This is a genomic window from Paenibacillus jiangxiensis, assembly GCF_046098255.1.
GTDB classification, from domain to species: domain Bacteria; phylum Bacillota; class Bacilli; order Paenibacillales; family Paenibacillaceae; genus Paenibacillus; species Paenibacillus jiagnxiensis.
Genome location: NZ_JBJURI010000001.1, coordinates 1 through 115343, shown reverse-complemented (window position 1 = coordinate 115343; position 115343 = coordinate 1). Strand labels below are relative to the sequence as shown.

The window sequence follows — 115343 nt, the reverse complement described above, 5'->3', positions numbered from 1 at the left end:
CGACAATGGGGCAGGCATGCCGGAGGAGCGGCTGAGGGAGCTTGAAGGCATGCTGGAGAATCCGCTGCAGGCGATTGAAGGACAGGAGGAGGGACACGGGAGCAAAAGCTATGGCATGCTGAATGTGCAGGCCCGCATCCGTCTGACCTTCGGGGATGAATACGGCATCCGGCTTGAGAGCGAGCCGGGCGAGGGCACCAGGGTAACGATCATCCATCCCCTTTTGCATGAAAATGTGTCGAAAAATGGTGCAGGGAGGGAGCAGAGTGACAGCAAGGTATCAAGTGGTGATCGCTGATGATGAACCGATTATCCGGGAAGGAATACGCGATACCGTCGACTGGGAGGAGCTTGGCATGACCGTGGCCGGTGAAGCGGAGGACGGGGAGGAGGCATTGGAGCTGGCTCTGGAAAAGGCCGTCGATATCATGCTGGTGGACATGAATATGCCCTTCATGGACGGCATTGAATTGATCCGACGGCTGCACGCTGAACGGCCGGGATGCCGTTTTGTCGTCATTTCGGGCCATGATGAATTCGCGTTTGCCCAGCAGGCGCTGCGGCTCGGAGTGGAGGATTACCTGCTGAAGCCCGTGGATCCGAAGCAGCTGCACAGCGTGCTCTCCCGGGTTGGCCGCGAGCTGGATGAAGAGCGGCAGCATGATCATTACCTCAAGCTGGCTTCCAAGCAGATCGACCGTAATATTCCGCTGCTGCGGCAGCGCTTCTGCCAGGAATGGATGGAAGGGCTTGTGTCCGGGGAGGAAGCGGCGGAGAGGTTGGACTTTCTGCGGCTGCCCCGCACGGTTCCCGCACAGATCGGCGTCGTCCGCTGGCCTGCCGTGGCGGCGCGTGAATCGCTCATGAAGGAGAACGACAGACAGCTCTTCCTGTTTGCCTCCGAAAATATCGCTTCAGAGCTGCTCTCTCCGCTGACGCATGTCGTTTTCCATGATCAGACGGGGCTAATCGGCATTTGCTTGTGGGAGGAAGCGCCGGAAGGAGCTGGGGCGTTGATTGAAAGAGAGATCGGCAGATACCTGAATATTGCCGTGCAGGCCTGTTTTGCAGAAGTAAGCGACGGCGGCATGTCCTCCGTTCCGGAAGTGTACCGCCGCTGCCGGGAGCAGGTGTACGGGGAGGCTCGATTGTCACCGCTTGTCCGGCGGGCGCGCCAGCTGATCGAGGAACGTTATGCCGATCCTGAATTAACGCTGGAGGGCATGGCATCTCAGCTGCAGGTCTCGCCGGTGTACCTGAGCAGGGTGCTGAAAAAGGAGCTGAACACCTCTTTTGTTGGCCTGGTCACCGGTGCACGGATTGCCAAGGCGGTGCGGCTGCTGGATTCGACAAGCCTGCCGGTGCATGAAATCGCCCTGCTGGCGGGCTATGACAGCCAGCATTACTTCAGCACGGCGTTCAAAAAAAGAATGGGTGTATCACCAAATCAGTACCGCAAAGGTTCGGCGGCAAAATAACTATGAAGCAGGGGCGGCGTAACAGTCGTCCTTTTTGTTGTGCCCGGAATGAACCTGTTAACCTTTTGAGGAGCAAAAAAAGTTAAAAATTTATAAAAAAGGTTGCTTTGCTGCAAAGACCGTGCGGAAAGCCGGTGTTAATATTAAACAGAGAAATTTATGAAAGCGTTATCTTTTTGTTGGAATGAACTGTATTTTGCTGTTCAGGTCAGTATCAAGAAAGGAGAGTTCCATATGAAAAAAGGGGCTGTTGCGCTGCTCGCGCTCCTGCTGGCTGTCGTATGCTCCGCCTGCAATCTGGCGGAAAGCAGTGCAGGAGATAAAGAGAAAGGTTATATCGGCATCGCGATGCCGACCAAATCCTCCGAGCGCTGGGTAGCCGATGGGGAAAACATGGTGCGCCTGTTCCAGGAGCAGGGTTATAAGACTGATTTGCAGTATGCCGAGGACGTTGTTGAAAACCAGATCTCCCAGATCGAGAACATGATCACCAAGGGCGTGGATGTGATCGTGTTGGCTTCCATTGACGGCAATACGCTGACAGACGTGATCAAGAAGGCCCATGACCGGGGAATCGCGGTCATTTCGTATGACCGGCTCATTCGCAATACCGAATATTTGACCTATTATGCGACCTTCGACAATTTCAAGGTAGGCCAGCTCCAGGGCTCCTATATCGAGGGAAAGCTCGGACTGAAGGAAGGCAAGGGGCCCTTCAATATTGAGCTGTTCGGTGGTTCGCCGGATGACAATAACGCGTACTTTTTCTTTGACGGCGCCATGTCCGTGCTGCAACCCTACATCGATTCAGGCAAGCTGGTCGTAAGAAGCAAGCAGATGACGATGGCACAGATTGCGACGTTGCGTTGGGATGGGGCACTGGCTCAGTCGCGCATGGACAATTTGCTGAGCGCTTACTATTCGTCGGAGCATCTTGACGCGGTACTGTCCCCGTATGATGGCATCAGTATCGGGATCATTTCCTCCCTGAAAGGCATCGGCTATGGTACGGAGAGCAAGCCGCTGCCGGTTATCACCGGGCAGGATGCGGAGCTGGCATCCATCAAATCGATCGTAGCCGGAGAGCAGACGATGACGGTATTCAAGGATACGAGAAAGCTGGCCGAGCAAACGGTTAAGATGGCAAACAGCATTCTTAAGGGAGAAAAAGCGGAGGTCAACGATACAACCTCTTACGATAACGGGAAAATGGTCGTTCCCGCCTATCTGCTTGATCCGGTATCGGTGGATATGACGAATGTGGAAAAAGATATTGTGGGGTCCGGATACTACACCGCGGAGGAAATAGGGCTTTAATGGCCGGGAAACGGTTAAACGGAGCAGTACTTTTGGTTTCATGAAGGGAGCGATACGGAATGTCCGGAACGATTCTGGAAATGAGAAATATTACGAAGACCTTTCCCGGCGTGAAAGCGCTGGAGAATGTCAATCTGAAGGTCAAAGCGGGGGAAATTCATTCCCTCTGCGGAGAGAACGGAGCGGGCAAATCCACGCTGATGAAGGTGCTGAGCGGCGTGTATCCCCACGGAACGTATGAAGGCGATATCCTGTTCGAGGGCAAGGTATGCGAATTCAAAAATATCAAGGACAGCGAAGAGCTTGGCATCGTCATCATCCATCAGGAGCTGGCATTGATTCCATACCTGTCGATTGCGGAGAATATCTTTCTCGGCAATGAACGTGCCAGCCGCGGCATTATCAATTGGCATGAGACACAGGTCCGTACAAGGGAGCTACTGGCCAAGGTCGGACTGAATGAGAATCCGAATGCACTGGTCACCAATATCGGTGTTGGCAAGCAGCAGCTGGTGGAAATTGCGAAAGCGCTGTCCAAAAGGGTAAAGCTTCTGATTTTGGATGAGCCGACGGCCGCCCTGAATGAAGACGACAGTGAAAATCTGCTGAATCTGATGCTTGAATTCAAAAAGCAGGGCATCTCCTGCATTCTGATTTCGCACAAGCTGAACGAGGTGGCTAAGGTGTCCGATTCCATCACGATTCTGCGCGACGGCAAAACGATCGAGACGATGGACATGAAGCAGGATGAGGTGACCGAAGACCGGATCATCAGCGGCATGGTAGGCCGTGACCTGACGCACCGTTACCCTGAACGCGACCCGAAGATCGGGGATGTGATCCTTGAGATCAAGGATTGGACGGTGTACCACGAGCATCATGCGGACCGCAAGGTGCTGGACAGGGTAAACATGAACATCCGTAAAGGTGAAATCGTCGGGATAGCGGGGTTGATGGGGGCCGGGCGCACAGAGCTGGCCATGAGCATTTTCGGCAAATCGTACGGCAGGAACATCAGCGGCACGCTCCTGAAGGATGGTAAGGAGATCCGCAACCATACGATTAACGAGGCCATCGCCAACGGTTTTGCCTACGTGACGGAGGACCGGAAGGAGTACGGGCTGGTTCTGATGGATGATATCAAGCGCAATATCTCTCTGACCGGGCTTGCCAAGCTTACAAATGGTCTGGTCGTTAATGAGCGTGAAGAGGTACTTGTGGCCGAGGATATGCGCAAAAGAATGAACATCAAGGCGCCGAGCATTTTGCAGAAAACGGGCAATCTCAGCGGCGGCAACCAGCAGAAGGTCGTGCTGGGCAAATGGATTTTCGCCGATCCGGATATTCTCATTCTGGATGAGCCGACAAGAGGCATTGACGTCGGGGCCAAATTTGAAATTTACACGATCATTCACAAGCTGGCCGCCGAGGGCAAAGGGGTGCTGGTCATCTCCTCGGAGCTTCCCGAGGTGCTGGGCTTGTCCGACCGGATCTATGTCATGAACGCCGGACGAATCACCGGCGAAGTCAGCCGGGAAGAGGCGTCGCAGGAAGTATTGATGAGATATATGACCAAGTCGGGAGGGGTATAAGCATGGAAACCATATCGAAAATGTTCAAAGGCAATATCCGCCAGTACGGCATGATTATCGCGCTTGTCGTCATTATGCTCCTGTTTGAAATCCTTACTGGCGGGCTGCTGCTGCAGCCGATCAATATTACGAACCTGATTTTGCAAAACAGCTATATACTCGTGCTGGCCATCGGCATGGTGCTTGTCATCATTACAGGGCATATCGATCTGTCCGTCGGGTCCATTGCCGCTTTTGTAGGTGCATTTTCGGCCATCATGATGGTGGATATGCAGCTTCCGCCATGGCTTGCTGTCATCGCATCGTTGATCGTCGGGGGGCTGATCGGCGCATGGCAGGGCTTCTGGGTCGCCTATGTGCGGATTCCCGCCTTTATCGTAACACTGGCCGGCATGCTGCTGTTCCGTGGATTGACGATGATCGTGCTGGAAGGGCAGTCCATCTCTCCTTTCCCGGAAGGATTCCAGAAGATCAGCTCAGGCTTTATTCCAGGCTTCGGCGGCTCGGGAATGAACATGGTAGCCATACTGGCCGGGATCGTGCTGACGATCTGGTATATCATCAACGAGTTGCGCGACCGCAAGACGCAGAGCAAGTACGGGTTTGAGCTGTCCCCGCAAGGGCTGTTCATTCTGAAGCTGGTGGTTGTGGCCGCGATCATCAACGCATTTACCATTGTACTTGCCAGCTATTCAGGAATTCCGAATATCCTTGTATTACTCTTTATCCTGATTGTGGTGTACTCCTTCGTGATGAACCGGACGATTATGGGACGTCATATTTATGCCCTCGGCGGCAGTGAAAAAGCGGCAGGTTTATCCGGTGTCAAAACGAAAAAAGTCACCTTCTGGGTGTTTGTGAACATGGGCGTCCTGTCCGCCGTCTCCGGTCTGATCTTCGCGGCCCGTCTGAATGCGGCGACGCCGCGGGCAGGCACCAACTTTGAGCTTGATACCATCGCGGCATGCTTCATTGGCGGCGCTTCGGCCTCGGGCGGGATCGGTACCGTGTTCGGCGCCATCATCGGCGGTCTGGTTATGGGTGTGCTGAACAACGGGATGTCACTGATCGGTCTCGGCATCGACTGGCAGCAGGGGATTAAAGGGCTTGTGCTGCTGTTGGCTGTGGCATTTGATATTTACAACAAGAATAAAAGGTCTGTATAGTCTTTCCGCTTGCTTCATAATCTCCAGCTCTGTCAGGCATGGCAACTGGTGTAAGGTGAAAAAAACGGCAAGTCCGCACTCCTTGGGGAGAGCGGGCTTGCCGTTTGTTGTATTCTGGCTTATTTGACGATGAGCTTATGAATGTAACTGGATTGTACACAATTAAGGAGCTGTTTTCATTCTTACTTTTCCTGTTCTGGTAAAAAAGCTTTATGCTACTCTGCGTTGCCAGCTTCCTTGGCGTGACGGTACAGGTCCGCATAATATCCGTCCAGGGCCATCAATGTTTCATGCGTGCCCTGCTCGGCGATCTGCCCGTCCTTCATGGCGATGATGCTGTCTGCATGCATGACCGTGGACAGGCGATGGGCGATGACGATCGTGGTGCGTCCTGCGGAAACCGTCTGCAGAGCCTGCTGCACCAACTGCTCGGTATGAGAATCCAGATTGGCGGTCGCCTCGTCCAGAATAAGTATTTTCGGTTCAAAGACGACGATCCGGGCAAAGGAGATCAGCTGCCGTTCCCCGGCGGACAGTCCACTTCCGCGTTCGGACAGCAGGGTATCATAGCCTTCCGGGAGGCGCTCGATCATCGGGTGGGCTCCTACGAAGCGGCAGGCTTCCATGGCCTGCTCGCGGGAAATGTCCTGCCGGAACAGCCGTACATTGTCGATGATGGAGCCGGAGAACAGGAACGGCTCCTGCTGGATCAGGCCGACCATTCGGTGCAGGAGCTCCTGCGGGATACTGCGGATATCGCAGCCGTCGATCCGGATGCGGCCCTGAGGTACGTCATAGAAGCGGTTGAGCAGGCTGATTAATGTGCTCTTGCCGGCTCCTGTTGCGCCTACGACGCCAATCATTTGTCCGGGCGCGATGTGCAGGTTCAGATGGGCAATGACCGGCACGTCAGGATTATAGCCGAAGCTGACATCTTCAAAATCGATCCGTCCCTTCACATCCTCCGGCTGTAGAAGGGCAGTCTTCTCCGGACGGGGATCGCGGACCTCCGGCTCTGCCGATAGTATCCGCCAGATTCGCTCCATGGAGACGGTTGTGGACTGAAGCGTGTTCCATTGCGAGGTAATCTGGTTAATCGGCTGGAAGAACTGCCGGATATAGCTGATAAATGCGTACAGCACGCCGAATTGAATGGCGCCGTCCAGCACGGCTTTGCCGCCAAGCCAGACGATGAGCGCCAGTGCGGCGTTGCCGAGGATGTCAAACGTTCTGTTAAACAGTACGTTCGACCGGACTTGCTTAATGTTGGCAGCCAGATAATCCCGGTTCTGCTCGTCAAAACGCCGGATTTGCTCCTTCTCCTGCCGGAAGGCCTGAATCAGGAACATGCCTGCCAGATTCTCGGCCGTGAAGGCGATCAGGCGGGATAAGCGGCTGCGGGCCTGCTGATAGGTTCTCCGCAGGTAGGTGCGGAAGGAGACGGCGATAATACCGACGACGGGCAGGATCAGCAGCGCGTACCAGGCCAGCATAGGGTCCAGCCTGAACATAAAATAAATAATAAGCACCAGCATCATGCCGTCACGGATAAGACTGAGCAGCACCTGGGTGAAGAACTGGCTGATCGTCTCCGTGTCACTGGAGACATTGGTTACGAGACTGCCGATATGAAACCTGTCGAAGAAGGATATGGACAAGCGGGAAATATGGCCGAACAGATCCTTGCGGATACGGGCCACAATGCTTTGCCCTGCATACTGCAGCAAATTGTTCTGCAAATAAGTGAAAGCGAAGCTGACGGTAGCCAGAGCAAAATATACAAGGCTGATGCTGACAAGAAAGCCAATATCATTGCGGCCGACTGCCAGATGATCATCAATGACAATTTTTACGAGATACGGCTGCAGGAGGTCGGCGGAAATTCCAAGCAGCGAGCACAGCGCGATGGCTGTGAAGGTCCAGGCATGAGGGCGGGCGTATCCTAAAATGGCGCGAAACGCACTCGCTCTGCCGTCCGCCGGTCTCCCGGGTTCATGACCTGTTGACACGGTACTGGTCTGCTGCATCCTGTAATCCCTCCTCCTGCAGTTTATGCATGGCTGCGTAAATCCCCTGCCGCGCAAGCAGCTCGGCATGTGTACCGGATTCCGCCAATCTTCCTTCCTCAAGCACGATAATATGATCCGCATGCATGACCGCACTGATGCGGTGCGAGACGATCAGCGTTGTCTTTCCTTTGCGCATTTTGCGCAGGCTTGCGAGAATGCCCTTCTCCGTTACGGCATCTACGGCGCTCATGCTGTCATCCAGAATAAGCAGCGATGAATTCTTGATCAGGCCGCGAGCGAGGCTCGTACGCTGCCGCTGCCCGCCGGACAAGGTGACGCCGCGTTCGCCAAGCCGTGTCTCGAAGCGGTCGGGAAAGCGGATGATGTTGTCATAAATCATGGCCTGTCTGGCCCCTTCCTCGATATGGTCCATTGTCGCGGAGCGATCACTGAACGCGATGTTGTCGCGGATCGTGGTGCTGAACAAGAAGCCGTCCTGCGGCACATAAGCAATGGAAGAGCGGAGGCTGTCAAGCGTGTACGCATGAATATCCCTGCCATTGATCCATACGCTTCCCTCAGGCGGGTCGTAAATGCGCAGCAGCAAATGGATAAGCGTGCTCTTTCCGCTGCCGGTCCTGCCGACAATGCCGAGAGTCTGCCCCTCGCGGATCAGCAGGTTCAGATCCTTAAGTGCCGGCTGGCTGCTGCCAGGATATTTGAAGGTCAACCCGCGCAGCGCAATATCGTGGACGGAAGAAAGAGCCGTGGCTTGATCGCGGTCGCTGACGTCGGGAATTTCCGCCATCAGCCTGTTCACCCTTTCCAGAGAGGCGCCTGAGCGCTGCATCATATTAATGACGTTGCCGATCTGCTGCAGCGGTCCCGCAATGATGCGCACATACAAAGTAAGGGCCACGAAGCTGCCAAGTGTAACGCTGCCGTGCATGACCATAATGCCGCCAATCAGCAGCGAAATGACGAGCGAGACGGAGCCCAGAAACGGAAGCAAGGCCTGAAACAGGGAGGACATCCGCACAAGCTTCAGCTGTTTCTCCGTAATGTCGTCCACCTTGGCTCCGAAACGCGCGCGCGCGATGTCTTCGACGGCGAACGTTTTGGAGACCCGAATCCCGCCAAGCTGCTCCTCGGCCGCCTCCGTCATGGCCGCAATGGATTCCTGCACCCGGCTAGACCGCTTGCGGATGCGCGGACCGAAATAGACGACGAGAAAAGGGATCAGAAGCAGCGGACCCGCGCTGATGCAGATCAGCAGGGGAGGTATCCCGCTCACCAGCATCATCACGACACAGGAGAGCAGTAAGAAAACGGCGTTTGTCGTCTGGGTGATCCCGTTTGAGATGGCCTCCCGCACATAGGTCACGTCATTCATGACATAACTGAGCAGCTTGCCGTTGCCCTGCTTGGCATAATACTGCACACCAAGCTCGGAAAATTTGCCAAACAGCTTGTCACGTGTGAAAAATTCAAACCGTCTGCCCAGTTTCATAATGGTGTACTGCCCCAGCGCAAACAGCACATTGTAGGATACGGCAACGGCGACCAGCAGCAGACTGTAGCGGATCACATCCTGCATGGTGAGCAGTTCCTGCTGAAGAAGGTCGGTAAACCGTCCAAGCAGCAGCGGAAGCAGGGCCTGATCGATATTGGAGGCGATGATGAGCAGAACAGCGACCATGTATACCGCCCAATGCTTCCTGACATAATCCTTTAATAGTTCCTTATCGTTCAAAGGGCTCGCTCCTTTCGGACGGATGAACCGTCAGGCAAGAAAAGGGCAGGCGCTTCTTCTGACGCGCCGTGCCCTGTCAAGCGAATATTTTCCGTTCTGTATACCTTTACATATTCTTGCGAAAAAGAACGGACTTGTCAACGGTGGACTGTTTCCTTTTCCATGTTATGTGCGTAATAACTAGAATAGATTACATCTCTGAAAGAGGGGCAAGATTATGGAGCAGCAGACCAGGGTACCGGAAAGCCGGGAATATCTGCAGGACGAAATCAGGAAAATTGAGCGGTGGGAGAAGGAGCAGAAGGATGTGTTCTTTTGGGAAAAAATCGGCCGCATTCCTTTTATGCTGCTGGATAAAATTACGCCCAAGGCAATCAAGGACAAAATCGGCGCCGCATTGAATGAGCTGGGCAGCTTCGTGCAGAGCGGCGGCCAGTATCTTGTTAGCGAGAACACGGTCCTTAAGCAGGTGCAGAAGGCCGCCAAGAAGGAAGAGCCGCTGACGCTGGAACAGGTCTCCGGGCTTCCGATAGCTGTCATGGACCAGACCGCAGACGAGCTCGCTTCCGGACGGATCACCTTTGCCACGGCACAGGGAGCGACTACGGGCATCGGGGGTATTTTTACATTAGCCGCAGATATTCCGCTTGTGCTCGGATTGTCGCTGAAGGTGCTGCAGGAGACGGCCATTTGCTATGGCTTCGACCCAAAAGACAAGCGCGAGCGTGTGTTCATCATCAAATGCCTCCAGTTTGCATCCTCCGACATCGTCGGCAAGAAGGCAGTGCTGGAGGAACTGGCCCGCTACGACGAGCCACGGGACGGCGAAGATCAGATTGCTGCGCAAATTCAAGGCTGGCGGGAGGTTGTAACCAGCTATATGGATAACTTCGGCTGGAAAAAGCTGTTCCAGCTCGTGCCTGTTGCCGGCATGCTGTTCGGCTCGCTCATTAACCGCAGCGCCATTGGTGATGTGGCGGAGGCAGGCAAAATGCTGTACAAAAAGCGCCGCATTTTGCAGAGGCTTGCGGAGGAGGAAGCAGCGGGTTCTTAATCAATACAAAAGGCCAAGAACAGAGAAAAGCTGCCTCTGTTCTTGGCCTTGTTGCAAAAGCAGGAAACGCAAGGTTTACTGCGATTTCTTTTGGTTCTTTTCGTAGAAGTTATGCACGCAACAGCGGAGGGGACGAAGCAATTCCGGAAAAGCGGAGCGTTCGCCTTTGCCCCCGAATTTCTACCTCTAAAAAAATCATTAGAAATTCGGGGGCAACAGCGATTGTAGGAATGGTTCGTTCCCGGAGCGTCTCTCAACACGCAAAGGAAGAGCTCCAGGAGAATGGTTTGCTCTTATACTTCAGCTCCATTTTCTTCGGCCCAGCGGTTCAGCTGCTTGTCGGATGGAAGCAGGAAGCTTAACACGCCGAGCAGGGGCAGGAAGCCGCACAGCATCATGACATGCTCAATGCCCGCCTTGTCAATCCAGTTCCCGAGAACAAGCGCGCCGACGCCGCCAAGGCCGAAGGCAAGCCCTGTAATCAGGCCGGAAATGGTGCCGATCTTGCCCGGAACGAGCATTTGGGCATATACGACCGTTACCGAGAAGCTGGACAGCATGATGAAGCCAATTAATGCAAGCAGCACACCGGTCCAGAACAGATTGGCATACGGCAGCAGCAGGGCCAGCGGCGCGGCGAGCACCATCGACAGAAAGATCATGTTGCGCTTACCGAAGCGGTCTGCCAGCGGACCGCCCAGGAAGGTGCCGACCGCACCTGCGCCGAGAAACAGGAAAATGTAAATCATGGCCTTTTCCAGCGGCAAATGGAACACCTGGATCATATAAAATGAATAATAGCTGCCGATAGAAGCGTTATACCATGAACGTACGAACACAATCACGATGAGAACGACCAATGCGAACAGGATGCGGTTTTTAACGTCCGCTTTGAGCTTGTGTGACTGTGCGTTCTTTTTGCGTTGGTACAGATCTGTCTGCAGCATCCGTCCATACCAGCGGGCGATGAATAGCTGTACGAGAATGCCCGCACCAGCAACCACGGTGAACCAGATGGCCCCGAACTGGCCCAAAGGAACAAACACAAGGCTCGTCAGCAGCGGGGCGAGCGACTGGCCGGCATTGCCACCGACCTGAAAGATGGACTGGGCGAGACCCCGACGTGGCCCGGCAGCCATATGGGAGACACGTGAGCCTTCAGGGTGAAAGGCGGCGGACCCAAGTCCGACGAAGACAACCGCGAGCAGCACGGCTGCGTAATCCTGCGCAAAAGCAAGGAGCAGCATACCCGTCAAGGTAAAGCCCATGCCGATCGGCAGCAGAGAAGGGGTGGGCCTTTTATCCGAGAAGAAGCCGACGACGGGCTGCATGATGGAAGCCGTAAAATTAATGGCAAAGGAAATCCAGCCGAGCTGGGTGTAAGTGAGCTTCATCGAATCCATCAAAATCGGGAAGATCGCCGGGATCACCGATTGAATGGTGTCGTTAAAGAGATGCACAAGGCTGATGGCCAGCAAAATGGCGAATACTGTGGCCTGCGGTTTCTGGCCGGAAATGGGCAGCGGGCTGCCAGCGCTTTTGACAGCAGTTTTCATTGACATGAGTACCTCCGGTTGTAACAGCGTCTTCAGCAGCGCTGATATGTATATTTTTTAAGATAACGCAGTGCTGCCATCCCGGCAACCCCCATTTACACAATTTGGAATAACTTATATGCTGTAAGAAAAACGTCTATCGACGTGCATTCACAGAAGACAGACCGCTTTTAGCGGAAGTTTTTCTTGCGATTATAGAATTGTTCAGCTCCGCTGAAAATTTAAAAATTCTATAATCTTAAAATAAATAAGGAGGCGGGTGATGCCCGCCTCCAAGCAAATTATCGGTTGTCGACCTTTTCCGGATACAGATCGTGATTGAACAGCCGCTGTTGTGCCATTTCCTCATACTTGGTGCCTGGACGCCCGTAGTTGCAATACGGATCGATGGAAATGCCGCCGCGCGGCGTGAATTTACCCCATACCTCAATATAGCGGGGATCCATCAGCTTGATCAGATCGTTCATGATGATATTGACACAATCCTCGTGAAAATCGCCGTGATTGCGGAAGCTAAACAGATACAGCTTCAGCGATTTGCTCTCCACCATTTTGATATCCGGAATATAGCTGATATAGATGGTCGCAAAATCCGGCTGCCCCGTAATCGGGCACAGGCTTGTAAACTCAGGACAGTTGAATTTCACAAAATAATCGCGGTAAGGATGCTTGTTATCGAAGCTTTCCAGAATCTCCGGATCGTATTCGAACTTGTATTTGGTCCCCTGATTGCCAAGAAGCGTAATATCCTGCATTTCCTCTCGTTCTCTGCCTGCCATGATTAATCTCCTTTATAAAAATATTCTATACTGTTCTACACCGTTAAACGCCTCTTTTATTGCCCCAGACCAAGGTGTGCAGCTGTGGAAGCACGCGCACGTCGTTCAATTTGTCATCCTCCATGACCCGGTTAATCAGCCATTCATAGCGGACTAGCAGCGAAGCGGCCTGGCCTTCCGTATCAAGGGAATGCACATCGGGATTACCTGTCTGTAAGTACAGCTCCTGATCCGGATAACGCTCATGAACAGAGCGGGCGTATTCCAGGTCGGTTTCGTCAAAAATAACAACCTTCAGGCTGACGGCATACGGATGCGGGCGCACGGAAAGCCGGTGTACCATTTCGTCCAGCACATCCCAGTCGGTGTTCATGCCGGAGCTGGGCGGTTTGGGGGAAATGGTGACTTCATCGATATCAAGCAGCCAATCCTGCCAGCGTGATCCCTGTGTCTCTACGGCGGTAGTGATGCCCTGGCCGCGCAGCAGTTCCACCAATGCGGCGAGCTGCGGCAGCAGGGCCGGATTGCCTCCGGAAATGGTCACATGCGAGAAACGGCTGCCACCAAGGTCTTGCAGCTCCTGCCAGATGTCTTCCGCGCTCAGGCGGCGAATCTGGTCCTTAGCGCTGCCGTCCCAAGTAAAGGCGGAATCGCACCAGGAGCAGCGGTAATCGCAGCCTGCGGTCCGGACGAACATCGTTTTGCGTCCGATGACCATGCCTTCGCCCTGGACGGTAGGTCCGAATATCTCCAGCACTGGGATGGCTGCAGCTGTATTAGGTATACTGCTACTCATCCAGCATCCACTCCCGTCTCGCTTCCGCGTAGCTGGTCGGCGTTTCATACAGCCGCACGAACTCGGTGCGACCGCCCTGCACGCGCTTCCTGTATTCGGGAGAGGAAAGGGCGGTGTCCATCTGTTCAAACAGCCACACGACCATATTTTCCGCCGTCGTGTTCATCGGAGGCAGCGTCTCGTTCAAATACTGGTGGTCGAGATGGATTTCAATCCGTTCCTTCCAGATGCTTTTAAGGTCTGCAAAATCAACCACAAGCCCCGTATCACCGGGATATCCGCTTACCCCAAACACAACCTTGTAGGTATGGCCGTGCAGATTTTTGCATTTGCCTTCATAGCCGTGTAAATGATGGGCGGCATCAAAGGTGAATTCTTTGCTGACCATCACCCGTTTACGGTGATAGCGAAGCTGCTCTGGCAAGATATCCTCACCGAACTTTTGCAGCCTATCGACAATACGAAAGGTGCCTGGCTCACGCATGAGCGGAGCCTCCCTTGCCGGCAGTGCCCCGTTCGGCCAGGTACTGCTCCAGACCGGCTCTGCGCAGCTTGCAGGCCGGGCATTCGCCGCAGCCGTCCCCCTGAATGCCGTTATAACAGGTGAGCGTGCGGGATCTGACAAAATCAAAGGCCCCCAGCTCATCGGCCATCCGCCATGTTTCCGCCTTGTTCAGCCACATCAGCGGGGTGTGAATGACAAACTGATAATCCATCGACAAATTCAGCGTTACATTCAGCGATTTGATGAATACATCCCGGCAGTCGGGGTAACCGCTGAAATCGGTCTCGCAGACGCCAGTAATCAAGTGGCGGGCGCCCTTTTGTTTGGCCAGAATGGCGGCAAAGCTGAGGAATAGCAGATTGCGTCCATCCACAAAAGTGCTTGGCAGTTCTCCCTCATTCTGGGTAATCCCGATATCGCTCCGTGTAAGGGCGTTCGGGGCCAACTGGTTCAGCAGGCTCATGTCGAGCACGGTTTGGGGAATACCCAAATCGCGGGCTATGCCGGCCGCCACCTCAATTTCCAGCTTGTGGCGCTGGCCGTAATCAAACGTCACGGCCTCAACCTCGGCAAATTGCTCCTTTGCCCAGAACAGGCAGGTCGTGCTGTCCTGGCCGCCGCTGAAAACGACAACAGCTTTTTCATTTTTAAGCATAAAAAAACCCTCCATCTTCTTAAAATTGTACAGAGCCGCCGGCTCTGCATCGGGGAAGAAAGAGAGTTCTTGAACTGACATCCAACAAAAAACAGGCCTTGCCGGAAATGGCGCACCATCCGGGGCAAAGCAACCTTAGTTTTTTATAGAGGGAGTTCGCGAACCTCTCCCATGCAGGCGCATGGATTCTCTTCAGTTATGGGTCCCTACGGATTCTGGTCCAAAAGGGCACAGGGGCTATTATAACATGAATGCGGGATTTGTTCTATTTTATGAAAACACCGCCAAACGGAAGCGCCTCCCGCAAAAAGCGTTTGATCACGCCTTCGTCGTCCAGATCCTGCGCCAGCCGCCGGTTATATTCACCTGCCTGAAACAGCACCGTGCCTCTGCCGGTCATTTTAAAATGGTAGTTCATATGCTGACTCGCCAGATTGTTGCCATATACGGTCAGCTCCAAGCTGGCGTTCTCAGGATAGGCGATGACGCTGCGGGCGTCGATATACAGCGGCTCCGTTGGGTGCAGCACTTCCTGACAGACCACACCCTGGGTCAATAAGCCGATTTGCCCGCTTCCTGCAAATTTGATTTTAACGGCATCGCGGGTGAACAGCATATTTTTCATGCTCAGCACCTTGGTCTTCATGCGGATTCCGCTTGAGTAGCAAAAGAGGTGCTTGAAATCATACAGCAGGTCGCTTCCGTCCTCCAGAGTGACCATTTTGAGAGAGAAGCCGGGGGGAAGCGCCGCGGTGAAGCGGCAGGGTCCTGAAAAATCGCCCTGAATCAGCTTCCGTTTGCGATAAATTCCCTTGATATTCATCAGCTTGTCGGAACGGCCGCTGCTTGGACCGCGGTAAGCAATAATCTGCTGCGGATGCAGGACGTGAACGAGCTCCCTGTCCTCCAGAGTAAAGGTCACCGCTGTGCCCGAGGAGCCATCCTGGTATTCACCACCCGTAACTTTCATAACCCGCACTTCCTTTCATACTGTGCTGTTTCTTCCCTGTGCACGGATGTTCATCAGTCTTATAGCCGGTCAGACCTGCGTTTCATCATATATCGCATCAGCCTGATGAAAACAAAATAACCGACCAGCAGGCCAAGTGAGGTCCAGAAGATAATTTTATTCCGGTGCAGGGCCGCTTCCCGCCGCTGTTGAAGCCGGGTCAGTTCAGTTACCGTTTCGGTCAGTTTGCGGTTTTGTTCCAGTAGTTGAGCGTTCTGCTCCCGGTAGGACTTCAGATTTTCCTGGGCCTGCTTTAATTGTTCCTGGGTCTGCTGGTAGTTTTCATGCAGCCGATTGACCTCTTCAGGCAGATTGGAGTACCGCTCCCATTCTTCCACAATGCCGCTCCAGCTTGCCTGCGCGCTGTCCGGGAAGGTGAGCTGGACACCGGCCAGCAGGGACGCAGCAAGAATGAATGGCGCCAGCCTGCGCCTGGCGGAGATTTTCATCCACGCCCCTCCTTTATGCGTTCATTTAAGCATGTGTGTTTTGAAAATTGTTTTATTTTAATGGTTTAAGTGTACCTTAAATTGGGTATATGAAGAAAGTGGCGCAGCAAGCCGCCTTTCACAAGTGTATGCTCTATCCCGGATGCCATTATGGAATATTATAGTATAAGGAGATAACCTATGAATAATGCGGAGAAAGCATTCAAAACCATTACGATCACAGTCAACGGAAAACCTCTTGATGAAAAACTGGTAGTCGACAGCGTAACGTACGCTCCAATTCAAAAGAAAGCGGTTAATAAGGGAGAAATGAGTCGATCCTCAGCCCTTTCCTAAAACGGCCCAGTTTTTATAGTACAAGCGGCCCGCTTATGCGGGGCGCTTTTTTCGTTTTTATGAAAGTTTTTTCGTCAATGCTAAGATAATCTTACATATTTGTATACTTTTCGTATAAAAAAAAGGTATTTTTATCATGAAACATATGTTCCCTGACAATATAGTGTCGAGGTCTCCTGCTAACGTAAGAGGTGATTTACAGAATGGGGGGGACTTGGAAAATGAATTCAACTATCAACGTTAATTACACATGGGACAGGGAGGCGGTTCTAGCGAAGGGTGCCGACCAGGTGCATTTGCTTGTAGAATGGGGCTGCGGCGCGATTCCCAAAAGAAAATCGGTTGTCAAACCGAAGCTGGTCGGATTCGACTTGCAGCTGCGTATTATACCGGAGAGCGGAGTTAGGGTGATACATAAAAGCGGTCCCAAAATCAATCCCAAGCAGGCTGGTTATGAGCAAGAAACCGTATTTCATTGCGGTCACATGTTTAACGGCAAGCATAAGCATGCTATTTTTCTTTTTTTCTTCGACAAGCATAACAGCGGGAAGCAGCCGGTCGCGACATTGGAATGGAGCTGGCACAAGCCTCTGACGGGAAAAAGGGTGGTGGTCCGCTCGGAGCGTATCTATATCCAGTTTACCTATCATCTGGGCCTTCTTCGGCTTCCCGCCGATCCCAGAGTGGAGAAATTTATGAAATTGAGTGAGTCATCCTATGTGCTAAAGAAAACCCTTCGTTTTTACGAAAAGGGAAAGAGGGATGAAGGTAGTTGGATGTTGCGTAGACGCGCAGATATGCTGTTGTTGATGGCTGCAAGAACAGGTGATTTGGACTATCTGCATGAGGCAGAGATGTTTTTAGGCTTACAGAGACAATGGGACGAGACCTACGAGAGAAACATTAAACACAGCTCATAAGTCTTAATTTCAATGTAAAAATTTGTCCAAAAAAGGCAACGGAAATGCCGATAACTTCGCAGAATTATGACTAATATTGTACTTTCAGGATAATTGTGTAGGTCTAATTCGCAACATAACGAGTGTGTGAGAGGAGGGCCTCTATTGACCGACCGACTAATTCGACTCATGCGGATTATCACCATCGTGCAGGCTAATCCAGGTATACTTGCCAGAGAGCTTGCGGAAAGATGTGAGACTTCCGAACGGACCATTTACCGGGATATGGAGGCGCTGAGCGCGATGCATATTCCGATTACGAATCTGGGACATGGCAAGGGTTATACCTTTATCAGCAATTTTGCCTTATATCCTCCGAATTGGACAGAAGAGGAGGCTGCGGCCTTTTCCATGCTGTCCGGCGTTATGGACAAAATTAAACCGATGCTTCCTGCGGCTTTTGAACGGGCGTACGAGAAAGTCATGGCTTCGACACACAAGAAAAAGATCGAGCAGGCCCATATTGCCCAGCAGGTATCTAACATCATCCAACTTGGGAGACAGGCAGATCAGGAAGATCAGCCATATTTTTTAATGCCGATTATTTTGGCGAGTCTCTCACAGCATACGATAGAAGCAGAGTATCATCCTGTCTCGCATGAGGAAGAGGTTTCTACTCTGCGTATTGATCCTTATTGTCTGATTCCACAAGAACGGCGATTTTACATGCTTGGTTACTGCCATTACCGTTCAGCCGTTCGAACGTTCCGCATCAGTCGCTTCCGGAATGTCCGTATTCTTCCCCATACCTTTTCCAAAGATAAAATGGAAGTGGAAGCCTTTTTCAGGAATACGTGGGGAGTGGAGGGTGGAGGCGGCAGCACCACCCGGTTTGTTGTCCGCTTTTCTCCTGAATGGGCAGGGGTTGTCCGGGCTGAAGAGCTGTTCGTGAAACCGGATATACAGCAAATGTCGGATGGCAGTCTGCTATTCGAAGTCGTGGTGAATAACGAAAACGAATTTCTGAACTGGTTGAAAAAGTTTGGGCCTGGAGCTGAAATCCTGCAACCCGCTGCCCATCGCAAGCAATTTGCTGACATGCTCGCTTCCTGGATCCGCCTGTATGTTACACCGGAGCACGAACAAGAGGTGGCAGCAAGCAAAGAACCCCAGTGACAAGTATCGGAGCCCTGGGGAAATGATTTATTTTTTGAACAGATCAGCCAGATTGCCGAATGGATTATAGGGTTCACTGTCATCCTCATCGGTGCTGGAATACACCAACTTGGACCCTGAGCCTTCATTGTCGGTGGCGCTGTTGGTTTCCATGACAAGCTTGTCAAAATAACGCATGAAGACCTGCGCAGTGTTCAAAGCGTCATCGAGGGCGCTGTGCTGGCGGCCGTCAAATTCGATTTGGCACAATTCCAGCACCTGACTCAGACTGAGCTGACGGTATTTGCCTTGCCCGCTCAAAATCCGGGAAATCTGCTTTTGGATATCGTTGGTATTCACGATCCAGGACAGGTCCACATGATGAGTGCGGCAGTGTGAAACCAGCTTCATCCGGTCATCCGGTCCCCAGGCGCATAAGCTGTAGGCATGATCAGAGCCCAGCCAATCGCTAAACTGCTTGATCGCTTGCGGGAAAAGGGGAGCGGCATCAATATCCTTCTGTGTAATACCGGTGAATCGAACGGTTTCCGCAGACAGCACGGGTCTGTTGGAGGGGCGGACGAAAGTATGAAAGGTGTCGGTAATCTCCAGTACGGCCTCCTGCTTTTCTATCTTAACTGCGCCAATATCTATGATTTCGGAGGAGTAACGGGGATCGCGGCTGACTGTAAACTCCAGGTCGTATATGATATAAACCATAAGAACTGCTCCTTTTGCATGTTATTCTAATCCATCTTACATGTAAATGAAGCGTATGTCAGCATACGTGGACAGAGCTGGCCGAAAAAAAGAGAGTGGAGCTTATGCAACAAGGCATGCTCCGCTCTCTTTATGCTGTTATTTGCTTATAGAGGTAGTTCAGAAAGTCATCTTTTGATCACGAAGGAAGTCAGGAAGCGGACTCGACATCGAATCTTGAATTCAACCGGGACTTCCGGTGCTCACGTACCCCAAGTACGCTCCGCTCCTCAGTCCCTATCTTCATCCAACCTTCTCGGTGCTGAAAACCTGACTTTTTGAACACTCACTTATACTGAGTGAAATGTTTGGACATCATGCAGGGATTTTGATTTTTTGTCCCGGATAAATCCAATGTGCGTTTTTGATTTTGTTCAGCTTCTGCAGCTGCTGCCACGTTGTACCGTATTGCTTGGCAATCGCGTACAGCGTATCGCCGGATTTTACAACATATACCTCGCCTGCTGCCGTGTCCTGATCTTTTGGTATGCTTGGCTTAGGAGCAGGTACAGGAGAAGGTACATGAGCAGGCTCCTCGACTTCAGGTACAGGTGTTGGAACTGTTTCTGGTGCCGGTGTTGGAGCAGGTTGCGGAACAGGAGCTGGCGCAGGCTCAGCCTCTGTGCTTCCGCCTGCGGCGGCTTCGGTGATGCGTCCATCTGCCTGTACATTGGCTGCCCCAAGCTCTTGCATGTAGCTGATCAGCGCCTCATCCAGCGAACCAAACATGCCTGCCTGCGGGTATTTCGTAAACATGGTGTATTGGTCGCCGCCTACCGCCGTAAAGTCATTGGTAGCCAAAGTGTATTTTACTGCCGGATCGTACGGTTTGCCGCCGATCATCAGCGAAGTGACACGGCTGCCCGCAGCTGCGGACGTATCAATCTGGAACGTCATGCCGGACACCTGCGGAAATCCGCCGCTTGGTTCAGGGTAGGCAGACACACCGTTCTCAAGGGCAGCTTTGATATCCGCACCGGTTACTTCAAGAGTTACGACCTGATTGCCAAAAGGAAGCACGCTGATGACTTGGCCTTTGGTTACGTCACCGGCTGGAATGGAGGTACGAATGCCGCCGCCATTCGTCAAAGCGACGTCGGCGCCGCTGACATCCCTGATCGCATCGGCGATTAGATCACCAAGGTTGGTTTCACCTGCACGCACGTGTTCACGTTCCCCGTTCAGGTTTACCGCGCTTGTTGCCACTTTCTCTTCCAGAATCGGCTTTTGCTCATCCTGGATGGACTTAACCAGGGCGGCTACATCAGCATCAGGCTTGATATCTGCAGCTTCCTTGGAGTCCACCAGCGTTGCTTTTTTGCTGATCACGTCATTCTTGTCATCAAGATACAGGTCAACCACTCCGAGGAACTTGGAATATTCACCGGCGCTTGCAATCAGTGTGCTGTTGCCGCCAACGAGTCCGTCCTGCAGCACAGTGTGGCTGTGTCCGTCGATGAATACATCAATGCCGGAAACTTGCTGGGCAATCTTCAGGCTGGTATCCACACTGGCCTCATCCTGTCCGATATGACCAAGGACAACAACCACGTCAACCTTATCCTTGATTTCATTCACCATGGCCTGCGTTTCTTTAACCGGATCGGCAAATTCAATGCCTTCTACATTCTTTGGATTGGTCTTGTATGCCGTTTCCGGTGTAGTAAGGCCAATAATGCCGATTTTCACACCGTCTACTTCTTTAATGGTATACGGCTCAAACAAACGGCTGCCGTCGGACTGCTTCACATTGGCGCTGAGCACCGGAAATTTCAGCTCGCCGGCAAGCTTCACGAGGTGCTGCCAGCCATAGTTAAATTCATGATTGCCCGGAGCCATGGCATCATAGCCCATCTCGTTCATCACTTTCACGACACTTTCGCCGTTGACCAGCGTGGCGAATGTAGTTCCATGAACAGCGTCGCCGTCATCGAGCAGGAGCGAGTCGGGGTTCTCGCTGCGGTACTTGTCAATGATGCCGGCCAGCTTGGCATAGCCCATTTCTTCCCCGTTCTCAACAGCATGGGAATGAACATCATTGGTATGTAAAATCGTGATGTGCTTGCTGCCTTCAGGGGCAGTCGCACCATTTGCCGCCGGAGCCGCGGAGACAGCAGCGCTGAAGCTGCCGAACAGTACGGTGGCGCTCAGCAGGGCGGAAGCAAACCTTTTCTTTTGATTCATTGAATACATCATCCTCCCACAACAAATAAATACAAATCTATCATAGCTGATATTTTATCAAAGAATTGTAAATAAATCTTGAGTTTTACGTAAAAATAGATGCCATGGAGCTGACAAAATACCAGATTTCTCTGAAATGATGAAAGGAGCTTGAATGGAGCAGGCTTCCTTTAATCTATATCGGTGAGCCAGGAGCTGCCAGATTCCCGCTCTGCAGGCTGCGGCCAGAACATGGAGGCTTCGCGGGGCAGGCCGATGCGCGGAAGATACGCGTCCAAGGGCTCGTCCGGGTGCGGGGGCTGGCCTTCGCTCAGCAGCAGAACGGCAAACCGGTTGGCCTGCCGCTCCCATTTTCCCGGCTGAAAATAGGAGTGCTCTTCCAGAAAGAAACGGCTGATTCCTTTGTGAAGCCGGTCATGCCCCAGTTCATGGGCGCATACGAAGCGTTCCCATTCCGGAGTCAGGCCGTTATGAAGCACGATGAAGCGGCGCCGGAGCTTGCGGAAGTAAAGCCCCTTGGTTGTCTTGCCCAAATCTGAGTAGCGGATATGTATGCCGAGTGAGCGGGCGATTTCAAATGGACAGTTGGTTCGGTATTTTTTAACCAGCTTCTGTATCATCTCATGCATAGTGTTCACCTGCTATCGGTTAATAAATGGAGGCATGGTCTCATTTCCCCTTGGCGGATGGAGGTTTGCGCTTGTTCATTTGTTTGGCCTCCCAGAACAGTCCTGTGAGCACATCCTTGATCCGCCGTTTGTCGTCCTCATCGAGCGGGATGCCGTCGAACATCAGCTCTCCGTCTTCTTCAAGCATTTTTTTGAAGTCCCGGCGGTCCCTAGAGGTGGCCCAGGCCGGAGAGCCGACTGCGGCTTCCTCGCTTGCGTCGTGTTCAAGATACCCTGCCTGCTTCATCATCTCGGCGTAGGGCACCGAGAGCGCGTCGGCCAGCTTGCGGATCGTGGCCGGCTTCGGTATGCCGCGCAAGCCGTTCTCAATCCGTGATATTTGTGAATTGCTGATGTCTGCCGCTTCAGCGAGCTGATTAATGCTTACCTCTTTTTGTTCTCTTAACTGTTTCAGGTATTTTCCGAATGAAGGGTTTTCCACGTTGACGGACACTCCTTTATACAGGATCCAAAGCATAGCGCAGGCGAGCATTCAATCAGGCCAGCCTATGTAATACTATAAAAGCGTGATGCCAATAGGTAAAGGAAAATGGCAATAATCATGCCAAAAGGCATAGGAAATGAAAGCACAGCCACTTTTATTTGGGAAAAACGGGCTAATATGCGGTTTGGTTCGTCCATCATAAAGTGGTATGTTATGGTTAAACACGAACAAAAATGCGAACAAAATGTAAATTTTCTATTGTACCTCGTGAAGAATCAACATTTCGGAATGACAGCAGAGGTCCTTCATTGCACTTAAATCATTGCCAAAAGGCATAGAAAAGGAGACTGGCTGATGAATATTTATTTACCTGAATTGGACCGCCGCAAAACACAAACTGCCCTGGAGGCTGTGTTTGAAAAATACCGCATTTATAAAACGATCACATTCATGGACCGCGAGGTGTCCGTAACGGCCTCCTATACAGACAGGCCCCACGGCCCGACGAATCTGATATCCGATTCCACTGCGCGCACCGCCATATATAATGTAGATGCCCCTGCTGCAAGAGCCGCCTATTGCGATACGGTGGACAGCATCGTGAGCCGCCTGAATGAACGGGAACAGCTGCTGATCAGGGAACGCTACCTGAAGCAGGACGATGTGTTCGATTATAAAATTTACAATCATGTCTTTGATCCGCCGGTCAGTAAGGACACCTATATGAAAATCCGCGCCCGCGCTTTTTACAAAATGGCGCTGGCTCTTGCGGATCTTGGCTGGCTGAAGGTCGACGATTTATACAAGAAAGCGGCAGCAAAATGATATGTAGAAAGTAAACAAAACCGGATTGGCCGTGCAGGCTGATCCGGTTTTTTCGCGCCTGGACCGGGCTGAACATATTGTATCATAAAATCGCGAACATGTGTTCTACTTTTTGCCGCCGATTGTTGTCTCTTATTCGGTCGATATTCGTGCTTTTTCGCGTCAGCGCATACGTTTTGGGGGTGTAAGATTATAGCATCGGGAATGAAGGCAAGGGACAACCGAACACCCACACCGTTATCGTGATCCGGCCAATGAGCCGGTTTTTTACTGCGGTTTGCTCGTCTTGTTTCATTTCCGTACCTGGTCTTCACCGGGGGATATGAGATTGCAATTTGAAGGAAAGGAGGGCTGTGTAATGAACCGGTCCAAGGCTGACATGCTTCGAAAGCGGCTGCGGCTGGCAGTGTTATATAAAAGGCTGCTGATGCTGATGCAGCCCGCAGGCCATGCGGAAGGGAACGGTTTCAATGCAGCGCAGCGGACATAACGGATGAGAGATGTAATCAAGCAAAAAATTGCGGAGCTTGTTCCGGAGCTGCAGGGCAGGATCTTCGATGTTCTGCCGCCAGAGGGGCAGCAAACACCGTTTGCTGTTATTGTGCTGGGCGAGGAAATATGGAAATCCGGCTGGGCCGGGTACCGGCAGGTTGTTCGGGTCCGATTGCATGGCAGCGCGAACGATGCTCCTTTGCGGGACGAGCAGGCACGTAGATTGATTGATGGTCTGCATCGTATCCCGGTCCAGGTAAGCACGGATGACGGAGCATCTAAGGTGATGTTCCACTATTTGGGCAGCCGCGAAGCAGAGAGCGCCGACAGCAGCTCCGGCACTACCGTGCGCGCGCTCCGATTCGGAATTTATATTCCTGAATCCCAGGGCGATGCACAGGCTGGAGCGCCAGCAGATGAATGGCTTGCCGCACTTGCCGTCTGGACGAAAGAACAGCTGAAAGACAGCTGGGCGGTTTACCGTGACCAGTGGCCGGCTGATCTTGGCAGCAGAGCGATTCTGTGGAGAATGACGGGTTATGAGACCCGACTGCCGGGAGCTTCGATGTATGAAGTGAGGAAAAGCTTTACGGGCCATGTGATCGCACCTGATACGGCAAGCGAGCAAGGCACCGTTATTCAGCTGGCCGAACGGCTCAGCGCGCAAATCCAGCTTCCGCTTGATGCTGCGCAGCGCCGATACCTGTCAGCCGCAGAGATTAGAGCTGATTTGCAGGCAGATGCGATCCTTGAAGGACAGCTTCGTCTCACACTGGCTCAGCGGCATGTAAGGCCATTCGAGGAGGCTGCGCTGATCCGCAGAGTGGAGATGCAACCCAAATTGAAATGAGGTAATCGTATGGCAGTGAAAAAAACAACGGCAAAAGCCGTCCGTGAAAACAGCGCTCCGCGCTACACATTGGACGAGCTGAAGGAAAAAGCGGAGCAGTTGTTTTCCGTGAAGGAAGAAGTATTGGCGGGCGCATTTTACGGAAGCGGACAAACCGTCTGCTCAGTGGAAGAAGCGAAAGCAAAAATTAACGAATTTATGAAAGCGAAGGTGGAGTAATATGGCAGGCGGAACATGGGAAAGCACGAATAAACCGGTATTGCCGGGTTTGTATATGAATTTTCAGGCAGCGGCTGCTTCGGCTATTCAAGGCGGCTCGCGCGGTACGGTTGTAGTACCGGTTAAGGCAAACTGGGGACCAGTGCGCGAATTTGTGGAAATCGGCAGTGAGACAGCCATCGGCCAAGTCTTCTCCAACGGCAACGAGGATGGGGCAACGGCTTACTCGATCCTGTATCTCGCGCTGCTTGGCGGACCGAAGAAGCTGCTGGCGTACCGTTTGGCAGATACTACAGCAGCTGCGGCATCGGTCAGCCTGAAAAATGCGGACGATGCTGAAGTATTGAAGCTGACGGCCAAATATACGGGATCGCGCGGCAACCAATTTGCCGTAACCGTACAGCCATCGCTCGAAAACAGTGCGGCGAAGGAAATCCGTCTCTATGAAGGAACCAAACTGCTGAAGACCTTTACGGCCGCGGGTAATACGGCTGCTGCTGCAGCGGCGGCAGTCAACGAAGATGCCGAAAATGTATGGGTTACAGCGGAAGCCGTCGACGGGGCAGCCGTTCCGGCGGATGTGACAAGCGTGCCGTTTGCAGGTGGTGTCAGCGGTAACAGCAAGCTGACCAATGCCGACTATATCGCGATGCAGGAAGCGCTCGAAGGACAGGACTTTAATGTGCTGGCGCTGGATTATGCGGCAGATATGACCTTGCTGCAAAGCTTTGCCGCCTGGATCAAGCGAATCCGTGATCAAGGCAAAGGAGCGGTCGCTGTCTTTGGCGGCACGAAGGCTGACGACACTGCGCCGAATGCAGCTGAACTGGCGGCAGCAAGATCCCTTGCCCTGAACCATGAAGGCATCATTAACGTCGGCACTGGCGTGCGCCTGTCCGGAACGGATTACAGCTCCGCCCAAACGGCCGCTTATGTGGCCGGTCTGATGGCTGGACAGCGCTTGAATGAATCGACAACCTATGCGGTAACTCCATTCGAGGATGTAACCCGCCGCTGGACCCGTCCAGAACAGGAGAGCGCCATCAAAAACGGCGTGTTTATCCTCTTCCATGACGGACGCCAGGTCAAGGCGCTGCGCGGCATCAACAGCCTTGTCGTTCCTGCCGCCGGTCAAAACAACGCGTGGAAGAAAATCCGCTCCATCCGCGTCATGGACGCCATCAATGCGGATCTGCAGCGTGCGGCCGAAGAGACATACATCGGCAAAGTGAACAACACCGAGGAAGGCCGGCTTGCCCTGATCGGCGCAATCAAGGAATATCTGGCACAGCTGTCGCTGAGCAATGTCATCGAGCCATCTGGGTACGATGTCATCCTGGACCCTGCTTATTACGGAGATTCCCCGATCGTTACACCGGAGCCGGATCAGGTGTTCCTGCAGTGGAATGTGAAGCTGACCGATGTGATGGAGCAGCTCTTTGGCACATTTTATGTTCAGTAATTAAATCCAGGGGAGCTGCAAGGCTCCCTCATTCAAACCTAAATTTTGATCATTTCGAGGAGGAATTAATATGTTGGATGCTTCAAGAGTTATTTTGGGAACGTACGGACAGGCGTATATCGACGGGGTATGGCAGACCCATATCAACAAGCTGGAAGCCAGTGTGGAGATTGAAAAACGTGAGCTGAACCTGGTGGGCAGCGACTGGAAGGTGCATAAAAACGGCATTAAAAAAGGCACCGGCACCATGAGCGGTTACAAGGTCACGTCGGACATGATCAAGCGCGGCTTCACCAAATTCGAAATCATCACCAAGCTGGATGATCCCGAGTCCTACGGCCATGAGCGCATTCGCCTCATCCGCTGCATGCCGGACAAAATCCAACTGGCCAACTGGACGGCCGGCGAGGAAGTGCAAGAGGAAACCACGTTTACGTTCGAGGGTTATGAACTGCTTGATCCTATCGTAGCTGAGTAACAGAACGGATTTTTTAAAATTGCGATACTTAATTCTTCATTAAAAGGAGACTGAATATGAGCTTGAACGAACATATGACAGAAGAACAAATTTTGGACAGCCTGTTTGAAGCGGCGGAGAAACTGCCTGAAGAGACGGTGCACATTCGCCGTCTGGATATGCAGCTGGTGCTGCGCGGACTGACCTCCAGCAAGGTGGACAGCATCCGCGAACGCTGCACCATCCGCCGCACCGTGAAGGGGCAGGTGGATGAAAAGGTCGATACCGAGACGTTCAACGCCTTGCTGATTTCCGAAGCGACAGCGAAGCTGGAAGTGAAGGGACTGACGCTGAACGGCTGGGGCGATCCGCGTATCACAAGCCGGCTGAAGCTGTCTGGCGGTGAGCAGGCCGTGCGCCGTATGCTGCTGGCGGGTGAGCTGGATGCCGTAGGGGACAAGGTGCTGGAGCTGTCCGGTTTTGGCGTTGAGATCAGTGACCTAAAAAACTGATCGGCTCCGGGGGAATGACGACGATGCTGTATCACTTGTGGGTGCGGCATCACCTCCGTCCCGGAGAGTTCTGGAGACTTCCGCGCGGCGAGCGGCTGCTGCTGATGGCTTTTGCGGAAGAGGAATTGGATGCACTGGCCGAAATCCAGTAATTTAGAAAGGAGGGAATGTATGGATATAGCTCTGGATATAGGTGGTTTGAGTAGGGCGAACCGGGAGCTGAAATACACTTCTGGATACCTTGAAAGCCTTCGAAAAAGGAAAGAGATATTTAAGGCTGAAGACTTGGCAAGGAAAAAAAATCTCATTGACCGTATAACTGAGTCAATAAACCGTTTAACCTTTGCTCTAGAAAGATTGGCTCGTCAACTATATTACGTTAATCAATTAGCAAGACGATTTCCGGGTATTAGATTTGGAGGAAAGCTAGGTACAACAATTGTTCAGCATCCTAAGAACGCCAATATACCAAAAAGCGATGATAAAGTCAGTCCTAGCAGACAACAAGTCAGTTCTAACAAACAAAATGAAAGCAATCGGTCTATTGGTGCTCTCCTGACAAAACCTTTTCAGCTAAGCAACGTTACCGCAGTAAATACCAATAACACAAATGTTCCAGCAAAGTCAGGAATCGATCTAACTTGGGCAATTCTGGCAACAGACATTGCTGAAGGGTTGAAAAAAACTGTGGACGGTTTTAAATCTATTACAGCTCAACAGTTTACTAGTATGTCAACTCGGATGCAAAGTATCTACACTTATTTAGATGGTATTGGTACTAAAATTACTTCAAGTTCAATCTTTACAAAGATTTCCTCCATGTGGAGCAGTTCGCCAGCATGGTTAAAAACGAGTGCCAAGTTTGCGGGAGCTACTTTAAAGGTTTTAGATGGAATAGTTAGTGTTTTTAAAATTGGAAATGCAAAGGGTGAAAAAAAGTATGAGGAATTATTCAGTACGGCCTTGTCTCTAATTGGCGGATCGGCTGGGGCAAGAGCTGGGGCGGGGGCGGGTCTCTTAGTACCTGGTGCTGAACTGGTTACAGTTCCACTCTTCGCAGCATTAGGTGGGATAGTAGGAGGCTTTGCTGGAAAGTGGGCTGGAGGCTGGATTGGAAAGGGAGTTTGGCACGTCAAAGAGAACTTAGGTGGGTGGACAAGTTCTTTTTTAGAAAATGTTGACTCTTTTAATGCTTCCTTCAGCACAGGTGTGGACAACATCAACGAGACTTTGAATAATAAAGTTGATCAATTAATTCCTCAAGCCACAAGCCAACTTGATTCCTGGTTATCTGATACTTCGACTAATGTTAATAAGGGGAGTAACCTGCTAACAGACGCACTTGGGAATTTTAATAGTTTTCTTTCATCCAACAACAGTCCACTGTCTCCATTGGTGAACGAATGGACTCCAACTATTCAAAATGGTATAGGGGATATAAGCAACAATCTTGTGGATAAAATTAACAGTATTGATGCTGCAAATGTTGTAAATGAGGTAGGTGAAAGTGCAAAAAAATTCTTAGATTCTGGGGCGAAGGTTTCTAAGAACGGAGCAGATGCAGTTTCAAGTGGCGTAAAATTTGGTGCTAAAGGTCTTAGTGATTATGTACAGATGATTGTGGACTTACCAGAAAAGTTTGATTTTAATTTTAATCCGTGGGGGTTGTTCTCATTGAACAACAATACCGATGTAAACGGAACAAAGAAGATCGGAACATCAACAACTCGTACTGCAAGTTCCAAAAGCTATCGAGCAAACGAAAAGCATACTCAAACGGCGACCACATCAGTGAAAAACTCCAACAGAACAACTGCCAATACTAACGTCAATATGCCACAGGGCGCTGTACAAGTTTCTGTAGGACAGCCTGTGAACCTTGCAGAACTTGCATTACAGGTTGGACAACGCTTTGTTACGGAGTATAAGCGGGCCACGGAGAACAAAAGAACTGCAACTGTTTAACCTGAGGGGGGATTTATTTTGGAGTTCTTATTAATTGACAGTAAGGGAAAATCATTTATATTTCCTGTAAACCCCGAAGAAGTAAACATTTCTCGGCAAAAAGGATTCGAAACTATAAATATCTTGTCATACGGAGAGTATGACTTTCCACAAGGAGAGAGGATAAAAGAAATATCCTTCTCTTCTTTTTTTCCAAAAGAATATGATCCGTCCTACTGCAAATACCCTGATCTTCCTGATCCGCTTAAAGCAATGAATTTATTGAATACTTTTTTGACGGCTAAAACTCCGTTACGCTTTATTATCACAGAAACACCTATTAATGTACCAGTTTTCCTTGCGTCTCATAACACTACTTTACGAGGAGCTGAAACAGGTGATGTTTTGTTTGATGTATCATTTCGCACTTGGCGGGACTTGAAAATTTCAACCAAGCCAAGTTCCAAGGGGGCAAAGACAACATCACGTACTGATTTAAAAGAACCAGCCAAAACATATACTGTGAAGTCAGGGGACTCACTTTCAAAAATTGCTAAGTTGGAACTTGGAAACAGTTCTCTGTGGAAAAAGATATATGAATTAAATAAAAAGACTATCGGAAATAATCCAAACCTTATTTCTCCTGGACAAAAGCTGGTGATGCCATGACTTATCGGGTGATAGTACAGGACCAATATGATATTTCAACTGCTGTGGAAAAGATAAATTTACGTGATTCTCTGGATCAAATTGCCTATCAAGCTACAATCGACATTACTGTCCTCCCATCGATGCCTAAACTGTCCCCTGGTATGGCAATTCGTGTCAGTGGAGTACCTTACGGCAAAAATACAATGACTGCTTTACTCCATCCTGCAGTAATTTGGGAAGTGAATAGCTCAAATAATGGATTAAAAAAAATGGAACTGACCTTGTATGACCGGACGATCTATTTGGACAAATCTACAGATGAGTACTTATTTCCCAAGGGGCAGACTGCCAGTCAGAGATTTAAGAAATATGCTTCTGATTGGCAAATAAAGCTGGCTTCCATTCCTGACACGAAAGTTAAATTAGGGAGGGCGGTATATCGTTCGCAATCTTTATTTTCAATGATGTATGCTGATCTGAGAGAAACTGTGAAAACTGGAGGCGAACTGTATCACCCGCGAATGACGTCGGCAGGATTAGAATTATTTCTAATCGGAAGTAATAAAGATGTAGTTAATTTAGAGCGTATTTCAGAGGTCACACAAGGCAGATCATTGGAAGGAACAGTAACCAAAGTTAAAGTGTTAGCAACGGCTGATTCTGATAAGGAAGTACCATCGAAGGTGCTTGCTGTTGCGGAAAAGGATACTGAAATATACGGTACGCTGCAGGCCATTGTTCAGGACGATGAGGTCAAATCCGGTGCTGCCGCACAGAAGCTCGCCAAGAGTAAGCTGACTGGAATTCAACAAACCATTTCCGTCACCGCTCCGGATATTAACACCATCCGCGCAGGAGATGCGGTGATGTTCGGCTCGATGAAGCTGATCGTCATCTCGGTCAGCAGGGAACTGGGCAATCCGGGCAGCATGTCGCTGGAGCTTGGCACCTACGACGATGTGAAAAGGAGGTTTTACCTTGAATAAAGACCCATACTCAAATCTCGCCTCCGCGCTCCATTCCACATTTTCAAAACAAACGAAACAGGCGGTTAGCGGTGTCGGTGCCGTGCTGGGTACCATTACGACCACCGGGCTGAAGCTGGATGACTTCAAACATGAGCTGCAGGACTACATGATTGCCGAACTTCCAGGTATGCTGGCTCTGCCGCGGTATATGGGAACCGGCACAACGACCAAGTTGGAGGAACCTTATTGGGATGACAAGAAGATTGACACATCCTTTTATATGGAAAAAATGGACATAGAGGATGTGCGGCTTGAGTTGAATCAGGGGTTGAAGCCCGGGGACCGCGTTCTGGCGGTAAGAGTAAACGGCGGCAACGATGTTGTTGTCGTATGCAGGGTGGTGAGCGCAGGTGCCTAGTTTATTTCCAGAAACGGATGAAATGACCTGGACCGATGTAACCGAGACCGAGCTGCTGGAGGGAGTCACGCCGGTATTTGGCAGGAGCTGGCGCTTTGATTTTGAGATCGGTGAATTTGTTGTCACTCCTACCCGCAAGGTTGCTGTAGCGGATGAAAAAGAAGCCTGGGTGCAGTGGTGCGAGAAAGCCATCCGCACTCCCCGCTACCGGCACGTAATTTATTCACGCGATTATGGGAGCGAACTTGAGGAGTTAATCGGAAGCAGCTTTGGACATGCGGTGCTGGAAAGTGAAATCCAGCGGATCGTGACGGAAACGCTGCTGGCGGATGCCCGTACGGAGGCTGTAGACCAATTTACCTTTTCATGGGAGGAAGAGGCTTGCACCTTTACTTGCCGTATCCGCAACGTAAGAGATGAAACTGAGATAATAGAAAGCGTGGTGATCTAATGGCGGATTTACCAGAACTGCCGGAATATTTGCAGGAACAGACAGAAGAAGAAATTATGCAGCGTATGCTGGACAAGGTGCCTTCGGATATTGATACATCCGAAGGCTCTTTTATTTGGGACGCGCAGGCTCCGGTGGCCTTTATGCTGTCCGAGGCGGCGATCTGGGCACAGGAGCTGCTGCGTCGCGGATTTGCCAGCACGGCAGCGAGCGATACGGTGGATTACCGTTCTCCTGAGCTGGATTTGCGAGCGGCCGAGCACGGCATTACCCGACGTGAAGCGGTGGCTGCCTCCGGAAGTGTCGTTTTTACGGGAACTCCGGGTACGGTTATACCTGCTGGAACGGTCGTTGCCACACCGGCGGATGATGTGTCCGGCGAGGAATCCATCGAGTTTATGACAACAGCGACTGTTACACTGGATGAGAAGGGCGTTGGGGAAGCGACTGTAAGGGCGGTAAACCCGGGAAGCAGCGGAAATGTTCCTCCCAATGTGATCCAGATTGTTTCATCTGGAGTTAGTGGGGTCACTTTGGTGACCAATCCTTCGGCGACCAGAAGCGGCACCGACGTGGAGAGCGACCAACTGCTGCTGGAGCGGTTCTATGCCAAAGTGCGCAACCAGGGTACAAGCGGCAATAAAGCCCATTATATTGAGTGGGCTAACGAAATCGCTGGTGTAGGCGGGGTTGAAGTCCAGCCTTTATGGCAAGGACCTGGAACCGTGGCTGTGTATTTGTTGGATACAGACAAACAGGCTGCGAGTGAAGATATTGTCAAGGCAGTGCAGCAAAGCATTGATCCCACCCAGGATGGACAAGGGGAGGGCAAGGCGCCTGCCGGACCAATTGTAACTGTAATGGCAGCCACCGAGATTCCGATCAACGTATCGGTGAAGGTCCAGCGGACCACTGAACAGCCATCCACCCTGCCTGAGGTGCAAAAGAAGATTGAAGACGGTGTAAGGGAATATCTCAAAACGCTGGCCTTTAACGATGATGATCCACTTGTGCGCTATACACGGATCGCTTCCATCTTGCTGGATATTCCCATCATTATTGATTACTCGGACCTTCTTGTTAATGGTATGAGCAATCAAAATATCGAGATTAAGACCGGCCAGGTAGCGGTACTGGGGACGGTGAGCGTCAGTGAGTAATTTGCAGATGATCAGCAGCAGGGGAAGCGAGCTTTTTTCATATTTGCCGGGTTATTATAGCACATCAAGAATAATGGGTTCGATGATGGACGCTCAGGGCGGCGAAATGGATCTGCTGTATGCGGCGCTGAACGAAACGGTGGATCAGTTTTTTGTCAGCACGGCGACCTGGGGACTGGAGCGCTGGGAAAGCGAGCTTGGGATATCAACGGATTTGACCAAGCCGATAGAGCAACGTCGCGCTGTGGTGGAGTCAAAGCTGCGGGGGGCCGGTTCTTTTACCGGCCGGCTCGTGAAAAATGTGGCTGAGGCGTATGACGGAGGCACCGTTGATGTCACATTTCAACCACAGGAATGGAGCTTCACGGTCAAATTTGTCGACACCATCGGCATTCCGCCGAATCTTGAGGACCTGAAGGCCGTTATTGAAGAGATCAAGCCCGCCCACTTGGCGGTTGAATACGAATTCAGTTACCTCTTGATCCGTGACATCCATGAAGTGATGACCCTTACAGAGATGGAGCAGACCTTATTGCACAAGTTTGCTGGAGGCGTCCGTCTTGACGGGCAGTATGTTTAATAGGACTACCGCTCAGACGCGGGATTTTGCTGGTAAAAGGCACACCTGTATTGACAGCTTTTTATGAATGAAGAGGTGAGAAACTTGAGCGCGAAAACGCCACAGCTGGATTTGTTAATGAAAGACCCAACATTGGATGGTCACGAATATTTCAATGTGAAAACGATGATGAACGACAACTGGGAGAAGATCGATAAGTTTGCAGGCGAAGCTAAGGCGAGCATTGAGAACCTTGAGGATCGTTTGAATACAAAGGCTGAAGAAGAAGTTGTCCTGAATGCAGGAGTCCAGATTGTTAAAGCAGCTAGATCCGCACCGTTTTCGTTGAAAGGGCTTGAGGGGCGGACATTGGTTAACTTGCTTGGTCGGATGGGCAAGGGAGATTCTGCTTCAGGGTGGGGTATACCTATTCAAGCTACGTTGAGTATTGACACCACAAACAGTGCGGAAGGATCCAGCTGTATTAAGGTTGTATCAACAGCAACGAGCGGGGAAAGTTTTGTTGGTCCCTCGCTTGATCGTTATATCCCTGTAACCGCAGGTAATTATTATTTGGTCGTAGGTATGATTAAGGTTATAACAGGCTCCGCTTGGCTTCGCCCCGTAACCTTGGTGGATAACACTTCTAATGCGAGTGCTACAGGGGATTATGGTAATGTGGTAGATAAGGTTACAGATACTTCTAAATTCGTAACTGTGCAATTCAAGTTTAAAGCAGCTGCGAACAGTAAGTATCTGATAGTGAGGCAACAGGTGTCAGCGGGAGGTTCCGCTTACTTTAAGGCGATTCGCGTTCACGAAGTAAGCGCCGCTGAATTCGCAGCCCTTGACGGCATGAAAACTGACCAGATAGCTGAAGGATATCCATACGTGGACAGTGTTACACCTGTTCGTAATCCGTATGCGATCCGGTACGGGGAGAACCTTTTGCCGTCGTTCTATGATTGGTCAGCGTCCATAAGTAATACAGGCGGACTGCTCTTAGTGGATAGCCCTTACTCGGCGTCGTTTGTAGCGCGTCCGAGCGGAGACGGTATCCAAACAATAAATTATTATACAACCGTCCCAGTGGTACCTGGAAAAACGTATGTTTACTCTATGGAACATGATGGAGTTATCGGTATTAACGGGGTTGATAAATACGGAAATGTCGTAACAGTGAGTGCTCCAGGCTTTGGTCAATGGCTTACAGACCAATCCATTACCGTAACTGTTCCTGATAATGTATATGCACTACGCCTTATGCTAGGTAACAATAATGCAACAGGTTCTGCACATACGTACAAAAATCCTAAGCTAAACATCGGCAGCGAAGCTCTGCCGTTCGTACCACGTGAGGATGCTATACTCTCGCTGCAGACTGACCTATTTGCTGACCCTGTGACAGGCGCGAATGCGGATTCGGTATTCGAGCAGGGCGGGCAGTATTTCAAGGCGAAGAAGTGGCGTCGTGTTGTATTGGATGGTTTTTTACCTTGGGAACTTCAGATTAATTTTACGGGTTTTAAGCAGGTGGGTATCAGTTCTATAACTCCGCTTCCTGTGTCTGATAGAAGCGCGATTACTGTTAAGTATGACGGGAAAATATTAACAAACGGTACGCTTGCAAGTGGTCCTGATATAACAAATGGCCTACGCGGGGATGATGGTTTGTTTTCTCTATCTGTCTCCAACTCCGACAGTGGATGGGACGACAACTACACACCGTCAGCCGACGAGATTAAGGCGTATTTCCTGGGTTGGTATATGTACACAGCAGGGCAAAATCCGACAAGTCAAGCATCTGGTTACAATGGTACGGGAACAAAGGTATGGACGCCACAGCTTGCGAGGGATGCAAGTAACTTTGTTTCTACTGTGCCAACAACACAAGCATCGTCAAACTGGACGCCTTACGAGCTGGTATATCAACTTGCGACGCCTACTGTCGAACCGATTGTTTCCGAGGGTCAGCTCACGTTTAACGAGGGCAGCAATCAGGTGGAAGTGGGGACGGGGATTGTGCTACGGGAAGGTACAAGACCGGGAATGTCAGGATATAGCGGAGACAATGTCTATTACATTAATAGTAAGGCGGCAGGGAATCCTCTCAAATATATCCCAAGCAAACTATTGAGTGTATTCGCGGATAGTGAAAAAGATCGTGGGTGGGGTGAGTCAACAAATGCGGATGCTAATGGTCCTATAAGGTTTTACAAATCGGCCAGAACGTTTGATAAAACAAAAACTTACAGCGTTACGTACTTGATGCTTGCAACGTCACCGATCCAACCCATGACCGGAGCCTATGCCGGAAATGAAAAGTCATTGCTGGAGGACTTGGTGGATAGCGTCACTCAGCAAGAGATCCGCTTGTCTGTCGTCGAGAATAAGAAGGCGGAGAAGGACTATCCGGCGTGGATCACTCCGACGCTGCTTAACGGTTGGACAAGTTACAGTGACCAAAGCGATACCACAGGTTACAGAACAGCTCAGTATTATAAAGATAGTACGAGCAGGGTTTATTTAAGGGGCTTGATTAGTAGCGGAACGTCTGGGTCAATAGCAGCGGGAACGATCCTGTTTACATTACCTCCAGGATTTAGACCTAAATACCCGGAAACATTTATTGTCGCCCAGGCGCACAGACTTACTCAAACAACGTACTACTCGCGCGTAACGGTAAGAGGGGATGGAACGGTGGTATTGGCGTCCGATATAAGTGGAGGGAATACGGATTATTGGCTGCAATTGTTTGGTATTTCATTTCTAGCAGAACAATAAAGGAGGCTCTAATCTATGAAAGCAGTCCCGAAAGTAAATACGAACGGCCTCTTTATCGAGGACGTGATCATGGACGATTCCTTTACAAGGGTCGTCCCTTTTTATGCTGATCCGGCGGACCTGCCTGCTGAAACTGATAGCGAGGAGGAGCAGCCGGAAAAGGGGCCAGCCGGGTATATTGTCGGCGTGCCGGTCCCTGCTGGGCTGTACAAGCCGCGGTTTGATATGGCCGCCTGGAAAGCATACCAGGAGGCAATCAGCGGCGTTCTGGGCGAATATCAGTCCGCATATGAAGAATGGGCCGTGCTGCCCGAGGAAGAACGCGGCGATGCTCCTGTATATGTCCCTCCAGAGCAACCAGTCCTTTGGATCGAAGGGCTGACGCAGGAAGAGATTGACGAGTTGACGGCTTCATCACAGCACGAACTTAACGAAACCGAGCAATTGAAACAGCGGATCGCGGATCTGGAAGTAGCACTGGCCCAACTATTGGCTGGCAAATAAAAGTAAAGGAGGCTAATATGCATGTCTGTACTCACAGAAGAGCAGCTGCGCATTTGTGCACAGGCTTGTATTTCTCGTTATGACAAAGGGGAGCAGAATTTGAGTGATATCATTAGCACCTACGCCTTGAATCAAAAGGATGCGACTGTTGTGCTCACGGAGGTTTATGCCAAGCGTCCCGAACTGCGATCCGTAGGAGAGGAGCAGTCCGCCCCCATCAAGGGCAAGTGGTATCATGCTATTTTTCGTAAAAAGCCGTTATAACCGTGTGCACAACATACCTACAGCAAGAAGGAGGGAGAAGCTATGAATGAACAGACAGCTTTTATGCCTATGGCTCTGTCCACCGGGGGTGTGGTAGATTATCTTTTCGGCGGCTGGACGACGATGCTGACATTGCTGTGGTGGATGGTAATTATCGACTTTTTCACTGGCTGGGCGGCGGCCTGGATCAATGGCGAGCTTAAGAGCCGGTCCGGATATTATGGTGTTTTTCGAAAGGTCACTGTATTTTTGCTTATAACCATTGCTCATTTAATCGACGGTATCCTTGGAGATGAACATTATTTCCGGGATGCGGTCGTTTTCTTTTATCTGGCGAATGAGCTGCTATCCATTATTGAAAATGTTGGAAGAATGGGTGTGCCGATGCCGGATATTTTACGCAACGCGGTTGCAATATTTCAATCCAAGTCAGCAGTGAACAAAGGCGGCAAGGGGAAGTCAGAGCAGGATGAGATTGAGGAAGTACAAAATGCACAGCAGAATGTGATCGGTGAAGCACAAAAGTCTCAAGAAAGCGTTCTTCAGCAGAGTTCTGAGACTAATCAGGATAGTAGCAGGGATCTGCTGCATACGATGTTTGTAGACCCAGAAGCTGCTCTGAAAGCAAAGGAGCGCATGACTGGCCCGGATGCAAAGAACGATCAAGAGACAGATGCTCGCTCCAAAGGCCAGATCATGTAGTGATTGGAAAGACAATGATAGATGACGCTTTTCAAAATGTCATAGATAAATCGTGTTCTAAATACAGAAGGGACTTCGAGCCCCTTTTATCCAAGCTTATAGGAGGTACTTCATATGGCAAGTGATACCGAACGTTTAAAATTGCTTAAAAAAGATCCCCTAACTGATGGCAATGAAACTTTCAACATTCAAACGATGCTGAATGACAACTGGGATAAGTTAGATGAAGCTGTAGGAGGTTTACAAGACGAAATCGCTAATCTGGACCCTGAAATTCCTGAGGGAAGCACTACGCAAAAAGGAATTGTGCAGCTAAGTAGTGCTACAAACAGCACATCCGAGACTTTAGCGTCAACGCCCAAAGCGGTGAAGGCTGCGTATGACTTGGCGAATAGTAAGATCGGACCCGCCACTGAGATACCACCTAACTCAAATTTGAATGACTATACAACAGAGGGGCAATATTATGTCCCCCTTACTGCGACAGCAGCGACTATTGCTAATGTGCCCAACGCAGAGGCATTTAATCTAGAGGTCAAGAAGCACGGAGCAGGAGGAGAGAGTAGAGGTGTTATACAGGTTTTCACAACTTATTACCCTACCAACCTGAGAATCTATGAGCGTAGTTTGTACAACGGCACTTGGGGAGCGTGGAAGGAGGTTGTAACATCTGATCAGACTTCCGCTTGGCAAAAATACAGCCTAACTGACATCAATGGGCGTGCCCTAAATATAACCGGACAAGATTTAAACAATATAACCACCGGAGGGTTTTATAACGGTAGTAATCTTAAAAATGCTCCAGATAGCACATCTTGGTGGTACGTCGAAGTTATAGCGCACACGAATAACAACGGGTATACGTTACAAAAAGCATACATTTTTAATAGTGGCGTTCGTTCGATGCATATAAGGAAACAAGAAGGTGGCACGTGGGGAGCATGGTACGAGGTGGCTATTGCAGGCGGGGCAATTAAAGGCGGATTATGGATAGCACAAAACACAACATATGGAACCGCTACAGGTCTTGATCTGGCAATTGGAGATAGTGACACGGGCTTTGATTGGGTAGCAGACGGACAGATTGATTTTTACACAAACAATCAAGTGCCTGTACGACTCATAGGGCAAGAATTCCATTTCAAAAATACGTCCGGCACTTACGAGAATCTTGCCGTAGCTATTGACAATTTAAAGTCCTCTGTCGCTAATGGGAAAAATGATATCGCTGCCGCCATTAGGGACAAGGGACAAGCATCACAAGGCAGCGATCCGTTTGCAACAATGGCAGCGGCCATCAGAAATATCAACACTTTAAGCAAGGTAGCGAGTGGGGATTTTAATATTTTCCAACAGGATATTCCTTGTGACAGCTCAACAACAACAACTAGAACTTATAGCGGAAGTGTAAGAGGGCTTGATTTTACTCCACGATATGTTTTTGTGAATGTAATGGTTCAAGCTTTCAATGGTGACGGGACTCTTTCGGTATGGTTATCCAATCTTGATTCATTTAGTTTGTCTAACACTATGAATAGTAATAGGGCGATTCGCCAATTATCCCTTTCTTTAAATATTGTATCAGGAGGGTTTGATGCTACGTCCACACATTCGTACAGGCTGAGTTCAGGTTCAGGGAATATGTCTTTCTCTGTCGGCAAATGGTACGCCATCCAATAAGGAAGGTTATAAATGGAAATTGGACATAAGATTTTTTATCGCAAGGCTTCTGGAGAAGTAATTTTTAAAACCTCGAAATGGCGGGTATCGTCAAAGAGACAAGTATAGAAGAGGATTTTGAGTTTTTTCCGCAACTTCAAGGTTATGACTAAGATAAAATTGGAATCTTGCAATTGGAATACAGCCAGTACACTGATGATTTTGCCCACGCATTAAGCTACTATGTTAACCTAGAGACAGGCAATCTGATGCTTAATTACTACGATGACGAAGCCCAAGAGCCAGTATATGAAGCACCGCTGACCGATCAGGTATCTAAGCTGGACTAAGATGATCGCAGTTGAGCAACAGGTGTGAGGGAGGTAATAAGCCATGACATTTACACCCAATAGCGGACGGGTTAAAGTTTGGGTCAGTTTGGTGATGGTCGGATGTATAAGCTGGACCAGGGGGACTCGTTGCTAGTTGAAAAGGTCAGCCGCCTAATCCCAAGGGCAAAACCCAAAGGAAAGGCAGAAATGGTATTCCGATAGGTGGAATGATGGGATAGCGCCCTGAAAGGGCTACCCTAAACACTGATCTGCACAAACTCTTGCAATAGAAGAAGTGTAGAATGCTAGGTGAAGTCGGCTGAAAGATGCCGTAAATGAGGTAAACATAACTCATACTTAATGCTATCCAGAAGTGGTTCCTTTTTCGTTGGCTGGACTGCGGCTTGGATCAATGGCGAGCTCAAGAACCGGTCTGGATATTACGGCTTTTTTCGGAAGATCACTGTATCTTTGCTGATATCCATTGCACATCTAATCGACGGTATCCTTGGAAATGAACACTATTTCCGGGATGCGGTCGTTTTCTTTTATCTGGCGAACGAGTTGCTATCCATTATTGAAAATGTGGGTAGAATGGGTGTCCCGATGCGGGATATTCTGCTCAACGCGGTTGCCATATTCCAATCCAGGTCAAATGTAAATAAAATTCCTATAGGGGCTAAGATATCGCCTTTGTTAAAAAAAAGGAGCTCCTCCTGTAAGATAGGGTTGTCAACGGGTCATAGGCCCTTATGACTTATCACCCCAGGAGGACGCTCTACTACGAAGTTTAAATCATCGAGCGCTATAAATCGGCGTATTGAACGCATTATCACGAATCACCTCGTTGTGGGGATCGATATCGCCAAGAAAACCCATGTAGCCGGGGCTGTCAATTTCCGAGGTAATCCAGTTTAGCTGCACTCTGTCGTTCAGGAATGATGCTTAGGGGTATGAGAAGTTGATGCACTGGATATATGACTTGAAGAGGGATTATGGCCTAACTAAAGTTATCTTTGGTGCCAAATCGCCCGGCCATTATTTTTTTCAACCTAGTGTTCTGGCTTCGCGAAGGCGGCCAGCACATCGTGCTGGTGAACCCGATGATGGTCACATACAACAAGAAAAACCGAAAAAAGGGCCTTAATATAAACACCAAACAGCCCGATTTTTTTGCGCCTCCGCCGGGATACAGTATAACGGCCCGTACAAGAAATAAAGACAAGCATAGAATATAACGTAAGACAATAATCATCCTTTCAAAATGATTGCAACAATATCCAACAATCCAGATTCTGCGGATGAACAAAGGGGGAGTGTCACATGCAGAATCGCGGCTCTACGAATGCCGAAGGTATTGATGTTTCGCGATACCAGGGCAGCATTAACTGGGGGAAGGTGCGCGCGGCCGGCAAAGCTTTTGCTTTCGTCAAAGCGAGCCAGGGGCAAAGCTATGTAGACCCCACGTTTGAGGCCAATGTGAAAGGGGCGAGGGAGGCCGGGGTGCTGATCGGCGCGTATCATTTTTTGGACGCGGCGAGCGCAAGCGCCGCCAGGCTGGAAGCGCGCCATTTTGCGGAGGTGCTTGAACGGGTTGGCGGTGCAGCCGCATTGGACCTTCCGCCTGTGATGGATTATGAAAACAATCCCGCCGGTCTCAGCAAATCGGCGATCAATAGTGTCGCCAAAGCTTTTCTGACCGAACTGGAGAGTGTAACGGGCCGTCGGCCGATTATTTATTCAGGCAATTCATTTGCCGCTAATTTTGACGCTTCACTCAGCCCGTACAAGCTGTGGGTTGCGCGATACAGTACCAGTGCCCCGTATGATACACCAGCCTGGAAGCAGTGGGCCTTCTGGCAGTATTCGGATAATGGCCGTGTAGACGGTATTGCGGGCCCTGTGGATTTAAATGTATACAGCGGCACGGAAGCAGAACTGCGTGAGGAATTTGCAAAAGGCGGAGGAGATGAAGAACCGATGACGAATGAAGAAAAAGCAGCCTTTCAGGCACTGCAGCAGCAGGTAGCGGCACTGCAGTCCCTGCACAGCATGCCCGTTCCCGATTGGGCAAAGGAAGCGGTAACGGCCGCGGCGGCCTATAACCCGCAGCAGCCGCTTATTGATGTAAACAGCGCCACCAGCTATGATGTGTACCGCCTGCTTGTAGTGATGCACCGGATGGGTCTGTTTGATAAAAAATAATAGATTGCCAGCAGTAGAGAGCACGGGCCTATTGGGTCTGTGTTCTTTTTTAGTTTTGAATAAAAATCCCTGTGAACCCGGTTCTTGAATTGCTTTGCACTCGTGTAAAATGTGATTTTTATTGACCGTTATTTAATTAGTAATTAATATAGAGATCACATTTTCCATATTATTACTTGTAATAATAGTTCACACATGGAAAAATTAAATATCGCAATCTGCTAAAAAACGCTTGTTAAAAACGCCTTCCTGTTGTAAAGTATCCATAAATAACCTCTAAGTACATACCTCATGACGAGATAATGTTATTAATTATAACACTTGACGACTTCCTGTGTTTTTTCTTCCATACGAATTTTATCGACTTTTGCCTGATGAAAATTATTAAACTCTATTTTCGTTAACACGGGTTTAATACTTTTTTTACCAAATATTTTCTGTATTAGATTACCAAAAAGAGAGTTTTTATTCAATCCGGTAACAACACATTTATAACATAAACATACAAATCGAGAGGGGTTTCAGAATGGGCAAAAAAAGATGGTACAGCATGTTTGTTATGATGCTGGCGGCTGTGATTGCTTTGGCCGGCTGCGGAGGAGGATCGGGGGAAAGCGCTGATCCGGCTGCCAATCCGCCTGCGGATCAAGGGGATGGGGCGAAAAATAATACACTGATTTTCGGCCGCGGTGGCGACTCTGTGGCATTGGATCCGTCGATCACTACAGACGGCGAATCTTCGAAAGTCTCGAAGCAGATATTCGATACGTTGCTTGTTTATGAAGAAGGTTCAACAACGGTCAAACCTTCACTGGCTGAAAGCTATGAAGTTTCCGCAGATGGCCTCGTCTATACTTTTAAATTAAAAGCTGGCGTGAAATTCCATGATGGAACGGACTTCAATGCCGACGCTGTGGCATTCAACTTCAACCGTTGGTCCGATCCGAACAGCCCGTACAAGTTTGAAGGAGATTCTTTCGACTATTACGATTCCATGTTCGGCTCACCAGATAATAGGGTGATCAAGGAAGTTAAGGCAGTCGATGATCTGACTGTTCAATTTACACTGAATGCGCCACAAGCGCCGTTCCTGCAAAATATCGCCATGACTTCCTTCAGTATCGGCAGCCCTAAGGCCATTGAAGAGAAGAAAGAGAACTTCAAAAGTGAGCCGGTAGGTACTGGACCATTCAAGTTCGTCGAATGGAAGCGCAATGACTCCATCACGCTGGAGAAGAACCCCGACTACTGGCAAGAGGGATTGCCTAAGCTGGATAAAGTCATCATTCGCTCCATCCCTGATAATACTGCACGCTTTAACGCGCTGCAGAACGGGGAGATTGATATTATGGAGGATCTGAACGCGGATGATCTGGCGGTGCTGGAAAGCAACCCGAATCTGCAAAAGATCGAGCGTCCTTCCTTCAATGTGGCGTACATCGGCTTCAACGTTAAGAAAAAGCCGTTTGATAACCCGCTCGTTAGACAAGCGCTGAATCATGCGGTGAACAAACAGGCGCTCGTAGATGCCTTCTTCGGAGGCGGCGCAATTCCGGCGAAGAACCCAATGCCGCCGACGCTGTGGGGTTATAACGACAGCATCCAGGATTATGAATACGATGTGGAAAAAGCCAAGTCCTTGCTGGCCGAAGCCGGTTATCCAAACGGCCTGCCTGAAGAAGTGACATTCTATGCGATGCCTGTCTCCCGCCCTTACATGCCTGACGGCAAGAAAGTAGCTGAAGCTATCCAGGCGGATTTTGAAAAAATCGGTGTGAAAGTCAACATTCAGTCCCCTGAATGGGCGACTTATCTTGATGACCTCAAGGCCGGCGAGAAAGATGATATTTACATGCTTGGCTGGACGGGTGACAACGGGGACCCTGACAACTTCATTTATACGCTGCTCGACAAGGATACCATTCCGGGCAACAACCGCAGCTTCTATGTAAATGAAGAGCTGCACAAGGTTTTGGTTGAAGCGCAGCAGGAGACGGATCAGGATAAACGTGCTGCACTTTATGAAAAGTCACAGGAAATTATCAAAAAAGACGCTCCTTGGATTCCGCTGGTGCACACAACACCACTGATGGCCGCTAGAGCGGATCTGAAGGGCTACACGCCTTCGCCAACAGGTACTGAGCCTTACGCAAACATTTATTTTGAATAAGGTCAAGTGTATGGACTCATTTGCAGTTTTGAGAAATATCAAATATGAGTGAACATCCGGCGGTGTGTTCCGCGGTCGAAAGTTGGCCGTACGGGGCAGCCGCCGCCATGTTCATACCCACAGCAAGCGGGCGGTGAATCGATTTGAGCGCATACATTATTAAAAGAATAGCTGTACTTATCCCTGTACTGCTTGGCATGACGTTAATCGTATTTTCCATCATTCATGCCATTCCAGGTGATCCTGCGGACACGATTCTGGGGGATAAAGCCACAGAGCAGTCCAAGCAGGCGCTGCGGGAGCAGCTCGGACTGGACAAGCCGTGGCTCCAGCAGTACGGAGCTTATTTAGGGGAACTGCTGCGCGGGGACTTGGGAGATTCCATCCGCACGCGCGAGCCGATTGCCCGGGAAATGCTGCCTTATTTGGCGGCTACACTGGAATTGACGGCAGCCAGCATGCTGTTTGCGCTGATCGTCGGTGTTAATGCAGGCATCATCAGCGCCTGGAAGCAAAATTCCTGGTTTGATTATGCCAGTATGGTGGTTGCGCTGGTCGGTGTGTCCATGCCGATCTTCTGGCTCGGTCTCATGGAGCAGTGGATTTTCGCCAACAAGCTGCACTGGCTTCCTTCCATCGGGCGCATGAATCCGCGTGACCCTATCGAGGCGGTGACGCACTTGGCCGTGATCGATGCCATTATTGCCGGACGTTGGGACCAAATCTGGACTGTTATTAAGTATTTAATTTTGCCGAGCATCGCTTTAGGTACAATTCCAATGGCCGTCATTGCAAGAATGACGCGTTCCAGCATGCTTGAGGTCATGAATTCCGAGTATATCCGGACAGCTCGTGCCAAGGGGCTTGCGCCATTTCGCGTGGTCTACAAGCATGCGCTTAAAAATGCTTCCATTCCGGTGCTGACTGTCATCGGCCTGCAGACAGGTTCTCTTCTCGGCGGGGCGGTACTGACAGAGACGATCTTCGCATGGCCGGGTGTAGGCCGTTATATTTATGATGCGATCAGTTCGCGGGACTATCCAGTCATTCAAAGCGGTATTCTCGTTATCGCATTCTTGTTCGTCATTATCAACCTTATTGTCGACCTGTTGTATGCCGTGATCGACCGTCGCATACGTTACTAATAATCCGGCGCAACTCCATCTTAAACGGCTGCCACTCCGGTGAGGCAATGACAGGCAGGAGGAAATTATGAGTCAAATTTCAATGAACACACGAAAGGCAGGCATCCCGGCCGCAGAACGGGCATCAGGACCGTGGCGGGATGCCTGGAAGGCCTTCCGGCGGAACAAGACAGCTGTCGTTGGCTTGTCCATCATTATTTTATTCATCATCATCGCTATCATCGCGCCTTTGTTATCCACTTATGATTATAAGGAACCGTCACTGACAGATCGGCTGCAGGCGCCGTCTGCCGAGCATTGGTTTGGTACGGATGATCTGGGGCGGGATATTTTCACACGGACTTTATTTGGTGCGCGTATCTCGCTTTGGGTTGGTTTTTTATCTGTTGTAGGTTCGATTATTCTTGGGACGACGCTTGGCATTCTGGCCGGGTTTTACGGAAAATGGTGGGATATGCTCATCTCCCGTTTGTTCGACATTTTGCTGGCCTTCCCCGGCATCCTGCTGGCGATTGCCATCGTCGCCATTCTGGGCCCGTCACTTGAGAATGCTCTGTATGCGATTGCCATCGTCAACGTGCCGACCTACGGGCGCTTGGTGCGCTCCAAGGTGCTCAGTCTGAAAACAGAGGAATATATTACGGCGGCGCGGGCGATCGGGGTCAAGAACTCCCGGATTCTGATCAAGCACATTTTGCCCAACAGCCTGACACCCATCATTGTACAGGGAACGCTCGGGATTGGTACGGCCATCATTGAGGCGGCCGCGCTGGGCTTTCTGGGCATGGGAGCACAGCCGCCGGAGCCGGAATGGGGCAAAATGCTGTCTGATTCCAGACAGTTTATCCAGACCGCACCGTGGACCGTCGTCTTTCCGGGGCTGTCTATCATGCTGACGGTACTCGGCTTCAACCTGCTGGGGGACGGATTAAGGGATGTGCTGGATCCACGCATGAAACCGAAATGAGCGGGTAATCCGCCTATAGGTCATGAATGGATAACTGTCTTTTCCGACAGGCCAAAAATGTGTATAATCACTCCAACTATGTAGGGAGTGAAATTGCATGACATGGACCGCTAAAAGAGAACACCGCCAGCATCCGGAGCAGATTCGTTCCGATGCCTCCCGTGCGGCTTACGAAAGAGATTATTCACGTTTAATCCATTCGCCGACCTTCCGCAGGCTGCAGGGCAAATCCCAGGTATTCGGTGCTGGCACCGGCGATTATTACCGGACACGGCTCACCCATTCGCTGGAGGTTGCGCAGATTGCCCGTGAAGCGGCGCGCAGCCTGATCCGGGCATATCCTGATGCTGCTTTCGAACAGGCGGATAATCCCGGGCTGGTCATTGATTCCGAGGTTGTGGAATGCGCAGCCATTGCCCATGATTTCGGGCATCCTCCTTTCGGCCATAAGGGCGAGGAGGTGCTGGATGGCATCCTGGACCAACTGGTCAAGCAACGGGCAAGGGAGGCAGCCGACGCGCTTGGACTTCCGCCTCTGTCGGAGCCGGCTTTGGAGATTCATAAGGAGATGCGGCTCAAATATGAGCATTTTGAAGGCAATGCCCATAATTTCCGGCTGATCATGTTTCTGGAGAAGCGGGAGGATATTGACGGGCTGAACCTTTCGGATGCGGTGCTGCTGGGCATTAATAAATATCCTTATCCCGGAACGGTGAACAAGAAGGGCATGTACCTCCATGAATGGCAATATATCGAGGCGATCCGCCGGGACTGGGGTATTCCGGACGGTAAAAAAACGCTGGAGGCGCAGCTGATGGATCTGTGCGATGATATTGCTTATTCCGCGCATGATCTGGAGGATGGCATCAAAGCAGGAAAAATTGAGGTGCATGAGCATTTTTTGTATGACCCTTTATTGAATAAGCTCATTACCGAAAAAATCACCACGCTGGAGGACCCGTTCTGGAAGGACTGGACTTCCGGTCAGATTGCGCTTAAGGTTGAAGCGGTGCTCAAGGAATTTCTCAAGGTGTGGAATGCGAAAATGCCGTTCTGCGAAAATGATTATTCCCGCACCCGGCGCGAGGTCAAGGCGTATTGGGTAAGCCTTTTTGTGAACAGCCTCGGCATCATTGATGACGGGAACTGGAAGAAGGTGACCTTTGTCCATGAAGGCGTTGAGGATGTAGATATGCTCAGGACAGTGAGTGTGCTCAAGAGCTTTGCCTGGGTTACGATGATCCGCGATCTCAGGGTGCAACGGCTGCAAAAACGAAGCGAATGGATGCTGAAGCGCTTGTGGCAGGCCTTTGTGGATCCGGAAACCTCCAAAGCGATCGTTCCGAGCGACTGGCTGCTCCGTTTTGAACGTGATCAGGCGAAGCCACAGCCCATGTGGACATGGGAGCATATGATCATCGATTATATTGCCGGCATGACGGATGCGTTTGCGGAGAAAATCTACAATGAATTATATGGATTGAAGGTCGGGTCCATCTATGATCTGGATTAAGGCCGGATTGAAGCGGATTAGCCGATGCATTATATTGAAGTAAAGGAGCAGTCCTGAGGGGCTGCTTTTTTCGTATGAGAAGCTGGAGCGAAAGATACACCATTAAGAAAATGATTGGAGGATCTGACATGACAAAACAGCCAATCCGATTGGGGGTGCTGGATCTGGTGCCGGTGCTTGGCGGCAGCAGCGCCGAGGAAGCGGTACGCCGAGCGGGAGAACTCGCACGCCTGGCGGAAGCCTGGGGCTATCACCGCTATTGGACCTCCGAGCATCATGATATAAAAGGCCTTGCCTCCGCCAGCCCCGAGGTGCTCCTTGCCCATATTGGCGCGGTGACCTCTTCCATTCAACTCGGTTCCGGGGCCATCCTGCTGCCGCATTACAACCCGCTTAAAGTTGCGGAATGGTTCAACCTGCTGGCTGCTCTTTATCCAGGCCGCGTGGAGCTTGGGATCGGGCGCGCGCCTGGCGGCGGAGCACATGCCTCCATGGCGCTGAGCGGCAACTTTCTGGAGCGGGTGGCAAAGATGCCCGAAACAATTGCTTCATTAAAGGAGCTGCTTGAGGGAAGCTATCGTTACGACGATGTGCCGGTAACTGCACAGCCGGTGCCCGAGCTTCCGCCATCCTTGTGGATGCTGGGCACTAACAGGAAGGGTGCAGAGTATGCGGCCCGCTACGGGACTGGTTATGTATTCGGGCAGTTTATGAGCGATCAGGATGGGCGCGAGATGTTGGAGGCGTACCGTGAAGCATTCTCGCCTTCGGCCAATCTGCCTGCCCCTCGAACGATGGTGGCGGTTGGTGTCGTTTGCGCGGAAACCGAGGAAGCAGCATACCAATTGGCAGAACAGGCTCGCAGCATTCGGGAAGGGGACCTGATGCCGGGACCTGAGCGAAAAGGGGGCGGCTGGCTGATCGGGTCCGCATCCCAAGTGGGGGACAAGCTCCGTGAACTGCAGCAGCACCTGCAAACCGATGATTTTTTGCTTGTAACAGAGATCGCGGATTATGAGGAGCGGTTGAAAAGCTACCGTCTTTTGTCAGAATATTTTCGTGAATGAAAGTAAATTTTCATGTATAACCGTTAAATTTTCGTAAAAACAGCGAAAATTCATCTTTTTCACGACTAAAGAACTAAAAAGACACTCCCGGACTTCCGAAAAAACAGATATACACTTAATTGTGCAGCCGACTTCGTTCTAGGGATAAGCCCGCACATTTACAGGTATATAATCCCGGCAGCGATTCACGTCAGGATTTCTTCACAGACCATACATAGAAGAGGAGTAGGATGAAGGGGGATGTCTGAAAAGATGAAAAATCGTAAACTTTTGGACAAACGCGGAGAGCTCACAAAGAAGCAGGATGGGAAAAACCGACTGGTGAAGTGGTCTGAAATCAAAGAAAAGTTCAAAGTCGTGAGGCTCCCGGAAAGGAAGGGACGTCCGGAACCGGGCAAAGGGCTGCGGTTTGACACTTGGTTTGGGATCAACAAGAGTGTCGGTAAATTTACAGCTTTTATTTTTGCCGGCCTGATTGTCTATCTGCTGATCTTTGGTGTCGTATCCCTGCTGCAAATGAACAAAATGCAGCAAAATTCGTCTAACATTGTGGACAACGTAATGCCTGTGCTGGAGGATGTCAACAGCATACGATATGCCACCGAGCATGTATTAACTTTAAGCTTCCGTCATTTCTCCACAGGCGACCCCGGTGAAAAGAGTCTGCTTGAAGAAGAGCGCAATAAAATGGTGCGGATGGCGGCGCAGAGCTTCAAGAGGCTTGAAGCGCGATCACTGACGCCCGGAGAGACGGAGCATTTGCAGGCGCTTCATGAAAAATGGGATAATTACCTTAAATTGAACATGCAGGCGATCAATCTCAGCAATGATGGGCAAAGCGATCTGGCTGCGGAAGTCGCATCCAAGGGCACCAGTGCTTTTACCGCCATGGAGGGAGATCTGGATTATCTCGTTTCATTGAATCGGGAGAAGGCTGCGGCGGCAGGAAGCGAAACACGCAGCAGCTTTGTCTGGGCGCAGGCGATCACAGGAATTTGTCTAGTTTTGGCTGTTGCCTTGGCAGTTGCGGCAAACCGGCAAATTACAAGACGTGTGATTGCCCCATTACGGACATTCACTTTCAATGTTAAGGTCATCGCCAAAGGGGATCTTACCGGCGACAATATAACTGTTGCCTATAAGGACGAAATTGGAGAGCTTGCCGAGTCAGTGAATCTGATGAAGCGCAACTTTACAGCCATGGTGCAAAGTATCCATGATATTTCCGGGGTAATGAATCAGCGCACCGCCGAGCTGGCCGCTTCCGCCCTGGAAGTAAAGGCGGGCAGTGAGCAAATTGCCATTACGGCGGCGGAGTTGGCCAAGGGAGCCGAGGATCAGGCACTGACGGCTACTGATTCTGCGGCTTCTGTAGAGCATTTGAATGAGCGGATTACGCAGCATGCGCGGCATGGAGAGGAACTGCAGCGCAATTCCGAGCTTGTGCTTCATAAAGGCAGTGTCGGCAAGGCCGCTATGGACCAGTCTGTCAGCCAAATGTCAGTGATCTCCCGTCTGGTGTCCGATTCCATGGACAAGGTAATGGAGCTGGACCGCAAAAACCGCAACATCGATCGTTTGGTACAGACGATCCGCGAGATCGCCCAGCAGACCAATTTGCTGTCGCTCAATGCGGCGATTGAGGCGGCAAGAGCCGGGGAAAGCGGGCGCGGCTTTGCAGTAGTAGCCAAGGAGGTAAGCAGCCTGTCTGAAGCGGTCCGGCAAGCGGTATCCCAAATCACGGGCATTACTACAGATATTCAGAACGATTCGCGCGCAGTCGTAGAGTTGCTGCAGGCTGGAGTGCTGCAGACAGAGGAGGGCAACAAGCAGATGAGCATCACCGGCCAGGCATTTACGGATATTAATCAATCGGTGGCCTCCATGGTGGAGGTTATCGCACAGGTCTCTTCCAATCTGCAGAGCATGCAGGAGGCCAGCGAACAGATGAACGAGCAGAGTCAAAATATTTCCGCCGTTTCCCAACAGGCTGCCGCCGGGGCCGAACAGACATCAGCATCGGTGCAGCAGCAGGTATCCAACATTGAAACGGTTACGGAGAGCATCAGCTCGCTGAAGGAGCTGTCGGATATTTTGCTGGAATCGGTATCCCAATTCGAGATTCGGAAGACATCATGAGCGGCGGGCTGAGCAAACCGTTTCGGCATGTATATATGTATACATGCCACGAGACCGAACGAGAGTTGTGTGAGCTGGAAATGCTGCGGTTGTTTGATACGCGGCCGCTTACACCCTCGTTGGTTGCGGCAAACCGGCTGATTGAACCGGACGTAAGCCCGTTTATCCGGCTCAGGCTGGATGTGCTGGCAGCGGCCGGGGATCTGGCGGAACTGGCAGCTGCCGCAGCAGAATTGACCGTAGAGAGAGAAGCCACTTTTAAAGTAACTTTTATCAAAGAAGGGGAAGGCACAGAAGATTATACAAGACAAAGAGAGATTGAACGTGAAATTGGCCGGCATATCCGGGGCAAAGCCAAAATGAAGGAGCCCGACATCGTCTTTGGCATCGTCCGCTTGCAAGGACAATGGCTGCTGGGCCGATGTGTGTACAGCAGCCGTTCCTGGCTGGAGCGCCGGCATAAGCCGCAAAATTATTCCACAGGTCTTCCCGTGCTGGCGGCAAAAGCACTTGTGAATCTGGCTGCCCCCTATCCGGAGGGCAGGAAGCTGATCGACCCCTGCTGCGGCATGGGAAATGTAGTGATCGAAGGGCTGATGAACGGAATCAGCATCCGTGGCAATGACATGAATCCGCTGGCCGTTAAAGGGGCACGTGTGAATCTACGCCATTATGGTTTTCCGGAAAAGCTGGTAACGCTTGGAGATATGAATTTGCTGGCAGGGCATTATGATGCCGCTATCCTGGATATGCCCTACAATCTTTGCTCGGTGTTGCCACAACCGGAGAGAGAGCAGATGCTGGCAAGTCTCAGAAGGTTTGCCGACGAAGCCGTTGTCGTAAGCATTGAACCGATCCGTGAGGCGCTGCTGGCTGCCGGCTGGCAGATTGAAGCGGAATGCAGGTTATATAAAGGCGAGCGCGCCGGCATGGTCAGGGAGATCTATATCTGCAGATAGAGCAGACAAGCTCATTATTAATGAAGGAGTCGTCCCAGAAGCAGAATTTTCTGCAGCGGGACGAGCTCCTTTTTCTTTAATATTTTACTTTGTAATCCACCAAATTGCGTGGAAGCTCACGCCCGGCTGTGTAGGCTTTCAGATTGTCCAGGAAAATATCAAAAACGCGCTCATCATAACGTACCGTATCTCCCGCAACATGCGGAGTAATCAGCACATTATCCATCGTCCAAAGCGGATGGTCGGCAGGCAGAGGCTCTTCCTCAAAGACGTCCAAGCCAGCGAAAGCAACCTGGCCATTTTCCAGAGCTTCTATCAAGGCACTGGTTTTGACCGTCTGGCCGCGTCCGACATTGATAAAGAACATGCCACGCTTGAAAGCGGCAAACACCTTTTCATCAAAAATATGCAACGTCTCGTCCGTCAGCGGCAGAATATTCACGACGATATCCGCATCCGCCACGGCTTCCAACAGACCGTCCATTGTGTACATCTGATCCACATGGGGAACGTCCCTGCCGGAGCGGCGCACTCCCGTTACTTTCAGACCGAATGCTTTGGCGATACGGGCGGTTTCTGTACCAATTTCCCCCACACCGGCAATCAGGATCGTCTTTCCGTGCAGTTCCTGAAGCGAGTTGTAGCCCGGCTTTTTCCATGTCTGCTGCTGCTGCAGCTTCGTGGAGGCTTGCATGTACCGGGTATGGGAGAGCAGAAACCCGAAGATCATTTCCGTGATCGGGATGGCGTGCACGCCGCTGGCATTCGTTAACATAATATTGTTGTCTTCCAGATGTTCCAGCGGCAGCATGTCTATTCCTGCTGATCTGGTCTGAACCCAGCGAAGGGGGCTTTCCGGATCAAACGCGGATTCTTCATATCGCTTGGACCAGCCCAGTAAAATTTCTGCCTGCCGGATGATACCGGGATCGATTTCTTTGGCCTTTCCCTGAATAATCTCATAGCCTGGGGCCGTTTCCCGGATAAGGGATTCCTGTTCGGGTGACAGAACTTGCATACTAACGATTTTGCCCATCAATCATTACCTCCAGAGCGTACTTTTTTGTGTTATTCAAATTTCATCTATAATCAGGATACCAGATATGGAGTCATCATGATGCGAATTGCTGATACGATACATTCGGTTTTCAAGTGCATTGCCAAAATTATAGCACATATGTTCGTTTATTTGGAAGCAAATTCTCCCATCAGCAGTGATTGGGGGCTCTACACACAGGAATGTAAATACGGGTGTGAATGACTGGCCTTTGTGGAATGATGAATCATATCAATTTTTGTTAAAGGAGGCGGCAATTTATGTCAAAATCCGGAAAAGAAAGCGCTGCAAGCGAGCGGCTGTTTACGGCCATTCGGCTTCCCCAACATCTTCAGGAACAGGTAAAAGTTTGGCGGGATGGCATAAAGCAGCATGTATCCTTTCGCACATGGACCGATCCGCGCGACTATCATATTACTCTTCAATTTATGGGTGACGTGGATATAAAAACCATACCATCCATAACAGAGGCACTGAAGGAGGCGGCAGCCGAATGCGGCTCGTTCCAGCTTCGTTTGGGCGGGGCGGGAACCTTCGGGAGACCAGCTTTCCCAAGGGTGCTTTGGAGAGGAATTGAAGGTGATCGGGATATGCTCAAGCTGCTGCAGAAAACCGTGGTAGATCACACAATACCGCTTGGTTTCGTACCGGAGGAACGACCCTATAGCCCGCACATCACCATTGCAAGAACATACACCGGTTCCGAACCCGTACAGCCCATGCCTGACAATGAAAATGGTGAGAGTGACACCTCTTGGGCCGTTGCCGATTTTATGCTTTTTGCGACAAGATTTGGCAGGAAACCGATGTATGAAGTTCTGCAAACATTTCCGATTCCATATTCTCGGCCTTGAAATTGGTGTCAACTTAGTGATACTATGATTCAGCGTTATTCAAAAGGTGGATTTTAGGTTACATAACTGAAGAATGTGCCTAAATAACGGGAGGAACAAAATGGAAATCATTAAAGAGCATCGTTGGATCGCACCTCTTATGAGCGTGCTTATGGTATGTATATTGGGGATCAGTGTGGTTGTGGAAAGTCAGAATAAACAGACTGGAACTGCGGCAAATACAGCCGATTCATTGTATTCGTCGGCTGCTGCAGCTACTGAGCAGGGACAGGACAGGTCTAGGCCCATGCATATTGTGGAGCAAACCGGCCCGTCCATAAATAAATTGCACAGCTTGAAAAGCGTCATGCCCACCCTTCTGCTGCACAATCACGCGGAAAAGGCGGCACTGGACGCAAAAGCGGCACAAGCTGCGAAGAACGCCCGCTCTGCTGCAAAACAGGCTGCTCCAGCCGTCAGCAAAGCTAAAATCCAATCCCAATCCCCTCCTAAAAAACTCTTCTTTACGCGGACTGCCATGTTGGCCCAGGCGGATCAGGCCAAGGCAACATGGAGTTACAGCATCACCGCGCAAGAAGTGCTTCTGCTGCAAAAGATCGTCATGGCGGAAGCAGAAGGCGAACCGTACAAAGGCAAAGTGGCAGTTGCTAACGTTGTCTTAAACCGGCTGCGGTCAGCCAATTTCCCAGATACCATACGCGAAGTAATTTATCAAAAAGCCCAATTCAGTCCGGTAGCCAACGGGCGTCTTAACCGTGTCCGTCCGAACGCGGAAACTGTGAAAGCAGTCAACGAAGCCCTTGAAGGGCACAAAGCCGTCCCGGATAATACTTATTATTTTCTGTCCCTGACTTTAGCGGATGATCTTACGGTCCATCACTCGCGCACTAAAGTGAAAACGATAGGCCAGCATACGTTTTACAAGTGAGCAGACAGCTTTCACGTACCGGACAAGCGGAGTTCGGACCGGCCATGAAAGGCGGATTCGGTAGTTAAACGGAATACGGTTGCCGGACAGCATAACGGATCGTATTTGAGTTCCATCGCGGCAGACTGCATAGTGTAACGAGCATCGCCATTATTTTTATGAATATTATGTATTGCATTACGCAGACTTTGCTCCAGCTGGGCAGGACCGGTCACCGTTTTGGCGCAGCCGTTTTTTTTCAAAATATCCGCAATTCTCTTCTTCCTGACCGGGAAGCGAGGACGTGAACAGCATCGGAAGCCCTTTGGCCATCGCCTCCGTGCAGGTCATGCCGCCAGGCTTTGTAATCAGCAGGTCGGATGCATCCATCAGCGCGCTGATTTCGCGGGTAAAGCCAAGCACGTGAATATGGGGGTGCCGAAATGCCGAAGCTGCCGCAAGCTTGGACAGCAGCTTGTCGTTGCTGCCTGTACACACAATGACCTGAAGCTGATCCGGCATCTGAACAAGCACGTTCATCATGCTCTCTTCAAGCGGAATGCCCCAGCCTCCGCCCATGACAAGAGCTGTAGGCATATCATGGAGGCCGAAGCGGGCACGAGCCGCGGACTTGTCGCCATGATCCCAGAAATCGGGATGCACGGGAATGCCTGTGACTGATATACGGCTGCTCTCCACACCTCTGGCCTGGAGCTTTTTCCCGGCTTCAGGTGAAGGAACCAGGTATTGATTCACTTCCTGGCTGACCCAGGCTCCATGGACATCATAGTCCGTAATCAGGGTATAGAGAGGGATATCCAAGCCGAGCTTTTTCAGCCGTGCCACGACCGCGCTGGGGAACGGGTGGGTGCAGACAATCGCATCCGGCTCCCAGCCTCCGATCACCCTTACGGCTCTTGTATAAAAAAGCTTGTGCAAAACGATGCGGGCCAGCTTGTTCAGCTGCTTGTGATACTGCTTGCGGTACAGTCTGCCGATCATTTTCGGCTGCGTGTATACCGTTTTGCGGTAGGCAGAAAAGATGACCGGAGCTATTTTAGGATTCAGCATTGTAGCGAGCTCCATCACCTGTGTGCTGACACCCGGGTACAATTGGTGCAGACCGTCGGCGAGAGCAGCGGCTGCACGGGTATGGCCTGTGCCGAAGCCTTCGGACAAGATCAGGAATCTTTTGGATAACATGAAAGCACCTACTTTTTGAGATCGTTTGAAGGCTGGAAACCTGGTTTCATCGTTAGTTTAAAATATGAATTTCTTAAGGGATCTATGAGCCTGAAATAGGGCTTTGAAGCCTTGAATCAACGGCTGAACACTGCAATACAAATAAAACTTTCATTTTGTCGTATATTTATACATATCTTTCTTCAGTTGTCGCGCTGTTGCGGTAAAGCTTTGCTTCCAAAAATTTGTTATCACAATCATAAAAACTTTGAATTGCTAACGCGTTATGTCGATGTTAAAATGATAGAACTAATCTATATCAAAAGCGTGAAGTGCATATTTATTGAATTTGCATTCTATTAAAGCGGTCTCCGCCGCTTTGACCCGCATTCAATCTGTCAGGCGCCGCGCCCTTGGTGTCCAAGAGGCGGCGTTTCGTCGTACCCCCATTTTCAGCTCCTGCTGAATGTTAGTTTGTCGCCACCGTCTTCAGGTCCCATACCGGGCAGGTCCCGGCTTTATGAGTTCAATACAGAAAGGTTGCGTTCTATGAGACAGACAGGACTCCCCCCAAAACAAGGGCTTTATGATCCGCAATTTGAAAAAGATGCCTGCGGGATGGGCTTTGTCGCACATATCAAGGGCAAGGCTTCGCACGAGATTGTAAGCCAGGCGCTTACCATGCTTGAGAATATGGAGCACCGCGGCGGTCAAGGAAGCGAGCCAAATTCCGGCGATGGTGCCGGTATTATGCTGCAGATTTCGCATGCATTCTTTTCGGAAGAAGCGGCAGAGCTCGGCTTTGCGCTTCCGGCGGCCGGACGTTATGGCGTCGGCATGCTGTTCATGTCTACGGACGTCTCTGTACGTGCAGGCCACGAAGAAGTGCTGAAGAGCATTATTGCCGAGGAAGGCCAGCAGCTGCTGGGATTCCGTGACGTGCCGACGGACGACAGCATGCTGGGCAAATCAGCCAAGGCTGCCAAGCCGCATGTGCGTCAGGTATTCATCGGCAGCAGCGCTGATTTTGAGGATGAACTCTCCTTTGAACGGAAGCTGTATGTCATCCGTAAACGTGCTGAACTTGCCATTCGCTACAGCGAGAACGAAGAGCATGGTGAAACATTCTATATTTCAAGTCTCTCCTGCCGGAAGGTCGTATACAAAGGGATGCTGACCACAGCCCAGGTTGGCCAGTTCTATCTGGATTTGCGCGATAGCCGGGTAACTTCGGCCATAGCCCTGATCCATTCCCGCTTCAGCACCAATACGTTTCCAAGCTGGGAGCGCGCGCACCCGTACCGTTTCATGATCCACAACGGCGAGATCAACACGATGCGCGGCAACGTAAACTGGATGCATGCCCGCCAGACACAGTTCCGGAGCGAGCTGTTCGGTGAGGACATGGAGAAGGTCAAGCCGGTCATCAACCCGGATGGCTCAGATACGGCCATGTTTGATAATACACTGGAATTTTTGTACCTGAGCGGCCGTTCGCTGCCTCATGTAGCCATGATGATGGTTCCTGAGCCGTGGAACAACCATGACAGCATGGACCCGGCGAAGAGAGCATTTTACGAATATCACAGCACATTAATGGAGCCTTGGGACGGACCGGCTGCAATGGCATTTACGGACGGCATTCAGATCGGCGCCATTCTGGACCGCAACGGACTTCGTCCTGCACGTTATTATGTAACGAAGGACGATCTGATTGTGCTCTCCTCCGAAGCGGGCGTGCTCGACATCCCGCCGGAAAATGTGGAGTATAAGGATAGGCTTCGTCCGGGACGGATGCTGCTGGTCGATACGAAGGAAGGGCGCATTGTTTCCGATGAGGAGGTCAAGGCGCAAATCGCTTCCGAGCAGCCTTATCAGGAGTGGCTTGACGAGCACCTCATCGATCTGAATGAGCTGCCTGACTCGCCAGAGCTGCCGGATCCAAAGCATGATAATGTGAACCAGCTTCAGCTTTCCTTCGGCTACACGTTCGAAGAGCTGCGCAAGCTGCTGGAGCCCATGGCCGCCACAGGAGCGGAGCCGATCGGTTCCATGGGCTATGACGCTCCATTGGCCGTGTTGTCCGATAAGCCACAGCGTCTCTATAACTATTTTAAACAGATGTTTGCGCAAGTAACCAATCCGCCGATTGATGCCATCCGTGAGGAAATCGTTACATCGACCGGCACGACGATCGGGCCGGAACGGAATCTGCTGCATCCGGAGCCGGAGAGCTGCCGCCAGATCCGTCTGGAGACTCCCGTGCTTTCCAATGAAGATTTTGCCAAAATCCGCCATGTTCACCGTCCTGGCTTCAAATCGATGACTATTCCGATCTTCTTCCCGGCCAAGGAAGGAGCGGAAGGGCTGCGCAAAGCTCTGGAAGAGCTGTTCGAGTCGGCTGATCGCGTCATTGCCAAGGGACATAATATCCTCATTCTGTCCGACCGCGGCGTGGATGCGGAGAATGCGGCCATTCCGGCGCTGCTTGCTGTTGCCGGACTTCATCACCATCTGATCAAGAACGGAACGCGCACCAAGGTCAGCATTCTGCTTGAATCGGGTGAACCGCGCGATATCCATCATTATGCGCTGCTGCTTGGATACGGCGTGAGCGCCGTCAATCCGTATCTGGCGTTCGAGACGCTGGACGACATGATACAGCAGGGAATGCTGCGCGGGGTTTCGCATGAGAAGGCCGTGAAGAACTACATTAAGGCGGCAACCAAGGGTGTCGTTAAAATTCTGTCCAAGATGGGCATTTCCACCATCCAGTCCTACCGGGGCGCGCAAATTTTTGAGGCCGTTGGCCTGAAGAAGGAATTTGTGGATAAATACTTTACGTGGACACCTTCCCGCATTGGCGGCATCGGGCTTGAAGAGGTTGCAGCGGAAGTGCTGACTCATCATAACCGTGCCTTTACCAACAAGGACGGCAACGATAAAGTGCTGGATTCCGGCGGTGAGTACCAGTGGCGGAATGACGGGGAGCAGCATCTGTTCAATCCGCAGACCATCCATCTGCTGCAGCAGGCGGTACGTACGGGCGATTATAAGCTGTACAAAAAATATGCGGAACTCGTTCAGGGCGAAAATGAGCAGAAGCTTACGCTTCGCTCCCTGCTGAAGCTGAAACCAAACGGCAAACCTGTGCCGCTTGAAGAAGTGGAGCCTGCCGAATCGATCATGCGCCGCTTCAAGACAGGGGCCATGTCCTTCGGTTCCATCAGCAAGGAGGCTCATGAAGACCTGGCGATCGCCATGAACCGTATCGGCGGCAAGAGCAATACCGGTGAAGGCGGCGAGGATCCGGCCCGTTTCGTGCCGGACGCGAACGGTGATTCCCGCCGCAGCTCCATCAAGCAGGTTGCTTCCGGCCGTTTCGGGGTAACTTCGAATTATTTGGTGAATGCTGACGAAATTCAGATCAAAATGGCGCAGGGAGCCAAGCCGGGCGAAGGCGGACAGCTTCCAGGGCGCAAAGTATATCCTTGGGTAGCGGAAGTGCGCGGATCAACACCGGGCGTGGGCCTCATTTCCCCGCCGCCGCACCATGACATCTACTCCATCGAGGATCTGGCTGAACTGATCTATGATCTGAAAAATGCAAATCCGCGTGCCGACATTAACGTGAAGCTCGTTTCCGAAGTGGGCGTAGGCACCATTGCGGCCGGTGTCGCCAAGGGCCGAGCGGATATCATTCTGATCAGCGGTTATGACGGCGGTACCGGTGCATCTCCGCAGGGCTCCATCCGCCATGCGGGCATGCCGTGGGAGCTAGGTCTTGCCGAGGCGCATCAGACGCTGATTCTGAACAATCTGAGAGACCGCGTAGTGCTTGAGACGGACGGTAAAATGCTTTCAGGCCGCGATCTTGCCGTAGCAGCCCTGCTCGGTGCGGAAGAGTACGGCTTCTCTACAGCGCCGCTGGTTGCGCTCGGCTGCATCATGATGCGTGTGTGCCAAATGGATACATGTCCTGTAGGCGTGGCTACACAGAATCCACAGCTGCGTAAGAACTATATGGGAGATCCGGCGCATGTCGTTAACTTTATGCGCTTTGTGGCGGAAGATGTACGTGAAATTATGGCTGAGCTCGGTTTCCGCACCATCCAGGAGATGGTTGGACGTACGGACTGCCTGGATGCAGCCGCTGCGAACGAGCATTGGAAGAAGAGCGGTGTGGACCTGAGTCTGCTCTTGCATACGCCTGAGCTTCCGGAGGGAAGTGAGCAGTACCGCACGCAGCGCCAGAACCATGGTCTGGAGGAAACGCTGGATCAACAGCGGCTGCTTTCCATTGCGGCCCCGGCGTTGGAGAATAAGACTCCGGTCGAAGCGACACTTCCAATCACTAATGTCAACCGTGCCGCTGGAACCATACTTGGCAGTGAAGTGACGCGTAAATATGGAGCTGCCGGCCTGCCTGAGGACACGATCCGCTTCCATTTTGTCGGTTCGGCGGGGCAAAGCCTCGGAGCGTTCATTCCGAAGGGTATTACCATTACGGTTGAGGGCGATTCGAATGACTATGTGGGCAAAGGTCTGTCCGGCGGTAAAATCATCGTTAAGAAGTCGTCCAAGGCGACCTTTAAAGCAGAAGAGAATATCATTATCGGCAACACGGCCTTCTACGGAGCGACCAGCGGTGAAGCGTATATCAGCGGTATAGCCGGTGAGCGTTTCGCTGTAAGGAATTCCGGAGCAAGGGTTGTTGTTGAAGGCGTAGGGGATCATGGCTGCGAATATATGACCGGCGGCAGAGTTGTAGTACTTGGAGGTACAGGGCGCAACTTTGCGGCAGGCATGTCGGGCGGTATTGCCTATGTATATGATCCTGAGGGCTCTTTCCTTGATCGCTGCAATCTGGAGATGGTGCTGCTTGAGCGTGTGGAAGATACGGCTGAGGCTGCAGACCTACGCGGTATGATCGAGCGTCATGTCGCCCATACAGACAGTGAGGCGGGACAGCGTATTCTGCAGGACTGGGAAGCTTCGCTTCAGCATTTTGTCCGTGTCATCCCTAAAGATTATAAACGGATGCTGGAGCAGATCGAGAAGGTGGAAGCTGCCGGCTTGACCGGTGATGAGGCTCTGCTGGCCGCATTTGAAGCCAACATGCGTGAGCTTGCTCGCACAGGCACGAACTGACCTGATTCGACAGCACACTTTCCTTGGAATGGAAAAATAATTACAAAAAAATAACCTGCTGCAGGACGATTTATATGTCTCCTGACAGCAGGTTTATTTTTTTGGAGAATGAAAAAAAATCCTATTGACAGCTGCAACAAATTGCGACATTACCCCGTTTAAAGTTTACTGAAACATGAAATTTGACATAAAATATACCAAAATATTTTCAATGTAAACGTTTACTAGAATCAAGATGACTTGTTATTTCTTTTTTTATTCGTTATCATTTTTGTAACACATCGGATGTTTCATCTTCCCTACTAATCAAAGAATAGGGTGAAAGGATGAAAGCGAGGGCTACAGCGGAAGGCAGGATGATCTTTATATACAGGTATGCATCCTGGGCCTTCACATCACTTGCTTATGCATTAAATGACTCGGGCACGCCCAGTCACAAGCTGGCATTGATTTTTTTGTTGTTCTTTTTTGTGACGGTGTTTACGTACATTTACCGTAGATATCGCAAGCATGGGACGGTGCTGAAATTATTCATTGCCGCAGAAGCCGTGGGCATCATAGTTTTGCAGTTCCTTACCGGCGGGATGGGAAGCCCGTACAAATGGTACGTCATAAATCCGATCCTGGCAGCCGGAGTATATTTGAACGCCCTGTATTGCTGGTCATTGCTTGTAGCTTATATCGGCATCCAGCTTACGCTTTGTTATGCCTTCTTCAATGTGAGCCGTTTCAGCCTTCTCGATGTGCTGCTCCAGAATATGAATATGATTCTGGTGCTTGCCTTAACCACTATGGCCATGCAGGTGATCGGCACGATGAAGAGGGAGCTAATAAAAGCGAACGAGCGCACGAATGAAACGATGGACCACATCAAATCGCTGTATCACATCATGGAAACGGCAAGCCATAATAAAGCCATGAACATGGGGCAGGTCATTTCGGACTATGCAGTGAAGCTCACCAAGCAGAGCAAAGCTTTCTTCTGGCTGGATAACAGGGAAATCGAGGATGCGCCGGAGAGCAGCCAGACGGGCTGGACAGCGGAGGAAGAGCGGCAACTGTTCCAGAAGCTGGCTGCTCATCGTGAGCAATTCCGGTTTGAGCGGGATCCCTTCTTCAAAAGCTTCCCGGAATGGGGAGATTTTCTGATGATGACGGTGCCGATGACGACACGGTTCGCAGCGGTGATCGGGATAAAGCTCGACCCGGAGCAAGGAATGGAGAGAAGACGCTGGCTCGTGCAGCAGCTGATATTTCTTGCGGAGCTGAGCGCGATTTTCCTCGAACGTTATGAGCTTGAACGAGTCGAAAACCAACTGCTGGTGACGAATGAGCAGAACCGGATTGCCAATGAAATGCATGACAATGTATCGCAAAGTCTGTTCGGAATTGTTTATGCCACTCACTCGCTGCGGCAAACGTGGCATCAGTTGGACAAAGCCCAGGTGGATGAGCAGATTGAATTGGTTCAGGAGTCGGCGAATCAGGCTGTACGGGAATTAAGGCTTGCCATTCATAGTCTGAGCTCCAAGAAGAGCGGCGGACCGACCTGGATGGCAACGGTAAAGAGCCATTTACATATGCTGTCTAGGCTGAATAATGTTCAGATCAAGCTGCACAACACGGGAGAACAATACACGCTGCCTTATTCATACCAGAAAGCACTGTTTCGCATGATATCGGAATCTGCCGGTAATGCGATCCGCCACGGTCATGCCAAACAGATTCAAGTTCATCTTGCGCTGACCTTGCAGCAGATCGAGTTAACCATCATGGACGACGGTATTGGCTTCAGGACTGAAAAGCTTGCCGCAGGAGGGGAGGAGATTGGAGCAGAGGGTGGACTCGGTATGGAAAATATGGAATATCTTGCACGCTCTTTGGGAGGTGAGTTTAGTGTCTCCAGCGCAGTCGGGAAAGGAACCGAGATTGTGATCAGGATTCCCGTCCAGGCAGCCGAACGAATGCAGTGAACTGAATCATTCCACTAGGAACAGGAGGTCGTGTGATGAAAATTGTCATTGTAGATGATCATCCTTTAGTAAGAAAAGGACTTGCTGCGGTAATATCCATGCAGCCGAATGTACAATTTGCCGGAGAGGCCAAAAATCAGCGGGAAGCGATGCTGGTCCTCGAAGAAACACAACCGGACTTGGTTCTGTTGGATCTGAAGCTGGCGGATGAATCCGGTCTGGATATCATCAAAGCTGCACGCCGTATCGGCTTCAGCGGCAGGTTTATTTTGTTGACTTCCTCTGCAAGCCGTGAAGATTTTCTGAAAGCGGAGGAAGCAGGCGTAGATGGATATGTGCTGAAAGAGGCGCTTCCGGAAGAACTGCTGTATGCCATTCAGCTTGTGAGCAAGGGACGCAAGTATTATGATCCGACCATCTTGGAGAACAAACTGCGTGAGGAGGCCGGATCACTTACCGACGAACTGACGCCCAAAGAAAGAGAAGTTCTCATTGAGCTGGGACAGGGGGCATGCAACCGTGAGATTGCTGCCAAGTTGTTTATCAGTGAATTTACGGTGAAAAAGCATGTCAGCCAGATTCTGGCCAAACTGCGTTTGGCGGACCGGACGCAGGCAGCGCTTTATGCCAATGCCATTGGTCTTGCAAAATATGAACCGATTACCACCATCTGATGCTTATGCGCGGAATGTTATTAAAAATCAAATAAAATTTTAAATGAAAGTAAAAACACGGAAGCGATTCCGTGTTTTTTCTATTTTCTAAAAAAGATGGTCCAAAAGTATACCAAAGCATGAACGAAAGTAGCAAACAAATCACTACCTTCGTTCCGATCAAAGTGCCGTAATGGTCCATGTGCGTTACAGGTGCCGTTGATAAAATGAAAATATATTTTTTATAAGTAGAAAAAAAGGCGGAAGGGAGGATTTCTGTGGAGAAGACGATATTGGACTATCTAGTGTTAATAAGGAAAAGGCTGTGGCTCATCGCGGCATTCGTGTTGATTTCATGTATCACGACGTTTTATGTCAGTGAAAATTTTGTGAAACCGGTCTACTCTGCTTCCAGTCAAATGCTTATTAATAATTTTACCGGAGCAGAAGGCAGCAACGTTCTGAATGAAGTCAACACAAGCCTTAATCTGGTAGAGAGCTACAAGCAAATTATCACATCTCCTACGATTATGGGAAAAGTCGTGGCGGATCATCCGGAATTCGGGCTGAACGCAGCGCAGCTGGCTGAAAAACTGAAGATTCAGTCCTCGGACAAGAGCCAGGTCATCGGCCTGACCATCGAAGGGGAGAACTACCAGACGGCTGCCGCTATGGTAAATTCCATATCCCAGACGTTCGTTCGTTCCGTTCCTGAATTGATGAATATGAATAATGTAAAAATTTTGAATCTGGCGGATACAGTCAATCAGCCGGAGCCGATTAACGGCAGTCCGGTCATGAATATTGCGATCAGCTTCCTGGTGTCCTTGATGGTTGCTTTGGGAACGATTATTTTCCTGGAGAGCATTAATGGCACACTGCGCAGTGAGAAAGAAGCCGAAGCCGATCTGGGTCTCCCGGTGATCGGGAGCATTCCTATGATACGGAAGAAAGACCTTGGCGGCACAGTGAATTCAAAAGAACGAGTGGGGGAACGAACTTATGCTGCAGTTGAATGACACGCTGATTGCCGAGAGCAATCCGGCCTCCTATATCTCGGAGTCTTTTCGTTCCCTTCGTACCTATATCGGGCAGCAGGTCCTGCGTCGTACAGACCAAGGGACCGTTCTGCTGTTTGCCTCGCCGGATAAAGGGGAGGGAAAAACAACTCTGCTGGCCAATCTGGGAGTTTCCTTTGCCCAGGAAGGGCGCAGGGTGGTACTGATTGATTGTGATTTGCGCCAATCCTCGCTTCATGAAACATTCGGGATGGAGAATACCAACGGTCTGTCGGCATATTTGCGCGGAGGTGCGACTTCAAAGGAAATTGTCCGCAAGGGCGGAGAAGAGCTGTACGTTGTGCCTGGCGGAGAAAACCTGTACAACGCGCCCGACTTGCTTGGTGGGGGGCGGATGGCTGAGCTGCTGGATGAATTGAAGAGCGAGTACGATCTCATCCTGCTCGACAGCCCTTCAGCTTTGGATTACGCGGATGCCCGTCTGCTTGCTGCGCGCACAGACGGTGTTATTTTGGTAGCGAAGCATGCCAGAACCAAACGGGAGAGCCTGCGCAAGACCAAACAGCTCATGGAACAGGCCGGAGCCACGCTGCTGGGTATCGTCATGAACCAGGTGAAATGAAATACACAAAAAACTAAGCGTATGCTTCCGAAGTAGTTTTGTACGAAGAAGTTTCAAGGGAGTAACGCTCACAAAACTTTGAGGAGGACGAGTGCGATGAAAAGAGTGAAAAAAGCGATTATACCAGCTGCAGGTCTCGGAACGCGCTTTCTGCCTGCGACCAAGGCTATGCCTAAAGAAATGCTTCCGATCATCAACAAGCCGACCATTCAGTACATCGTGGAAGAAGCGATTGAATCCGGCATTGAAGACATCATCATCGTAACAGGAAAGGGCAAACGCGCCATCGAGGATCATTTCGACAACGCATTCGAGCTGGAATCCAGATTGCTGGAGGACGGCAAGCTTGAAATTTTACAGGAAGTGCAACGCTCCTCCAAAGTGGACATTCACTATATTCGTCAAAAAGAACCGAAAGGTCTGGGACATGCTGTTTGGTGTGCAAGACGCTTTATCGGGGATGAGCCGTTTGGCGTGCTGCTGGGAGATGACATTGTCACAGGCCAGACCCCGTGCCTGCGCCAGCTGATTGAACAATATGAGGATACGCAAAACTCGATCATCGGTGTACAGCGTGTTCCTGACGAAGTGACACATCGATATGGGATCATCGAGCCGGATCTTCAAGACGGCAGACTGTACCGGGTGAACAACTTTGTGGAGAAGCCGCCAAAAGGAACAGCGCCGTCTAATCTGGCCATTATGGGCCGGTATGTGTTTTCACCTAAAATCTTTAAATACCTGGATCTGCAGGAAAGAGGAGCGGGCGGCGAAATTCAGCTGACCGATGCCATTCAAAAGCTGAATCAAAGCGAGCGCGTGTATGCTTATGACTTCGAAGGCGTCCGTTATGATGTGGGCGAACGACTGGGCTTTGTGCTGACTACACTTGAATTTGCAATGAAAAGCGGCGATCTGCGCGAGCCGGTGCTGGAAGCCATGTCGGAATGGCTGGCTAAAGCTGAACATCCAACAACTGTCGGTTGAGAGGAGGCCATTAAAGCATGAGCATGGAAAAGCTGCCGGACGACTATGAGGCTGTCATACCGGGGACGACGTTTTACATGCCATATGGAACGAAACAAATGCAGGACAAGACGTCCTATCTGGTTGCCAAGCGTTTGATGGATATGGTTCTGAGTGCGGTTGGGCTGATTGTACTGCTGCCGTTGTTTGCGGTCGTAGCGATTCTGATCAAACTGGAGGACCCCAAAGGCGCGGTTTTCTTCAAGCAACTCAGGGTCGGTAAAAATGAAAAGACGTTTTATATGTACAAATTCCGCTCCATGGTTTCCAATGCGGAGGAGCTGAAGAAGGATTTAATGGCACTGAATGAGGTCAGCGGAGCGATGTTCAAGATTAAAAACGATCCCCGCATCACCAAAATGGGCAAATTTCTGCGCAAAACGAGCATCGATGAAATTCCCCAGCTTTGGAATGTGCTGATCGGCGACATGAGTCTGGTCGGTCCGCGTCCTCCGCTGCCAAGCGAAGTGGAACAGTACTCCGATTATGATAAACAGCGGCTGCTGGTCACGCCCGGCTGCACAGGGTACTGGCAGGTATCGGCCCGCAACAGCGTCGGCTTTGAGGAAATGGTGCAGATGGATTTGAAATACATTCATGCCCGCAGCATCTGGCTTGATCTTAAAATCATCGTGAAAACGGCCTTCATGATGCTTTTCTCAAGGGATGCGTACTGATGGAGAAGCCCAACTTTCCCCGACCAGAGCTGTCGGTCATTATTTGCACCTATAACCGCGCCGATCTGCTGGACAAAACGCTCGTTTCCCTGCTGAGCTTGCATGAGCTGGATCGGGCCGAAGTTATCGTGGTTGATAATCGCTCGTCCGATCATACGGCAGAGGTTGTTCAGCGCTTTATCGCTGCGCACGGTGAATTCGTTAATGCAACCTATCATTTTGAAGCCGAGCAGGGGCTTTCTGCGGCACGCAATGCGGGGATCAGGCTGGCGGCTGCTGATATTATCGCCTTTCTGGATGATGACGCCATTCCGGCGCCTTCCTGGATTCGCACGATGATTTCCGCCTTTGAGCGGAATCCGGACATGAGCGCAATGGGCGGGCCCATTGCTCCCATCTTTGAATCCGAACGTCCGGCATGGCTAACGGGTCCTCTTGAGCTTCCTTACACGATAGTCAATCTAGGCACGGAGGAGAGAGAATACCCGCGCAGCCTGAATCCGTTCGGCGCCAACATGGCCATGCGCAGGGAGGCTTTGGAAGGGAATCTGTTTCCTCTCCATCTGGGAAGAAAGGGGAACCTTCTTCTGTCTGGAGAAGAATCCTGGGTGTTTCAGCAAATCCGTGGAAAAGGCGGTCTGGTCAAATACCATCCGGACATGGCGGTTGACCATTTCGTGCCTGCCGCTCGCTTGACCAAAGAATGGATTATGAACCGCTATTACTGTCAGGGGATGTCCCATGCGGTTCAGTGCACCAGTCTGAAGGAAAGGGTTATGCTGATGGGCAAGACAGCAGCCAAGCTGCTGTATATTGCGGTCAGTTCCCTGAAGGCACGCTCTGAGGGCAGCAAAATGCTGATCCGCTGCAGGCTGGAAAGCATCCGTGGAACCATGGATACGATACGCAATCGTAAAAGTCAATCTGCTGCAGGGTGAGAGGTGTTGAAAGATGAGTAACTATCCATGGCTTGCAAGAATGAACACCCTGCAGTACGGTTTTATTTTTCTTGCGGCCGCACTGCTTGTAGGGGTCGCGGCTACATACCAGCCGATCGTCAGTCTTGCCGCGGTATGTCTGCTGCTGCTTCTGGTGGTTTCTCTCCGGCATCCGGAACGGATCAGCTATGTGGTGCTGCTGAGCACAGCGGTGTCCGTCGATACTTTGTATTCCGGGAGTGTATTTGGCGTAGAGATTCTATCCCTTTACAAGCTGGGAATTCTGGCGCTGCTTGTGCCGTGTATGCTGGTGTATGGCATTCGGCTCAAATTCAGCTATCCGATCTTTGCCTTAATCGCTATGCTGGGCATCACCTTCACCTTTTCGGTATGGCTGCCGACCTTGACGGCTTCGATTGCGATTAAAGCGTTTATCGGGCTGTCGCTTCCTTTTTTCTTTCTGCTGATCAAGTGGAAGAAGGAAGTGGCGCAGAAGCACATTACCATGATCAGTCTGCTGCCGATCATCAGTGTAGGCGCAGGCCTGCTCCTGTCAGTGGCAGGCCTTCATTCTTTTACGGATGTCGAGTTTACCGGAGCTGTGAGGGTGCAGGGAGCCAATATACCGCCGCATCTGGCGATGCTTGCTTTTCTTGGCATCGCGGTTGCGCTGATTGAGCTCAAGCGCAGACCACAGCAGACGGTGTTTTTTTATGCAGTGCTTGCCTTGAATTTTCTGATTCTGATTTCTACCGGCACCAGAGGACCGATCCTCGCGCTGGTTCTAATGCTGCTGGTATATCTGTGTGACATCTCACGGCAATATCTCAGAGGGAAAATCAACTATCTGATTCCTCTGGCAGGATCGTTCGTTCTTGTCCTCGGTGCTTTGGCCCTGCAGTGGGATAATTTGCAAAAGCGTTCCTTCGAACGGCAGACATCCGAAGGTATCGATTTGTCGGGGAGAACGGAGGCTTGGGAATATTTCTTGAACAGGGTGCAGGATTATCCGTGGTCGGGGAGGGGACTGGGCGCCGTAACCGTAGCGAATGATGGAACGCTATTCCGTGGTTTTGTCGTTCCGCATAACGAGTATATCCGCTTTTATTTTGATACAGGGTATATCGGCTGCGGTCTGCTGATGCTCTCGCTGCTGATCGTGTTCGTTCTCATTTACAGGTCTCTTCCCAAACTGATCAAGCCGTACTACGCAGGCTTAATTGCCGGATTTCTGATTTATTCTTTTTCCGATAACACCTTGTCGACAGTTCAAATGATTATCCCGTTCTGCTGGTATCTGAACTGTCTTTACCAGACATCCAATCAATACGATTTCCGCAAAAGAGAAGTGATACGATGAGCAGAGTGAACATGTTTGATGTCAACTTTGATAATTACGATTTTAATGATCTACTCGAATTTATTGATAGAGCCATTCGGACGCAGCATCATTCTTACATTCTCACCTGCAATGTGGACCATGTGATCAAGCTCCGCAAGGACGATGAATTCCGGCGGGTCTATTCGGATGCGGGGGCAGTCGTTGCCGATGGCATGCCGATTATATGGGCATCGAAGCTTCTGCGAAAACCGTTGAAGGAAAAGGTATCCGGCTCGGACCTGTTCCATAAGCTCGGCGAGGCTTTTGAGGAAAGGAATTACAGGCTGTTTTTTCTCGGGTCGGCACGAGGAGTGCCTGAGAAGGCGATGCGCAATCTGCAGGAATCATTTCCACGAATGAACATTGTCGGCTGTTATTCTCCATCCTACGGCTTTGAGAAGAACGAAGAGGAAAACAAGCGGATTGTGGAGATGCTCATTGAATCCCGGCCGGATATCGTATTTGTCGGTGTCGGAGCGCCGAAGCAGGAAAAATGGATTTATCAGCATTATGATACGTACCGCGCACCGGTATCCATCGGGGTGGGCGCCACCTTCGATTTCCTGTCCGGCTCCGTGAAGCGGGCCCCGAACTTTATGCAAAAGGCCGGGTTCGAATGGTTCTGGAGATTGTCGCAGGAGCCGCGCCGCTTATGGAAAAGATATCTGATCGAGGATTCGCAGTTTGTGCTCCTGCTTGCCAAAGAAATGCTCAAACGCAACCGTCTGAAGGGAGGAAATGCGGAATGACGATTTCCTCGGAAGCTTGGGCCGAAAGGGAGGCCTGAAATGAGAAATGAAGGCCGTTTGTTCAATCAATCGCCCGCGATGTGGAACAGCCGCAGCTTCTCTTTATTAGCTATGGGGGCGGCAGCGTGCATGCTTCCGTTCATCATCGGTTTTATCAGCGCCAAAATGAGTCCGACCATGAGCCAGCAAGGGGCCATTGTACTTGCTTTGGTATTTCCGGCATTCGTGCTTGCGGTCATCCAGTCCAGGGCATTGATTCCTTACACACTTGTAGTGTGGGCCATAGGACCGGAGATCCGGCGGATTGTGGACTGGATGGAAGGGACCTACCATTCTGTGTCACTGCTGAGCATCGCACCGCTGCTTACAAGCGCCATGATCCTGATCCCGGTGCTGCGCGGCATCCATCAGGCGCAGCAGCCCCTGGCCAGAATAGTGCTTTATTTCGGGGTGGCACTGGGTTACGGGAGTCTGATCGGAGTCGCCAAAAATGGTATGGGTTTTGCCTATGATTTGGCGAACTATATCATTCCGCTCATGATTCTGCCCTATTTTGCGGTACGGCCGTTTGATATAAAAGACATCGATCGTCTCTTGTCCGCATACGCCAACATCGCGGTTGCCGTCTCCGTATACGGAATTATCCAGTACATGACCGTGCCGCCATGGGACGCCTTCTGGATGAATCATGTAGAGATGAATTCGATCGGACTGCCTTATCCGCTGGAGATCCGGGTATTCTCTACCCTGAATTCCCCCGGTCCCTGTGCCTTTTTCCTGGCAGGAGCGCTGATGCCGATGCTGATGGAAAAGCGCTGGCGCGGAGCACTGGGCTGGCTCGGCGTGGTGCTGACGCTGGTGTGTCTGATGACCACTCTTGTGCGCTCGGCGTGGCTGCTGGTGTTTATCATGCTGCTTGCCTATATTTTGACTTCCTCCTCCAAGGGAAAGTGGAAGACGATCCTGCAGCTGGTCGTGCTGGGAACGCTGCTCATATACATCGTCCCCAAGCTTCCGGGGGCTGAAGGAATGGTCGCACGGATGGAGACGCTGACGTCCCTTGAAGAGGACCGGTCCTACAATGACCGGCTGGATCTGTTGAATACGATGCTTCCGGCCGTGACAGGCAACCCGGTCGGGCAGGGGCTCGGCAGTGTAGGAACCGGAACGAAGCTGGATAACGGCGGAGATCTTGGCGAGCATGGCATTATGGACAACGGGTTCATCGCTCTTCTTCTGACCTTTGGTATTCCGGGCGCCGTCTTCTTTTTTGCAGGCTTGTTCCTCATTGCGAAGAAGCTGCTTTCGCGGATCGCCGCACGGAATTCTTTTCAGTCTTACGCGCGGTTGGGATTTGCGGCATGGGTGGGGGCTTGTGCCAATCTGATCTCTGATAACGGCTTTCCCGGTTTGCGGGGTTATGTAGTCTGGGCGCTGATCGGGGTAGGATTGTGGGCCAAAGATGCTATGGCGGAAAGAAGGTGAGCACCAGGTGCAAAATTTACAGACGCTGTCCAATCCAATCCGGGCAGTTATCGGAACAATCATGCGTTTCGCCAGAAGCAAAGACAACAGCTCGGCTGCCGTGAAGACCATGATCGTCAGCGTACTGATCCTTGTTGTGAATATGCTTACAGGCATTCTGACAGCACGTTATCTGGGGCCAACCGGGCGCGGAGAGCAGACGGCCATGGTGAACTGGTCGCAATTTCTAGCCTTCTGCATGACCTTTGGCGTTCCTTCGGCGCTGATTTACAACGCCAAGAGAGCTCCGAAGGATGCCGGGACACTGTATGGCATTGCCCTGCTGCTGGCCGTCATGTTCGGATGTTTGGCGTCAACCGTCGGGGTTGTGCTGATCCCGCTGTGGCTCGACGCCTTTAGTCCGAGTGTGATCCTGTTCGCGCAAATATCGATGGTGATGTGTCCTTTGATTGCCATCTCGCAAATCAACAATGCCATGATGCAGGTACGCGGCGAGTATAAGCAATACAATATTTTTCGTTATCTTGTGCCGCTCAGCACGCTTGCTCTATTGGGACTTCTAATTATAACAGGCTATATGACCCCCTATACCTCTGCACTGGCTTACCTGCTTCCGTCGGTACCGGTGTATGTGGCTGTCACGGTGCGGCTCGTTCGGGAATACAGGCCGAAAATTAAAAATGGCTGGCTGCATTTCAAGCGCCTGTTCACTTACGGAATGGGCTCTTATGGCAATGATCTGATGGGGCAGGTTTCCTACTATATCGACCAGATTCTGATCGCTGCGCTTTTGGCGCCCGCTGAACTCGGTTTGTATGCAGTGGCTGTCAGCCTGGCCCGAATGGTCAACGTGTTCTCGACATCAATTATCGTCGTTCTTTTCCCGAAGGCGTCAAGCCTGGAAAAAGAGGATGCGATCGCCATCACGTTCAGAGCCTTTCGCATTACTTCGACCGCGGCCATTCTGGCGGCAACCGTACTGATGCTGATTGCTCCCTTTGTATTTACACTGCTGTACGGACCCGAATTTAAAGAGGCGCTAACCGTCTTCAGGCTGCTGGTGCTCGAGGTTTCCATCGGAGGCGGGACCATGGTGCTGGCACAGGCATTCATGGCGCTCGGCAAACCTAAGCTTGTTACCATACTTCAAGGACTCGGCTTGGCTTTGGTTGTTCCGCTGCTGATTATACTTGTACCTGCATACGGTCTTACGGGGGCCGGCATAGCCATGCTGTCATCAGTACTTCTCAGATTTATCTGCATTCTTTTCAACGTCAGATTTGTACTGAAGACAAAAATACCGAGATTGTTGATTTCCAGACAGGATATCCAATGGCTCCGTACAACAATGTCAAACTACATTCGGAGAAAACCAGAGAACGGTTAAAGAAAAAAGGAGGCACCCCCTAATGAACCACATGTCGAGCGTTCCGGCGGATAACAAGATATCTGTTGTTATCATTGCCCAGGATGACGCGGTCAGAATTGCGAATGCCATACAATCCTGTAAAGTCTTTGCCGATGAAATTGTCGTCATTGACGGCGGAAGCAAAGACAATACAGTCCAGGTATCCGAGTCTTTGGGCTGCAGCGTTTTTACCAACCCGTGGCCGGGATATGCCAAGCAGCGGACGTTCGGCGTACAGCACGCAACCTATGATTGGATTTTTCTGATTGATACGGATGAGGTCGTTAATGAAGAACTGGCGGCCGATATTCTGAAGCATAAAGAGACGCTGTATGATCCGGCCAAGGCATACTCTTTGTTCCGGATTGGCGACTTCCTCGGCAAATGGATGAATAGGGGCGAATATCTGGTTCGGATGTTTAACCGCCGTATCTATGGAATTACCAACAGTCTCGTTCATGAGATGCCTGATGTATCGGAAGAGCATACGATCAAGTTAAACGGCGTGCTGTGGCATTACGGCTTCCGCAGCATCAGCGACCATGTGACGAGATTTAACAAATACACGGATCTGGAGGCCCAGACCGCCTATAACAAAGGCAAGCCATTCCGGATTACGAACCTGCTGTTCAGGCCCCCTGCCCGCTTTGTGCAGAAATATTTCCTGCACGGCCTGTACCGTAAAGGGCTTGCGGGTTTTGCCGTCTCTTTTTTCTGGGTTATGTATGAGTTTCTCGTCTGCTTCAAGCATTATGAACTGACCCGACGGCAAAAGCAGCTGACTGTTACAGAAGAGGAGCCTGCCGAGAAAAAAAAGGGGGAAACCAGTTATGTCGTACAGTAGCGGCGGAATCCGCATTGCGGCAACAGGGCTAAGCTGGCCTTCGCTGCAGCCCGGCGGGCTGAATACCTACTTCAAATCCATATGCGAGGAATTGTCCAAACAAAATCAGCTGGATGCCTTGATTTGTAACGAGAATAAACCTGAGGCTCCCGATCGAATCAGGATTCACAATATCGGCAGCAACAACCTCTCGCTCTGGAAGCGCAGGGACCTGATGCAGCGGTATGCGGCAGACTTCTTCAATCGCCAGCCGGTGGATGTGCTGTATTCCCATTTTGCCCCTTATGGCGTGGGACCGGCTCTGGAAGCGAGAAAACGCGGAATTCCGGTCGTCATGACCTTTCATGGTCCATGGACAGAGGAAATGAAAATCGAAGGCCAGGGGCTTAAACATCTGCTCAAGACAACGATGGCCAAATCGATTGAAATGAAGGCCTACGGCCTGGCCGACAAGTTTATCGTCCTCAGCGAGACGTTCCGTGACATTCTGCATCAGCAGTACAGAGTCCCGCTGCAGAAAATTCATATTATCCCCGGCGCAGCTGATGTCGAACGGTTTCATCCTCCCGTAGACCGCAGCGAGGTGAGGGCCCGCCTGAGCCTGCCGCAGGAAGCGACGATCATACTGACCGTGCGCAGATTGGTCAACCGGATGGGACTGGTTCAGCTGCTGGAAGCATGGAGGCATGTTGCACAGCGTTATCCGGACCATATTTTGCTGATCGGGGGCAAAGGGCCGCTGCGCGGAGAGCTTGAAGCGAAGATCAGGGAGTATGGGCTTGACAGACAAGTGAAGCTGCTGGGTTATGTCTCCGACGAGGAGCTTCCTTTATACCACCAGGCCTCGGATATGTTCATTGTGCCGACTCAGGCTCTGGAAGGTTTTGGACTGATCACGGTCGAGGCTATGGCATCGGGGCTGCCGGTGATGGCGACACCGGTTGGAGGCAGCAAGGAGATTCTGAGCAAGTTCCGGCCTGAGCTCCTGTTCAGCGGGACGGACAGCCAAGCGATCAAGAACGGGATGCTGAGCATCCTGGGGGAACGGACTTTACTGCCGGGCCGTGAGGAATGCCGGGCGCACGTGCTGGAAAATTATACGTGGGAACGGGTGGCGGAGCAGGTGGAGGATATATTCGACCAAGTCGTGAACAGAAAGGCGGCGGCAGGATGCTGAAGGTGGCATATATCGATCATACCGCCAGATGGAGCGGCGGTGAGGTAGCGCTATACAACATATTGACCCATATCGGAGAAGACATTGAACCGCTGGTCATTCTGGCGGAGGAAGGGGATTTGGCCGATCGGCTGCGCCAGAAGGGCATCGACGTCCGCATTGTCCCCATGGATGAAGAGATCCGCAACCGGAACCGGAATGCCGTTAACTTCGGGGCGCCTGCGGCAGCATTCAAGATGCTGTCTTATGGCAAAAAACTGGCTCCTTTATTAAAGCAGGAAAATGTGCAGTGCGTGCATACCAACTCGCTGAAGTCAGCCATCTACGGGGCCGTAGCCGCCAAATCGGCGAGAATCCCGCTGATCTGGCATATCCGCGATCATATCGGACCGCCGTACCTCAAGCCGATTGTCGCGAAGGCCATCCGGCTGATGTCCCGTTTTTTGCCAAACGGCGTGATTGCCAACTCCAAGTCGACGCTGCGTGCATTGGAACTGCCTGCGAATAAAAAAACGCTCGTCGTTTACTCCGCGTTCGCGAAGACGATAGGGTCCGTTGACGAAGCGGAGCCGTCAGGCAAAGACAGCAGCGAGTTCAACGTGGTCCTCGTGGGCCGGCTGGCCCACTGGAAGGGGCAGCATATTCTGCTGGAGGCGGCGCGTTCCTTTAAGGAGGATGCGCGGGTCAAGTTCTGGCTTGCCGGGGATGCGCTGTTCGGCGAACAGGATTACAAGCGGCAGCTTGAAGACACGATTGCCCGTTACGAGCTGAAAAACGTCAATTTGCTCGGACATGTCGACGATATTCAAGGCCTGATGAGACACTGTGACCTGCTGGTTCACACCTCCATCACACCGGAGCCGTTCGGCCAGGTCATTGTGGAAGGGATGGCCGCCAGCCTGCCGGTGATTGCGTCCAATGAAGGAGGTCCGACAGAGACGGTAGTGGATGGCGAGACAGGGCTGCTGATTCAGCCGGGCGATCCTGCGAAGCTGGCCGAGGCGATCCGGTGGATGCTGGAGCATCCGGCAGAGCGGAAGCTGATGGGGCAGAAAGGAATGACCCGGGTGAAGGAGCATTTCGTCATCGAAAATACCGTCAAAGATATCGTTCGTTACTACAAAGGTTTGCTTGCAGGTGTGTAAACGATCATGCGTTTAAAAGGATGGTATGGTACTGATGAAAATAGCGATAGCACATGATTATTTGATCCAAATGGGCGGAGCCGAAAGAGTGGTCGAGGTATTTCACAGCATGTACCCTAATGCTCCCATCTTCACAACGGTGTTCAGTGACAGCCGCTTATCACATAACTTGAAGGATGCGGATATAAGGGCCTCCTGGCTGCAGAACATTCCGGGAGTGAAGGCCAATTTCAAGGGCGTGCTTCCGCTGTATCCCATTGCCATCCGCGATTTTGACTTCAGAGAATTCGACATCGTCTTGAGCTCAAGCAGCGCTTTTATGAAAAGCATTCAGGTGCCAAAGCATACTTTTCATATCTGTTACTGTCATACGCCGATGCGGTTTGCTTGGGACTACGACACTTACATGGCCGGACAATCACGATCCAATCTGTTCAAGAGCATGCTGAGAATTTATATGAACCGTCTGAAAACATGGGATCAGAAGACGTCACGCAATGTAAACCAGTTCGTCGCCAACTCTTCGGTTGTCAAGCGGCGCATTCAGTCCTACTACCACCGGGATGCGGATGTTATTTTTCCGCCGATTAATACATCCCGCTTTGAGAGATCCGCCCACATTGGGGACTATTATCTGATCGTGTCCCGTCTCAATTCGTACAAGAGGATCGATCTGGCCATAGAGGCTTTTAACCGCAACGGCCTGAAGCTGCTCATTGTCGGCGAGGGGCCGGACCGGAAGCGGCTGGAAGGCATAGCAAAATCCAATGTTCAATTTCTTGGCAGATTGGAGGACAGCGAGGTCAACAAGCTGATGGCAGAGTGCCGGGCGCTGGTATTTCCGGGTATTGAGGACTTCGGCATCACCCCGCTGGAGGCCAACGCGGCCGGCCGTCCGGTCATAGCGTTCCAGGGAGGCGGTGCGCTCGACACGATCGTGCCGTATCTGAACGGTGTTTTCTTCCGCAGGCATGAAGTGGAGGATGTGCTGGAAGCCGTGGAAGCCGTGGAAAAGCATGAGTGGAACGTAGACGACATTACACGGCATGCGGGTAAATTTGATGAAAACACGTTCAAGGAACAGTTCAAGAAGTATGTGGAGCAAGCCTATGTGAACTTTCTTAAAGGGGGATTGAAGCCATGATGAAGCTGGCTGTGATCGGAACGGGATATGTGGGGCTGGTATCGGGAGTATGCTTTGCCTTGAAGGATAACAAGGTGATTTGCGTTGATATGGCCGAGGAGAAAATTGAAAAGCTGAAGCGGGCTGAGTCGCCGATTTACGAGCCTGGCATTGAAGAGCTGATTGAGCAGAATCTCCGGGAGGAGCGGCTTGAGTTCACCTCGGACCTGGGTGATGCCGTTCGCCGTTCCGATATTATTATTCTGGCGGTGGGGACACCGTCCCTGCCGAACGGAGAAGCCAATCTGCAGTACATCGAACGGGCGGCGGCCGATGTGGGCGCGGCGATGAACGGCCACAAGATCATTATGACCAAGAGTACCGTGCCTGTCGGAACGAACGAAAAAATCCGCGAGGTCGTTGCACGGCATACCCATCATGCATTTGATATTGTATCCGCACCCGAGTTTCTGCGCGAAGGCTCTGCGATCAGCGATACGCTGCATCCCGACCGCATCATTATCGGCATTGACAATCCAGCGCTGCGTGAGACGATGGTCGAGCTACACCAGGATTTTACGGACAATATCTATGTAACGGACGTCCGGAGCGCCGAGATGATCAAATACGCCTCCAACGCCTTCCTGGCCACGAAAATTTCATTTATTAATGAGATTGCCAATATTTGCGAAAAAGTGGGCGCTGACGTCACCAATGTAGCGGTTGGCATGGGCATGGACAAACGCATCGGCTCCTCCTTCCTGCAGGCGGGAATCGGATATGGCGGTTCGTGCTTCCCCAAGGACACGAATGCCCTGATTCAAATCGCGGGCAACGTGGATTACGAGTTCAAACTGCTTAAATCCGTAGTGGAGGTGAACGCGGATCAACGCTATATGATTATTTCCAAGCTGCGCGAATCCCTCGGGCAGTTAAACGGTATACATGTGGGCGTATGGGGTTTGTCCTTCAAGCCGAACACGGATGACATCCGGGAGGCGCCGTCCCTCGAGATTGTGGAAACCCTGGTGAAGGAAGGCGCGTTCGTCAAAGTCCATGATCCGATCGCGATGGATAAATTCAGGGAGCAGTTTAATCATGAGCATATTCAGTGGTGCTCCACGCCTGAAGAAGCGGCGCTTGGCTGTGATGCCGTCTGCCTGCTGACCGACTGGGATCACTACAAGCAGGTAGATCTGCGCATGCTGGGCTCCGTGCTGCGCAAGCCGGTTCTCATTGATGGGCGTAATGTATTCTCTGAACAGCAGATCGCCGAATCCGGATTGGAGTATTATTCGGTCGGCAGACCGCGCATGAGTGGGCTTAACGGCCTTTCGCCAAGCGTAGCAGGTGCAGTATAATATTAATGGTCAGGAAAATATGACCTTTTCAGGAAATTTACTTCATGGAGGGAGAGTGGAGTTATGAAATTGGTACTTTTGTCTGGCGGTTCCGGTAAAAGATTATGGCCTCTGTCCAACGATTCCCGTTCCAAACAGTTTCTGAAGGTGCTGGAAAGCCCGGAGGGACTTCCTGAATCCATGGTGCAGCGGGTATGGAGACAGCTTGGAGACGCCGGAATGGCGGAGTCCTCATATATTGCAACTGGCAGAGCTCAGGTCGAAATGATTCAGAGCCAGATCGGGAGCGACGTCAGCATCATTGTGGAGCCTGAGCGCAGGGATACCTTCCCGGCCATTGCGTTAACGGCCACTTACCTGTACAGCATCGCAGACGTATCTCCAGATACGGTCGTTGCGATTCTGCCGGTTGATCCGTACGTGGAGCAGACCTTCTTCCACACGGTGGCGCGCATGGAATACACGCTGCAGAAAACGGGTGCCAACCTTGCTCTGATGGGTGTCGTCCCATCCTATCCATCCGAAAAATACGGTTATATCATTCCGAAAGAAGGCCCGGCTGGAATTGCGGGCTGCCTGCAGGTCAGCCATTTTCAAGAAAAACCGAACAAAGAGCAGGCTGAGCTTCTGATTGAGCGGAGTGCGCTCTGGAACTGCGGAGTTTTTGCTTTCCGTCTGGGATATCTGTTGAACATTCTGGAAGGGAAGGGGCTTCCGCTGAAGTATGAAGAACTGCAGAAACAATATCATCTATTATCTAAAATAAGCTTTGATTATGAAGTGGTAGAGAAGGAAGAGAACATCGTAGTTCTTCCATATGACGGCTTCTGGAAGGATCTCGGCACCTGGAACACGCTGACGGAGGAAATGTCGCAGCGCCAGGTGGGCAAGGGAGTGATGACCGAGGATTCCGTGAATACAAGTCTAATCAACGAGCTGGACATTCCGGTTACCATTATCGGGGCCAGCGATCTGATCGTTGCGGCCAGTCCGGATGGCATTCTTGTAACCAACAAGGCGGAGAGCCCGCGGATCAAGGAAGTGCTGAAGGCTCACAATCAGCGTCCGATGTACGAGGAGCGCCGTTGGGGGCATTACCGGGTTGTGGATTATGTGAAATATCCGGAGGGCAATGAAGTGCTCACCAAGCGGATTTGCATCGAGAAGGACAAAAATATCAGCTACCAGCTTCATCGCAAGCGGAGTGAAATATGGACGATCATCAGCGGCGAGGCGGAAGTAATTCTGAACGAGAAACTGCACAAAGTAAAGGCCGGCGACGTTGTCCGCATTCCGGAAGGCACGAAGCACAGCATTCTGGCGGTGACCGATGTGGAGCTGATTGAAGTGCAGACAGGTTCCGAGCTGGTGGAAGAAGATATCGTCCGCTTCTGCATGGATTGGAATGACATCTCTCTGCACCAGTTTATTAGCTGAAAAAACGCACATGTTGCGTTTTTACGCATATAATTGCAAAAAATGATGTTGTTTAACGGTTTTTTTTGTCAAAATATCTGAAAAAAATGGGTTCCAGCATGGATGATCTATTAATTTTTGGTAAATCCGAGTCGATACTCTAGGATAAGAAGGAGCTTCATAGACCTTCATACGAAAAATGGCAACCCTGTCGAAAGGCAGGTGAACGCAAAGCTATAGGGCCTTACCCCATCGAGGGATGGCAGCCTGGCTACCGAGAGGGAGAGAATTGGTGAAAACTTATTCTATGTATCGATTTTTTAAAACACTGCTGCCTGTCGTGCTGTTTTGCTCTCTGCTCCCATCAGGGCTGTCGCGGGAACACACTGCCCAGGCAGCTGCAGCGCCCATTAATCCTGCTGCTTCAGCCGGGGCGCGCGAATTATATGCGTACTTGTCCAATTTGGACGGAAGAGGGATGATTACAGGTCAGCATGATTATCTGGAGAGCCCGGATGAACTGAACATCAAGCTGAAGAAAATCAGCGGGCAGTACGCCGGCCTGCACGGCTATGAGCTGGGGGCTGTTTCCAACCAGTCGGCTGCGGAGGCCGAGGCCCAGCGCAGCAATGTAGTGTATAGTGCGATTAATTGGCATAATGCCGGCGGCATCGTCGCCATAACCTTTCATCAGGCGCTTCCCGGCAAACCGTTGACCTGGGCCAATGTACAGGCCAAGATTACCCAGGCGCAATTTAACAAGTACGTTACACCAGGAACCAGGGAATATGCAAGGCTGATCGCAGATCTGGATCGCGTCGCGGTGTCCCTCGGCGAACTGCGGGATGCGGGTGTGCCCGTTCTATGGCGGCCTTACCACGAGATGAACGGGGATTGGTTCTGGTGGGGAAACAAGAATAACTTTGTGAAATTATGGGATATCATGTATGACAGATTTGTGAATGTCCACCAGCTGAACAATCTGCTGTGGGTCTGGAATCCCAACGCTCCGAACGCTTGGTCAGCTCCTTATGCCAGTACGTTTCCCGGTTTGTCCAAGGTCGATATTCTGGCCGCGGACATCTATGACAATGATTTCAAGCAGAGCTATTATGACGGCTTGCTGAGTCTGGCCGGAGAAAAACCGATTGCCATTGGCGAGCACGGAGAGATGCCTTCCGAGAGGGTATTGTCAGCCCAGCCGAAATGGGCATACTCCATGACCTGGGGCAACATGCTGACACAAAACAATTCGAACGATCAAATTATTGCATACATGAATGAGGACAGAACACTGACTCGGGATGAATTGGCGGCAGACATGGCTGCTCCTCCTGAAGCCCCTCCTGCGGAGCCGCCTGATACTGCTCCTCCGGGAGCGCCACCGGTCGGGGAAGAACCCGATCCGGAGCCTGAACCGGAACCTGCCCCCGAGCCTGTTCCAGATACGGTGTATGAGGGACTGCACGCCGAGTTCTTCAACAATATCGAGCTAAGCGGGACACCTGTGCTTACACGCACGGATGCCAAGCTGGATTTCAACTGGCGCAGTGCCGCGCCGGATCCGGCAGTGCCTGCCGATCAATTCTCCGTACGCTGGACAGGCAAGGTAAAACCCAGGTACAGCGGCACCTATACCTTTACGACGATTTCCGATGACGGAATCCGGGTATGGGTGGATGGGCAGCTGATCATTGACAGTTGGTTCAAGCAAAGCTGGACGGAGCGCAAAGGAAGCATCAGCCTTGCGGCTGATCAGCTCTACGACCTCAAAGTGGAATATTACGAAGGAACAGGTGATGCCATGGCACGCCTGATGTGGGAGAGCGAGCAGGAGTCCAAAGCGGTCATTCCTTCGAGCGCTTTGTTCCATACTGTGAAATAGCTCTCTCTTTCCGGCAACCCTGTACAGAAAGTGTGGACATGAACAATGAAAAATTGGTTGGCTAACAAGTATGCATATTTGCTTCTGGGCCTGCTTGGCTTGGTTATCTTGTTTTCGCTTTTGGGTTATGCCAACAAAAGCAATCAGGAAAATGAGAAGAACGCCGCTACAACCTTATGGATGCTTGGCGTCAGCGATGATTCCTCCGCTGAATTCAAGGGAGGGGCGGGCAAAGAATCCGTCACCCTGGACGTTCAAGCAGCGAGCGCGACGGCGTTAAAGGCGGCGGGAGGAGCGGCGCAGGCCGTTAAGACCTCCTCCCCTGTTATTCAACTTAACGGATCCATTCCCCCAGGACTGAATGCCGAGACCAATCCGGAGCTCGTGCTCGAATATGAGCTGGATACCATTCCGGCCAATGGCGTACGGTTTAATGTCCGCATCCTGGACGCCAGCAAGGCCGTGCCGCAGATGGCCGTGTTTTCCAATAACCAGCTTTCCGGCATGATCCAGATTGCAGGTGTGGCGGGAACGGGAAGCCAGTATACCTTCAAGAGCAATTATCAATTGTATATCCCGAAGGAACAGCTGCAGACGGGAGTAAATCAGCTCAAGCTCCGTGTGGCCCGGTGCCTGTACTGCTCGGAGGCAGAGAATTCGAGCCTCTGGTGGACATGGGACAGCCTGAATCTTGAGAAGCTTGCTTCCCCGGCTGCTGAGCCGATTCATGGCAGCTACATCCGTACGGGAACCAATGTAAACAATAACGAGTTTTATTATGATAAAGGGGCTACCCGTCATCTTCCTGCCGTGATGAAGTGGCTGGGGATCGCCTACAGCGGAAATATTATGCGGGTCACCTGTGCGAGCAACGTCGGCAACGCATGCTCCGACCTGGACAACTATTACAAGACCCTCAAGCAGTACAACATGCAGGCAGTTGCCCTGTATCTGTATACAGGCGACATCAAGCTGAATGCGGACGGTACGCTGCCGGATTCCGCCAAGCAGAAGTTAACTTCGTATCTGCAAAAATACGGTCCGTATGTGCAGTATTTTGAAGTCGACAACGAGCCAGGGCTGTTCAACCGTTCCAAAGCGGTCAATCTGGCGGTAGCCCAATGGCTGAACAGTGAAGGGAAGAAAATTGCCCCTTATATGAAAACAGTAGCTCCCGGATGGGCATATTGGCCGGCATATTCCGTCAAATCTTGTAAGAATCAGACGGGTGATAAGAAAGAATGCGGCAATCCGGACGGATGGGAAAGGGACCCCAAGCAGCGTCTTGAGCTGGAGAATGTGACGGATCTGACCAACGGACACGCCTATGGTGAATCGTATGTGCAGGGACGGGGAGGCAGCTTTGTTGAAAACCTGCAGACCTTCAGCGGGTCCAAGGATGGGCTCAGTAAAACGATGCTGAACACAGAGTTCGGTACCTCCGACTCCCATACGGATAACCCGATTTATGGGGCGAGCCAGCCGCAGGCAGCGGTTTTCGACCGGATAATGCGGTCACAAATCGGATATGCCGATATGCTCGTCCAGCACGCCGCTTTCTACAAGGATTTCACTTTATTTGAAACAGGCTTTGATCTGAACAATCACAATCCTGCGAATACCCAAATTCATGAGTTTTCAAGCGGTCTTGATTCACGCGTCGATATCATGAGACGTCTCAGCCTGGCATATGCCACTCATGGCAAGCCGTTGACCTATGAGGTGCTGAACAAGAGTGAGACCGCCGACAAAATGGTCTATGTGCGTGCGGTGGACACATCCACACTTGATCCGCTGCCGGGGAGCAGTGCGAAATCCAACAAGCTGCTGGTCAATTTGGTGAACTTCGAACCGACAACCCAACACATTAAGGTTCGTGTAACGATGCCGAATCAGGGTACCTATCAGGGAGAACGCTTTGGACCTGGGGACACCTATGCTGAGGCACAAACCACATTGACCGGTCTGCAGGCTTCTCCAACCCTGGATTTCGAAGAAACACTCGGTCCGGGTGAATCCGTCCAATACATTCTCGCTCCGGCCAAGGTGGTCGATGGTGTCAGCACGGCTGACGTCTCTGCCCCTGATTGGGTAACGGCCAATGTTTCCCAGGACGGAGACATTAAAGTGGACTGGACGGAAGCAGAGGGGGCTCTTGCTTATGACGTGCTGCGTGCGGAAGGCACCGACGGTCCTTATCAGGTCATCGCTTCTGCGGTGGAAGCAACCAATTATTCTGATACATCGGTCAAAGCAGGCGTTTCCTACACCTACAAAATACGTGCGGCAGGCTCCGGGAAAATCTCTCCCGGAGCCAAAGTCGAATACACAGGTCTTGCCGCACTCGACCGGACAGCCTGGAAGGCAAGCGCCAGCCCGAATAAGGCTAATGCCAGACTAGCCATCGACAGCAGCACGCGCACTCGCTGGGACACAGGGATCAGACAGAGTGCGGGCGCCTATTATCAGGTCGATTTGGGGAAGACGAGCCGGATCGGGCAAATTACACTGGATGGAGCAACGTCGGAAAATGACTACCCGCGCGCTTATGACGTGCTGGTGTCTGTCAACGGCACGGACTGGACCAAGATCAACTCGGGGCGCGGAAGCGGAAGCTGGACGGATATCCGCTTTAATCCGATCGAAGCCAGATATGTGAAAATTGTGCTGACTGAGGGCGCGTCCATGTTCTGGTCCATCCATGAATTGCAGGTTTATGCCCAACTATCCTAACTATACGAAAAAGCTTCTCTCTAACAAATACGGGGGGAAGCTTTTATTTTTTTTGTAATACGCGCAGAAGAGGACAACATTTCTTTGTTCTTCTTTTATAATAATTAGGTATAAAATAATATAGTTTTATAGAGGCTTGCAGAAGCATCCGGAGATTTCAACTAAACGGAGGATTCGATTTGGCAGACAAGCATGAGGAATTCCAAATAGATAGGTCGCCGCGTTCAAAGACGAGAACCGGCCATGACGGGGTTATCAGACTTGATGTGCAGGATATTTTGAGGCAGTGCGGCCTGGAGGAACCGGAATGGCTCCGTGAATGGCTTGCACGCCGTGAATCCTGATTACCGCTTACGGGCAGAGAGAACGAAGAAAGGGGAAACCAACAGCCTGGCAAGGCGTTGGAATCCCCTTCATTACTCCATCATGCGTTCCATACGGATAAAAGCAATGAAGCGTTTGGCTTCCTCCTCGCTTAGACTGCGCCCATCAATCATAAGATTAAAGCGGCTTAGAATATCCATGTCGGACAGCTCAAGATGATCAATAAATTGCTTCACTTCCGGTTCCATGTCATTTTGTGTGAGCGGTATGCGGCCGATCAAGTAATCGATCGATACCCCGAAGAGATTGGCGAGCTTTGTCAGCGTGTCAAAATCGGGTTTACGCCGGTTCTTCTCATAATGTGAGAGAGCGGCCCGGGTAATTCCCAGAATTTGAGCCAATTCTTCCTGTTTCCAACCCCTTTTCTCCCGTAGTTCTGCAATGCGGGTGCCATAATCCATCGTATCTCCTCCTGGTTGCAAGTTGTTTAGAGAGGGTAAGGAGTCCTATGAATCAAATGTTACATTTTGTGATGCGCAAAAATATAAAGATACATATAGTATCTTTACTGGGTTAAAGTGTTAGCATATAAGCATTTTACTATAAATAGACGAGGAATGAACAGTTTTTTCGCGGTACGACGGGATTTCTGAGCATATATAGTTATAAGGTAACGGAAACGATACAGCCATATTATTTAAAATTGTGACTAAAGCAACTAGTTTTGTGTCAATAAAAGTAAATTATAATATTTAATCTATCATCCTCTGTAAACTTTCATTCATGGTTGCGAAAAGAAGAAGATATACAAGGATATGGTACAATAGTTTAAAATCGGATTGGTTCCCTTTGGGGTACTTATTTCCGAATGGAAGGAGTAAACACATGCAGATGGATCCCGTTGTACGCTTGCAGGGGGTTACCAAGATCAAATCCTCCAGGACGCTTGTTGATAGCCTGACACTGGACATACCGGCCGGACAGGTATTCGGCTTTCTGGGACCGAACGGAGCGGGGAAAACGACAACCATCCGAATGATGGTTGGCCTTATTTCGTTAACCGAAGGGGATATACATATTTGCGGCCACAGCATCAAAACAGACTTTGAACGCGCCATTGCCAATGTGGGTGCCATTGTGGAAAACCCTGAAATGTACAAGTTTATGACAGGCTACCAGAATTTGCTCCATTATGCCCGCATGAATCCGGGTGTGACCCGGGAGCGGATAGAAGAGGCAGTTAGGCTGGTTGGATTGGAAGGAAGAATCCGGGATAAAGTGAGGACCTACTCGCTTGGCATGCGCCAGCGTCTTGGTGTGGCGCAGGCGATTCTGCACCGCCCGAAGCTGCTTGTTCTGGACGAGCCCACGAATGGCCTCGATCCGCAGGGAATTCGCGAGCTGCGCGATTATTTGCGGCATTTGAGCCGTACCGAAGGTACGACGATTTTTGTGTCCAGCCATTTGCTGTCCGAAATGGAGCTGATGTGCGACAACGTCGCGATTATCCAGAACGGCAAGTTGATGGGAGTGCGGGATTTGAACGCTGTTTCCCAGGCGCCAGAGACCGCTCGTGTGGCCTTTGAGGTAGACGACCCGCAGCAGGCGCAGCGTATTGCCGGCAGCGGCCAGATTGAGGCCGGCAGCCTTGTTGTTGATCTGGACCGGGAAGGTACTGCCGATCTGAATGCCAGATTGGCGGCGGCCGGAATCCGGGTATATGCGATACACCGGTCTGTTCGAACACTGGAGGATCAATTCCTGGAGATGACGGGAGGCGGAAGTATTGGCTGACTTTTTTAAACTGGTGCATAATGAAAATTTGAAAATTTATATGCGTGTCCGAACCTGGGTTATGCTCGGAATTTTGGCATTTGTGACAGCGGTTGTGCCCGTTCTTATTTATATGGCTTCCGATTCGGCAGGGGCCTGGGACGGGTTGCTGCTGACGGCTTCTGTCGCCTTTTTTCTGAATATAATATTTACCGTCATTGTGGCGGCCGACTCCGTGGCCGGAGAATACTCGGCGGGCACCATCAAGCTTTTGCTGATCCGTCCCTGGAGCCGCGGCAAGCTGCTTTTATCCAAATATCTGTCCGTCGTGCTGTTCAGCCTGGCCGCTACCGCGCTGCTGATTGTTCTGGGCGCCGTTTTTTCACTGCTGCTGCTGCCAGGGACGGGAAGCATGTCGGAGATGATACTGCCGGGTTGGAGCGTCGGAAAATATACGGCACTCAGCCTGCTCAGCCGATATGCCGATTTGTTTATCATCTGTACGTTTGCCTTTATGCTGTCGGCTGTCTTTCGTTCCGGCGGCCTGACGATCGGGCTGTCCCTGTTTATTCTGTTTATGCAGAATACGCTGTCCGTGTTTTTTACGCCTGAGCGCTACAGCTGGGCCAAATATGCATTGTTTAATAACATGGGCCTCAGTCAGTATATGCTTTCCCCTGTCGGCGGGGGAGGCATGACGCTCGGTTTTTCCATAGCGATTTTAGCCGTTTATTATGTCCTATTTATGGCAATCAGCTGGATCGTATTTGTCAAAAGGGATGTAACGGCTTGAGTCAGACAGAGCCCCTGTTATCCGTCCGGGCATGGAGGGGAACAGGGGCTTTTCTGTGAGTTTAACCGGCCTCCGCGGCAGGCTTGGCAGACAATGAATCATCCAGGGACTCAGATTCTGACAGCTCTTCGGGCAGGGAAGCCTCTGTGCCTTTCATTTGACTGTGGCCGTTCATAATGCCGCCTTCCATAATGACAAGCACGCCGGAGGCCGAATTGCCATACAGCTCTCCCGTGGAGGTGAGTGTGATCCGTTTTTCGGCTTGGATATTTCCGAAGACCTTCCCGGCAATAATGACTTCAGCGGCGGTAATGTCGGCGTTAATCACGGCGGATTCGCCGATAACGACAACATTCGTGCTTTTAATCTCCCCCTGGTATCTGCCTTCCATTCGCAGTGGAGCTTCACAATGCAAGGTCCCTTCAAAGAAGGAGCCGCTGGAAAGCAGCGTATCCGTCGTAGTGCCGGCGTGTGAGGGCTTGGTAATGGCTTTAAACATGTTCTAACCTCCCTGATCTTCATTTCACAATGAACGGCCAGTCCGCAGGGTTTCTCATTGTACATAGAGCAGCGGATCAACGGGAATATTTTGTTTAACCACCTGAAAGTGGAGATGCGGGCCCGTGCTTCGTCCGGTATTGCCAAGCTGTCCGATCAGATCGCCCTTGTCCACCTGATCACCGGGGGATACATTCATACCGTTAAGATGCATATACCAGGTCTGCAGCCCGTTCGGGTGCTGAATAATAATATATTTGCCACGCTCGCTCATCTGATCGGCGGTCGTAACGGTTCCCGCCCCTGCGGCGTAGACCGGATCGCCGATGCGGCCCGCAATATCAATGCCTGCATGGTAAGCACTGCGGCCGTTAAACGGATCACGCCGGTAACCGAAGCTCGAGGTCAGGCGGCGTTCCGAGGTTGGCCAGAGTGAAGGCTTGCCCTCCCTGGCCAGCTCAAGCTTTCTGGCCTGCAGCAGTTTGGCCTGTTTCTGTTCTTCCCAGTTCTTCCGGGCGTCTTCAGCTCGTTCCAGCGTCTTGGGTACGCTTTTCTCCATGGCGTCCAGCAGATCCTGAATCTCTTCAAAATCATCCTTCAGTTCCCGGCCCTTCGTCAGCACCTGCTGGTCGTGAACTGCGATCCATTGACCGCCCTTGCTGCCGGATATGTCCAAGGAGATGGGTTCGTTCTTCCCGGCATTCTTAGTGGAGGAATCGGGGTCATACTTCTGGATGAACTCTTCAAGCTGCTGTTCCAGCTCGTTAACCCGTTGGATGCGTTCCTTCATATCAACGGCCTGGCCGGAAAGCTTTATCACTTCGTTTTGCAGCAGGGAAATGGCTTTTTCTTTGTCAGACACGGTGACCTCCAGTTGCAGGCTTTGGGCGGCGAGGGTTGTTTCCAGCCTGGATATGATTTGGGAGGAACGGACCTGAAGGGATATGACGAGCGTGGAGATGGACAGAACAGCAATAGCGGGCACTAAAATGACAACAGGTCTGGACAGCTGAAATTGGCGGGCAGGGCGCTGTGCGTCACGCAGCAAAAGAAGGGTCATCCGTCGGTTCATGTCTCCTTTTTTCATAACAGCTCCTTTCCGGCAGATACACAGCAGGCGGCGGCTGCAGCCGTATCGCCGGCCAAATGCCTGTATTGCTAACTATGTATTCATAGATTCCGCGTTATATGACAAAAATGTAAAGAGTAGCCCATCATCAAGGTGATTCCGCAAAGGGAGGTGCCATATGCTCTGGCTGGTGATTGTTCTGCTGATTTTTATCTTTCAGGTCGGAACCATCCTGATTCTTGAATTCCGCAAGCCCTCCAAGGCTGTGGCCTGGCTTTTTATCCTGTTCTGTTTTCCGCTGATCGGCTTTGTTCTCTATTATTTCATGGCCCAGGACTATAAAAATCGAAAATTCATGCGCCACAGAGGTTCGCGGCTCTTTCGCGGCTTCAAAGACCAGCTCTGGAAGCAGGCCAGGGTAATTGAACGCCTGGAGCAGATGGAGAATCCCGATTTCAGTGATCAGGAGCGCTTGTTCAACCTGCTGTCCCGCCTGTCGGAAAGCCCCATTACTGGTTGCAATGAGACACGCGTGCTGACGAACGGGGAGCAGGCTTTTCCCGATATGCTGCAAGCGATGGAAAGTGCACGGCATCATATTCATATCGAGTTTTACATTTTCCGCAATGATGAAATCGGTGTCCGTTTTCAGCAGGTTTTAATACGCAAGGCGCGGGAAGGGGTTAAGGTGCGATTTGTGGCGGATGGGCTGGGAAGCTATCATCTGCCCCGCTCCTTTGTCCGTGATTGCCGGGAAGCGGGGGTGGAATTTCATTTTTTTCTGCCTCCGCTTATAGCGACCCTTGACCGGCGGGTGAATTACCGGAATCACCGTAAAATCGTGGTGGTGGATGGTGTCGTCGGTTTTGTCGGCGGCATCAATGTCGGAAATGATTATCTTGGGCTGTACCCCAAGTTCGGATTCTGGCGGGATACCCATATGCGGATTGAAGGGGACGGGGTCTATTTTTTGCAAAACACGTTTCTTGGCGACTGGAAGCTAGCTTCCGGTGAACGGATTATCGATAAAAGCTTGTTCCCGCCGCATCAATGTCAGGGAAACGAGCAGGTGCAGGTGCTCGCCAGCGGTCCTGACCAGGATTGGGATGCGATTCAGGAAATGTGCTTTGGTGCCTTAACCATTGCCAAAAGCAGGATATGGCTAACGACCCCGTATTTCATCCCTGACCCCAGCATTTATGAAGCACTCAAGACAGCTGCCGTCAGCGGAGTGGATGTACGGATTATCATTCCGTATAAATCGGATTCCAGATTGGTGCATCTTGCTTCCTTATCCTATGTTGAGGAGTTGCTTGAGGCGGGGGTGAGGTTTTACCAATACCGCAAAGGCTTTATTCATGCCAAGGTGATGATTGTGGATGAGCTGCTGGGTTCCGTAGGAACGGCCAATCTGGACATGCGCAGCTTCTTTTATAACTTTGAGCTGACCGCTGTACTGTTTTCAAAGGAGGCTATCAACCGGCTGGTGCGGGACTTTGAAGAGGATCTTCAGAACTCCAGCCCCATCGATTACGAAGAGTTTTCCAACCGACCCAAAACCCACAAGGCAGCAGAAATGTTGACCCGCATGCTTTCCCCTCTGCTTTAAAGGCCAAAATGGTCTGAATTTGACGGGAAAGCGCGTTGTTTTGTTGTTTTTCTGCTCACAGCTAACTTTTTTGACCAAAATCGACCATTATATGATATAATGTATATAAGTTAATGATGCTGCGGAGAAGGGGATTGTTAAACCAGTCCCCTTTTTTATCCAGTAATATGTAAATTATTCCATATTGATTTAGGGGGAAGGATGATGGAAACGATCGAAAAACAACAAGCCGCAGCATTAGGAAAAAAGTATCCGGTCAGTCGGAAAAATAAGCTCAAGAAACTGCTTCAGCGGGTTTCTTTTATAACTCTCGGGGCAGCGCTCATGGCGGTAGCGCTTGAAATTTTCCTTGTGCCCAATGGAGTCATCGACGGAGGCATTACCGGTATATCCATTATGTTTTCAAAAATATTCGGATTGCCGCTCGGCATATTTCTGTTTCTTCTTAACCTGCCTTTTCTTATTCTCGGGTACAAACAAATTGGAAAGACCTTTGCGCTTTCCACGCTGCTTGGTGTAGGTATCATGTCTATCGGTACGACGCTGCTGCATACGGTTCCGGCATTGACACCGGGTGAACCGCTGCTGGGCGCCATCTTCGGCGGAGTTATTCTGGGGGTTGGCGTAGGGCTCGTTATCCGTTCGGGCGGATCGCTGGATGGTACGGAAATTGTCGCGATTATCGCCAGTGAGAAAACGCCGTTCTCGGTGGGGGAAATCGTGCTGTTCGTGAACGTGTTCATCCTGGGCAGCGCCGGCTTCGTATTCGGCTGGCCTAACGCGCTTTATTCCATGATTGCCTATTATATTGCCATGAAAATGATCGATATTACGATTGAAGGTCTGGATCAGTCCAAGTCCGTATGGATTATCAGTGATAAATACCGGGATATCGGCGATGCGTTGACCGACCGTCTGGGTCGGGGCGTCACTTATCTGGATGGTGAAGGCGGCTTTACCGGTGAAAGCAAGAAAGTCATCTTCGTAGTCATTACGCGGCTGGAGGAAGCGAAGCTGAAGTCCATTGTAGAGGACTGGGACCCGCACGCTTTTGTAGCCATCGGCAATATCCATGATGTTAAAGGCGGAAGATTCAAGAAAAAAGGAATACATTAGCGAGGCTAATAGATCATAAGGTAAAGCCAGTCCCCTGACATATTTTCAGGGGGCTTTTTTTTCCTGAAAATTCAATTTAAGAAAAACTTTATTTTTAACCTCATTTCTTCTTTAATAGTTTTCTTTATCCTACAAGCATACGAAGGATTAGGAGGAAGTTGGAGTATGAAGAAATGGGTTTTTTGTATTATCGTTTTGCTGCTGCTGGGCTACGGGTTCACGAAATTTAAGGAGGGCATGACTGACCTGCCCGATGAATCAACACCTTTCGACGAAAGCATAAAAATTCCCGGAGCGGTTCCTCAAGGGGACGTTTTTACGATAAAAGTGACAAAAGAAATGATATTCCAGGGAGATCTGCTGCTCGTCAACAAGGACCATCCTGTTCCGGATGGGCTGCACCCCGAGTCGGAAGCGGTGAGTCTGGTCAAGAATTCCGAGCTGATCGACGGATTCGGCGTGCTTGATAGCTCTATTCAGCTATCGCCCTGGCTGGTGGACAAATTTCGTACCATGATCAAGGCCGCGGCGCAGGACGGGGTCAATCATTTCTTGATCAGCAGCGGTTATCGGAACAAAGCCAAGCAGGACGAGCTGTATCGCGATATGGGATCGGAATACGCCCTGCCGGCGGGGTATAGCGAGCACAACCTCGGTTTATCGATGGATATCGGCTCCTCACAGGCGGAAATGAATCAGGCCCCGGAAGGGAGGTGGCTGAAAGATAATTCCTGGAAATACGGGTTTGTTCTGCGTTATCCCGAGGATAAAACAGCGGTGACGGGCATACAGTTTGAGCCTTGGCATTTCCGTTACGTCGGTCTGCCGCACAGCGCGATCATGCAGGAAAAGAACCTTGTCCTGGAACAATACCTGGATTTACTGAAACAGCAGAAGTCGGTAAGCATCACGATCGGGGGGGAGAACTATAAAGTCTTTTACTTTCCGGTAAATGGAGATCATACGATCACCGTGCCTGCGCAAGGAAAATACGAGATTTCCGGCAATAATGAGGACGGCGTTATTGTTACGGTTCACGAATAACCGGGATATTCGGAACTTTGTGCGGAAAGGAAGCGGAAGGGCAAGGTATTCACGAGGATATGGTCAAGGAGGGGACGGCGCAGGATGAATACGAAAATGGGGACGGTGACAACAGCCGGGATGAAGACGAATACGAGCGTGAATAGAAACAATATGAAGGTGAGCGTTCTAAGTCTCCGAGCCCTGCTAGTCCTTTATGTATATGTGTTGGTCAAAGTCATCTTATTGAAGTTTCATTCTTTGGACCTGGGTTTTCTTGGGGGCCGGCTGCTGGCCGGTCTGCGGCAGCCAGGCTTGATTTCGCAGCAGTTGCATACAGGTAATTTGGTTCCCTTCAGGGAAATCTCCAGATCGCTGTATTCGTTAACCGACCACGCTTTATTTAATGTGTTCGGAAATGTGGCTATTTTTATGCCTTTGGGAATTTTACTGTCTCTTATGTTCAAAGAAAAAGGGATGCCGGGGATGAGGACATTCATCTGTGCGTTTTTCTTAAGCCTGTGTTTGGAAACCGCCCAGCTTCTGTTCAGGATTGGTCAATTTGACGTCGATGACATTTTGCTGAATTCCGCGGGAGGGCTTCTTGGCTTCTTGATATACCGGATCATTGCTGAACCGATGAGACCGGCCAATGGCTAAACCCCAATTCCGCAGCTTTCGCTTCCAGGTGATCCGGTTGTTCGGGCTCAGCATGCTGTTGTCCGCCGGCACTACTTTTCTGATCTACTTGGCGCTGCAGCAATATTACCATACGTTGTACCGCGAAGACCCGATGTTCGAAGTCCGGGAAACGATCAGAGAGATCGGCGATATTAACGTGTTCCTGATGTTTTTTTTTCCGATTTCATTTTTCTACTTCTATCTGCTTACCCGGCGTTACGTTGCTTATTTCCGGGAGATTTCCCGCGGGATCAACCAATTGGCCGGGGGCCACTTCTCCCATCGGGTCAATATCCAGTCCAATGATGAGATCGGGGACATTGCCCGGGACATCAACCTGGCCAGCGAAAAGCTGCAGCAGGCAGTGGAACGGGGGGATTTCGCCGAGAACAGCAAGGAGCAACTGGTGCTGAACCTCGCCCATGATTTGCGGACCCCATTGACTTCCGTCATCGGGTATTTGGATTTCATTCTTCAAGGCAAGGATTTGACCGCTGATCAGATGAAGCATTACATGACGATTGCCTATACCAAATCGCAGCGGCTGGAGAAGCTGATCGACGAGCTGTTCGAAATTACGCGGATGAATTACGGCAAGCTAAGGATCAATCGCAAACCGCTTGACCTGAGCGAGCTGCTGACCCAATTAACCGAAGAGATGTATCCCGTATTCGAAAAAAGCAAGCTGACCGCGCGTCTTGAGGTAGCATCGCAGCTGATGACTTCCGGAGACGGCGACCTGCTCGCACGCGTGTTCGAGAACCTGTTGTCCAATGCCGTCCGTTACGGCAAAGACGGTGAGTACATCGATATTCAAGGCTGCCTGGATGAGGATCAAGTCGTCATTCAAGTCATCAATTACGGTGATTCCATTCCTCCGGATGAGATTCCTCATGTGTTCGACATGTTTTTTACCGGGGATCGTGCCCGAACCCATCAGGAGGGAAGCACCGGGCTTGGCCTGTTTATCGCCAAGAACATTGTAGAGCAGCATGATGGCTCAATATCGGTACAAAGCGATCTCATTCGTACCGAATTCGAGGTGCGTTTGCCAACATGAACTGTTACAATTCACAATTTGTCGATTAAGGTTACAAAAATGTGTTTTTTTAGAACTTTATCTACAGCAACATCCTCACTTAAAATATCTAGGGGGAGAATTCATTTTTTTTCCATCCTCTCGTCATGGAAAAGTGTGAGACAAATTGTAAGCATATCAAAGGGAGGTTTCATGATGAAAGAGAAAACGGCTGCCTTGCTGCTTGTTGTTTCTTTATCCGCCGCTTTGGCCGGAGAAGTAAATGCCGCGTCAGGGAGTGATCAGCAGCCGCAGCAATCGAATGTTGAAGTAAATGCGCCTGCAGGACAGAAGGAAGTCCAGCTTAGCCTGGAGCAGGCCGTAGCCTTGGCAGAGGCTAACAACGAGCTGTTGAGAAGTTCGACACGGGACCTGGAGCGCAAGGGGATTACACTGCAGGAAGCAGCGGAAGACCTGGGGTATATCTCACCTTATGATGTCGACGGGAGCGTTGATGCCTCGGAGAGCAATCCGCGCTGGAAGAGCTATAATTCGGCCAATGAAGCTTATCTTACGGCTGCAAGGCATGCCAAGTTTGCCAAGGATAAGGTCTATTTCTCGGTAATGAAAAGCTATCAGGCCGTTTATGTTGCGGAAAACAATGTTGAAACCGCGCAGCAGCAGCTGGAGCTTGCACGTGCAAAAGAGCGCATCGCCGCCGCCAAATCATCCCGCGGTCTTGTGTCACAAAAAGAATACGATGATGCCGTACATAGCCGGACGGAAGCGGAGGAAGCTGTCAGACAGCGCAACTCGGATCTGCAGAAGGCGTATGATGCGTTAAATACACTGATAGGCAAGCCCAAGGGCGCAACATATACTTTGGAGAACCCGCCAGGATATCGTGAGCCCGTTAAACTGGATATCGAGGCCCATATCAGCAAGCTCGTGGAAGACAGCCCGGAGATTATTGACCTGAAGGAAGCGGTCAAGAACAGTGAATGGGATATCAGATACGATAATTTCCAGGGCAGTGAGTCTGATAAAAAGCTGAAGCGTATGGATCTGGAAGACGCCAATGAGCGCTTGACGAAAGGGAAGGAGGATTTTGCCGAATCGCTGCGGACGGCCTACAGCACGCTGATGGACAAGGGCCAGGAATACATACGATTGAAGGAAAACTATAATATTGCCCAAAAAGCGCTGGAGCTGTCCCGCAAGAAATGGGATAGAGGCATGATCGTTCAGTCCGAGCTGGAGGAGAGCCAGTTGAATGCCGACCAGCTCCGCCGTCAGCTTGAGGAATTGGCGATAGAGATAAGCCAGCTGGAATATACGCTGAATAAGCCGTGGAGTGTCTAGGAGGGACAGGCTGTGAGTGAAATCGTTGCTAACGATGCAATCGTGGAATGGAAAAAGAAACGGAGAAGGAAATGGATCATTCGGACCGTTATTGTGCTTGCATTATGCGGGGCGGGAGCGGTGGTATACTGGCAGTGGCCTGAAAAAGAAGTAGCGGCCGTGCCTCAAAACGAGACATTGAAGGTGGAGCGTGGGGACGTCACGGAGACATTGGACGCCACGGGAACGGTCAAAGCGTCGAAGGAGGTCAACCTCAACTTCACAGGCGAAAGCACAGATAAGCTGGCGGCGGTCAATGTTGCGCCAGGGGACCGGGTCAAGGCCGGACAGGTACTGGCCCGTCTTGATGATACGGAGGCGCGCAATCAGGCACAGAGCGCTGCGGACGACCTGGCTATGGCCAAAAACAAACTGGAGGAGGCTCTTAAAGGGCCGAAGCCGGAGGAAGTGGAAATCCAGCAGGTCAATGTGCAGCGTGCGAAGACGGAGTTGGAAAGAGCCAAGCAGAACTTTGATATTGAGGAGGCCCAGAGCCAGAAAGAGCAGTCCTCCAAGCAGCTCGAACAGGCCCGTAAGGCTTATGATGACCAGAAATTTCTGCTGGAAGAAGGGGCTGTTCCCGCCAATGAAATGGAGCAGGCTGAGCAGGCACTGGAAAAGGCTGAACAGGACTATGAAGCGCAAGAGAGGAACATGCGCAAGATTGAAAATCAGCAGAAACAAGCGATCGAGGATGCGGAAATATCGTACAGGCAGGCGATGGCCGAGCTGAAAAAAATCCAGACTCCCGCGGATGACTCCGCGATTGAAGCGGCGAAGATTGATGTGCGGCGGGCCGAAACCGTGCTGAAGCAAAAACAGGACAGTCTGACGAAGCTGGAAATCAAGGCCCCGTGGGATGGTGTAATCCTGAAAGTAAACGGCGACGTGGGGACAAGCCCGACGGCTCCTTTCATTGTGATGAACAACGCGAGCGCCAACAATTTGATGATTGCAGCCAAAATCGGACAAAGCGATATCGTTAAGGTGCAGACAGGCTTGAAGGCTATATTTCGCACCAACGCTTATCCTGGTGAGGAGTTTCAGGGAGAGGTGAAGTTTGTGTCGCCTGAACCGTCCACCGAGGATGGGAGCACCGCTTATCCGATCGAGCTATCTGTCAAAAACCCCGATGGCAAGCTGAAAACCGGGATGGTCATGGAAATATCCCTCTTGCTGGGCACGCATAAAGATGTGCTGTTCGTTCCGGCCATGGCGATCCGCTCCGAGGGAGGGCAGGACGGTGTATACGTGGCGTCCAATCCGGCAGCTCCGGAGGCTTATGAATTTGTGCCGATTGAGCAGGGCTTTTACACTCCTGACCGGGTTGAACTGAAGTCTGGTGTGAAGGAAGGGGATACGGTGGTGATCCCTGCGCCTGCTGCGATGCCGGAGGATCCCATGATGGGAGGTGCGGGATGAGCCACGTCATTGACATTCGGCATGTCCGCAAAACCTATAGGGTTGGCGACCAGGAAATCCACGCCCTGCATGATGTGAATCTTTCTATCGAGCAGGGGGAATATGTCGCCATCATGGGGCCGTCGGGCTCGGGGAAATCCACAATCATGAACGTGCTCGGCTGTCTTGATCTGCCGGACTCCGGCGAGTTTTATCTGGATGGATATCCTGTGCTGGGGGCCAAGCCTTACGAGCTGGCCCTGATTCGCAACCGCAAGATCGGTTTCGTATTTCAGAAATTTCATTTGCTGTCCCGCTCCACCTCGCTGGCAAATGTCGAGCTGCCGATGATTTATGCCGGGGTGCCTGCAAGGGAGCGGAAGCGGCGGGCGGCTGAGGCGCTTACTCATGTAGGGCTTGGGAACCGGCTGAAGAACAAACCTAACGAGCTGTCCGGGGGACAGCAGCAGCGTGTCTCCATCGCCCGCGCGCTTGTCAACGATCCGGTCATTCTGCTGGCGGACGAGCCGACAGGCGCGCTGGATTCCCGCACAACCGTGGAGATTATGGACATCTTTCAACGGTTGAATGATCAGGGGATCACAATCGTTCTCGTGACGCATGATGCCGAGGTGGCAGCATGTGCCAAGCGTCTGATCTATTTCCGGGACGGACGGATCGAGAAGGATGAGCGGATTACTCCGCAAAGAATGTCGGCAGAGGAAGTGAACGCATGAACCCACTGGAAACGCTGAAGATGTCCTTTTCCAGTCTGAAAAGCAATAAGTTGCGCTCGCTGCTGACCATGCTCGGCATCATTATCGGGGTTGCGGCGGTCATTGCCATAGCGGCGATCGGCAAGGGCTCCAATGCCCAGATCACCTCGCAGATTAATAATATGGGCAATAATTTAATCATGATCTACCCATTTTACCAATATGATGAAGCGAATGGCACCCAATTTGTGGAGCCGCCGGAATTCACCCTGGAGGATGTGGCCGCATTGGAGCAGCTCAGGTCCGTTGCCGATGTGGCTCCGAGCGGGATGAGCAGCGCTGATGTCGTCTGGAACAGGCAAAAGGTGAATCTTCAAATCGAAGGCACTTCGGCCTCATTTGCAAGGGTGCAAAAGCTTTTCTTCACGGATGGCAGAACCTTCACCAATTATGAGGTGGAAAAAGGGATGAACGTGGCCATCATCGGGTCACAGGCTGCCAGTGACCTGTTCGGGGAAAATAGCGCCAATGCGGTCGGAGAAACGGTATTGATTAACAATCTGCCATTTAAAATTGTAGGCTTGCTGTCGAATAAAAACTCCATGATGAACAACAGCTCCTACCAGATCTACATTCCGATCACAACCGGCATGGACCGGATGAGCCATATGAGCATCCAGCAATTGAATGTTTCCGCTGCGGCTCCCGAATTGATGGACAGCGCGCGTGCTGAAATTACGCAGACGCTGCGCACCAGGCATATGATCAAGGAAGGGCAGCCCGACGATTTTCAAATGATGAGCCAGACCGACTATCTGCAGATGACTGCCGGCGTTGATGATACCATGAATCTGCTGATTATCGGAGTGGCCGGGATTGCGCTGCTCGTTGGCGGGGTGGGCATCATGAATATGATGCTGATGGCCGTTACGGAACGGACGAGGGAAATCGGAATCCGCAAGGCCATCGGAGCCCAGCGCGGCGATATTATGCTGCAATTTCTGACGGAGGCGATATTCATCAGTCTGCTTGGCGGCATTCTCGGCGTGTTCGCCGGAATCGGGGCGGCCAAGCTGCTGAACAGTATGGCACAGATGCCGATCGTATATACGGTTGAGCCGATTCTGTATTCATTCCTGAGCTGTATGGCTGTGGGCATTCTGTTCGGGGTTATTCCCGCCCTTAAAGCCTCGCGCCTGAAACCGATTGATGCTCTGAGATATGAGTAAGGGTATAAAGGCAGAACAGCTATTGCTAAAAAACCTGTGCGGTCTGTCAGGCTTGTACAGGTTTTTTGCCGTTCAAATAATCCAATAACGGGCGGATGGGCTGTGGCGGAATCATATCGATCAGGTCCCCTATCCGTTCGAGCCTTTCCCCGATATTAAGCAGGTGATAATCCTTGGGAGACACATCCTGCCGAACCTCCTCCCATGTAAGGGGAGTGGAGACGGTAGCGCCTATTCTGCCGCGAGGGGTATAGGGGGCGGCCAGTGTTTTTCCATGATAGTGCTGAAGATAGTCGAAATAAATGCAGGTGCCGCGGTCCTTCTTGAGCCTTTCCAGCGTGAACAGGGACGGATGCTTCTCGGTCACGTATTTTCCAACAAAATGGCCGACGCTCCGCAGCTCGTCGAATGTAATGCCTTCAGGCACGGGGACGATAACCTGTACACCTGTAGCGCCGGAAGTTTTGGGGATCGATTGCAGACCGAGCGAAGCCAGCACTTCTCCCACGATGCTTGCGGCTTCCATGATTCGCGGTTCCTCTTCAACCGAGGGGTCCAGGTCAATCATCCATTCACAGGGGAGCGGATTGCCTGCCTTATGCAGGGAAGGGTGAAACTCAAGCGCAGCCTGATTGCCGAGCCATAGCAGCTGCGGCAGATCACTCAGCACCATGTAATCGATTCCTTGATGGACATAACTTTTGACGAAGTCGGGTCTGGGCTCAGGCACATTTTTCTGGTAAAAGAACTCCCCGTGAATGCCGTGCGGCCAGCGGATCACGGTTAACAGGCGGTCACGGCAGTAAGGCAGCAGGTAAGGCGCCAGAACGGCAAGCTTGGTCAAATATACCGCTTTGGTAATGCCTGCCTCCGGCCAAAGGGGCTTGTCCGGATTGGTAATCGTAATTTCATGCCCTTCGATCGTTATGCTGCCTTTCACCGTTCTGGCCATGCGAAACCCTCCTTATCGAACAATCATGTCTTGCTTGTTTTTCTGGCTGCAGTTTTTCGCTTGGGAGCGGCAGGCGACGCTTCGCCGGCAGCGGCCTTGGCCTGGGCAGCTGGCTTTTTGGCAGTACGCTTGCGGCCCGGAGACGGACCCGGATCAGGCGTTATAGGTTTGACCGCCTCAATGCTGGCTTGCAGTGCTGCCATCAAGTCCACCACGTTCGTCTGTGGTTTGGCTGGAGCAATTTTCACCTCTTCTCCCGCTACTTTATGAGCGATGAGATCCAGCAGCCGTGCACGGTATTCATCCGTATATTTTTCAGGATCAAATTCAGTGGAAAGCTGTTCAATCAGCATTTTGGCCATGGACAGTTCCTTTTCATTAACTGCTGTAGTCCCGGGAAGATTCGGAACCTGCGATACGGGCCTGATTTCATCCGGATAAAATATCGTCTCGATGGCAAGGCAGCCCTCCAGCACCCGAATGGCCGCCAGACTGCTCTTGGACCGGATGGAGATTTGGGCGATGCCGATCTTGCCGGTGTCCTTCATGGCATTAAGCAGCAGACTGTATGCATTGGCGCCCGCCTGATCCGGAGACAGATAATATGTTTTCTGAAAATAAATCGGATCAATATCGGTCAAATTGACGAAATCCAGAATTGTAATATTTTTGTTGCCCTGCTCTGTCAGCTGCTCTAACTCCTCTTTTTCGAACATGACGAAACGGCCTTTTTCATATTCATAACCTTTGCCGATTTCCTCCCATTCCACCTCTTTATCACATACGGGACACTTCCGTACATAGCTAAGGGGGCTGCCGCATTCCTTGTGAATGTAGCGCATGGAAATATCCTTGTCTTCCGTTGCGGAAAACATTTTGACAGGAACATGGACAAGGCCGAAGCTAATAGCTCCTTTCCAGACGGTATGCATCGATAATCACCTTCCTTTATTGAGCGGCTGTATGCTTGCATACGTAGTATGCGTAGCCCGGCATATTGTATGTAGCGCATGGCGGGCTTCGTTTTGGCGCATAGTAACAGGGAAATTAGGAAATTAACGCGGAGAGGAAGAGAATCCGATGGCCGACAAGTTTCCCACTCAAGGCACGGGACGATTCAGCAGAAGACATATCCCTTTCCAGTCACCGGCGGCAGGAGAGGAAGCTGCGCTTCCGCCCGAATTTGCCTTCCCCCATGACACAGAGCCTTCAGCTCAAATCGCAGGCTCTCAAGTGAATTGGGAGCAGGTAACGGGTACGGAAGCAGAAGAAGATTCAGCAGCTTCCGTCATGCTGGATATAGACCGGATGATGAAGGATGACGAATAAGGAAAATTGTACTGAAGAGGAGGAGTAGATGATGGACGCCCAACGAGCCAAAGCGATCCTGGAATCCCCGGACATGATAGCGGTCAAGCTTGAGGGAGAACCGGTATGGATCGAGCATGTGGATACGGAGAACGGCATGGCGACCGTGCAGGTAGGAACGAACCCTGGCAATACACAAACCGTCAAAACCGCCCGGCTGGAGGAAAAATAAAGCCAAACCGGGAACAACCGCTCGCCGTTTCACGGTAAGAGCGGTTTTTTTGTTAAGAAAGGCTTGTTCTCCCTTTTCTTGCGGCAAGGTACGGAAGGGCTATATAATAAAGAACAAGTTGTAAGGCCTGAGGGCCGCCGAGAGGTAGGCATATACAGATGATAAAGGAACATTTCACATATTTGGCGCGGAGCGTGGCGGACACAGATAGACTGGCGTCGGCATTGGCCGCCCGGTCGTTCGCAGGCTCCGTGATTGTGCTGGACGGCGAGCTGGGCGCTGGCAAAACCGCTTTTTCCAAAGCGTTCGCCAGACATCTTGGGGTAGAAGGAGTGGTCAACAGCCCGACCTTTACCCTGATCAAGGAATATGAAGGTCGATTGCCCTTATATCATATGGACGTGTACCGGCTCGACGAGAATGAGGCAGGGGAGCTCGGTCTGGATGAATATTTTTACGGTACAGGCGTTTGTCTGGTGGAATGGGGCAGCCTCATTCTGTCTCTCCTGCCTGAGGAGTGTCTGCACATCGTTATTGAACATACGGCCTCGCCGGATGAACGGCTGATTCATCTGACAGGCAGCGGCGAAGTGTATGGCGAATGGTGCCGGAGTTTGCGAGAGAATGGAGTATGAATAATATGAATGATGAGAAAATACGGCCGCGGCAGCGGTTTTTGGCGTTGGATACAGCAACAGCCGTGATGGCTGCAGCTTTGATGGAGGACAGTAAGATTGCCGGAGAGGTAAATGTGCGGGGGGAGAGAAATCATTCCGTGCATGTGATTACCGAGCTGGAACGATTGCTGTCGGATGCCGGGATTTCCGGCAGGGACATCACAGGTCTGGCGGTTGGTGTAGGGCCAGGTTCATATACAGGGGTCAGAATTGCGGTTACGGCGGCAAAAACGTTGGCCTGGGCATGGAAAGTGCCGGTAGCCGGCGTATCTACGCTGCATGCGCTGGCCTGGGGAGGCTGGGCACAAGGACAGAGCGGGCTGGCGGACAAGCAGGCGACGCTGCAGGACAGCACCGTTCAGTGGATCATCCCGCTGCTGGATGCGCGGCGGGGCCAGGTGTATACCAGCCTTTTTGCGGCCAATGGAGAGGAAGCTCCCGTTCGGCTGGAGCAGGATGGCATCCGTTTGATGACTTCCTGGGTAGAGGAGCTCACGCTGCGTTTGGCGAATACAGATGAAAGCACCCGTCCCGAAGTTCTCTGGTTTGTTGGAGAGACAGGGCTGCATGGGCCGGCTGCGGTTGGCCTGCAGGTACCGGTACAAGTGGTGCCTTATGAACTGGAAGGCTGCTGGGTGGGCCGGCTGGGTGCTGAACGTTTGTTGAATGGAGAACAGGACGAGCTGCATACGCTCGTTCCGAACTATACCCAGTTGGCGGAGGCGGAGGCAAACCTGCTGCGCCAGCGTTGAAGGGAGCCGTTGAAGCGGGATGGAGGAGTCGAACCAGTTTTCCGGAGAGATGTCTTTCCGGTTGATGACGATTGAGGATATACCGGATGTGATGGTGATTGAGCACGAATCGTTCACGCTGCCGTGGACGAGGGAGGCGTTCCGGAACGAGCTGACCAACAATCATTTTGCCAAATATATGATCATGGAGCTGAACGGGGAGCCGATCGGTTATGCGGGCATGTGGACGATTATGGATGAAGCTCATATTACGAACATCGCGGTCCGTGAAGCATACAGGGGACGCAAGCTTGGCGAGCGGCTGCTGGACGAGCTGATGCGGACGGCTGCTTATGTGGGCATGAAGCGGATTACCCTTGAGGTGAGGGTGTCGAACACTGTCGCTCAGGGTTTATATAAGAAAAAAGGATTTACGCCGTCCGGCATCCGTAAAGGCTACTACTCGGATAACCATGAAGATGCTCTGATTATGTGGGCGGATTTGCCTTCCGTTGAGAGCTCAGCCGGAGAGGAAGGAAGCGAGCAGGAATGAGAACACAGCAGGATATCAAAATGAAGGATACAGACGGGCACAGCTACATATTGGCGATTGAGACAAGCTGTGATGAAACGGCGGTTGCCGTCGTTAAGGACGGCAAGGAGGTGCTCTCGAATTTGATCTCCAGTCAGATCGCCACCCACCAGGCCTTTGGCGGGGTCGTACCCGAGGTGGCTTCCCGCAAGCATGTCGAGAGCATTACGTACATGCTGGAAGAAGCAATGGATGCTTCGGGAATTACTCCTGACGAGCTGTCCGCCGTGGCTGTGACGCAGGGGCCGGGCCTGGTCGGTGCGCTGCTGGTAGGGATCGTTGCGGCCAAGAGCGCTGCGCTGGCTTTTGGCAAGCCGCTTATCGGCACCCACCATATTGCGGGGCATATTTATGCCAACAATCTGACGGATGGAATCATTTATCCTTGCATTGCGCTGGTGGTGTCCGGAGGGCATACGGAGTTGGTGCTGCTCGAAGCGCCAGGCCGGTTTCAGGTGATTGGCCGTACGAGGGATGATGCGGTTGGCGAGGCTTATGACAAGGTCGCAAGGGCCATCGGTTATCCGTATCCGGGCGGTCCGCATGTGGACCGTGCCGCGCTTGAATCGGAGGAGGCGATCCCGCTCCCACGGGTATGGCTTGAGCCGGATTCGTATGATTTCAGCTTCAGCGGTTTGAAATCGGCCGTTTTGAATGCGGTCAACCAGATGAAGATGCGCGGCGAGACGGTAAAGACCGGGGCTGTTGCGCGCGGATTTCAGGAATCGGTTGTCGAGGTACTCGTTGAGAAGGCCGTACGCGCTATGCGTCAGTTCGGCGGACAGCAGCTGCTGTTATGCGGCGGTGTTGCCGCAAACCAGGGCCTGCGCAGAGCGCTGAGCGAACGCTGCGAGCGGGAAGGGCTGCCGCTGCTGATTCCGCCGCTGAAGTACTGCACGGATAACGCGGCGATGATCGGAGCGGCCGCTCATCTGAAATGGCAGCAGGGACAGTTCACACCGCTGGATATGAAAGCGGACCCTGGTTTGTCTCTGGAGGATTGGTCAGTGGAAGCGGCAAATACCTATTGACATCTCCGCTGCAAGCTGATTATAATTAACAAAAATTTGTAGTTATACAGCAAACGCGATGAACAGGAGCAGTAGGGACGGTCCCGGATCAAGAGAGCTGCGGGAAGGTGCGACGCAGACGAAGGAACCCCGAATCTCGCCTGGAAGCGGAACGGTGGAAACCGTGCGGCAGGTCAAACAGCCGCAGCGGAGGTACACGGTTACGGACGGCCCCCGTGATCGGGCAGCTGTGCTCTATTTGGAGCGCAGCGTACGAGTGGACCGTGTAATACGGTCAACAAGAGTGGTACCGCGAGGGTGAACAGCCTGTCGTCTCTTAATTGAGACGGCAGGCTTTTGTGTTTTTCGCGGGAAATACATACAAGTGAGTGTTCAAAAAGTCAGGTTTTCAGCACCAAGAAGGTTGAATGAAGCTAGGGACTGAGGAGCGGAGCGTACTTGGGGTACGTGAGCACCGGAAGGCCCGGCTGAATTCAAGATTCGATGTCGAATCCGCATCCCGACTTACTTCGTGATCAAAAGATGACTTTTTGAACAACCTCTACAAGCAATGACCGGGAGCAGTAGAACGGTGAGGTCTGCAGAGAGCTGCGGTATGGTGCGACGCAGTGGCTGGAACCGTTCGAATCTCGCCCGTGAGCACCGGAAGGGAATGGTGTGTTAAACTTTAAGTCAGTGGTTTAACGCTACGGTACTTTCCGGCGGTGTTGGCCCACGTTACAGGGCCGTCCGGACGAAGTCTGATCAGCTAACGTCTGGGCATGAGGGGGATAGGTTTGCCGTTTCAGGCGAACTGATCCAACAAGAGTGGTACCACGGATGGGATATTAAGCCCGCCGTCTCTTGGCAGCTTAGGGCTGCAGTACGGGAAAATTTCTGCCGACTGGTGGAAGACCCGTGCGGAGACGGTGGGCTTTTTGCGCTGCCGGCAGCAGGGCGGGATAAGAACAGCACACCCGGAGCAGGTCGACATGCCCCGGAATACCAATGAGGGGGATTTCATCCATGACGAAAAGACGAATCAGCATTATGGATACGACGTTAAGGGACGGTGAACAGGCGCCGGGGGCCAGCCTGAAGCCTGAGCAGAAGATTGCGCTTGCCTCCCGATTGATTGATATGGGAGTGGATGTCCTGGAGCCGGGTTTCCCGGTATCCAGTCCAGGGGAATTTGCAGCGGTTGAAGCGATATCTCGCCTGTCGCACGATGTAGAAATCTGTGGGTTCGCGCGTGCGGTGAGGGGAGATATCGATGCGGCGGTCAGAGCGACCCGCGACGCGGCCCGCCGCCGGATCCATCTGTTCATATCCTCTTCCGACATCCATATCGAGCACCAACTTCGCATGCGGCGCAAGGATGTCGTGCAGCAGGCCAAAGAAATGGTTGCCTATGCGAGGCAATTTTGCGATACGGTGGAATTTACGGCGATGGACGCGACCCGTACGAACATCGATGATCTGATTGAAATGGTGGAGGCAGCGATCGGGGAAGGTGCCTCCATCATCAACTTGCCGGATACCGTAGGTTACGCTTTGCCTGCAGAGTACGGCAGTATGTTCCTGCGTGTTCGGGAGGGAGCGCGGGGAGGACAGAACGTGCGGTATAGCGCACATTGTCATAATGACCTGGGGCTTGCGGTCGCCAACAGCCTGGAAGCGATCCGCTGCGGGGCTGATCAGATTGAAGTAACTGTGAACGGCATCGGGGAGCGTACCGGCAACTGCGCATTGGAAGAACTGGTCATGGCGCTTGAAACGAGGGGGGAAGTGATGGGCGCTCAGACAGGCATCCGTCCAGGCCAACTGTACGAGGTATCCATGGCGGTGAGCAGAGCCATGCATTTTCCGGTCAGTTACAATAAGCCGGTAATTGGCAGAAACGCCTTTCAGCATGAATCAGGCATTCACCAGGACGGCCTGCTGAAGAACCGCAATACGTATGAGATCATGGACCCGGAAGCGCTTGGCATTCCGCGCAGCATGATTATTCTGGGCAAGCACTCAGGCCGCCATGCCCTGAAGGACCGGCTGCAGAAATATGGAGTTGAGCTCGCGGACGGGGAGCTGGACGCCTTCTATGAGCGGTTCAAGGAAACGGCGGACCGGGAAAAGACCGTCAGTGACGACCGGTTGCTGCAGTTGGTAGATCAAACTTTTCACAAAAATGTTCAGCCATACGAACTGGCAGGTATTCGTGCAGCTGCAGAAAGCGAAAAGCAGTTCACAGCATCGGTCTTGATCAAACATCAGGGAGAAGCGGAAGCAAAAATGTATTCAGCCGGAGCAGAAAGCCAAGTGGAAGCAGTCATTGCGGCCATCAGCCATGCTGTGCAGGGGGATATGCAAATTGAGGACGTGGAAATCCATACGATGGGAAGCGGGGAACAAGCCTATACGGAGGCGTTTGTAACCGTGTGCTGTATGGGGAAAACGTACCACGGTTCAGCCTCCCACAGGGATCATTTGCTGGCAGTAGGCATTGCTTGTCTCTCTGCCTGCAATGCGGCTCAGCTTGTAGTGCTCTAAAAAGGTTTTCGCAAAAAATACATCCAGGCTTCCGCTGATGGCAGCCTGGATGTAATTGGTTATTAACGTTTGTCAAGTTGTTAACAACGTTATCCACATACACACATTATTTTGGGGACAAAATTGAGGAATGCGGGCTGTACAAGGAATTTTGTCGAAATCGTTTTGTTGACACAGAGTTAATATTACATAGAGGATAAATTGTGGATAATGTGGATAAAAACGTGGATAATAATGGGTTTTCCCGAGAAATGGCGCTCTGATCATAAAAAAAATGACCCTTAAGGCCATTTTGTTAAGATATTGTAAATTGCTTTTGTGTATAACCTTGTGAATAAGCGCATGCTGCCAATCCGAAAAAAATGTCGATGCTGCTGCTTTACTCCTCAATCAGTTCCTCCCAGGAAGCGTACACCTCAGCAAGCTCCTGTTTATTCTCATCAAGCTGAGCCTGAATTTCCTGAAGAGCCGTATAATCCTGATAAACCTCCGGACGGGTCATCTGCTCCTCCAGCGAGCCAATGGTTTCTTCCAGCTCTGTGATCCGTTTTTCCAATGCTTCCAGCTTTCGCTTGCGGGTACGTTCCTCCCGCGAAGCCTGCTTGCCGGCGGCATAGGCGGCAGCACCGCTTTTTTCCGTCTCCTGCCGGTCAATGCGTTCAGTGGAGCTTTCCGGCCGCTTTCCTCCTTGCTGGGCCTGCTCATTAGCGATTTCGGCAAGCTCTTCCTTTTTGGCAATGTAGTCGTCATAATTTCCTAGGAAATGCTCGGCGCCCTCGGGATGAAGCTCGATGACCCGCTCCGCCATCTTGTTCAGAAAATAACGGTCATGTGAAATAAACAGCAGCGTGCCCTCATAATCCACCAATGCGGATTCCAGCACTTCTCTGCTGAACAGGTCCAGATGGTTGGTCGGCTCGTCGAGAATCAGCACGTTCGCTTCACGCAGCATAAGCTTGGCCAACGATACACGCGCTTTCTCCCCGCCGCTGAGCGCGGATATTTTCTTGAGCACATCCTCCCCGCTGAACAGGAAGCTGCCGAGCACAGTCCGAATGCGCACCTCCTCCAGATGCGGATATTCGCTCCACAACTCCTCCAGTACCGTATTGGCCGGGTTCAGGCTGGTATGTTCCTGGTCATAATACCCGATTTTCACTTTGGTTCCCCAGCTGATCGTGCCTGCAGAGGGCTTAAGCAAACCGGTAAGACATTTCAGGAGAGTGGATTTGCCGATCCCGTTCGGCCCGATCAGTGCGGCTGTTTCGCCGCGGCGCAGGCTGAAGGCCACGTTCCGGAACAGAGTATTGGCAGAATCAAATGTGACGGACAGACCGTCCACATCAAGCACTTCCTTGCCTGACATAAAGGCAGGTTCAAAAGAGAAATGAGCCTTCTTCAGCTCTCCCATCGGCTTGTCGATGCGTTCCATACGCTCAAGCGCCTTGCGGCGGCTCTGTGCACGCTTGGTCGTAGAGGCGCGGACGATGTTGCGCTGCACAAAGGCTTCCATGCGGGCAATCTCGTCCTGCTGCTTCTCATACTGCTTCATCTCTGCCTCATATTCTGCGGCCTTCAGTTCAATATATCTGGAGTAGTTACCGGTGTACCTTGTTGAACGATGACGCTCGATTTCGACAATAGTCGTCACCAGCCGGTCAAGAAAATAACGGTCATGGGAGACAACAAGCAGCGCGCCGGGATATGCGCGCAGATAATCTTCAAGCCAAGTCAGGGTTTCAATGTCAAGATAGTTGGTCGGTTCGTCCAGCATCAGCAGATCAGGGGCCTGCAGGAGAATACGGGCCAGAGCCAGTCGAGTTTTCTGTCCACCGCTTAATGTGGAGACCGGAGTCTGCGGATCAAATGAGCCGAAGCCCATGCCGTGCAGGACGCTGCGGATGCGTGTTTCCATTTCATAGCCGCCCCGGTCCTTGAACCAGTCCGAACGTCTGGCATAACGTTCAAGCAGGTCTTCATATGCTTTCTCGTTCGTCATGGAGGCCGGGTCCGCAATTTGCTGTTCCATCTTGCGCAGCTCAGCCTCCGCCTCCAGCAGGGGCTGGAACACCTGCAGCATTTCATCCCATATGGAACGCTCCGAGTTCAGACCGCTGTTCTGGGCCAGATACCCCAACGTCGTTTCTTTGGATTTATATATTTGCCCGCTGTCGTAAGACAGTTCACCGGCGATAATCTTGAGCAAGGTGGATTTGCCTGCACCGTTTACTCCGACGAGTCCAATCCGCTCGCGTTCCAGAATCTGCAGATTCACTCCGTCCAGGACGGGATCCACCTCGTAAGCTTTAACAATTCCTGTTACTTGCAGCAGCATAGCTTATATCCTCCATTACAATTTGGCCAGCGCCCTTGATCCGGGCAGCAGGCAGACACATTCAGTTTACATGAAATTCGTACCCGAGGACAGCAGTTTAAAGCAGGAGCCCCCGGGCTTGTAGTCAATTTCCATAATCAATGATAAACTAAAACAAGTATGTTGAAAAAGGCGCGGCTGATTCGGAATGCGTGCCATGCACCCGCCCGCGCGTAATTTTGGAAGGCTTCGTCCGGAAGGATGAAAAGATGTGGATGTTCGTACGATCAAGGCAAGACTGCGGGCTGAAATGCGGAGCCTGCGAAATGAAATGAGCTCTGCCGAGCGGCAGCGGGCTTCAAGGGATGCCTGCGGCCATGCCATCCGGCAATGGGAAGAGCTGCGGGAGAACAGTCGGCAGGAGCGCCTAACGCTGTTTACCTACCTGTCCTTCGGCAGCGAGCTTGACACCACTTTGCTGATCGAGCATTGCTGGTCGCGCGGAGACTGTGTGCTTGCTCCCAGGGTGAACAGGACAGCCGGCAGATTTGAGCTGCGGGTTATCAAGGGTGCAAGCGAGCTTGCATCCGGCGCCTGGGGAATTCCTGAACCAGTCGAGGCCTGCCCGCTGTGGCCCGTAGAGCAGTGGGCACAGCTCGATTGGGTGGTCGTGCCCGGGCTGGCTTTTGACCTGATTGGAGGGCGCATCGGATATGGAGGGGGGTATTATGATCGTTTTACCGAGACACTTCTGCACGAACGCGTCCGGACGGGAGCGGCTGGGCCTAACTTTGTTGCGCTTGCGCTGCCCAGACAGATTATAGGCCATATTCCGCTGGAGCCCGGAGACTTAAAGGTAGACAAGCTGATCACCGCAGAGGGTGTCATTAGCACGGGAAAAGGGTAGGTGTTATTATTCTGTATGGACTCATTTACACATTTTAACGGGCAGGGCAGGGCGCGGATGGTGGACATCTCGGATAAAGCCGCCAGCGTCCGCACTGCTGTCGCGGTTTCACAGGTCACTATGGCTCCATCGACGCTTGCGGCGATCAAGGAGGGTGCAGTTGGCAAAGGAGATGTGTTGGCTGTAGCGCAGATTGCCGGAATTCAGGGAGCGAAGAAAACATCCGACTGGATTCCCATGTGTCATCCGCTTGCTTTAACCGGCGTAAATATTACATTTACGGATAACGGGGATGATAAGCTTTTTATTGAAGCAGAGGTCAAGACCGAAGGTAAAACAGGGGTAGAGATGGAGGCGCTGACTGCCGCTTCGGCCGCCGCGCTGACCATCTACGATATGAGCAAGGCGCTGCAGAAGGATATGGTGATTGGGCCGACTCTGCTGAAGTCCAAAACCGGAGGCAAGAACGGCGACTTCAGGCGTGACGACACCCGCGATGTAACCGGTAGCAACTAGTAAATCGGGGTTATCTAATCGGGCCTTGATTTATGGCCTGGCCATAATCAGAGGATGAAGATAGGAGAAGGGTGATCATATGGTGTGGAAAACAGCGATCCTGACGGCCAGCGATAAAGGGGCACGTGGAGAACGTGAAGATACGAGCGCACAGGTCATCCGGGAATTGGTTGAGGAAGAGCTGGGTGGCGAGATTGTCGAATACAGAATCGTTCCCGATGAGCCTGATGAAATTATTGCCGCTTTAATAGAAATGACGGATTATTTTCATGCGGATCTGGTACTGACGACAGGCGGCACGGAGCTTGCGATCCGGGACGTTACACCGGAGGCGACCCGCCGTGTCATTGAAAGGGAGGTGCCCGGCATGGCTGAAGCGATGAGGATGACGGTCATGCAGAAAAACCGGGCCGCCATGCTGTTTCGGGGGATTGTAGGCATTCGCGGACGCACGCTGATCGTGAACCTGCCGGGAACGCCGAAGGGTGTGCACGAAAATCTGGTTGCCATCATGGACCAGCTGCCGGAAGCACTGCTGATGGTAACAGGGCAGTTTAGCAGTCGATCCGGCATAAGCTGATGCTAACTGCCTAATGTCTGGCCGGATTTCGCCAAATCCAAGCTACCGAGGAGGAATGCCGTATGGGATTCGGAGGTATAGGAGCATCCGGATTGATTCTGCTTGTTGTGCTGGCGCTGCTGTTGTTTGGCCCGAACAAGCTCCCCGAGCTGGGACGGGCTGTAGGACGCACATTTCGCGAGTTTAAGAATGGGGCGCGGGATCTGATATCAGAGGATGAATCCGCAGGCGGGAGCCGTTCTTCCTCGGCTCGGGAATCTGACGACGCTGCCCGCACCGGGGACAAACGGCCGCCGGATCAGCCATGACAGCTTTTATAGGCCCTTTCTTCAGGAAGGGCTTTTCTTGTTAATTCGCAAGGTGGTGAAAGCATGCCGGAACCGCAAGAACAGGAAATGACGATTGCTGGCCATTTGACCGAGCTTCGCAGCCGCATGATACGGGTTCTGCTTGTCTTTGCAGCAGCGCTCGTTGCAGGTCTGGCCGCAGCTGAACCAGTCTACCGCTGGATCCTGTCGGCCGGACAGCAAAGAGTAAGCATTGAGCTGCATGCGCTCTCCCTGTGGGATGGCATCGGCATCTATATGAAAATTGCGTTTATGCTGGCGCTGGCCGCATCCCTTCCAGTTTTGCTTTTTCAAGTCTGGAAGTTTGTCAGTCCCGGCTTGAAAGCGTCTGAGCGTTCAGCGACGCTGCGCAGTGTTCCTTACGTATTTTTTCTTTTTGCTGCCGGAGCTGTGTTTGCCTATTTTGTCGTTGTGCCGATGGCTCTTTATTTTACGGCCTCAGTAAACCGGAACATGGGGCTTCATGAAACCTACGGCGCGGCCCAGTTCTTCAGCTTTGTATTTAATATTGTGCTGCCTGTGTCACTGCTGTTCGAAATGCCCGTGCTGGTCATGTTCCTTACCCGCGTCGGCCTGCTTACTCCCGGGCGGATGCGCAGATGGCGCAAGGTTGCCTATTTCTCACTGGTATTTATAGCTGTGGTGATAACACCCCCTGATTTTATTTCCGATCTGCTTGTTGCGGTTCCTCTGGTACTGCTTTACGAGTGCAGTGTCTATATATCGGCTGTTGTATATCGGAGACAGCTTCAGCGCAGCGCTTCGACAAAGGGCTGAGGCCCCTTCTTAAGCTTGTACGGGTTGGCATATTTGCTCTTTAACTGGATACAATGGAAGAGGGTATGTCCAACCTGCAGATATTGTGGCAGGGGAGTTATTTTTCTCGATAAAGACTTAGAAAAAATTGTCGTGGGGGACTTGAAATTAATTCCCAAGTTGAGTATCATGAAGTTGGTTGTTAGCACTACGATGAGTCGAGTGCTAATACATACGAGAACAACCGCATATCTGAATACACATTTGAATAAGGAGGCTATTTTTCATGATCAGACCTTTGGGTGAACGCGTATTGGTGGAAGCGATCGAGCAGGAGACAACAACTTCTTTCGGTATCGTTCTTCCGGACTCCGCTAAAGAAAAGCCGCAAGAAGGCAAAGTCGTTGCGGTTGGGTCGGGAGCATTGAAGGACGGTGTGCGCATTCCTCTTGAAGTAAAAGAAGGCGACCGTGTTATTTTCTCCAAATACGCCGGAACAGAAATCAAATACGAAGGTAAAGAGTATTTGATTATGAAAGAGAGCGATATCCACGCCATCATCGGTTAATCGGACCGAACCTGCAAGACCTGAACTATAGCATACACGGGATTTCTGTGAAACCCGCATTGAATATTCCATAATCCACAGGGAGGTTTTACCATAATGGCTAAAGAGATTAAATTCAGTGAAGACGCTCGCCGCTCCATGCTGCGTGGTGTAGACGCATTGGCTAACGCTGTTAAAGTAACGCTCGGACCTAAAGGCCGCAACGTTGTGCTTGAGAAAAAATTCGGCAGCCCGCTGATCACGAATGACGGTGTTACCATTGCCAAGGAAATCGAACTGGAAGACGCTTTCGAGAACATGGGCGCCCAGCTCGTTAAAGAAGTAGCTACCAAAACAAATGATGTAGCTGGTGACGGTACAACTACAGCTACAGTTCTGGCTCAGGCTCTGATCACAGAAGGCCTGAAAAACGTAACTGCAGGCGCAAGCCCAATCGGCATCCGCAAAGGTATCGACCAAGCGGTTAAAGCGGCTGTAGCTGAGTTGGCTTCCATCTCCAAGCCAATCGAAGGCAAGCAATCCATTGCTCAGGTAGCTGCAATCTCCGCTGCTGACGAAGAAGTGGGCGAACTGATCGCTGAAGCTATGGAAAAAGTGGGCAAGGACGGCGTCATTACTGTAGAAGAGTCCAAAGGCTTCGCTACAGAGCTGGAAGTGGTTGAAGGTATGCAATTTGACCGCGGCTACATTTCCCCTTACATGATTACAGATACAGACAAAATGGAAGCTGTGCTGGATAACCCGTACATCCTGATCACAGACAAAAAGATCACAAATACACAGGAAATTCTGCCACTGCTCGAGAAAATCGTACAGCAGGGCAAACCGCTCGTTCTGATCGCAGAGGACATTGAAGGCGAAGCCCTGGCTATGCTCGTAGTGAACAAGCTGCGCGGCACATTCAACGCAGTTGCTGTTAAGGCTCCTGGCTTCGGTGACCGCCGCAAAGCTATGCTGCAGGACATCGCTGCTCTGACAGGCGGCCAAGTGATCACCGAAGAGCTTGGACTGGATCTGAAATCCGCTTCGGTTGACATGCTGGGTACTGCACGTCAAGTGCGCGTAACCAAAGAAAACACGATCGTGGTTGACGGCGCAGGCAACAAAGCTGACATCGACGCACGTGTAAGCCAAATCCGCACTCAACTGGAAGAAACAACTTCCGAATTCGACAAAGAGAAACTGCAAGAGCGTCTGGCTAAACTGTCCGGCGGCGTAGCAGTCATCAAAGTCGGTGCGGCTACTGAAACTGAACTGAAAGAGCGCAAGCTGCGCATCGAAGACGCCCTGAACGCAACCCGCGCTGCGGTTGAAGAAGGCATCGTATCCGGCGGTGGCGTGGCATTGCTGAACGTATATAACGCTGTTGCTGGTGTTCAACTGCAAGGTGACGAGCAAACAGGCGTGAACATCGTACTGCGCGCACTGGAATCTCCAGTTCGTACGATTGCTGCCAACGCTGGTGAAGAAGGATCTGTTATCGTAGAACGCTTGAAGCGCGAAGAAATTGGCGTAGGCTACAACGCTGCTAACGGCGAATGGGTGAACATGATCGAAGCAGGTATCGTTGACCCTGCCAAGGTTACACGTTCCGCTCTGCAAAACGCAGCGTCCGTTGCGGCTATGTTCCTGACTACAGAAGCGGTTATCGCTGACAAGCCAGAACCAGAAAAACCAGCTATGCCTGACATGGGCGGCATGGGTGGAATGGGTGGAATGATGTAACAAAAGGGCCTAAAACCCTGTAATACCGCTATATTAAAGGCTCCCGAGAGGGCAATGTCATTAAGTTTAGCTCAAAGACAAGAGCTGAAAATAAAATGGAATCGGAAACGGCATGGGGAAAAGCCTTGTGCCGTTTGTTTTTTGGTGCAAGCAAGGAAAAAGCGTACAGCAAACAAAGCAGATGGAATATCCGCTTAAAAAAGTGTTCATGTGAACCGAATT

109 protein-coding genes, 1 pseudogene, 2 riboswitches and 1 other annotated feature (1 of these 113 running past the window's edge) are annotated in these 115343 nt (G+C 51.3%); of the genes and pseudogenes, 88 read left to right on the top strand and 22 right to left on the bottom strand.

Going from position 1 to position 115343, the window contains the following annotated elements; translation table 11 throughout:
* The 5 genes from ACI1P2_RS00550 to mmsB form a co-directional block, all read left to right on the top strand.
* On the top strand, positions 1–298 hold the end of the coding sequence (locus ACI1P2_RS00550) for a cache domain-containing sensor histidine kinase (protein WP_408976094.1). 1661 nt of this gene lie to the left of the window's left edge; the window shows 298 of its 1959 coding nt (coding positions 1662–1959); the start codon falls outside the window, past its left edge; it ends in the stop codon at positions 296–298.
* A complete protein-coding gene (locus tag ACI1P2_RS00545; protein ID WP_408976105.1) occupies positions 234–1478 on the top strand; it encodes a response regulator transcription factor in 1245 nt (414 codons plus the stop codon). The genes ACI1P2_RS00550 and ACI1P2_RS00545 overlap by 65 nt, the downstream gene beginning before the upstream one ends.
* Before the next feature lie 234 nt (positions 1479–1712).
* On the top strand, positions 1713–2795 hold the full coding sequence (chvE, locus tag ACI1P2_RS00540; RefSeq protein WP_355315847.1) for a multiple monosaccharide ABC transporter substrate-binding protein: 1083 nt from the start codon (positions 1713–1715) through the stop codon (positions 2793–2795).
* 59 nt (positions 2796–2854) lie between these two features.
* On the top strand, positions 2855–4387 hold the full coding sequence (gene mmsA, locus ACI1P2_RS00535; RefSeq protein ID WP_355315845.1) for a multiple monosaccharide ABC transporter ATP-binding protein: 1533 nt from the start codon (positions 2855–2857) through the stop codon (positions 4385–4387).
* 2 nt (positions 4388–4389) lie between these two features.
* Positions 4390–5553, top strand: a complete 1164-nt coding sequence (mmsB, locus tag ACI1P2_RS00530) for a multiple monosaccharide ABC transporter permease (protein WP_355315843.1) — start codon at positions 4390–4392, stop codon at positions 5551–5553.
* Between the two features lie 215 nt (positions 5554–5768).
* On the opposite strand, the gene ACI1P2_RS00525 is transcribed toward mmsB, so the two are convergent.
* Positions 5769–7580 (bottom strand): ABC transporter ATP-binding protein, encoded by a 1812-nt coding sequence (locus ACI1P2_RS00525; RefSeq protein ID WP_355315842.1) that lies wholly within the window; start codon positions 7578–7580, stop codon positions 5769–5771.
* Positions 7546–9315: an ABC transporter ATP-binding protein gene (locus ACI1P2_RS00520; RefSeq protein WP_355315840.1), complete on the bottom strand. Its 1770-nt coding sequence runs from the start codon at positions 9313–9315 to the stop codon at positions 7546–7548. The genes ACI1P2_RS00525 and ACI1P2_RS00520 overlap by 35 nt, the downstream gene beginning before the upstream one ends.
* Positions 9316–9532: 217 nt before the next feature.
* Here ACI1P2_RS00520 and ACI1P2_RS00515 point away from each other — a divergent pair, with 217 nt between their 5' ends.
* The gene (locus ACI1P2_RS00515) at positions 9533–10369 is read left to right on the top strand and encodes an EcsC family protein (RefSeq protein WP_355315839.1); all 837 of its coding nucleotides are present in this window, start codon (positions 9533–9535) and stop codon (positions 10367–10369) included.
* 293 nt (positions 10370–10662) lie between these two features.
* Here ACI1P2_RS00515 and ACI1P2_RS00510 read toward each other — a convergent pair whose 3' ends face one another.
* From ACI1P2_RS00510 to ACI1P2_RS00480, 7 genes are all read right to left on the bottom strand, one after another.
* A complete protein-coding gene (locus ACI1P2_RS00510) occupies positions 10663–11931 on the bottom strand; it encodes an MFS transporter (protein WP_355315837.1) in 1269 nt (422 codons plus the stop codon).
* A gap of 275 nt (positions 11932–12206) precedes the next feature.
* Positions 12207–12704, bottom strand: a complete 498-nt coding sequence (gene queF / locus ACI1P2_RS00505) for a preQ(1) synthase (protein WP_355315835.1) — start codon at positions 12702–12704, stop codon at positions 12207–12209.
* A gap of 43 nt (positions 12705–12747) precedes the next feature.
* Entirely contained in the window at positions 12748–13500 is a 753-nt protein-coding gene (gene queE / locus ACI1P2_RS00500) for a 7-carboxy-7-deazaguanine synthase QueE (protein ID WP_355315833.1), read from the bottom strand.
* A complete protein-coding gene (gene queD, locus ACI1P2_RS00495) occupies positions 13493–13984 on the bottom strand; it encodes a 6-carboxytetrahydropterin synthase QueD (RefSeq protein ID WP_355315832.1) in 492 nt (163 codons plus the stop codon). Before queD ends, queE begins: the two co-directional genes overlap by 8 nt.
* Complete coding sequence (gene queC / locus ACI1P2_RS00490) at positions 13977–14660, bottom strand: 7-cyano-7-deazaguanine synthase QueC (protein WP_355315830.1); 684 nt, start codon at positions 14658–14660, stop codon at positions 13977–13979. The genes queD and queC overlap by 8 nt, the downstream gene beginning before the upstream one ends.
* A 134-nt stretch (positions 14661–14794) precedes the next feature.
* Positions 14795–14833, bottom strand: a riboswitch (PreQ1 riboswitch).
* Between the two features lie 92 nt (positions 14834–14925).
* Positions 14926–15630, bottom strand: a complete 705-nt coding sequence (locus tag ACI1P2_RS00485; RefSeq protein ID WP_355315829.1) for an AIM24 family protein — start codon at positions 15628–15630, stop codon at positions 14926–14928.
* A 59-nt stretch (positions 15631–15689) separates the two neighbouring features.
* Positions 15690–16118, bottom strand: coding sequence for a hypothetical protein (locus ACI1P2_RS00480; RefSeq protein WP_355315827.1), 429 nt, complete (start codon positions 16116–16118; stop codon positions 15690–15692).
* Positions 16119–16298: 180 nt separating this feature from the next.
* Here ACI1P2_RS00480 and ACI1P2_RS00475 point away from each other — a divergent pair, with 180 nt between their 5' ends.
* The 3 genes from ACI1P2_RS00475 to ACI1P2_RS00465 all read left to right on the top strand — a co-directional run bounded on the left by ACI1P2_RS00475 (position 16299) and on the right by ACI1P2_RS00465 (position 18529).
* Positions 16299–16454 (top strand): hypothetical protein, encoded by a 156-nt coding sequence (locus tag ACI1P2_RS00475; protein ID WP_355315825.1) that lies wholly within the window; start codon positions 16299–16301, stop codon positions 16452–16454.
* A 221-nt stretch (positions 16455–16675) separates the two neighbouring features.
* Entirely contained in the window at positions 16676–17374 is a 699-nt protein-coding gene (locus tag ACI1P2_RS00470) for a hypothetical protein (RefSeq protein WP_355315823.1), read from the top strand.
* Positions 17375–17518: 144 nt separating this feature from the next.
* Complete coding sequence (locus tag ACI1P2_RS00465) at positions 17519–18529, top strand: helix-turn-helix transcriptional regulator (RefSeq protein WP_355315822.1); 1011 nt, start codon at positions 17519–17521, stop codon at positions 18527–18529.
* A 27-nt stretch (positions 18530–18556) separates the two neighbouring features.
* Here the strand turns inward: ACI1P2_RS00465 and ACI1P2_RS00460 are convergent, their stop codons facing one another.
* From ACI1P2_RS00460 to ACI1P2_RS00445, 4 genes are all read right to left on the bottom strand, one after another.
* Positions 18557–19228, bottom strand: a complete 672-nt coding sequence (locus ACI1P2_RS00460; RefSeq protein ID WP_355315821.1) for a 3'-5' exonuclease — start codon at positions 19226–19228, stop codon at positions 18557–18559.
* A 354-nt stretch (positions 19229–19582) separates the two neighbouring features.
* Positions 19583–21451: a 5'-nucleotidase C-terminal domain-containing protein gene (locus ACI1P2_RS00455; RefSeq protein ID WP_355315819.1), complete on the bottom strand. Its 1869-nt coding sequence runs from the start codon at positions 21449–21451 to the stop codon at positions 19583–19585.
* A gap of 170 nt (positions 21452–21621) precedes the next feature.
* Complete coding sequence (locus ACI1P2_RS00450; protein WP_355315817.1) at positions 21622–22080, bottom strand: ImmA/IrrE family metallo-endopeptidase; 459 nt, start codon at positions 22078–22080, stop codon at positions 21622–21624.
* 40 nt (positions 22081–22120) lie between these two features.
* The gene (locus tag ACI1P2_RS00445) at positions 22121–22561 is read right to left on the bottom strand and encodes a helix-turn-helix domain-containing protein (protein WP_355315816.1); all 441 of its coding nucleotides are present in this window, start codon (positions 22559–22561) and stop codon (positions 22121–22123) included.
* A 357-nt stretch (positions 22562–22918) separates the two neighbouring features.
* Here ACI1P2_RS00445 and ACI1P2_RS00440 point away from each other — a divergent pair, with 357 nt between their 5' ends.
* The 30 genes and pseudogenes from ACI1P2_RS00440 to ACI1P2_RS00295 all read left to right on the top strand — a co-directional run bounded on the left by ACI1P2_RS00440 (position 22919) and on the right by ACI1P2_RS00295 (position 51942).
* The gene (locus ACI1P2_RS00440; RefSeq protein ID WP_355315815.1) at positions 22919–23389 is read left to right on the top strand and encodes an ArpU family phage packaging/lysis transcriptional regulator; all 471 of its coding nucleotides are present in this window, start codon (positions 22919–22921) and stop codon (positions 23387–23389) included.
* A 358-nt stretch (positions 23390–23747) separates the two neighbouring features.
* Positions 23748–23879, top strand: a complete 132-nt coding sequence (locus tag ACI1P2_RS00435; RefSeq protein WP_355315813.1) for a hypothetical protein — start codon at positions 23748–23750, stop codon at positions 23877–23879.
* Between the two features lie 3 nt (positions 23880–23882).
* Positions 23883–24731, top strand: a complete 849-nt coding sequence (locus ACI1P2_RS00430; RefSeq protein ID WP_355315811.1) for a hypothetical protein — start codon at positions 23883–23885, stop codon at positions 24729–24731.
* Between the two features lie 9 nt (positions 24732–24740).
* Positions 24741–24950, top strand: coding sequence for a hypothetical protein (locus ACI1P2_RS00425; protein WP_355315809.1), 210 nt, complete (start codon positions 24741–24743; stop codon positions 24948–24950).
* Position 24951: 1 nt separating this feature from the next.
* The gene (locus ACI1P2_RS00420) at positions 24952–26412 is read left to right on the top strand and encodes a phage tail sheath family protein (protein ID WP_355315807.1); all 1461 of its coding nucleotides are present in this window, start codon (positions 24952–24954) and stop codon (positions 26410–26412) included.
* Between the two features lie 70 nt (positions 26413–26482).
* A complete protein-coding gene (locus ACI1P2_RS00415; RefSeq protein ID WP_355315806.1) occupies positions 26483–26890 on the top strand; it encodes a phage tail tube protein in 408 nt (135 codons plus the stop codon).
* A gap of 56 nt (positions 26891–26946) precedes the next feature.
* Positions 26947–27381 (top strand): phage tail assembly chaperone, encoded by a 435-nt coding sequence (locus tag ACI1P2_RS00410; protein ID WP_355315805.1) that lies wholly within the window; start codon positions 26947–26949, stop codon positions 27379–27381.
* Positions 27382–27395: 14 nt separating this feature from the next.
* The gene (locus ACI1P2_RS00405; RefSeq protein WP_408976110.1) at positions 27396–27533 is read left to right on the top strand and encodes a hypothetical protein; all 138 of its coding nucleotides are present in this window, start codon (positions 27396–27398) and stop codon (positions 27531–27533) included.
* A gap of 19 nt (positions 27534–27552) precedes the next feature.
* Positions 27553–29346: a hypothetical protein gene (locus ACI1P2_RS00400; protein WP_355315801.1), complete on the top strand. Its 1794-nt coding sequence runs from the start codon at positions 27553–27555 to the stop codon at positions 29344–29346.
* 18 nt (positions 29347–29364) lie between these two features.
* Entirely contained in the window at positions 29365–29994 is a 630-nt protein-coding gene (locus ACI1P2_RS00395; RefSeq protein WP_355315799.1) for a LysM peptidoglycan-binding domain-containing protein, read from the top strand.
* A complete protein-coding gene (locus tag ACI1P2_RS00390; RefSeq protein WP_355315797.1) occupies positions 29991–30962 on the top strand; it encodes an XkdQ/YqbQ family protein in 972 nt (323 codons plus the stop codon). Before ACI1P2_RS00395 ends, ACI1P2_RS00390 begins: the two co-directional genes overlap by 4 nt.
* Positions 30955–31362 carry a hypothetical protein gene (locus ACI1P2_RS00385; protein WP_355315795.1) on the top strand — a complete coding sequence of 136 codons (408 nt, stop codon included), beginning with the start codon at positions 30955–30957 and terminating at the stop codon, positions 31360–31362. The genes ACI1P2_RS00390 and ACI1P2_RS00385 overlap by 8 nt, the downstream gene beginning before the upstream one ends.
* A complete protein-coding gene (locus ACI1P2_RS00380; protein WP_355315794.1) occupies positions 31355–31813 on the top strand; it encodes a DUF2634 domain-containing protein in 459 nt (152 codons plus the stop codon). Before ACI1P2_RS00385 ends, ACI1P2_RS00380 begins: the two co-directional genes overlap by 8 nt.
* Positions 31813–32973, top strand: coding sequence for a baseplate J/gp47 family protein (locus ACI1P2_RS00375; RefSeq protein ID WP_355315792.1), 1161 nt, complete (start codon positions 31813–31815; stop codon positions 32971–32973). Before ACI1P2_RS00380 ends, ACI1P2_RS00375 begins: the two co-directional genes overlap by 1 nt.
* Positions 32974–32980: 7 nt before the next feature.
* On the top strand, positions 32981–33553 hold the full coding sequence (locus ACI1P2_RS00370) for a YmfQ family protein (RefSeq protein WP_408976104.1): 573 nt from the start codon (positions 32981–32983) through the stop codon (positions 33551–33553).
* A gap of 63 nt (positions 33554–33616) precedes the next feature.
* Entirely contained in the window at positions 33617–36316 is a 2700-nt protein-coding gene (locus tag ACI1P2_RS00365; protein ID WP_408976093.1) for a hypothetical protein, read from the top strand.
* 15 nt (positions 36317–36331) lie between these two features.
* The gene (locus tag ACI1P2_RS00360) at positions 36332–36820 is read left to right on the top strand and encodes a hypothetical protein (RefSeq protein ID WP_355315788.1); all 489 of its coding nucleotides are present in this window, start codon (positions 36332–36334) and stop codon (positions 36818–36820) included.
* A 21-nt stretch (positions 36821–36841) separates the two neighbouring features.
* Positions 36842–37084 carry a hypothetical protein gene (locus ACI1P2_RS00355; protein ID WP_355315786.1) on the top strand — a complete coding sequence of 81 codons (243 nt, stop codon included), beginning with the start codon at positions 36842–36844 and terminating at the stop codon, positions 37082–37084.
* A 42-nt stretch (positions 37085–37126) separates the two neighbouring features.
* Positions 37127–37528 (top strand): annotated as a pseudogene (locus tag ACI1P2_RS00350) (phage holin family protein); the annotation flags it as partial.
* Between the two features lie 372 nt (positions 37529–37900).
* Positions 37901–39466: a pyocin knob domain-containing protein gene (locus ACI1P2_RS31450; protein WP_355315785.1), complete on the top strand. Its 1566-nt coding sequence runs from the start codon at positions 37901–37903 to the stop codon at positions 39464–39466.
* Between the two features lie 167 nt (positions 39467–39633).
* The gene (locus tag ACI1P2_RS00340) at positions 39634–39795 is read left to right on the top strand and encodes a hypothetical protein (RefSeq protein WP_408976092.1); all 162 of its coding nucleotides are present in this window, start codon (positions 39634–39636) and stop codon (positions 39793–39795) included.
* A 342-nt stretch (positions 39796–40137) separates the two neighbouring features.
* Entirely contained in the window at positions 40138–40533 is a 396-nt protein-coding gene (locus ACI1P2_RS00335; RefSeq protein WP_408976091.1) for a phage holin family protein, read from the top strand.
* 567 nt (positions 40534–41100) lie between these two features.
* Positions 41101–41982, top strand: coding sequence for a glycoside hydrolase family 25 protein (locus tag ACI1P2_RS00330; protein ID WP_355315783.1), 882 nt, complete (start codon positions 41101–41103; stop codon positions 41980–41982).
* A 526-nt stretch (positions 41983–42508) separates the two neighbouring features.
* Positions 42509–44152, top strand: coding sequence for an ABC transporter substrate-binding protein (locus ACI1P2_RS00325; protein WP_355315781.1), 1644 nt, complete (start codon positions 42509–42511; stop codon positions 44150–44152).
* Between the two features lie 143 nt (positions 44153–44295).
* Positions 44296–45297, top strand: a complete 1002-nt coding sequence (locus tag ACI1P2_RS00320) for an ABC transporter permease (RefSeq protein WP_355315779.1) — start codon at positions 44296–44298, stop codon at positions 45295–45297.
* Between the two features lie 67 nt (positions 45298–45364).
* Positions 45365–46264 carry a nickel transporter permease gene (nikC, locus tag ACI1P2_RS00315; RefSeq protein ID WP_355315777.1) on the top strand — a complete coding sequence of 300 codons (900 nt, stop codon included), beginning with the start codon at positions 45365–45367 and terminating at the stop codon, positions 46262–46264.
* A 97-nt stretch (positions 46265–46361) separates the two neighbouring features.
* A complete protein-coding gene (locus ACI1P2_RS00310) occupies positions 46362–47777 on the top strand; it encodes a deoxyguanosinetriphosphate triphosphohydrolase family protein (RefSeq protein ID WP_355315776.1) in 1416 nt (471 codons plus the stop codon).
* Between the two features lie 128 nt (positions 47778–47905).
* Positions 47906–48844, top strand: a complete 939-nt coding sequence (locus tag ACI1P2_RS00305) for an MsnO8 family LLM class oxidoreductase (RefSeq protein WP_355315774.1) — start codon at positions 47906–47908, stop codon at positions 48842–48844.
* A gap of 252 nt (positions 48845–49096) precedes the next feature.
* On the top strand, positions 49097–50983 hold the full coding sequence (locus ACI1P2_RS00300) for a methyl-accepting chemotaxis protein (RefSeq protein WP_355315772.1): 1887 nt from the start codon (positions 49097–49099) through the stop codon (positions 50981–50983).
* Positions 50984–51018: 35 nt separating this feature from the next.
* Positions 51019–51942, top strand: coding sequence for a TRM11 family SAM-dependent methyltransferase (locus ACI1P2_RS00295; protein ID WP_355315770.1), 924 nt, complete (start codon positions 51019–51021; stop codon positions 51940–51942).
* A gap of 76 nt (positions 51943–52018) precedes the next feature.
* Here the strand turns inward: ACI1P2_RS00295 and ACI1P2_RS00290 are convergent, their stop codons facing one another.
* Positions 52019–52978, bottom strand: coding sequence for a D-2-hydroxyacid dehydrogenase (locus ACI1P2_RS00290; protein ID WP_355315768.1), 960 nt, complete (start codon positions 52976–52978; stop codon positions 52019–52021).
* 281 nt (positions 52979–53259) lie between these two features.
* Here ACI1P2_RS00290 and thpR point away from each other — a divergent pair, with 281 nt between their 5' ends.
* The gene (gene thpR, locus ACI1P2_RS00285; protein WP_355315766.1) at positions 53260–53853 is read left to right on the top strand and encodes an RNA 2',3'-cyclic phosphodiesterase; all 594 of its coding nucleotides are present in this window, start codon (positions 53260–53262) and stop codon (positions 53851–53853) included.
* A gap of 100 nt (positions 53854–53953) precedes the next feature.
* Positions 53954–54781: a cell wall hydrolase gene (locus tag ACI1P2_RS00280; protein ID WP_355315764.1), complete on the top strand. Its 828-nt coding sequence runs from the start codon at positions 53954–53956 to the stop codon at positions 54779–54781.
* A gap of 177 nt (positions 54782–54958) precedes the next feature.
* Here the strand turns inward: ACI1P2_RS00280 and ACI1P2_RS00275 are convergent, their stop codons facing one another.
* Positions 54959–55963, bottom strand: coding sequence for an MGDG synthase family glycosyltransferase (locus tag ACI1P2_RS00275; protein WP_355315762.1), 1005 nt, complete (start codon positions 55961–55963; stop codon positions 54959–54961).
* 528 nt (positions 55964–56491) lie between these two features.
* Between ACI1P2_RS00275 and gltB the strand changes: the two genes are divergently transcribed.
* The 21 genes from gltB (at position 56492) to ACI1P2_RS00170 (ending at position 85052) form a co-directional block, all read left to right on the top strand.
* Positions 56492–61093, top strand: a complete 4602-nt coding sequence (gene gltB, locus ACI1P2_RS00270) for a glutamate synthase large subunit (protein ID WP_355315760.1) — start codon at positions 56492–56494, stop codon at positions 61091–61093.
* 326 nt (positions 61094–61419) lie between these two features.
* Positions 61420–63066, top strand: coding sequence for a sensor histidine kinase (locus tag ACI1P2_RS00265; RefSeq protein WP_408976090.1), 1647 nt, complete (start codon positions 61420–61422; stop codon positions 63064–63066).
* A 35-nt stretch (positions 63067–63101) separates the two neighbouring features.
* On the top strand, positions 63102–63740 hold the full coding sequence (locus tag ACI1P2_RS00260) for a response regulator transcription factor (protein WP_355315757.1): 639 nt from the start codon (positions 63102–63104) through the stop codon (positions 63738–63740).
* Positions 63741–63997: 257 nt separating this feature from the next.
* On the top strand, positions 63998–64738 hold the full coding sequence (locus ACI1P2_RS00255; RefSeq protein ID WP_355315755.1) for a YveK family protein: 741 nt from the start codon (positions 63998–64000) through the stop codon (positions 64736–64738).
* Positions 64722–65360: a CpsD/CapB family tyrosine-protein kinase gene (locus ACI1P2_RS00250; RefSeq protein ID WP_355315753.1), complete on the top strand. Its 639-nt coding sequence runs from the start codon at positions 64722–64724 to the stop codon at positions 65358–65360. Before ACI1P2_RS00255 ends, ACI1P2_RS00250 begins: the two co-directional genes overlap by 17 nt.
* Before the next feature lie 96 nt (positions 65361–65456).
* Positions 65457–66347, top strand: a complete 891-nt coding sequence (gene galU, locus ACI1P2_RS00245; RefSeq protein WP_355315751.1) for a UTP--glucose-1-phosphate uridylyltransferase GalU — start codon at positions 65457–65459, stop codon at positions 66345–66347.
* Between the two features lie 17 nt (positions 66348–66364).
* Positions 66365–67063 (top strand): sugar transferase, encoded by a 699-nt coding sequence (locus ACI1P2_RS00240; protein WP_355315749.1) that lies wholly within the window; start codon positions 66365–66367, stop codon positions 67061–67063.
* Positions 67063–68001, top strand: a complete 939-nt coding sequence (locus tag ACI1P2_RS00235) for a glycosyltransferase (protein WP_355315747.1) — start codon at positions 67063–67065, stop codon at positions 67999–68001. The genes ACI1P2_RS00240 and ACI1P2_RS00235 overlap by 1 nt, the downstream gene beginning before the upstream one ends.
* Before the next feature lie 13 nt (positions 68002–68014).
* Positions 68015–69361 (top strand): O-antigen ligase family protein, encoded by a 1347-nt coding sequence (locus ACI1P2_RS00230; protein ID WP_355315745.1) that lies wholly within the window; start codon positions 68015–68017, stop codon positions 69359–69361.
* Positions 69358–70131: a WecB/TagA/CpsF family glycosyltransferase gene (locus tag ACI1P2_RS00225; RefSeq protein ID WP_355315743.1), complete on the top strand. Its 774-nt coding sequence runs from the start codon at positions 69358–69360 to the stop codon at positions 70129–70131. Before ACI1P2_RS00230 ends, ACI1P2_RS00225 begins: the two co-directional genes overlap by 4 nt.
* A gap of 39 nt (positions 70132–70170) precedes the next feature.
* Positions 70171–71616 (top strand): O-antigen ligase family protein, encoded by a 1446-nt coding sequence (locus ACI1P2_RS00220; protein ID WP_355315741.1) that lies wholly within the window; start codon positions 70171–70173, stop codon positions 71614–71616.
* Positions 71617–71623: 7 nt separating this feature from the next.
* Complete coding sequence (locus tag ACI1P2_RS00215) at positions 71624–73003, top strand: lipopolysaccharide biosynthesis protein (RefSeq protein ID WP_355315739.1); 1380 nt, start codon at positions 71624–71626, stop codon at positions 73001–73003.
* 22 nt (positions 73004–73025) lie between these two features.
* The gene (locus tag ACI1P2_RS00210) at positions 73026–73868 is read left to right on the top strand and encodes a glycosyltransferase family 2 protein (protein WP_355315738.1); all 843 of its coding nucleotides are present in this window, start codon (positions 73026–73028) and stop codon (positions 73866–73868) included.
* Positions 73855–75045: a glycosyltransferase family 4 protein gene (locus ACI1P2_RS00205; protein ID WP_355315736.1), complete on the top strand. Its 1191-nt coding sequence runs from the start codon at positions 73855–73857 to the stop codon at positions 75043–75045. The genes ACI1P2_RS00210 and ACI1P2_RS00205 overlap by 14 nt, the downstream gene beginning before the upstream one ends.
* A complete protein-coding gene (locus ACI1P2_RS00200; RefSeq protein WP_355315734.1) occupies positions 75039–76190 on the top strand; it encodes a glycosyltransferase family 4 protein in 1152 nt (383 codons plus the stop codon). Before ACI1P2_RS00205 ends, ACI1P2_RS00200 begins: the two co-directional genes overlap by 7 nt.
* A 34-nt stretch (positions 76191–76224) precedes the next feature.
* Positions 76225–77334: a glycosyltransferase gene (locus ACI1P2_RS00195; protein ID WP_355315732.1), complete on the top strand. Its 1110-nt coding sequence runs from the start codon at positions 76225–76227 to the stop codon at positions 77332–77334.
* The gene (locus ACI1P2_RS00190) at positions 77334–78674 is read left to right on the top strand and encodes a UDP-glucose dehydrogenase family protein (RefSeq protein ID WP_355316283.1); all 1341 of its coding nucleotides are present in this window, start codon (positions 77334–77336) and stop codon (positions 78672–78674) included. Before ACI1P2_RS00195 ends, ACI1P2_RS00190 begins: the two co-directional genes overlap by 1 nt.
* Before the next feature lie 63 nt (positions 78675–78737).
* Positions 78738–80111: a sugar phosphate nucleotidyltransferase gene (locus tag ACI1P2_RS00185; protein ID WP_355315730.1), complete on the top strand. Its 1374-nt coding sequence runs from the start codon at positions 78738–78740 to the stop codon at positions 80109–80111.
* A 170-nt stretch (positions 80112–80281) separates the two neighbouring features.
* Positions 80282–80369, top strand: a riboswitch (cyclic di-GMP riboswitch).
* A gap of 28 nt (positions 80370–80397) precedes the next feature.
* Positions 80398–81975, top strand: coding sequence for a glycosyl hydrolase (locus tag ACI1P2_RS00180; RefSeq protein ID WP_408976089.1), 1578 nt, complete (start codon positions 80398–80400; stop codon positions 81973–81975).
* Between the two features lie 45 nt (positions 81976–82020).
* Complete coding sequence (locus ACI1P2_RS00175; RefSeq protein ID WP_355315727.1) at positions 82021–84708, top strand: discoidin domain-containing protein; 2688 nt, start codon at positions 82021–82023, stop codon at positions 84706–84708.
* Positions 84709–84887: 179 nt separating this feature from the next.
* Positions 84888–85052, top strand: coding sequence for a hypothetical protein (locus ACI1P2_RS00170; RefSeq protein WP_355315725.1), 165 nt, complete (start codon positions 84888–84890; stop codon positions 85050–85052).
* A 72-nt stretch (positions 85053–85124) separates the two neighbouring features.
* Here ACI1P2_RS00170 and ACI1P2_RS00165 read toward each other — a convergent pair whose 3' ends face one another.
* Complete coding sequence (locus tag ACI1P2_RS00165; RefSeq protein ID WP_355315723.1) at positions 85125–85493, bottom strand: helix-turn-helix domain-containing protein; 369 nt, start codon at positions 85491–85493, stop codon at positions 85125–85127.
* A 424-nt stretch (positions 85494–85917) separates the two neighbouring features.
* Here ACI1P2_RS00165 and ACI1P2_RS00160 point away from each other — a divergent pair, with 424 nt between their 5' ends.
* Complete coding sequence (locus ACI1P2_RS00160) at positions 85918–86826, top strand: ABC transporter ATP-binding protein (RefSeq protein ID WP_355315721.1); 909 nt, start codon at positions 85918–85920, stop codon at positions 86824–86826.
* A complete protein-coding gene (locus ACI1P2_RS00155) occupies positions 86819–87598 on the top strand; it encodes an ABC transporter permease (protein ID WP_355315719.1) in 780 nt (259 codons plus the stop codon). Before ACI1P2_RS00160 ends, ACI1P2_RS00155 begins: the two co-directional genes overlap by 8 nt.
* 61 nt (positions 87599–87659) lie before the next feature.
* Here ACI1P2_RS00155 and ACI1P2_RS00150 read toward each other — a convergent pair whose 3' ends face one another.
* Complete coding sequence (locus tag ACI1P2_RS00150; protein ID WP_355315717.1) at positions 87660–88097, bottom strand: bactofilin family protein; 438 nt, start codon at positions 88095–88097, stop codon at positions 87660–87662.
* A 54-nt stretch (positions 88098–88151) separates the two neighbouring features.
* Positions 88152–89183, bottom strand: coding sequence for a M23 family metallopeptidase (locus tag ACI1P2_RS00145; RefSeq protein WP_408976088.1), 1032 nt, complete (start codon positions 89181–89183; stop codon positions 88152–88154).
* Positions 89184–89343: 160 nt separating this feature from the next.
* On the opposite strand from ACI1P2_RS00145, the gene cls reads away from it, so the two are divergent.
* The 9 genes from cls to ACI1P2_RS00100 all read left to right on the top strand — a co-directional run bounded on the left by cls (position 89344) and on the right by ACI1P2_RS00100 (position 99359).
* Positions 89344–90774 (top strand): cardiolipin synthase, encoded by a 1431-nt coding sequence (gene cls, locus ACI1P2_RS00140; protein ID WP_355315713.1) that lies wholly within the window; start codon positions 89344–89346, stop codon positions 90772–90774.
* 204 nt (positions 90775–90978) lie between these two features.
* Positions 90979–91890: a YitT family protein gene (locus tag ACI1P2_RS00135; protein WP_355315711.1), complete on the top strand. Its 912-nt coding sequence runs from the start codon at positions 90979–90981 to the stop codon at positions 91888–91890.
* A gap of 165 nt (positions 91891–92055) precedes the next feature.
* Positions 92056–92934 carry a M15 family metallopeptidase gene (locus ACI1P2_RS00130; protein ID WP_355315709.1) on the top strand — a complete coding sequence of 293 codons (879 nt, stop codon included), beginning with the start codon at positions 92056–92058 and terminating at the stop codon, positions 92932–92934.
* An 84-nt stretch (positions 92935–93018) separates the two neighbouring features.
* Entirely contained in the window at positions 93019–93573 is a 555-nt protein-coding gene (locus ACI1P2_RS00125) for a VanZ family protein (RefSeq protein WP_355315707.1), read from the top strand.
* Positions 93566–94654, top strand: a complete 1089-nt coding sequence (locus ACI1P2_RS00120) for a sensor histidine kinase (protein ID WP_355315706.1) — start codon at positions 93566–93568, stop codon at positions 94652–94654. Before ACI1P2_RS00125 ends, ACI1P2_RS00120 begins: the two co-directional genes overlap by 8 nt.
* A 174-nt stretch (positions 94655–94828) precedes the next feature.
* Positions 94829–95974: a TolC family protein gene (locus ACI1P2_RS00115; protein WP_355315704.1), complete on the top strand. Its 1146-nt coding sequence runs from the start codon at positions 94829–94831 to the stop codon at positions 95972–95974.
* Between the two features lie 12 nt (positions 95975–95986).
* A complete protein-coding gene (locus tag ACI1P2_RS00110; RefSeq protein ID WP_355315702.1) occupies positions 95987–97435 on the top strand; it encodes an efflux RND transporter periplasmic adaptor subunit in 1449 nt (482 codons plus the stop codon).
* Positions 97432–98151, top strand: coding sequence for an ABC transporter ATP-binding protein (locus ACI1P2_RS00105; protein WP_355315700.1), 720 nt, complete (start codon positions 97432–97434; stop codon positions 98149–98151). The genes ACI1P2_RS00110 and ACI1P2_RS00105 overlap by 4 nt, the downstream gene beginning before the upstream one ends.
* Positions 98148–99359 (top strand): ABC transporter permease, encoded by a 1212-nt coding sequence (locus ACI1P2_RS00100; protein ID WP_355315698.1) that lies wholly within the window; start codon positions 98148–98150, stop codon positions 99357–99359. Before ACI1P2_RS00105 ends, ACI1P2_RS00100 begins: the two co-directional genes overlap by 4 nt.
* 46 nt (positions 99360–99405) lie before the next feature.
* Here ACI1P2_RS00100 and ligD read toward each other — a convergent pair whose 3' ends face one another.
* Both ligD and ku read right to left on the bottom strand, forming a co-directional pair.
* Positions 99406–100311 (bottom strand): non-homologous end-joining DNA ligase, encoded by a 906-nt coding sequence (ligD, locus tag ACI1P2_RS00095; protein WP_355315696.1) that lies wholly within the window; start codon positions 100309–100311, stop codon positions 99406–99408.
* A 23-nt stretch (positions 100312–100334) separates the two neighbouring features.
* A complete protein-coding gene (gene ku / locus ACI1P2_RS00090) occupies positions 100335–101243 on the bottom strand; it encodes a non-homologous end joining protein Ku (RefSeq protein ID WP_355315694.1) in 909 nt (302 codons plus the stop codon).
* A gap of 148 nt (positions 101244–101391) precedes the next feature.
* On the opposite strand from ku, the gene ACI1P2_RS00085 reads away from it, so the two are divergent.
* From ACI1P2_RS00085 to ACI1P2_RS00055, 7 genes are all read left to right on the top strand, one after another.
* The gene (locus ACI1P2_RS00085) at positions 101392–101640 is read left to right on the top strand and encodes a hypothetical protein (protein WP_355315693.1); all 249 of its coding nucleotides are present in this window, start codon (positions 101392–101394) and stop codon (positions 101638–101640) included.
* Positions 101641–101671: 31 nt separating this feature from the next.
* Positions 101672–101851: an H-type small acid-soluble spore protein gene (locus tag ACI1P2_RS00080; RefSeq protein ID WP_355315691.1), complete on the top strand. Its 180-nt coding sequence runs from the start codon at positions 101672–101674 to the stop codon at positions 101849–101851.
* Between the two features lie 152 nt (positions 101852–102003).
* Positions 102004–102486: a tRNA (adenosine(37)-N6)-threonylcarbamoyltransferase complex ATPase subunit type 1 TsaE gene (gene tsaE, locus ACI1P2_RS00075; protein WP_355316281.1), complete on the top strand. Its 483-nt coding sequence runs from the start codon at positions 102004–102006 to the stop codon at positions 102484–102486.
* Positions 102487–102491: 5 nt separating this feature from the next.
* A complete protein-coding gene (tsaB, locus tag ACI1P2_RS00070) occupies positions 102492–103280 on the top strand; it encodes a tRNA (adenosine(37)-N6)-threonylcarbamoyltransferase complex dimerization subunit type 1 TsaB (RefSeq protein WP_408976087.1) in 789 nt (262 codons plus the stop codon).
* A gap of 49 nt (positions 103281–103329) precedes the next feature.
* Positions 103330–103812: a ribosomal protein S18-alanine N-acetyltransferase gene (gene rimI / locus ACI1P2_RS00065; RefSeq protein WP_408976086.1), complete on the top strand. Its 483-nt coding sequence runs from the start codon at positions 103330–103332 to the stop codon at positions 103810–103812.
* On the top strand, positions 103809–104882 hold the full coding sequence (gene tsaD / locus ACI1P2_RS00060; RefSeq protein ID WP_355315685.1) for a tRNA (adenosine(37)-N6)-threonylcarbamoyltransferase complex transferase subunit TsaD: 1074 nt from the start codon (positions 103809–103811) through the stop codon (positions 104880–104882). Before rimI ends, tsaD begins: the two co-directional genes overlap by 4 nt.
* Positions 104883–104940: 58 nt before the next feature.
* On the top strand, positions 104941–105183 hold the full coding sequence (locus ACI1P2_RS00055; RefSeq protein WP_355315683.1) for a hypothetical protein: 243 nt from the start codon (positions 104941–104943) through the stop codon (positions 105181–105183).
* Between the two features lie 240 nt (positions 105184–105423).
* Positions 105424–105729 (top strand) — a binding site (T-box leader).
* A gap of 4 nt (positions 105730–105733) precedes the next feature.
* Here ACI1P2_RS00055 and ACI1P2_RS00050 read toward each other — a convergent pair.
* A complete protein-coding gene (locus ACI1P2_RS00050) occupies positions 105734–105889 on the bottom strand; it encodes a hypothetical protein (protein WP_408976085.1) in 156 nt (51 codons plus the stop codon).
* Between ACI1P2_RS00050 and ACI1P2_RS00045 the strand changes: the two genes are divergently transcribed.
* The gene (locus ACI1P2_RS00045) at positions 105888–107408 is read left to right on the top strand and encodes a 2-isopropylmalate synthase (protein ID WP_355315681.1); all 1521 of its coding nucleotides are present in this window, start codon (positions 105888–105890) and stop codon (positions 107406–107408) included. The two genes, ACI1P2_RS00050 and ACI1P2_RS00045, sit on opposite strands and share 2 nt — an antisense overlap.
* A 379-nt stretch (positions 107409–107787) precedes the next feature.
* Here ACI1P2_RS00045 and ACI1P2_RS00040 read toward each other — a convergent pair whose 3' ends face one another.
* Positions 107788–109743, bottom strand: a complete 1956-nt coding sequence (locus tag ACI1P2_RS00040) for an ABC-F family ATP-binding cassette domain-containing protein (RefSeq protein WP_355315679.1) — start codon at positions 109741–109743, stop codon at positions 107788–107790.
* Positions 109744–109993: 250 nt separating this feature from the next.
* Here ACI1P2_RS00040 and ACI1P2_RS00035 point away from each other — a divergent pair, with 250 nt between their 5' ends.
* The 7 genes from ACI1P2_RS00035 (at position 109994) to groL (ending at position 115121) form a co-directional block, all read left to right on the top strand.
* The gene (locus tag ACI1P2_RS00035) at positions 109994–110629 is read left to right on the top strand and encodes a 5-formyltetrahydrofolate cyclo-ligase (RefSeq protein ID WP_355315677.1); all 636 of its coding nucleotides are present in this window, start codon (positions 109994–109996) and stop codon (positions 110627–110629) included.
* 15 nt (positions 110630–110644) lie between these two features.
* Positions 110645–111145 (top strand): cyclic pyranopterin monophosphate synthase MoaC, encoded by a 501-nt coding sequence (gene moaC, locus ACI1P2_RS00030; RefSeq protein WP_355315675.1) that lies wholly within the window; start codon positions 110645–110647, stop codon positions 111143–111145.
* A 79-nt stretch (positions 111146–111224) separates the two neighbouring features.
* Entirely contained in the window at positions 111225–111725 is a 501-nt protein-coding gene (locus tag ACI1P2_RS00025; protein WP_355315674.1) for a MogA/MoaB family molybdenum cofactor biosynthesis protein, read from the top strand.
* 62 nt (positions 111726–111787) lie between these two features.
* Entirely contained in the window at positions 111788–112033 is a 246-nt protein-coding gene (gene tatA / locus ACI1P2_RS00020) for a twin-arginine translocase TatA/TatE family subunit (RefSeq protein ID WP_355315672.1), read from the top strand.
* A gap of 63 nt (positions 112034–112096) precedes the next feature.
* On the top strand, positions 112097–112849 hold the full coding sequence (gene tatC / locus ACI1P2_RS00015) for a twin-arginine translocase subunit TatC (protein ID WP_355315670.1): 753 nt from the start codon (positions 112097–112099) through the stop codon (positions 112847–112849).
* A gap of 265 nt (positions 112850–113114) precedes the next feature.
* On the top strand, positions 113115–113396 hold the full coding sequence (gene groES, locus ACI1P2_RS00010) for a co-chaperone GroES (protein WP_355315669.1): 282 nt from the start codon (positions 113115–113117) through the stop codon (positions 113394–113396).
* Positions 113397–113492: 96 nt separating this feature from the next.
* The gene (groL, locus tag ACI1P2_RS00005; RefSeq protein ID WP_355315667.1) at positions 113493–115121 is read left to right on the top strand and encodes a chaperonin GroEL; all 1629 of its coding nucleotides are present in this window, start codon (positions 113493–113495) and stop codon (positions 115119–115121) included.
* Positions 115122–115343: the final 222 nt, after the last annotated feature.

What these genes read in the sequence shown, in the direction of transcription:
- galU (WP_355315751.1), top strand. Translation starts at nt 65,457, where the DNA reads ATGAAAAGAGTGAAAAAAGCGATTATACCAGCTGCAGGTCTCGGAACG.
- ligD (WP_355315696.1), bottom strand. Translation starts at nt 100,311, where the DNA reads ATGGCCAGAACGGTGAAAGGCAGCATAACGATCGAAGGGCATGAAATT.
- ACI1P2_RS00305 (WP_355315774.1), top strand. Translation starts at nt 47,906, where the DNA reads ATGACAAAACAGCCAATCCGATTGGGGGTGCTGGATCTGGTGCCGGTG.
- ACI1P2_RS00175 (WP_355315727.1), top strand. Translation starts at nt 82,021, where the DNA reads ATGAAAAATTGGTTGGCTAACAAGTATGCATATTTGCTTCTGGGCCTG.
- ACI1P2_RS00150 (WP_355315717.1), bottom strand. Translation starts at nt 88,097, where the DNA reads ATGTTTAAAGCCATTACCAAGCCCTCACACGCCGGCACTACGACGGAT.
- ACI1P2_RS00190 (WP_355316283.1), top strand. Translation starts at nt 77,334, where the DNA reads ATGAAGCTGGCTGTGATCGGAACGGGATATGTGGGGCTGGTATCGGGA.
- ACI1P2_RS00485 (WP_355315829.1), bottom strand. Translation starts at nt 15,630, where the DNA reads ATGAAAGTTACGGGTGGTGAATACCAGGATGGCTCCTCGGGCACAGCG.
- ACI1P2_RS00525 (WP_355315842.1), bottom strand. Translation starts at nt 7,580, where the DNA reads ATGCAGCAGACCAGTACCGTGTCAACAGGTCATGAACCCGGGAGACCG.
- ACI1P2_RS00295 (WP_355315770.1), top strand. Translation starts at nt 51,019, where the DNA reads ATGTATACATGCCACGAGACCGAACGAGAGTTGTGTGAGCTGGAAATG.
- ACI1P2_RS00415 (WP_355315806.1), top strand. Translation starts at nt 26,483, where the DNA reads ATGTTGGATGCTTCAAGAGTTATTTTGGGAACGTACGGACAGGCGTAT.
- ACI1P2_RS00265 (WP_408976090.1), top strand. Translation starts at nt 61,420, where the DNA reads ATGAAAGCGAGGGCTACAGCGGAAGGCAGGATGATCTTTATATACAGG.
- cls (WP_355315713.1), top strand. Translation starts at nt 89,344, where the DNA reads ATGCTCTGGCTGGTGATTGTTCTGCTGATTTTTATCTTTCAGGTCGGA.
- ACI1P2_RS00040 (WP_355315679.1), bottom strand. Translation starts at nt 109,743, where the DNA reads ATGCTGCTGCAAGTAACAGGAATTGTTAAAGCTTACGAGGTGGATCCC.
- ACI1P2_RS00180 (WP_408976089.1), top strand. Translation starts at nt 80,398, where the DNA reads ATGTATCGATTTTTTAAAACACTGCTGCCTGTCGTGCTGTTTTGCTCT.
- ACI1P2_RS00135 (WP_355315711.1), top strand. Translation starts at nt 90,979, where the DNA reads ATGGAAACGATCGAAAAACAACAAGCCGCAGCATTAGGAAAAAAGTAT.
- ACI1P2_RS00390 (WP_355315797.1), top strand. Translation starts at nt 29,991, where the DNA reads ATGACTTATCGGGTGATAGTACAGGACCAATATGATATTTCAACTGCT.
- ACI1P2_RS00225 (WP_355315743.1), top strand. Translation starts at nt 69,358, where the DNA reads ATGAGCAGAGTGAACATGTTTGATGTCAACTTTGATAATTACGATTTT.
- ACI1P2_RS00025 (WP_355315674.1), top strand. Translation starts at nt 111,225, where the DNA reads ATGGTGTGGAAAACAGCGATCCTGACGGCCAGCGATAAAGGGGCACGT.
- ACI1P2_RS00125 (WP_355315707.1), top strand. Translation starts at nt 93,019, where the DNA reads ATGAATACGAAAATGGGGACGGTGACAACAGCCGGGATGAAGACGAAT.
- moaC (WP_355315675.1), top strand. Translation starts at nt 110,645, where the DNA reads ATGGACTCATTTACACATTTTAACGGGCAGGGCAGGGCGCGGATGGTG.
- ACI1P2_RS00195 (WP_355315732.1), top strand. Translation starts at nt 76,225, where the DNA reads ATGAAAATAGCGATAGCACATGATTATTTGATCCAAATGGGCGGAGCC.
- ACI1P2_RS00130 (WP_355315709.1), top strand. Translation starts at nt 92,056, where the DNA reads ATGAAGAAATGGGTTTTTTGTATTATCGTTTTGCTGCTGCTGGGCTAC.
- ACI1P2_RS00220 (WP_355315741.1), top strand. Translation starts at nt 70,171, where the DNA reads ATGAGAAATGAAGGCCGTTTGTTCAATCAATCGCCCGCGATGTGGAAC.
- ACI1P2_RS00335 (WP_408976091.1), top strand. Translation starts at nt 40,138, where the DNA reads ATGCTATCCAGAAGTGGTTCCTTTTTCGTTGGCTGGACTGCGGCTTGG.
- ACI1P2_RS00210 (WP_355315738.1), top strand. Translation starts at nt 73,026, where the DNA reads ATGAACCACATGTCGAGCGTTCCGGCGGATAACAAGATATCTGTTGTT.
- groL (WP_355315667.1), top strand. Translation starts at nt 113,493, where the DNA reads ATGGCTAAAGAGATTAAATTCAGTGAAGACGCTCGCCGCTCCATGCTG.
- gltB (WP_355315760.1), top strand. Translation starts at nt 56,492, where the DNA reads ATGAGACAGACAGGACTCCCCCCAAAACAAGGGCTTTATGATCCGCAA.
- ACI1P2_RS00450 (WP_355315817.1), bottom strand. Translation starts at nt 22,080, where the DNA reads ATGCATGAGATGATACAGAAGCTGGTTAAAAAATACCGAACCAACTGT.
- ACI1P2_RS00230 (WP_355315745.1), top strand. Translation starts at nt 68,015, where the DNA reads ATGAGTAACTATCCATGGCTTGCAAGAATGAACACCCTGCAGTACGGT.
- queC (WP_355315830.1), bottom strand. Translation starts at nt 14,660, where the DNA reads ATGCTTAAAAATGAAAAAGCTGTTGTCGTTTTCAGCGGCGGCCAGGAC.
- ACI1P2_RS00045 (WP_355315681.1), top strand. Translation starts at nt 105,888, where the DNA reads ATGACGAAAAGACGAATCAGCATTATGGATACGACGTTAAGGGACGGT.
- ACI1P2_RS00355 (WP_355315786.1), top strand. Translation starts at nt 36,842, where the DNA reads ATGTCTGTACTCACAGAAGAGCAGCTGCGCATTTGTGCACAGGCTTGT.
- ACI1P2_RS00080 (WP_355315691.1), top strand. Translation starts at nt 101,672, where the DNA reads ATGGACGCCCAACGAGCCAAAGCGATCCTGGAATCCCCGGACATGATA.
- queD (WP_355315832.1), bottom strand. Translation starts at nt 13,984, where the DNA reads ATGCGTGAGCCAGGCACCTTTCGTATTGTCGATAGGCTGCAAAAGTTC.
- ACI1P2_RS00100 (WP_355315698.1), top strand. Translation starts at nt 98,148, where the DNA reads ATGAACCCACTGGAAACGCTGAAGATGTCCTTTTCCAGTCTGAAAAGC.
- rimI (WP_408976086.1), top strand. Translation starts at nt 103,330, where the DNA reads ATGTCTTTCCGGTTGATGACGATTGAGGATATACCGGATGTGATGGTG.
- queF (WP_355315835.1), bottom strand. Translation starts at nt 12,704, where the DNA reads ATGGCAGGCAGAGAACGAGAGGAAATGCAGGATATTACGCTTCTTGGC.
- tatC (WP_355315670.1), top strand. Translation starts at nt 112,097, where the DNA reads ATGCCGGAACCGCAAGAACAGGAAATGACGATTGCTGGCCATTTGACC.
- ACI1P2_RS00435 (WP_355315813.1), top strand. Translation starts at nt 23,748, where the DNA reads ATGAACCGGTCCAAGGCTGACATGCTTCGAAAGCGGCTGCGGCTGGCA.
- ACI1P2_RS00055 (WP_355315683.1), top strand. Translation starts at nt 104,941, where the DNA reads ATGAACAGGAGCAGTAGGGACGGTCCCGGATCAAGAGAGCTGCGGGAA.
- queE (WP_355315833.1), bottom strand. Translation starts at nt 13,500, where the DNA reads ATGAGTAGCAGTATACCTAATACAGCTGCAGCCATCCCAGTGCTGGAG.
- tatA (WP_355315672.1), top strand. Translation starts at nt 111,788, where the DNA reads ATGGGATTCGGAGGTATAGGAGCATCCGGATTGATTCTGCTTGTTGTG.
- ACI1P2_RS00405 (WP_408976110.1), top strand. Translation starts at nt 27,396, where the DNA reads ATGACGACGATGCTGTATCACTTGTGGGTGCGGCATCACCTCCGTCCC.
- ACI1P2_RS00440 (WP_355315815.1), top strand. Translation starts at nt 22,919, where the DNA reads ATGAATATTTATTTACCTGAATTGGACCGCCGCAAAACACAAACTGCC.
- ACI1P2_RS00200 (WP_355315734.1), top strand. Translation starts at nt 75,039, where the DNA reads ATGCTGAAGGTGGCATATATCGATCATACCGCCAGATGGAGCGGCGGT.
- ACI1P2_RS00430 (WP_355315811.1), top strand. Translation starts at nt 23,883, where the DNA reads ATGAGAGATGTAATCAAGCAAAAAATTGCGGAGCTTGTTCCGGAGCTG.
- ACI1P2_RS00400 (WP_355315801.1), top strand. Translation starts at nt 27,553, where the DNA reads ATGGATATAGCTCTGGATATAGGTGGTTTGAGTAGGGCGAACCGGGAG.
- ACI1P2_RS00420 (WP_355315807.1), top strand. Translation starts at nt 24,952, where the DNA reads ATGGCAGGCGGAACATGGGAAAGCACGAATAAACCGGTATTGCCGGGT.
- mmsB (WP_355315843.1), top strand. Translation starts at nt 4,390, where the DNA reads ATGGAAACCATATCGAAAATGTTCAAAGGCAATATCCGCCAGTACGGC.
- ACI1P2_RS00425 (WP_355315809.1), top strand. Translation starts at nt 24,741, where the DNA reads ATGGCAGTGAAAAAAACAACGGCAAAAGCCGTCCGTGAAAACAGCGCT.
- ACI1P2_RS00185 (WP_355315730.1), top strand. Translation starts at nt 78,738, where the DNA reads ATGAAATTGGTACTTTTGTCTGGCGGTTCCGGTAAAAGATTATGGCCT.
- groES (WP_355315669.1), top strand. Translation starts at nt 113,115, where the DNA reads ATGATCAGACCTTTGGGTGAACGCGTATTGGTGGAAGCGATCGAGCAG.
- nikC (WP_355315777.1), top strand. Translation starts at nt 45,365, where the DNA reads ATGAGTCAAATTTCAATGAACACACGAAAGGCAGGCATCCCGGCCGCA.
- ACI1P2_RS00300 (WP_355315772.1), top strand. Translation starts at nt 49,097, where the DNA reads ATGAAAAATCGTAAACTTTTGGACAAACGCGGAGAGCTCACAAAGAAG.
- ACI1P2_RS00365 (WP_408976093.1), top strand. Translation starts at nt 33,617, where the DNA reads ATGAATGAAGAGGTGAGAAACTTGAGCGCGAAAACGCCACAGCTGGAT.
- ACI1P2_RS00290 (WP_355315768.1), bottom strand. Translation starts at nt 52,978, where the DNA reads ATGGGCAAAATCGTTAGTATGCAAGTTCTGTCACCCGAACAGGAATCC.
- tsaB (WP_408976087.1), top strand. Translation starts at nt 102,492, where the DNA reads ATGAATGATGAGAAAATACGGCCGCGGCAGCGGTTTTTGGCGTTGGAT.
- thpR (WP_355315766.1), top strand. Translation starts at nt 53,260, where the DNA reads ATGTCAAAATCCGGAAAAGAAAGCGCTGCAAGCGAGCGGCTGTTTACG.
- ACI1P2_RS00510 (WP_355315837.1), bottom strand. Translation starts at nt 11,931, where the DNA reads ATGTCAATGAAAACTGCTGTCAAAAGCGCTGGCAGCCCGCTGCCCATT.
- ACI1P2_RS00360 (WP_355315788.1), top strand. Translation starts at nt 36,332, where the DNA reads ATGAAAGCAGTCCCGAAAGTAAATACGAACGGCCTCTTTATCGAGGAC.
- ACI1P2_RS00250 (WP_355315753.1), top strand. Translation starts at nt 64,722, where the DNA reads ATGCTGCAGTTGAATGACACGCTGATTGCCGAGAGCAATCCGGCCTCC.
- ACI1P2_RS00260 (WP_355315757.1), top strand. Translation starts at nt 63,102, where the DNA reads ATGAAAATTGTCATTGTAGATGATCATCCTTTAGTAAGAAAAGGACTT.
- ku (WP_355315694.1), bottom strand. Translation starts at nt 101,243, where the DNA reads ATGCATACCGTCTGGAAAGGAGCTATTAGCTTCGGCCTTGTCCATGTT.
- ACI1P2_RS00470 (WP_355315823.1), top strand. Translation starts at nt 16,676, where the DNA reads ATGAATTCAACTATCAACGTTAATTACACATGGGACAGGGAGGCGGTT.
- ACI1P2_RS00460 (WP_355315821.1), bottom strand. Translation starts at nt 19,228, where the DNA reads ATGGTTTATATCATATACGACCTGGAGTTTACAGTCAGCCGCGATCCC.
- ACI1P2_RS00375 (WP_355315792.1), top strand. Translation starts at nt 31,813, where the DNA reads ATGGCGGATTTACCAGAACTGCCGGAATATTTGCAGGAACAGACAGAA.
- ACI1P2_RS00105 (WP_355315700.1), top strand. Translation starts at nt 97,432, where the DNA reads ATGAGCCACGTCATTGACATTCGGCATGTCCGCAAAACCTATAGGGTT.
- ACI1P2_RS00480 (WP_355315827.1), bottom strand. Translation starts at nt 16,118, where the DNA reads ATGAAAATCTCCGCCAGGCGCAGGCTGGCGCCATTCATTCTTGCTGCG.
- chvE (WP_355315847.1), top strand. Translation starts at nt 1,713, where the DNA reads ATGAAAAAAGGGGCTGTTGCGCTGCTCGCGCTCCTGCTGGCTGTCGTA.
- tsaD (WP_355315685.1), top strand. Translation starts at nt 103,809, where the DNA reads ATGAGAACACAGCAGGATATCAAAATGAAGGATACAGACGGGCACAGC.
- ACI1P2_RS00050 (WP_408976085.1), bottom strand. Translation starts at nt 105,889, where the DNA reads ATGGATGAAATCCCCCTCATTGGTATTCCGGGGCATGTCGACCTGCTC.
- ACI1P2_RS00240 (WP_355315749.1), top strand. Translation starts at nt 66,365, where the DNA reads ATGAGCATGGAAAAGCTGCCGGACGACTATGAGGCTGTCATACCGGGG.
- ACI1P2_RS00370 (WP_408976104.1), top strand. Translation starts at nt 32,981, where the DNA reads ATGATCAGCAGCAGGGGAAGCGAGCTTTTTTCATATTTGCCGGGTTAT.
- ACI1P2_RS00280 (WP_355315764.1), top strand. Translation starts at nt 53,954, where the DNA reads ATGGAAATCATTAAAGAGCATCGTTGGATCGCACCTCTTATGAGCGTG.
- ACI1P2_RS00115 (WP_355315704.1), top strand. Translation starts at nt 94,829, where the DNA reads ATGAAAGAGAAAACGGCTGCCTTGCTGCTTGTTGTTTCTTTATCCGCC.
- ACI1P2_RS00205 (WP_355315736.1), top strand. Translation starts at nt 73,855, where the DNA reads ATGTCGTACAGTAGCGGCGGAATCCGCATTGCGGCAACAGGGCTAAGC.
- ACI1P2_RS00475 (WP_355315825.1), top strand. Translation starts at nt 16,299, where the DNA reads ATGAATAATGCGGAGAAAGCATTCAAAACCATTACGATCACAGTCAAC.
- ACI1P2_RS00120 (WP_355315706.1), top strand. Translation starts at nt 93,566, where the DNA reads ATGGCTAAACCCCAATTCCGCAGCTTTCGCTTCCAGGTGATCCGGTTG.
- ACI1P2_RS00455 (WP_355315819.1), bottom strand. Translation starts at nt 21,451, where the DNA reads ATGAATCAAAAGAAAAGGTTTGCTTCCGCCCTGCTGAGCGCCACCGTA.
- ACI1P2_RS31450 (WP_355315785.1), top strand. Translation starts at nt 37,901, where the DNA reads ATGGCAAGTGATACCGAACGTTTAAAATTGCTTAAAAAAGATCCCCTA.
- ACI1P2_RS00545 (WP_408976105.1), top strand. Translation starts at nt 234, where the DNA reads ATGTGTCGAAAAATGGTGCAGGGAGGGAGCAGAGTGACAGCAAGGTAT.
- ACI1P2_RS00165 (WP_355315723.1), bottom strand. Translation starts at nt 85,493, where the DNA reads ATGGATTATGGCACCCGCATTGCAGAACTACGGGAGAAAAGGGGTTGG.
- mmsA (WP_355315845.1), top strand. Translation starts at nt 2,855, where the DNA reads ATGTCCGGAACGATTCTGGAAATGAGAAATATTACGAAGACCTTTCCC.
- ACI1P2_RS00235 (WP_355315747.1), top strand. Translation starts at nt 67,063, where the DNA reads ATGGAGAAGCCCAACTTTCCCCGACCAGAGCTGTCGGTCATTATTTGC.
- ACI1P2_RS00310 (WP_355315776.1), top strand. Translation starts at nt 46,362, where the DNA reads ATGACATGGACCGCTAAAAGAGAACACCGCCAGCATCCGGAGCAGATT.
- ACI1P2_RS00325 (WP_355315781.1), top strand. Translation starts at nt 42,509, where the DNA reads ATGGGCAAAAAAAGATGGTACAGCATGTTTGTTATGATGCTGGCGGCT.
- ACI1P2_RS00085 (WP_355315693.1), top strand. Translation starts at nt 101,392, where the DNA reads ATGGCCGACAAGTTTCCCACTCAAGGCACGGGACGATTCAGCAGAAGA.
- ACI1P2_RS00160 (WP_355315721.1), top strand. Translation starts at nt 85,918, where the DNA reads ATGCAGATGGATCCCGTTGTACGCTTGCAGGGGGTTACCAAGATCAAA.
- ACI1P2_RS00275 (WP_355315762.1), bottom strand. Translation starts at nt 55,963, where the DNA reads ATGTTATCCAAAAGATTCCTGATCTTGTCCGAAGGCTTCGGCACAGGC.
- ACI1P2_RS00330 (WP_355315783.1), top strand. Translation starts at nt 41,101, where the DNA reads ATGCAGAATCGCGGCTCTACGAATGCCGAAGGTATTGATGTTTCGCGA.
- ACI1P2_RS00145 (WP_408976088.1), bottom strand. Translation starts at nt 89,183, where the DNA reads ATGAAAAAAGGAGACATGAACCGACGGATGACCCTTCTTTTGCTGCGT.
- ACI1P2_RS00410 (WP_355315805.1), top strand. Translation starts at nt 26,947, where the DNA reads ATGAGCTTGAACGAACATATGACAGAAGAACAAATTTTGGACAGCCTG.
- ACI1P2_RS00515 (WP_355315839.1), top strand. Translation starts at nt 9,533, where the DNA reads ATGGAGCAGCAGACCAGGGTACCGGAAAGCCGGGAATATCTGCAGGAC.